At 70.7% G+C, this 115,343-nt stretch carries 93 protein-coding genes, 1 rRNA gene and 2 pseudogenes (1 of these 96 running past the window's edge); 60 read left to right on the forward strand and 36 right to left on the reverse strand.

Going from position 1 to position 115,343, the window contains the following annotated elements; genetic code table 11:
• Window positions 1-91 precede the first annotated feature (91 nt).
• Window positions 92-208, forward strand: a 5S ribosomal RNA gene (rrf, locus tag NGB36_RS20595).
• A gap of 140 nt (window positions 209-348) precedes the next feature.
• Window positions 349-1,320, forward strand: coding sequence for a DegT/DnrJ/EryC1/StrS family aminotransferase (locus NGB36_RS20600; RefSeq protein ID WP_255921829.1), 972 nt, complete (start codon window positions 349-351; stop codon window positions 1,318-1,320).
• On the opposite strand, the gene NGB36_RS20605 is transcribed toward NGB36_RS20600, so the two are convergent.
• A complete protein-coding gene (locus NGB36_RS20605) occupies window positions 1,309-3,933 on the reverse strand; it encodes a SpoIIE family protein phosphatase (protein WP_255921934.1) in 2,625 nt (874 codons plus the stop codon). The two genes, NGB36_RS20600 and NGB36_RS20605, sit on opposite strands and share 12 nt — an antisense overlap.
• A 406-nt stretch (window positions 3,934-4,339) precedes the next feature.
• Between NGB36_RS20605 and NGB36_RS20610 the strand changes: the two genes are divergently transcribed.
• The 9 genes and pseudogenes from NGB36_RS20610 (at window position 4,340) to NGB36_RS20650 (ending at window position 18,565) form a co-directional block, all read left to right on the forward strand.
• Window positions 4,340-9,808 carry a HAMP domain-containing protein gene (locus tag NGB36_RS20610; protein ID WP_255921830.1) on the forward strand — a complete coding sequence of 1,823 codons (5,469 nt, stop codon included), beginning with the start codon at window positions 4,340-4,342 and terminating at the stop codon, window positions 9,806-9,808.
• A gap of 317 nt (window positions 9,809-10,125) precedes the next feature.
• Window positions 10,126-10,806, forward strand: coding sequence for a response regulator (locus tag NGB36_RS20615; RefSeq protein ID WP_255921831.1), 681 nt, complete (start codon window positions 10,126-10,128; stop codon window positions 10,804-10,806).
• Window positions 10,807-10,934: 128 nt separating this feature from the next.
• Complete coding sequence (locus tag NGB36_RS20620) at window positions 10,935-13,757, forward strand: FtsK/SpoIIIE family DNA translocase (protein ID WP_255921832.1); 2,823 nt, start codon at window positions 10,935-10,937, stop codon at window positions 13,755-13,757.
• Between the two features lie 102 nt (window positions 13,758-13,859).
• Entirely contained in the window at window positions 13,860-14,693 is an 834-nt protein-coding gene (locus tag NGB36_RS20625) for a helix-turn-helix domain-containing protein (protein WP_255921833.1), read from the forward strand.
• Window positions 14,694-14,771: 78 nt separating this feature from the next.
• On the forward strand, window positions 14,772-16,307 hold the full coding sequence (rimO, locus tag NGB36_RS20630; RefSeq protein WP_255921834.1) for a 30S ribosomal protein S12 methylthiotransferase RimO: 1,536 nt from the start codon (window positions 14,772-14,774) through the stop codon (window positions 16,305-16,307).
• Window positions 16,304-17,029, forward strand: coding sequence for a CDP-diacylglycerol--glycerol-3-phosphate 3-phosphatidyltransferase (gene pgsA / locus NGB36_RS20635; protein ID WP_255921835.1), 726 nt, complete (start codon window positions 16,304-16,306; stop codon window positions 17,027-17,029). Before rimO ends, pgsA begins: the two co-directional genes overlap by 4 nt.
• Window positions 17,026-17,567: pseudogene (locus tag NGB36_RS20640) on the forward strand (CinA family protein). Before pgsA ends, NGB36_RS20640 begins: the two are co-directional and overlap by 4 nt.
• Before the next feature lie 108 nt (window positions 17,568-17,675).
• A complete protein-coding gene (locus NGB36_RS20645; protein WP_255921836.1) occupies window positions 17,676-18,044 on the forward strand; it encodes a helix-turn-helix domain-containing protein in 369 nt (122 codons plus the stop codon).
• Between the two features lie 263 nt (window positions 18,045-18,307).
• Window positions 18,308-18,565 (forward strand): hypothetical protein, encoded by a 258-nt coding sequence (locus NGB36_RS20650; RefSeq protein WP_255921837.1) that lies wholly within the window; start codon window positions 18,308-18,310, stop codon window positions 18,563-18,565.
• Here NGB36_RS20650 and NGB36_RS20655 read toward each other — a convergent pair.
• Window positions 18,562-19,389, reverse strand: coding sequence for a DNA-formamidopyrimidine glycosylase family protein (locus tag NGB36_RS20655; RefSeq protein WP_255921838.1), 828 nt, complete (start codon window positions 19,387-19,389; stop codon window positions 18,562-18,564). The genes NGB36_RS20650 and NGB36_RS20655 overlap by 4 nt on opposite strands.
• Before the next feature lie 7 nt (window positions 19,390-19,396).
• Window positions 19,397-24,118 (reverse strand): ATP-dependent helicase, encoded by a 4,722-nt coding sequence (locus tag NGB36_RS20660; RefSeq protein ID WP_255921839.1) that lies wholly within the window; start codon window positions 24,116-24,118, stop codon window positions 19,397-19,399.
• A 28-nt stretch (window positions 24,119-24,146) separates the two neighbouring features.
• Between NGB36_RS20660 and NGB36_RS20665 the strand changes: the two genes are divergently transcribed.
• Genes NGB36_RS20665 through NGB36_RS20675 form a run of 3 tightly spaced genes read left to right on the forward strand, consistent with a single transcriptional unit; the run spans window position 24,147 to window position 26,091 of the window.
• Entirely contained in the window at window positions 24,147-25,046 is a 900-nt protein-coding gene (locus NGB36_RS20665; RefSeq protein WP_255921840.1) for an AraC family transcriptional regulator, read from the forward strand.
• Window positions 25,043-25,777 carry an AzlC family ABC transporter permease gene (locus NGB36_RS20670; RefSeq protein ID WP_255921841.1) on the forward strand — a complete coding sequence of 245 codons (735 nt, stop codon included), beginning with the start codon at window positions 25,043-25,045 and terminating at the stop codon, window positions 25,775-25,777. The genes NGB36_RS20665 and NGB36_RS20670 overlap by 4 nt, the downstream gene beginning before the upstream one ends.
• The gene (locus NGB36_RS20675) at window positions 25,774-26,091 is read left to right on the forward strand and encodes an AzlD domain-containing protein (RefSeq protein ID WP_255921842.1); all 318 of its coding nucleotides are present in this window, start codon (window positions 25,774-25,776) and stop codon (window positions 26,089-26,091) included. The genes NGB36_RS20670 and NGB36_RS20675 overlap by 4 nt, the downstream gene beginning before the upstream one ends.
• Here the strand turns inward: NGB36_RS20675 and NGB36_RS20680 are convergent.
• Window positions 26,084-27,004, reverse strand: a complete 921-nt coding sequence (locus NGB36_RS20680; RefSeq protein ID WP_255921843.1) for a hypothetical protein — start codon at window positions 27,002-27,004, stop codon at window positions 26,084-26,086. The two genes, NGB36_RS20675 and NGB36_RS20680, sit on opposite strands and share 8 nt — an antisense overlap.
• Before the next feature lie 117 nt (window positions 27,005-27,121).
• On the opposite strand from NGB36_RS20680, the gene NGB36_RS20685 reads away from it, so the two are divergent.
• The 3 genes from NGB36_RS20685 (at window position 27,122) to recX (ending at window position 29,238) form a co-directional block, all read left to right on the forward strand.
• Window positions 27,122-27,316 carry a DUF3046 domain-containing protein gene (locus tag NGB36_RS20685; RefSeq protein ID WP_255921844.1) on the forward strand — a complete coding sequence of 65 codons (195 nt, stop codon included), beginning with the start codon at window positions 27,122-27,124 and terminating at the stop codon, window positions 27,314-27,316.
• A gap of 221 nt (window positions 27,317-27,537) precedes the next feature.
• Entirely contained in the window at window positions 27,538-28,665 is a 1,128-nt protein-coding gene (recA, locus tag NGB36_RS20690; protein ID WP_255921845.1) for a recombinase RecA, read from the forward strand.
• Window positions 28,666-28,668: 3 nt separating this feature from the next.
• Entirely contained in the window at window positions 28,669-29,238 is a 570-nt protein-coding gene (recX, locus tag NGB36_RS20695; RefSeq protein ID WP_255921846.1) for a recombination regulator RecX, read from the forward strand.
• Here the strand turns inward: recX and NGB36_RS20700 are convergent.
• The 4 genes from NGB36_RS20700 to NGB36_RS20715 all read right to left on the reverse strand — a co-directional run bounded on the left by NGB36_RS20700 (window position 29,223) and on the right by NGB36_RS20715 (window position 32,522).
• Window positions 29,223-29,687, reverse strand: a complete 465-nt coding sequence (locus NGB36_RS20700; protein ID WP_255921847.1) for a rhodanese-like domain-containing protein — start codon at window positions 29,685-29,687, stop codon at window positions 29,223-29,225. The genes recX and NGB36_RS20700 overlap by 16 nt on opposite strands.
• Window positions 29,681-30,214 (reverse strand): cupin domain-containing protein, encoded by a 534-nt coding sequence (locus NGB36_RS20705; RefSeq protein WP_255921848.1) that lies wholly within the window; start codon window positions 30,212-30,214, stop codon window positions 29,681-29,683. The genes NGB36_RS20700 and NGB36_RS20705 overlap by 7 nt, the downstream gene beginning before the upstream one ends.
• 210 nt (window positions 30,215-30,424) lie before the next feature.
• Complete coding sequence (locus NGB36_RS20710; RefSeq protein WP_255921849.1) at window positions 30,425-32,245, reverse strand: FAD-dependent monooxygenase; 1,821 nt, start codon at window positions 32,243-32,245, stop codon at window positions 30,425-30,427.
• A gap of 145 nt (window positions 32,246-32,390) precedes the next feature.
• Window positions 32,391-32,522: a hypothetical protein gene (locus tag NGB36_RS20715; protein WP_255921850.1), complete on the reverse strand. Its 132-nt coding sequence runs from the start codon at window positions 32,520-32,522 to the stop codon at window positions 32,391-32,393.
• A 36-nt stretch (window positions 32,523-32,558) separates the two neighbouring features.
• Between NGB36_RS20715 and NGB36_RS20720 the strand changes: the two genes are divergently transcribed.
• Entirely contained in the window at window positions 32,559-33,323 is a 765-nt protein-coding gene (locus NGB36_RS20720; protein WP_255921935.1) for a response regulator transcription factor, read from the forward strand.
• 12 nt (window positions 33,324-33,335) lie between these two features.
• Window positions 33,336-34,823, forward strand: coding sequence for a sensor histidine kinase (locus tag NGB36_RS20725; RefSeq protein WP_255921851.1), 1,488 nt, complete (start codon window positions 33,336-33,338; stop codon window positions 34,821-34,823).
• Between the two features lie 18 nt (window positions 34,824-34,841).
• Here the strand turns inward: NGB36_RS20725 and NGB36_RS20730 are convergent, their stop codons facing one another.
• From NGB36_RS20730 to NGB36_RS20740, 3 genes and pseudogenes are all read right to left on the reverse strand, one after another.
• The gene (locus NGB36_RS20730) at window positions 34,842-35,849 is read right to left on the reverse strand and encodes a TAXI family TRAP transporter solute-binding subunit (RefSeq protein WP_255921852.1); all 1,008 of its coding nucleotides are present in this window, start codon (window positions 35,847-35,849) and stop codon (window positions 34,842-34,844) included.
• A 179-nt stretch (window positions 35,850-36,028) separates the two neighbouring features.
• Window positions 36,029-36,262: pseudogene (locus tag NGB36_RS20735) on the reverse strand (hypothetical protein); the annotation flags it as partial.
• 75 nt (window positions 36,263-36,337) lie between these two features.
• A complete protein-coding gene (locus tag NGB36_RS20740) occupies window positions 36,338-36,643 on the reverse strand; it encodes a LysR substrate-binding domain-containing protein (RefSeq protein ID WP_255921936.1) in 306 nt (101 codons plus the stop codon).
• A gap of 213 nt (window positions 36,644-36,856) precedes the next feature.
• On the opposite strand from NGB36_RS20740, the gene miaB reads away from it, so the two are divergent.
• Window positions 36,857-38,377 carry a tRNA (N6-isopentenyl adenosine(37)-C2)-methylthiotransferase MiaB gene (gene miaB, locus NGB36_RS20745; RefSeq protein WP_255921853.1) on the forward strand — a complete coding sequence of 507 codons (1,521 nt, stop codon included), beginning with the start codon at window positions 36,857-36,859 and terminating at the stop codon, window positions 38,375-38,377.
• 42 nt (window positions 38,378-38,419) lie between these two features.
• Complete coding sequence (locus tag NGB36_RS20750) at window positions 38,420-39,145, forward strand: class III extradiol dioxygenase subunit B-like domain-containing protein (protein WP_255921854.1); 726 nt, start codon at window positions 38,420-38,422, stop codon at window positions 39,143-39,145.
• Between the two features lie 112 nt (window positions 39,146-39,257).
• Here NGB36_RS20750 and NGB36_RS20755 read toward each other — a convergent pair whose 3' ends face one another.
• Complete coding sequence (locus NGB36_RS20755) at window positions 39,258-39,491, reverse strand: antitoxin (protein ID WP_255921855.1); 234 nt, start codon at window positions 39,489-39,491, stop codon at window positions 39,258-39,260.
• A gap of 120 nt (window positions 39,492-39,611) precedes the next feature.
• Here NGB36_RS20755 and miaA point away from each other — a divergent pair, with 120 nt between their 5' ends.
• Window positions 39,612-40,568 carry a tRNA (adenosine(37)-N6)-dimethylallyltransferase MiaA gene (gene miaA, locus NGB36_RS20760; protein ID WP_255921856.1) on the forward strand — a complete coding sequence of 319 codons (957 nt, stop codon included), beginning with the start codon at window positions 39,612-39,614 and terminating at the stop codon, window positions 40,566-40,568.
• A 95-nt stretch (window positions 40,569-40,663) separates the two neighbouring features.
• Here miaA and NGB36_RS20765 read toward each other — a convergent pair whose 3' ends face one another.
• The 10 genes from NGB36_RS20765 to NGB36_RS20810 all read right to left on the reverse strand — a co-directional run bounded on the left by NGB36_RS20765 (window position 40,664) and on the right by NGB36_RS20810 (window position 49,674).
• Window positions 40,664-41,902 (reverse strand): tyrosine-type recombinase/integrase, encoded by a 1,239-nt coding sequence (locus NGB36_RS20765; protein WP_255921857.1) that lies wholly within the window; start codon window positions 41,900-41,902, stop codon window positions 40,664-40,666.
• Between the two features lie 86 nt (window positions 41,903-41,988).
• Window positions 41,989-42,228 (reverse strand): helix-turn-helix domain-containing protein, encoded by a 240-nt coding sequence (locus tag NGB36_RS20770; RefSeq protein WP_255921858.1) that lies wholly within the window; start codon window positions 42,226-42,228, stop codon window positions 41,989-41,991.
• Between the two features lie 497 nt (window positions 42,229-42,725).
• Window positions 42,726-44,201, reverse strand: a complete 1,476-nt coding sequence (locus tag NGB36_RS20775) for an AICE element replication initiation protein (RefSeq protein WP_255921937.1) — start codon at window positions 44,199-44,201, stop codon at window positions 42,726-42,728.
• A 2-nt stretch (window positions 44,202-44,203) separates the two neighbouring features.
• Window positions 44,204-45,064 carry a bifunctional DNA primase/polymerase gene (locus NGB36_RS20780; RefSeq protein ID WP_255921859.1) on the reverse strand — a complete coding sequence of 287 codons (861 nt, stop codon included), beginning with the start codon at window positions 45,062-45,064 and terminating at the stop codon, window positions 44,204-44,206.
• 87 nt (window positions 45,065-45,151) lie between these two features.
• The gene (locus NGB36_RS20785) at window positions 45,152-45,421 is read right to left on the reverse strand and encodes a hypothetical protein (RefSeq protein ID WP_255921860.1); all 270 of its coding nucleotides are present in this window, start codon (window positions 45,419-45,421) and stop codon (window positions 45,152-45,154) included.
• A 109-nt stretch (window positions 45,422-45,530) separates the two neighbouring features.
• Complete coding sequence (locus tag NGB36_RS20790; RefSeq protein WP_255921861.1) at window positions 45,531-47,444, reverse strand: FtsK/SpoIIIE domain-containing protein; 1,914 nt, start codon at window positions 47,442-47,444, stop codon at window positions 45,531-45,533.
• A gap of 367 nt (window positions 47,445-47,811) precedes the next feature.
• Complete coding sequence (locus NGB36_RS20795; protein ID WP_255921863.1) at window positions 47,812-48,204, reverse strand: DUF6251 family protein; 393 nt, start codon at window positions 48,202-48,204, stop codon at window positions 47,812-47,814.
• Between the two features lie 17 nt (window positions 48,205-48,221).
• Entirely contained in the window at window positions 48,222-48,545 is a 324-nt protein-coding gene (locus tag NGB36_RS20800; RefSeq protein ID WP_255921938.1) for an RRQRL motif-containing zinc-binding protein, read from the reverse strand.
• Window positions 48,545-49,408, reverse strand: coding sequence for a protein spdB (locus NGB36_RS20805; RefSeq protein ID WP_308288893.1), 864 nt, complete (start codon window positions 49,406-49,408; stop codon window positions 48,545-48,547). The genes NGB36_RS20800 and NGB36_RS20805 overlap by 1 nt, the downstream gene beginning before the upstream one ends.
• Window positions 49,405-49,674: a DUF6284 family protein gene (locus tag NGB36_RS20810; RefSeq protein WP_255921864.1), complete on the reverse strand. Its 270-nt coding sequence runs from the start codon at window positions 49,672-49,674 to the stop codon at window positions 49,405-49,407. The genes NGB36_RS20805 and NGB36_RS20810 overlap by 4 nt, the downstream gene beginning before the upstream one ends.
• Window positions 49,675-50,516: 842 nt before the next feature.
• Here NGB36_RS20810 and NGB36_RS20815 point away from each other — a divergent pair.
• Window positions 50,517-51,581, forward strand: coding sequence for an NsdA family TPR-like regulatory protein (locus tag NGB36_RS20815; protein WP_505016747.1), 1,065 nt, complete (start codon window positions 50,517-50,519; stop codon window positions 51,579-51,581).
• Here NGB36_RS20815 and NGB36_RS20820 read toward each other — a convergent pair.
• The gene (locus NGB36_RS20820; protein WP_255921865.1) at window positions 51,565-52,353 is read right to left on the reverse strand and encodes an NUDIX domain-containing protein; all 789 of its coding nucleotides are present in this window, start codon (window positions 52,351-52,353) and stop codon (window positions 51,565-51,567) included. The two genes, NGB36_RS20815 and NGB36_RS20820, sit on opposite strands and share 17 nt — an antisense overlap.
• A 498-nt stretch (window positions 52,354-52,851) precedes the next feature.
• Between NGB36_RS20820 and NGB36_RS20825 the strand changes: the two genes are divergently transcribed.
• The 10 genes from NGB36_RS20825 (at window position 52,852) to NGB36_RS20875 (ending at window position 68,189) form a co-directional block, all read left to right on the forward strand.
• The gene (locus NGB36_RS20825) at window positions 52,852-53,340 is read left to right on the forward strand and encodes a hypothetical protein (protein WP_255921941.1); all 489 of its coding nucleotides are present in this window, start codon (window positions 52,852-52,854) and stop codon (window positions 53,338-53,340) included.
• A 48-nt stretch (window positions 53,341-53,388) separates the two neighbouring features.
• Window positions 53,389-54,255 carry a diaminopimelate epimerase gene (dapF, locus tag NGB36_RS20830; protein ID WP_269470402.1) on the forward strand — a complete coding sequence of 289 codons (867 nt, stop codon included), beginning with the start codon at window positions 53,389-53,391 and terminating at the stop codon, window positions 54,253-54,255.
• Window positions 54,256-54,402: 147 nt separating this feature from the next.
• Complete coding sequence (locus NGB36_RS20835) at window positions 54,403-56,538, forward strand: RelA/SpoT family protein (protein ID WP_255921867.1); 2,136 nt, start codon at window positions 54,403-54,405, stop codon at window positions 56,536-56,538.
• Window positions 56,539-56,616: 78 nt separating this feature from the next.
• Window positions 56,617-58,101 carry a M1 family metallopeptidase gene (locus tag NGB36_RS20840; protein WP_255921868.1) on the forward strand — a complete coding sequence of 495 codons (1,485 nt, stop codon included), beginning with the start codon at window positions 56,617-56,619 and terminating at the stop codon, window positions 58,099-58,101.
• A gap of 193 nt (window positions 58,102-58,294) precedes the next feature.
• The gene (gene hflX / locus NGB36_RS20845; protein WP_255921942.1) at window positions 58,295-59,782 is read left to right on the forward strand and encodes a GTPase HflX; all 1,488 of its coding nucleotides are present in this window, start codon (window positions 58,295-58,297) and stop codon (window positions 59,780-59,782) included.
• A 466-nt stretch (window positions 59,783-60,248) separates the two neighbouring features.
• Window positions 60,249-61,688 (forward strand): diaminobutyrate--2-oxoglutarate transaminase, encoded by a 1,440-nt coding sequence (locus tag NGB36_RS20855; RefSeq protein WP_372509486.1) that lies wholly within the window; start codon window positions 60,249-60,251, stop codon window positions 61,686-61,688.
• Window positions 61,685-63,544, forward strand: a complete 1,860-nt coding sequence (locus NGB36_RS20860) for an IucA/IucC family protein (RefSeq protein WP_255921869.1) — start codon at window positions 61,685-61,687, stop codon at window positions 63,542-63,544. The genes NGB36_RS20855 and NGB36_RS20860 overlap by 4 nt, the downstream gene beginning before the upstream one ends.
• Window positions 63,545-63,565: 21 nt before the next feature.
• Window positions 63,566-64,321: a GNAT family N-acetyltransferase gene (locus NGB36_RS20865; RefSeq protein ID WP_255921870.1), complete on the forward strand. Its 756-nt coding sequence runs from the start codon at window positions 63,566-63,568 to the stop codon at window positions 64,319-64,321.
• A gap of 48 nt (window positions 64,322-64,369) precedes the next feature.
• On the forward strand, window positions 64,370-66,160 hold the full coding sequence (locus NGB36_RS20870; RefSeq protein WP_255921871.1) for an IucA/IucC family protein: 1,791 nt from the start codon (window positions 64,370-64,372) through the stop codon (window positions 66,158-66,160).
• Window positions 66,161-66,212: 52 nt separating this feature from the next.
• Window positions 66,213-68,189, forward strand: coding sequence for an ATP-dependent DNA helicase (locus NGB36_RS20875; protein ID WP_255921872.1), 1,977 nt, complete (start codon window positions 66,213-66,215; stop codon window positions 68,187-68,189).
• A gap of 89 nt (window positions 68,190-68,278) precedes the next feature.
• Here NGB36_RS20875 and lexA read toward each other — a convergent pair whose 3' ends face one another.
• Entirely contained in the window at window positions 68,279-69,076 is a 798-nt protein-coding gene (gene lexA / locus NGB36_RS20880; protein ID WP_255921873.1) for a transcriptional repressor LexA, read from the reverse strand.
• A gap of 471 nt (window positions 69,077-69,547) precedes the next feature.
• Between lexA and nrdR the strand changes: the two genes are divergently transcribed.
• From nrdR to NGB36_RS20900, 4 genes are all read left to right on the forward strand, one after another.
• Entirely contained in the window at window positions 69,548-70,072 is a 525-nt protein-coding gene (nrdR, locus tag NGB36_RS20885; protein WP_255921874.1) for a transcriptional regulator NrdR, read from the forward strand.
• Between the two features lie 145 nt (window positions 70,073-70,217).
• A complete protein-coding gene (locus tag NGB36_RS20890) occupies window positions 70,218-73,142 on the forward strand; it encodes a vitamin B12-dependent ribonucleotide reductase (RefSeq protein ID WP_255921875.1) in 2,925 nt (974 codons plus the stop codon).
• A 125-nt stretch (window positions 73,143-73,267) separates the two neighbouring features.
• Entirely contained in the window at window positions 73,268-73,873 is a 606-nt protein-coding gene (locus NGB36_RS20895) for a DUF4937 domain-containing protein (protein WP_255921876.1), read from the forward strand.
• 31 nt (window positions 73,874-73,904) lie between these two features.
• Window positions 73,905-74,723, forward strand: coding sequence for an SDR family oxidoreductase (locus NGB36_RS20900; RefSeq protein WP_255921944.1), 819 nt, complete (start codon window positions 73,905-73,907; stop codon window positions 74,721-74,723).
• A 9-nt stretch (window positions 74,724-74,732) separates the two neighbouring features.
• Here the strand turns inward: NGB36_RS20900 and NGB36_RS20905 are convergent, their stop codons facing one another.
• On the reverse strand, window positions 74,733-75,353 hold the full coding sequence (locus tag NGB36_RS20905; protein ID WP_255921877.1) for a TetR/AcrR family transcriptional regulator: 621 nt from the start codon (window positions 75,351-75,353) through the stop codon (window positions 74,733-74,735).
• Between the two features lie 83 nt (window positions 75,354-75,436).
• Here NGB36_RS20905 and NGB36_RS20910 point away from each other — a divergent pair, with 83 nt between their 5' ends.
• From NGB36_RS20910 to NGB36_RS20925, 4 genes are all read left to right on the forward strand, one after another.
• Window positions 75,437-76,222 carry an SDR family oxidoreductase gene (locus tag NGB36_RS20910; protein ID WP_255921878.1) on the forward strand — a complete coding sequence of 262 codons (786 nt, stop codon included), beginning with the start codon at window positions 75,437-75,439 and terminating at the stop codon, window positions 76,220-76,222.
• Window positions 76,223-76,314: 92 nt separating this feature from the next.
• Window positions 76,315-77,271 (forward strand): ADP-ribosylglycohydrolase family protein, encoded by a 957-nt coding sequence (locus tag NGB36_RS20915; RefSeq protein ID WP_255921879.1) that lies wholly within the window; start codon window positions 76,315-76,317, stop codon window positions 77,269-77,271.
• Between the two features lie 7 nt (window positions 77,272-77,278).
• Window positions 77,279-77,974: a ribonuclease HII gene (gene rnhB, locus NGB36_RS20920; protein ID WP_255921880.1), complete on the forward strand. Its 696-nt coding sequence runs from the start codon at window positions 77,279-77,281 to the stop codon at window positions 77,972-77,974.
• A 275-nt stretch (window positions 77,975-78,249) separates the two neighbouring features.
• Window positions 78,250-78,654 (forward strand): hypothetical protein, encoded by a 405-nt coding sequence (locus tag NGB36_RS20925; protein ID WP_308288894.1) that lies wholly within the window; start codon window positions 78,250-78,252, stop codon window positions 78,652-78,654.
• Window positions 78,655-78,732: 78 nt separating this feature from the next.
• On the opposite strand, the gene NGB36_RS20930 is transcribed toward NGB36_RS20925, so the two are convergent.
• Both NGB36_RS20930 and NGB36_RS20935 read right to left on the reverse strand, forming a co-directional pair.
• A complete protein-coding gene (locus tag NGB36_RS20930; RefSeq protein ID WP_255921882.1) occupies window positions 78,733-79,326 on the reverse strand; it encodes a hypothetical protein in 594 nt (197 codons plus the stop codon).
• 206 nt (window positions 79,327-79,532) lie between these two features.
• Complete coding sequence (locus NGB36_RS20935) at window positions 79,533-81,713, reverse strand: RecQ family ATP-dependent DNA helicase (protein ID WP_255921883.1); 2,181 nt, start codon at window positions 81,711-81,713, stop codon at window positions 79,533-79,535.
• Window positions 81,714-81,880: 167 nt separating this feature from the next.
• Between NGB36_RS20935 and NGB36_RS20940 the strand changes: the two genes are divergently transcribed.
• The gene (locus NGB36_RS20940) at window positions 81,881-83,215 is read left to right on the forward strand and encodes a DUF4192 domain-containing protein (protein ID WP_255921884.1); all 1,335 of its coding nucleotides are present in this window, start codon (window positions 81,881-81,883) and stop codon (window positions 83,213-83,215) included.
• A gap of 29 nt (window positions 83,216-83,244) precedes the next feature.
• On the opposite strand, the gene NGB36_RS20945 is transcribed toward NGB36_RS20940, so the two are convergent.
• The gene (locus NGB36_RS20945; protein WP_255921885.1) at window positions 83,245-84,555 is read right to left on the reverse strand and encodes an alpha/beta fold hydrolase; all 1,311 of its coding nucleotides are present in this window, start codon (window positions 84,553-84,555) and stop codon (window positions 83,245-83,247) included.
• A 101-nt stretch (window positions 84,556-84,656) separates the two neighbouring features.
• Between NGB36_RS20945 and NGB36_RS20950 the strand changes: the two genes are divergently transcribed.
• The 4 genes from NGB36_RS20950 to NGB36_RS20965 all read left to right on the forward strand — a co-directional run bounded on the left by NGB36_RS20950 (window position 84,657) and on the right by NGB36_RS20965 (window position 89,572).
• Entirely contained in the window at window positions 84,657-85,439 is a 783-nt protein-coding gene (locus NGB36_RS20950; RefSeq protein ID WP_255921886.1) for an NUDIX hydrolase, read from the forward strand.
• A 243-nt stretch (window positions 85,440-85,682) separates the two neighbouring features.
• Entirely contained in the window at window positions 85,683-86,570 is an 888-nt protein-coding gene (locus NGB36_RS20955; RefSeq protein ID WP_255921887.1) for a FadR/GntR family transcriptional regulator, read from the forward strand.
• Window positions 86,571-86,980: 410 nt separating this feature from the next.
• The gene (locus NGB36_RS20960) at window positions 86,981-88,564 is read left to right on the forward strand and encodes an RNA polymerase sigma factor (protein WP_255921888.1); all 1,584 of its coding nucleotides are present in this window, start codon (window positions 86,981-86,983) and stop codon (window positions 88,562-88,564) included.
• A gap of 138 nt (window positions 88,565-88,702) precedes the next feature.
• Entirely contained in the window at window positions 88,703-89,572 is an 870-nt protein-coding gene (locus NGB36_RS20965) for a S1 family serine peptidase (protein WP_255921889.1), read from the forward strand.
• A gap of 159 nt (window positions 89,573-89,731) precedes the next feature.
• Here NGB36_RS20965 and NGB36_RS20970 read toward each other — a convergent pair whose 3' ends face one another.
• Window positions 89,732-89,956: a DUF7455 domain-containing protein gene (locus NGB36_RS20970; RefSeq protein ID WP_255921890.1), complete on the reverse strand. Its 225-nt coding sequence runs from the start codon at window positions 89,954-89,956 to the stop codon at window positions 89,732-89,734.
• A 495-nt stretch (window positions 89,957-90,451) separates the two neighbouring features.
• Here NGB36_RS20970 and NGB36_RS20975 point away from each other — a divergent pair, with 495 nt between their 5' ends.
• From NGB36_RS20975 to NGB36_RS20990, 4 genes are all read left to right on the forward strand, one after another.
• Window positions 90,452-92,572, forward strand: a complete 2,121-nt coding sequence (locus NGB36_RS20975) for a DNA gyrase/topoisomerase IV subunit B (RefSeq protein ID WP_255921891.1) — start codon at window positions 90,452-90,454, stop codon at window positions 92,570-92,572.
• Window positions 92,573-92,711: 139 nt separating this feature from the next.
• A complete protein-coding gene (locus NGB36_RS20980; protein WP_255921892.1) occupies window positions 92,712-93,197 on the forward strand; it encodes a CcdC protein domain-containing protein in 486 nt (161 codons plus the stop codon).
• A gap of 26 nt (window positions 93,198-93,223) precedes the next feature.
• On the forward strand, window positions 93,224-94,381 hold the full coding sequence (locus NGB36_RS20985) for a sensor histidine kinase (RefSeq protein WP_255921893.1): 1,158 nt from the start codon (window positions 93,224-93,226) through the stop codon (window positions 94,379-94,381).
• Window positions 94,382-94,407: 26 nt separating this feature from the next.
• Window positions 94,408-95,100, forward strand: coding sequence for a response regulator transcription factor (locus NGB36_RS20990; RefSeq protein WP_308288895.1), 693 nt, complete (start codon window positions 94,408-94,410; stop codon window positions 95,098-95,100).
• A gap of 50 nt (window positions 95,101-95,150) precedes the next feature.
• On the opposite strand, the gene NGB36_RS20995 is transcribed toward NGB36_RS20990, so the two are convergent.
• Complete coding sequence (locus NGB36_RS20995) at window positions 95,151-95,840, reverse strand: response regulator (protein ID WP_255921894.1); 690 nt, start codon at window positions 95,838-95,840, stop codon at window positions 95,151-95,153.
• A complete protein-coding gene (locus NGB36_RS21000) occupies window positions 95,837-97,513 on the reverse strand; it encodes an ATP-binding protein (RefSeq protein ID WP_255921895.1) in 1,677 nt (558 codons plus the stop codon). The genes NGB36_RS20995 and NGB36_RS21000 overlap by 4 nt, the downstream gene beginning before the upstream one ends.
• A 202-nt stretch (window positions 97,514-97,715) precedes the next feature.
• Between NGB36_RS21000 and NGB36_RS21005 the strand changes: the two genes are divergently transcribed.
• From NGB36_RS21005 to NGB36_RS21015, 3 genes are read left to right on the forward strand one after another with little or no spacing between them, the layout of a single operon-like run.
• Window positions 97,716-98,579 carry an ABC transporter ATP-binding protein gene (locus NGB36_RS21005; RefSeq protein ID WP_255921896.1) on the forward strand — a complete coding sequence of 288 codons (864 nt, stop codon included), beginning with the start codon at window positions 97,716-97,718 and terminating at the stop codon, window positions 98,577-98,579.
• Window positions 98,576-99,463: an ABC transporter permease gene (locus NGB36_RS21010; RefSeq protein ID WP_255921897.1), complete on the forward strand. Its 888-nt coding sequence runs from the start codon at window positions 98,576-98,578 to the stop codon at window positions 99,461-99,463. The genes NGB36_RS21005 and NGB36_RS21010 overlap by 4 nt, the downstream gene beginning before the upstream one ends.
• Before the next feature lie 44 nt (window positions 99,464-99,507).
• Window positions 99,508-100,608, forward strand: a complete 1,101-nt coding sequence (locus NGB36_RS21015) for an ABC transporter substrate-binding protein (protein WP_255921898.1) — start codon at window positions 99,508-99,510, stop codon at window positions 100,606-100,608.
• A 79-nt stretch (window positions 100,609-100,687) separates the two neighbouring features.
• On the opposite strand, the gene NGB36_RS21020 is transcribed toward NGB36_RS21015, so the two are convergent.
• The gene (locus tag NGB36_RS21020) at window positions 100,688-101,593 is read right to left on the reverse strand and encodes a ferredoxin family protein (protein ID WP_255921899.1); all 906 of its coding nucleotides are present in this window, start codon (window positions 101,591-101,593) and stop codon (window positions 100,688-100,690) included.
• A gap of 90 nt (window positions 101,594-101,683) precedes the next feature.
• A complete protein-coding gene (locus tag NGB36_RS21025; RefSeq protein ID WP_255921900.1) occupies window positions 101,684-104,134 on the reverse strand; it encodes a DNA gyrase/topoisomerase IV subunit A in 2,451 nt (816 codons plus the stop codon).
• Between the two features lie 214 nt (window positions 104,135-104,348).
• Here NGB36_RS21025 and NGB36_RS21030 point away from each other — a divergent pair, with 214 nt between their 5' ends.
• The 3 genes from NGB36_RS21030 to NGB36_RS21040 all read left to right on the forward strand — a co-directional run bounded on the left by NGB36_RS21030 (window position 104,349) and on the right by NGB36_RS21040 (window position 108,023).
• Entirely contained in the window at window positions 104,349-105,680 is a 1,332-nt protein-coding gene (locus NGB36_RS21030) for a M16 family metallopeptidase (RefSeq protein WP_255921901.1), read from the forward strand.
• A 77-nt stretch (window positions 105,681-105,757) separates the two neighbouring features.
• Window positions 105,758-107,125 carry a M16 family metallopeptidase gene (locus NGB36_RS21035; protein ID WP_255921946.1) on the forward strand — a complete coding sequence of 456 codons (1,368 nt, stop codon included), beginning with the start codon at window positions 105,758-105,760 and terminating at the stop codon, window positions 107,123-107,125.
• A gap of 187 nt (window positions 107,126-107,312) precedes the next feature.
• Window positions 107,313-108,023 carry a GntR family transcriptional regulator gene (locus NGB36_RS21040; RefSeq protein WP_372509487.1) on the forward strand — a complete coding sequence of 237 codons (711 nt, stop codon included), beginning with the start codon at window positions 107,313-107,315 and terminating at the stop codon, window positions 108,021-108,023.
• A gap of 157 nt (window positions 108,024-108,180) precedes the next feature.
• Here NGB36_RS21040 and NGB36_RS21045 read toward each other — a convergent pair whose 3' ends face one another.
• Complete coding sequence (locus tag NGB36_RS21045) at window positions 108,181-108,462, reverse strand: HPr family phosphocarrier protein (protein ID WP_255921903.1); 282 nt, start codon at window positions 108,460-108,462, stop codon at window positions 108,181-108,183.
• Between the two features lie 146 nt (window positions 108,463-108,608).
• On the opposite strand from NGB36_RS21045, the gene NGB36_RS21050 reads away from it, so the two are divergent.
• From NGB36_RS21050 to NGB36_RS21060, 3 genes are read left to right on the forward strand one after another with little or no spacing between them, the layout of a single operon-like run.
• The gene (locus NGB36_RS21050) at window positions 108,609-111,437 is read left to right on the forward strand and encodes a bifunctional acetate--CoA ligase family protein/GNAT family N-acetyltransferase (RefSeq protein ID WP_255921904.1); all 2,829 of its coding nucleotides are present in this window, start codon (window positions 108,609-108,611) and stop codon (window positions 111,435-111,437) included.
• 43 nt (window positions 111,438-111,480) lie between these two features.
• A complete protein-coding gene (locus NGB36_RS21055; RefSeq protein ID WP_255921905.1) occupies window positions 111,481-112,083 on the forward strand; it encodes a DUF5998 family protein in 603 nt (200 codons plus the stop codon).
• Window positions 112,083-113,279, forward strand: coding sequence for an alkaline phosphatase family protein (locus tag NGB36_RS21060; RefSeq protein ID WP_255921906.1), 1,197 nt, complete (start codon window positions 112,083-112,085; stop codon window positions 113,277-113,279). The genes NGB36_RS21055 and NGB36_RS21060 overlap by 1 nt, the downstream gene beginning before the upstream one ends.
• A gap of 64 nt (window positions 113,280-113,343) precedes the next feature.
• Here the strand turns inward: NGB36_RS21060 and NGB36_RS21065 are convergent, their stop codons facing one another.
• Window positions 113,344-114,120: a VOC family protein gene (locus tag NGB36_RS21065; protein ID WP_255921907.1), complete on the reverse strand. Its 777-nt coding sequence runs from the start codon at window positions 114,118-114,120 to the stop codon at window positions 113,344-113,346.
• A gap of 208 nt (window positions 114,121-114,328) precedes the next feature.
• Between NGB36_RS21065 and NGB36_RS21070 the strand changes: the two genes are divergently transcribed.
• Entirely contained in the window at window positions 114,329-115,162 is an 834-nt protein-coding gene (locus NGB36_RS21070; RefSeq protein ID WP_255921908.1) for a sulfurtransferase, read from the forward strand.
• Window positions 115,163-115,250: 88 nt separating this feature from the next.
• Here the strand turns inward: NGB36_RS21070 and sepH are convergent, their stop codons facing one another.
• Window positions 115,251-115,343, reverse strand: the 3' portion of a protein-coding gene (sepH, locus tag NGB36_RS21075; protein WP_255921909.1) for a septation protein SepH. 1,092 nt of this gene lie beyond the right edge of the window; 93 of the gene's 1,185 nt are visible here — the last part of the coding sequence; its start codon lies beyond the right edge, outside the window; it ends in the stop codon at window positions 115,251-115,253.

Consider the following 115,343-nt stretch of genomic DNA (forward strand, 5'->3'; position numbering starts at 1 on the left):
GGCTTGACCACACACATTCGTGTGTTGCGTGTTTCGCGTCCACTGTGCGGTTCTGAAACCGCGAACCATCGGGTTGCCGGTTTCATGGTGTTTCGGTGGTTATAGCGTTAGGGGTACGCCCGGTTACATTCCGAACCCGGAAGCTAAGCCTTTCAGCGCCGATGGTACTGCAGGGGGGACCCTGTGGGAGAGTAGGACGCCGCCGAACAATTATTCAGCCTTGGTTCCCGGCCCAACAGGGTCGGGAACCAAGGTTTTTTGCGTTTTCATCATCCGTCGTTCACCCGCCGCTCGGCTCAGCCTCGTCGTGCGCCGCCACTCTGGCGGCCTCAACGACTGGAGGTTGGCGTGGAGCCGAGCGGCACCGTGGTCGAGGCATCGTTGGTCGCGGCGTATGAGGAGGAGTTCGCGGACCGGGTGGGCGGACGTCGCTTCACGGCGTTCATAGCGGTGAACGAGCAGGCCTCGGCGCTCCGACTGGCCGTCAGCGCCCTGGAGGTCGAGCATGGCGATGAGGTGATCGTGCCGTCGTATGCGCCGGCCGAGGCAGCCGCGTCGATACGGTCGGCGGGCGCCTCGCCTGTCTTCGCCGACATCGACCCACGGACCTTCTGCCTGGACCCCGAGGCCGTCGCGGCTGCGATCACCCCGCGGACGACCGCCGTCATGGCGGTGCATCAATTCGGCCACCCTGCTGACCTGCACGCCCTCTCGTCGCTCTGCGCGCGCCACGGCCTGGCGCTGTTGGAGGACGCGTCGCAGGCGCAGGCGGCCTCGCTGGATGGCCGGCCCGTCGGCAGCTTCGGCACCGTCACGGCGTTTCCCCTCGGCGTGGTCACCGCCGATCCCGCCCTGTCGCGACGGATCCGCAGGATCCGGGCCGGTCATGAACTGCCAACCGAGGCGTCCGCGGCCGTAGGGCGTTCCGCGCTCGACCAGCTGGCAGGCTTCACTGCCCGGCGCCGGGCCAATGCCCGTGTGTTCGACTCCGCATTGACGGGCGTGCACGTACCGTACGTCCGGCCGGGGGCTCACCACGTCTATCACCGCTACACGGTGCGTGTGCCGGGCAACGGCCGGCCGGACCGGGACGCGTTCGCGAAGGCGCTTGCCGCACGTGGTGTGAAGACCGTCGTGCCCGTGCCGACGCCCGTGCACCGTTTGCCCGTTCACCGCAGCGACGCGCATCTGCCGCAGACCGAGTCAGCTGCCGCGCAGACGTTGTCCCTGCCCATCGATCCGCTTCTCACCGAACGGGAGGTGGAGCGGACCGTCGCGGCGTGCAACGCGCTCGGCGGGCTGCTCGGCTCATTCGGGTGATGTGTGCCGATGCTCCGGGACGCGCATCGCAAGGATCGCCATGTCGTCCGACGGCGCGTCCGAGGCGAAGCGTTCCACCGCCCGCTGGATCCGGGCTGCGACCGCGCCCGCGGTCAGGCCGGTGCTCTGCGAGAGGACCTCGACAAGCCCGTCGTCGCCGAGCATCCTGGTGCCCTCGCGGCGCTCGGTCACTCCGTCGGTGACGCAGAGCAGCACATCGCCCGGGTCGAGGGTGATCGTCTGCTCCACCAGCTCCAGGTCTTCGAGCACGCCGAGCAGCGGCTGCGGCTCGGCCGCCGGTTCGACGCTGCCGTCCTGGCGGAGCCGTAGCGGCAGTGGATGACCGGCGCACACGACCTTCAGCTCGGCGCTGCCGTCCTCCTGCGGCCACAGTTCCCCATAAAGGAGGGTCAGGAAGCGGCTGCGCGCGCCCTCGTCGAGGATGGCGGCGTTGAGCCGCTCCAGCACCGATGGCCCGCTGAAGCCCTCACGGGCGAGCAGCCGCAGCGCGTGGCGGGCGAGGCCGGTGACGGCCGCGGCCTCGGGGCCGGTGCCGCAGACGTCGCCGATGGCGAAGCCCCAACAGCCCTCCCGGATCGGGAAGAGGTCGTAGAAGTCGCCGCCGACCTCGTTGCCCTCGCCGGCTGCGCGGTAGATGACCTCGACCTCGACGCCCGGGATGTCGGGCAGCTCGGGCGGGAGCAGGCTGCGCTGGAGCGACTGGCTGATGGCGGTGCGCTCGCTGTAGAGGCGGGCGTTGTCGAGGGCGAGTGCGGCGCGCCGGGAGAGGTCCTCGGCGAGTTCGAGGATCTCCTGGCGGAAGCGCTCGTCGGACGGTTTGCCGAGGGTGAGCATGCCGATCACCCGATTGCGTGCAACGAGCGGCAGGACGACGGTCTCGCCGCCGACGGCCGTTGCGGTGGCCTGGGCGGTGCCGCTCGAAGGGTGACCGGCCGCGCCGAGGCCGAGGCTGCGCATCGAGGCCCGCAGTGCGAGCGAGTGGGAGGCCTCGGACGGTGCGTTCCACACGCGGGCGCCGGGCGTCGGGTCGGGGGACGGCGGGTCGATCCGCTCCAGGAGCGCCTTGAGGCCGTCGATGCGGTCCTCGTCCTCGTGGAGGACGAAGGCGAGCTCCGGGTCCGACTGCTCGGCGATGGTGTAGACGGCACACCAGCTGGCGAGTGTGGGCACGGTCATCTGGGCCATCAGGGCGAGCGTCTGGTCGCGCTCCAGGGTGCCCGCGAGCAGGTCGGAGGCCTCGACGAGGAAGGAGAGCGACCCGCGGCGGAGCCGTTCGAGCTCGGTGAGGCGGGCGCTCTCGACGGCGAGGGCGATGCGGTCGGCCGCGAACTGCAGGCGCAGTGCCTCTTCGTTGCTGTAGCGGCCCGGAGTCTCGGCTGCGACGCCGAGGGAGCCGGTGAGCCGTCCTTCGACCTTGAGCGGCACGGTGACGACGGAGCGCATGCCGGTGCCGACGAGGAGCGGCACAGCGCCGGGCGCGGCGGTGAGGTCCTCGTGGACGGCGGGCATGCGGGCGCTGCCGTAGCGGCCGGTGCCGGCCTCGACGGGGACGCGGGCGAAGCGCTGGCGGGCCGAGGGGAGGCCGGTGGAGGCGCGGACCTCCAGTTCGGTCTCGTCGTCGGTGGCGAGCAGCAGGTAGGCGGCGTCGCCGTCGAGCATGTCGCGTGCGCGTTCGACGGTGCGCTGCAGCAGCCCGTCGAGGTCGTCGGGGGCGGGGGAGCCGATGAAGACCTCGAAGGGGTCGACGGTGGTCTTGCCGCGGTCGGCCGGCGTGTTGTCCTGGACGGCGCCGCGCGGGGCGCTCTGCAGGATGGCGCGCTCGTGGTCCCGGACCAGCAGGCAGACAGTGGACGGCTCGCCGCCGGTGTCGCGTACCCGCAGGTGGGAGCCATAGACGGGCTGGACCTTGCCGTCGGCGCCGCGGATTCCGTAGGAGCCCTCCCAGCGGGACAGGCGCAGCGCCTCGGCGAGGCCGAAGCCGGTGCCGGGTGTCTGCGGCCAGGCGGTGAAGTCGCCGAGGGGGACGCCGACGGCCTGGTCGGCGGTGTGGCCGAAGAGTGCCTGGGCGTCGTCGTTCCAGCCGCTGATGACGCCGCCGCGGTCCACCTGGACGACGGCGACGCGCACGCGGGAGTCGGCGAGCGGGAGGGCGGTGAGCGGCAGGGCGGGGCCGGCGGCGCGGGTGCCGGCGGGGCGTTCCGGCAGGTCGAGCTGGAACCACACCTGCTTGTGGGTGGGGGTGTACTCCACGCCCCAGCGGCTGGCCAGCGCGGAGCAGAGGATCAGGCCGCGGCCGCCCTCGCGGTCGGGCGAGAGTTCGGCGGCGGAGGTGTCGTGGAGCGGAATTTCTCGTTCGGGGTAATGGTCGGCGACCTCGATGCGGACCGCGCTCGGGTAGCGCAGGCAGAGTACGTCGGCTGCGGTGCCCGCGTGGACGACGGCATTGGTGACGAGCTCGCTGGTGAGGACGACGGCGTCGTCCACGACGTCGGTGAAGCCCCATCCCTGGAGCGTGTCGCGGACGAATCCCCGGGCGGTGGCGACCGAGCGCCCGACAGGCTCGAAGGTGGCGGCTGCCCGCGCGGTGATCACAAAACTCCTTGTGTGTTGCACGTCACCCGATTCCTGGCCGCGCTGCCCGCCGACGTGCGGCAACCAGGTTTCGGACGCGTCGGCCGTGGCCGAGGCTCGCCCCCGTTCGGCGCTCTGCTCGCGCATTTTCGCGGCACCCCTCCGCTGCCCAGGTGTACGCCCGGCTGTTGGCGGGCAACCGGATGCCAGGTTACTTACCCACCCCGGTCCTGTGTGCGCCGGTTGCGGGTGTTTTCCCTCGGGATCCTGCCGCAGTTCGTATGCGAAGCTGCGGAACTGTTATGGGCGGGTCCTGTCATGGTGAAACACTGGGAATGCCTTGGGCGGGCAGGAGCCAGGGCACGTCGTCGTACGACCCTCCGGGAGGGACACGGTGGAGTCTGGTGCATCGTCGCGTGGAACGGCCATGCGGACGAAGAGCGCACGGTCCCGCGCCAATGGGACCGTCGAGGTCGACGCGGCTGCTCTGCACAGGATGCTGGCGGCGCTCGTCGCCATGCGCGAGGGCAATTTCCGCAAGCGGCTGACGGTCTCGGGTGACGGGGTGATGGCCGAGATCGCGGCCGTCTTCAACGAGGTCGCGGACCGTAACCAGCACCTGACGGGTGAGCTGGCGCGGGTCCGGCGGGTGGTCGGCCGTGAGGGCAAGCTCACGGAGCGTCTCGATATCGGGGCGTGCGAGGGCTCCTGGGCGGCGGCGATCGATGCGTCGAACGCGCTGGTGGACGACCTCGTACGGCCGGTCTCCGAGGTGGGGCGGGTGCTCTCCGCGGTTGCGGAGGGCGACCTGGAGCAGCGGATGGACCTGCGCTCGCAGGGCTCCGACGGTTCGGCGCACCCGTTGCGCGGCGAGTTCCTGAAGGTCGGGCGCACCGTCAACGGCCTCGTCGACCAGCTGTCGGCGTTCACCGACGAGGTGACCCGGGTGGCCAGTGAGGTGGGCACTGAGGGCAAGCTCGGCGGCCAGGCACGAGTGCGCGGAATGTCGGGTTCGTGGAAGGATCTAACGGATTCCGTCAATACGATGGCGTCCCGGCTGACCGCTCAGGTGCGGGACATCGCCCTGGTGACGACGGCCGTGGCCAAGGGTGATCTGTCACGCAAGGTCACGGTGCATGTGGCCGGCGAGATGCTGGAGCTGAAGAACACCGTCAACACGATGGTGGACCAGCTCTCCTCGTTCGCCTCCGAGGTGACGCGGGTGGCGAGGGAGGTGGGCACCGAGGGCGAGTTGGGCGGCCAGGCGAAGGTGCCGGGCGTTGCTGGTGTGTGGAAGGACCTGACGGACTCCGTCAACCTGATGGCCGGCAACCTCACTGCTCAGGTGCGGGACATCGCCCAGGTGACGACGGCGGTGGCCAATGGCGACCTGTCGCAGAAGATCACGATCGGTGCGCGCGGCGAGGTCGCCCAGCTCGCCGAGACCATCAACGCGATGACTGAGACGCTGCGTACCTTCGCCGACGAGGTGACCCGTGTCGCGGGTGAGGTCGGGGCGGAAGGGCAGTTGGGCGGCCAGGCACAGGTGCCGGGGGCGGCGGGGATCTGGAAGGACCTGACGGACTCGGTCAACACGGCGTTCCGTAACCTCACCGCTCAGGTGCGGGACATCGCCCAGGTGACGACGGCGGTGGCCAATGGTGACCTGTCGCAGAAGGTGACGGTCGACGTCTCCGGCGAGATGCTGGAGTTGAAGAACACCGTCAACACGATGGTCGATCAGCTGTCCGCGTTCGGCGCCGAAGTCACGCGCGTGGCGCGGGAGATCGGCGTCGAGGGTGAACTCGGCGGCCAGGCACAGGTGCCGGGGGCGGCCGGTACGTGGAAGGACCTGACGGACTCGGTCAACACGGCGTTCCGCAACCTCACCGGACAGGTGCGCAATATCGCCCAGGTGACGACGGCGGTGGCCAATGGTGACCTGTCGCAGAAGGTGACGGTCGACGTCTCCGGCGAGATGCTCCAGCTGAAGAACACCGTCAACACGATGGTGGACCAGCTCTCCTCCTTCGCCGCGCAGGTGACGCGGATGGCGCGGGACGTGGGCACCGAGGGCCGCCTCGGCGGCCAGGCCCGTGTCGACGGCGTGTCGGGCACCTGGAAGGACCTGACGGACTCCGTCAACTTCATGGCCGGCAACCTCACCTCCCAGGTGCGTCAGATCGCCCAGGTGACGACGGCGGTGGCGCGCGGTGACCTGTCGCAGAAGATCGAGGTCGATGCGCGGGGCGAGATCCTGGAGCTGAAGAACACGATCAACACGATGGTGGACCAGCTGTCGGCCTTCGCGGACCAGGTGACCCGGGTGGCGCGCGAGGTGGGTACGGAGGGCCGCCTCGGCGGCCAGGCCCAGGTCCCGGGCGTCGCCGGCGTGTGGCGTGATCTGACCGACTCGGTGAACGGCATGGCCGGCAACCTCACCGCTCAGGTCCGCAACATCGCGCAGGTCGCCACCGCGGTGGCGCGCGGTGACCTGTCACAGAAGATCGACGTGGACGCGCGGGGCGAGATCCTGGAGCTGAAGAACACGATCAACACGATGGTGGACCAGCTGTCGGCCTTCGCCGAGCAGGTGACGCGGGTCGCCCGCGAGGTGGGTACCGAGGGCATCCTGGGCGGCCAGGCCGATGTTAAGGGCGTGTCGGGCACCTGGAAGGACCTGACGCAGTCCGTGAACGGCATGGCGGCCAACCTGACTGGCCAGGTCCGCAACATCGCCGAGGTCACCACCGCGGTGGCCAACGGCGACCTGTCCAAGAAGATCACAGTCGACGCGAAGGGCGAGATCCTCGCCCTTGTCACCACGGTGAACACGATGGTGGACCAGCTGTCGGCCTTCGCCGACGAGGTGACGCGGGTCGCCCGCGAGGTGGGTACGGAGGGCCAGCTCGGCGGCCAGGCCCGGGTGCGGGACGTGGCGGGCATCTGGAAGGACCTCACCGACAACGTCAACCTGATGGCGAACAACCTGACCAGCCAGGTGCGCAGCATCGCCCAGGTCTCCGCGGCCGTCGCCAACGGCGACCTGACGAAGAAGATCACGGTGGAGGCGCGCGGCGAGGTCGCCCAGCTCGCCGAGACCATCAACACCATGGTGGACACCCTGTCCGCCTTCGGTGACGAGGTGACGCGGGTGGCGCGCGAGGTGGGTACGGAGGGCCGCCTGGGCGGCCAGGCCCGTGTCCCCGGCGTGTCGGGCACCTGGAAGGACCTCACCGAGTCGGTGAACTCGATGGCGTCCAACCTGACCAGCCAGGTCCGCAACATCGCGATGGTCACCACCGCGGTCGCCCGCGGCGACCTCTCCAAGAAGATCGACGTGGACGCCCGGGGCGAGATCCTCGAGCTGAAGACGACGATCAACACCATGGTCGACCAGCTGTCGGCGTTCGGTGACGAGGTGACGCGGGTGGCGCGCGAGGTGGGCACCGAGGGCCGCCTGGGCGGCCAGGCCCGCGTGCCCGGCGTCTCCGGCATCTGGAAGGACCTGACCGGGTCCGTGAACCTGATGGCGAACAACCTCACCAGCCAGGTCCGCAACATCGCGCAGGTGGCCACGGCCGTGACCCGCGGCGATCTCAACCTGAAGATCGACGTGGATGCGGCCGGCGAGATCCTGGAGCTGCAGGACTACATCAACACGATGATCGTCAAGCTCCGCGAGACCACCATCGCCAACAAGGAGCAGGACTGGCTCAAGGGCAACCTGGCCCGCATCTCCGGCCTGATGCAGGGCCGCCGTGACCTGCACGACGTCGCCGCCCTCATCATGAGCGAGCTGACGCCGGTGGTCGCGGCCCAGCACGGCGCGTTCTTCCTCGCGCAGGAGACCGGCGACAGCGAGACGATCGGCAGCGACGGCGGCCCGGCCCCGTACGAGCTGCGGCTGATCGGCTCCTACGGGTACTCCAGCTCCACCATGCCGACCTCGTTCCTGCCCGGTGAGTCGCTGATCGGGCAGGCCGCGGTGGAGAAGCGCACCATCCTGGTGGAGAACGTGCCGCCCGGCTACCTCAAGATCGCCTCCGGGCTCGGCGAGGCGCCGCCGGCGCACGTCATCGTGCTGCCCGTGCTGTTCGAGGACCGGATCCTCGGCGTGATCGAGCTGGCCTCGTTCCAGCCCTTCACGCAGATCCAGCGGGACTTCCTCAGCCAGATCGCGGAGATGATCGCGACCAGCGTCAACACCATCAGCGTCAACACCAAGACCGAGAAGCTGCTTGCGCAGTCGCAGGAGCTGACTGCGCAACTGCGAGAGCGTTCGGCCGAGTTGGAGAACCGGCAGAAGGCGCTTCAGTCGTCCAACGCCGAACTGGAGGAGAAGGCGGAGCTGCTCGCCCAGCAGAACCGCGACATCGAGGTGAAGAACACCGAGATCGAGGAGGCCCGCCAGGTCCTGGAGGAGCGTGCCGAGCAGCTCGCGGTCTCGATGCGCTACAAGTCGGAGTTCCTCGCCAACATGTCGCACGAGCTGCGTACACCGCTCAACTCGCTACTGATCCTGGCCAAGTTGCTCGCCGACAACGCCGACGGCAACCTGTCGCCCAAGCAGGTGGAGTTCGCCGAAACGATCCATGGTGCGGGTTCCGACCTGCTTCAGCTCATCAACGACATCCTCGACCTGTCGAAGGTCGAGGCGGGCAAGATGGACGTCAGCCCGACGCGTATCGCACTGGTGCAGCTGGTGGACTACGTGGAGGCCACCTTCCGGCCGCTCACCGCAGAGAAGGGCCTGGACTTCTCGGTGCGGGTCTCCCCGGAGCTGCCGGTCACGCTCCACACCGACGAGCAGCGGCTGCTGCAGGTGCTGCGCAACCTGCTCTCCAACGCGGTGAAGTTCACAGACGCGGGCGCCGTCGAACTCGTCATCCGGCCGGCCGGATCCGACATCCCGGTCGGCATCCGGGAGCAGATGTTGGAGGCCGGGGTGCTGCACGACCCCGACCAGGAGATGATCGCGTTCTCGGTCACCGACACCGGCATCGGCATCGCTGCCAGCAAGATGCGCGTGATCTTCGAGGCGTTCAAGCAGGCGGACGGCACCACGAGCCGCAAGTACGGCGGCACCGGCCTCGGCCTGTCGATCAGCCGCGAGATCGCCCGGCTGCTCGGCGGCGAGATCCACGCCGACAGCGAGCCGGGCCGCGGCTCGACCTTCACCCTCTACCTGCCGCTCAGCCTCGGCGACGCCCCGGCATCGCACGAGATGCCGCAACTGCCCTCGGCCGAGGAGCACACCTCGCCGGGCGAGGCGAGGGAGACCAAGGACACCGGTCGGGCTGCACAGGAGGCCGAGGCAGGCGTGCAGGGCTCGCGCGCCCGCGTCGGCGGCCTGTCGTCCCGGCTGCGCCGCCGCGCGCTGCCGCCTGCGGAGCGCACGACGGTGCCCGGCCAGGCGGCGCAGGGGCAGCCGTCAGGGGGCGAGGCGTGGGCCGACGGTGCCGCCGGGGACGAGGCGAAGCAGGGCGACTCGGGGGCCCTGGGCGATTTCGGTGGCTTCGGTGGCGAGAAAGTGCTGATCGTCGACGACGACATCCGCAACGTCTTCGCGCTCACCAGCGTGCTGGAGCAGCACGGGCTCACGGTGCTGTACGCGGAGAACGGCCGCGAGGGGATCGAGGTGCTCGAACAGCACGACGACGTCGCGGTCGTCCTGATGGACATCATGATGCCGGAGATGGATGGCTATGCCACGACATCGGCGATTCGCCGAATGCCTCAGTTCGCGGGACTGCCGATCATCGCGCTCACCGCGAAGGCGATGAAGGGTGACCGGGAGAAGAGCATCGAGTCCGGTGCGTCCGACTATGTCACCAAGCCTGTCGACACCGATCACCTGTTGTCCGTCATGGATCAGTGGATGCACACACGTTGACCGCAACACCGCCTGCAACGTTCACCAGGATGGAGATCGGATGAGATCCGGATGAGTTTGCGTCATGCCGTGACGCGACGCGCCCCATCGGGTGTGAGACTCCGGAATTCAGGGAACCTTCTGGGCTCCCGCTACGTTTCTGCTACGTGCACAGTGACATGGCGGTGACAGGGTGTGGCGAACGACAGGGTGCGGCTACCATGACCGGCACAAGGACGGGCGGCGTGCAGGAGTCGCCCATGGGGGCGGCGAACGGTGCTTCCCCGGGCTCTGTGAGCCGGGTGGGCCCCATGCCGGGACGAGGAGGAGGGCGGGCCATGGTGCAGAAGGCCAAGATCCTCCTGGTCGATGACCGGCCGGAGAATCTGCTGGCGCTGGAGGCCATCCTCTCCGCGCTCGATCAGACGCTGGTGCGGGCATCGTCCGGGGAGGAGGCGCTCAAAGCGCTGCTCACGGACGACTTTGCGGTCATCCTGCTCGATGTCCAGATGCCGGGCATGGACGGGTTCGAGACGGCGGCGCACATCAAGCGCCGCGAACGCACCCGCGACATCCCGATCATCTTCCTGACCGCCATCAATCACGGGCCGCACCACACCTTCCGCGGCTACGCGGCCGGCGCCGTGGACTACATCTCCAAGCCGTTCGACCCATGGGTGCTGCGGGCGAAGGTCTCGGTCTTCGTCGAGCTCTACATGAAGAACTGCCAACTTCGCGAGCAGGCCGCCTTGCTGAGGCTCCAGCTCGAACAGGGTGGGCAGGCCGGTGCCAATGGCACCAAGGAGCCGACCGGGCTCATCGCGGAGCTGTCGGCGCGGCTCGCCGCCGTGGAGGAGCAGGCCGAGGCGCTCTCCAAGCAGCTCGACGACTCCGCGGACGCGGCCGCCGTCGCCACCGCGGCCCATCTGGAGCGCAAGCTCACCGGACTGCGGCGGGCGCTGGACGCGCTCGAACCCGGCGCCGACCCCGGCACGCCCTCGGTGCCGCCGCAGGGATGAACCGCATGGACTAATGGTTGACGCTTCGTCAACCCGCCTCGCCCCGCCCGTCTCCTGCGTGACGACACGAACGGGCGTATGGGGCACCTCATGTGTCCGCTCAGGGCAACAACGGTAACCTCGGCACCATGGCCTCACGTACGTCCGGAAAAGGTGCCAACAGCGCTGCGGCTTCCGCCAGGCAGCGCGCCGGGCGCACCACCGGGTCCGGAGCCGCGACGAGGGCTCCGGCGAAGAAGGCCACCACCGCCACACCGCGTGCCGGAACGGCGAAGAAACCTCCCGCCAAGGCCGCCAAGGGCGCCAAGAAGACGGCGGCCAAGCCCGCCCCCAAAGCCGCCCCGAATCCCACAAACCCCATCTACCAACTGGTGCGGGCGCTCTGGCTCGGCTTCGCCCACACCATCGGCGCGCTCTTCCGCGGCGTGGGACGCGGGGCGCGCGGCCTGGACCCGGCACACCGCAAGGACGGCGTCGCCCTGCTGCTGCTCGGCATCGCTCTCGTCGTGGCCGCCGGCACCTGGTCGAACCTGAGCGGTCCGGTCGGCGATCTGGTGGGCATGCTCGTCACCGGAGCCTTCGGCCGGCTCGACCTGCTGGTGCCGATACTCCTCGCCATCGTCGCCATACGCCTGATGCGCCACCCCGAGAAACCGGAGGCCAACGGACGTATCGTCATCGGCCTGTCCGCGCTGATCATCGGAGTGCTCGGGCTCGTCCACATCGGTTGCGGAGCGCCCGGGCGCGGGCAGGGCGCACAGGCGATGCGCGACGCCGGCGGGCTGATCGGCTGGGCCGCGTCCAAGCCCCTGCTCTTCACGGTCGGTCCGACGCTCGCCGTTGCCCTGCTCGTCCTCGTCGCGCTGTTCGGCCTGCTCGTCGTCACGGCGACCCCCGTCAACGCGATCCCCCAGCGGCTGCGGCAGGCGGGCACCCGGCTCGGGCTCTACGACCCGGCGGGCGGCAGCCCGCGCGATGAGGGCGACGACGCGTACGGCTACGGCTACGGCTACGGCGACGACGACGAGGCCGGCCTGGACACGCCGGCCCCCCGTCGCTTCCGCCGCACCGCCTCGGCCGCGCCCTCCGGCGCCGGGCCCGATCCGCAGACCGCCGAGGCCCAGGAACTCGACAGGCGCCGCCGTCCCAGGCGCCGCAAGGAGCGGCAGGACCGCTTCCCCGAGCCGAACGCCGCCGGACTCGACCCCGTGGACGTGGCCGCCGCCGCGGCCGCAGCACTGGACGGTGCCGTGCTCCACGGCGTGCAGCCGTCCCCCGTCGTCGCCGATCTGACCAGCCGTATCCGCACCGGCCCCGCCCCGGCAGACGTACCGGGGGCCCGTGACACCGACGCAGCTGCCGATGCCGGCCCCGGATCCGCGGTGTTCTCCGACGTCGTCGACCTGACGAAGCCCGCTGCGCCGCCGGCGGCCGACCCGCTCCCGCCGCGCGCAGAGCAGCTCCAGCTCTCCGGGGACATCACATACTCCCTGCCCTCCCTCGACCTGCTGGAGCGCGGCGGCCCCGGGCGCACCCGCAGCGCCGCCAACGACGCCGTCGTGGCCTCGCTCACCAACGTCTTCTCCGAGTTCAAGGTCGACGCCTCGGTCACCGGCTTCACCCGCGGCCCGACGGTCACCCGCTACGAGGTCGAGCTCGGCCCGGCCGTCAAGGTCGAGCGGATCATCGCGCTCACCAAGAACATCGCGTACGCGGTCGCCAGTCCCGACGTGCGGATCATCAGCCCCATCCCCGGCAAGTCCGCGGTCGGCATCGAGATCCCCAACAGCGACCGCGAGATGGTCAACCTCGGCGACGTGCTGCGCTCCGCCGAGGCCGCGGGCGAGGACCACCCGATGACGGTCGGCCTCGGCAAGGACGTCGAGGGCGGCTATGTGATGGCCAACCTGGCCAAGATGCCGCACGTCCTCGTCGCGGGCGCGACCGGCTCCGGCAAGTCGTCGTGCATCAACTGCCTGATCACCTCGGTGATGGCCCGGGCCACGCCCGACGAGGTGCGGATGGTCCTCGTCGACCCCAAGCGCGTCGAGCTGACGCACTACGAGGGCATTCCGCACCTGATCACGCCGATCATCACCAACCCCAAGAAGGCCGCCGAGGCACTGCAGTGGGTCGTCCGCGAAATGGACCTGCGCTACGACGACCTGGCCGCCTTCGGCTACCGCCACATCGACGACTTCAACGCGGCCGTGCGCTCCGGCAAGGCCAGGCCGCCCGAGGGCAGCGAGCGCGAGCTCGCCCCCTACCCCTACCTGCTCGTCATCGTCGACGAGCTCGCCGACCTGATGATGGTGGCGCCGCGCGACGTCGAGGACGCGATCGTGCGCATCACCCAGCTGGCCCGCGCCGCGGGCATCCACCTGGTGCTTGCGACCCAGCGGCCGAGCGTCGATGTGGTCACCGGTCTGATCAAGGCGAACGTGCCGTCCCGGCTTGCCTTCGCCACCTCATCGCTCGCCGACTCCCGCGTCATCCTCGACCAGCCGGGCGCGGAGAAGCTGATCGGCAAGGGCGACGGGCTCTTCCTGCCGATGGGCGCCAACAAACCGATCCGGCTGCAGGGCGCCTTCATCACCGAGGATGAGATCTCCGCCGTCGTGCAGCACTGCAAGGACCAGCTCACGCCGGTCTACCGCGACGACGTCACCGCCGGCGGCGGGCCGAAGAAGGAGATCGACGAGGAGATCGGCGACGACATGGATCTGCTGCTGCAGGCGGCGGAGCTCGTCGTCTCCACCCAGTTCGGCTCGACCTCCATGCTCCAGCGGAAGCTGCGCGTCGGCTTCGCCAAGGCGGGCCGGCTGATGGACCTGATGGAGTCCCGCGGAGTGGTGGGTCCGAGCGAGGGCTCCAAGGCCCGCGACGTGCTGGTCAAACCGGACGAACTGGACGGAGTGCTCGCGCAGATCCGGGGCGGCACCCATCCGTAAATCCGATGGCGGACAAAGTACGGTTGTCCGCTTGCCGGATGCTCGCCGAGGGCCCCTAAACTGAATTTCCAGCAGGTGGCTACACGCTCGAAAGGCGCCCCCGTGTCCATCGGCAACTCACCTTCCGATGCCCCCGATGCCCCCGACGGTCCTTCAGGTCCTGATGCACCGCAGTCAGTCGGTCGTGCCCTCGCCCAGGCGCGTCTGGCCGCCCGTCTGACGGTCGACGAGGTCAGTGCGACGACGCGGGTGCGCGTGCCGATCGTCCAGGCGATCGAGCAGGACGACTACACCCGGTGCGGCGGCGACGTGTACGCCCGCGGTCACATCCGCACCCTCGCCCGTGCCGTCGGCCTCGACCCAGGTCCCCTGGTCGCGCAGTACGACGGCGAGCACGGGGGCCGGCCCGCCCCCACCCCGGTCGCACCGGTCTACGACACCGAACGGATCCGCCCCGAACCGCGCAGCCCCAACTGGACCGCCGCCATGATCGCCGCCATCGTGATCGTGGTCGCCTTCGTGGGCTTCACCATGTTCGGCGGCTCGCGCAGCGGCAGCGCGCCCACCGCCGGCCACGCCCCGCAGCCCCAAGCCGCCGCACAGACCCACCCCACGCACTCCACGGCGCCCAGGACCGCCCCGGCACCGACCCGCAGCGCGATCGCGGCGGCCCCGGCGGGCAAGGTCACGGTCAAACTGGCCACCACCGGGGAGAGTTGGGTCTCGGTCACCGACGACAACGGCAATTCGCTCTTCGAAGGGCTGATGCAGGCGGGCGACTCCAAGACCTTCACCAACGACAAGCGCATCAATCTGGTTCTCGGCAACGCGGCCGCGGTGCGGATGTTCGTCAACGGCAAGGACCTGGGCCCTTCCGGCGGCGACGGCCAGATCGTGCGCACCAGCTTCACCCCCGGCGACCCGCAGGCGGGGTGATCGCGGGGCCGGGCGCAGGCTGAGGCCCCCGGTGACCTGGCGGGGAGCGGGCCGGGCCGGACAAAGTAGGCTGAGGCCATGCCCGAACCCCGTACCGTCGCTTTGGTGACCCTCGGCTGCGCTCGTAACGAGGTCGACTCCGAGGAGCTCGCGGGCCGTCTTGCGGCGGACGGCTGGACGCTCGTCGAGGACGCCGCCGAGGCCGACGTCGCCGTGGTCAACACCTGCGGCTTCGTCGATGCGGCGAAGAAGGACTCCGTCGACGCCCTGCTCGAAGCGAACGACCTCAAGGCCCACGCGCGCACCCAGGCCGTCGTCGCCGTCGGCTGCATGGCGGAGCGGTACGGCAAGGATCTCGCCGAGGCGCTGCCCGAGGCGGACGGCGTGCTCGGGTTCGACGACTACGCGGACATCTCCGACCGCCTGCAGACGATCCTGTCCGGCGGCATTCACGCCCCGCACACCCCGCGCGACCGGCGCAAGCTGCTCCCGATCAGCCCGGCCGCACGGCAGGGGGCGGCGGTGAGCCTGCCTGGGCACGCGCAGCCGGCCGAAGCCCCTGTCGACCTGGCGGATCTGCCGGAGGGTCTCGCTCCGGCCTCCGGCCCGCGGCCGATGCTGCGCCGCCGCCTCGACGACAGCCCCGTGGCCTCGGTCAAGCTCGCCTCGGGGTGCGACCGGCGGTGCGCGTTCTGCGCCATCCCGTCGTTCCGCGGCTCGTTCATCTCCCGCCGCCCCTCCGACGTTCTCGCCGAGACGCGCTGGCTTGCCGAGCAGGGCGTGCGTGAGGTGATGCTCGTCAGCGAGAACAACACCTCGTACGGCAAGGACCTCGGCGACATCCGGCTGCTGGAGACCCTGCTTCCCGAGCTCGCGGCCGTCGACGGCATCGAGCGGATCCGGGTCAGCTACCTGCAGCCTGCCGAGATGCGGCCCGGCCTCATCGACGTCCTGGCTTCGACGCCCAAGGTCGCGCCCTACTTCGATCTGTCGTTCCAGCACTCGGCGCCCGGCGTGCTGCGCGCGATGCGGCGCTTCGGCGACACCGAGCGCTTCCTGGAACTGCTCGACCGGATTCGTGCCAAGGCACCGCAGGCCGGGGTGCGCTCCAACTTCATCGTGGGCTTCCCGGGCGAGACCGAGCAGGACCTGGCGGAGCTCGAAGGCTTCCTGGGCGCGGCCCGCCTCGACGCGATCGGTGTCTTCGGCTACTCCGACGAGGAGGGCACCGAAGCCGCCGGGTACGAGCGCAAGCTGGATGAGGAGACCATCGCGCAGCGGCTCGCTCAGGTGTCCAGGCTCGCCGAGGAGCTCACCGCGCAGCGCGCCGAGGAGCGCCTGGGCGAGACGGTCGAGGTGCTCGTCGAGACGATCGAGCGGAACGGCGACGGCGACGACCACGACGAGGGTCGGGCAGAGGCCGTCGGCCGCGGCGTCCACCAGGCGCCGGAAACGGATGGTCAGACGCGCCTCGTCGTCCCCGGCGGCGTCGGTGCCGGCCTGGCTGGGCTGACGCCCGGCCGGATCGTCACGGCGAAGGTGGTGGCGACCGAGGGTGTGGACCTCATCGCCGAGCCGCTGGGCTGTTGCGACCACGAGGAGGCGGGCGGATGACCGGAGTACCGGCGCCCGCGGAGGGCGGCGGCCGGCCCGTGGGCGCCGCGGGCCGCGTGGGTGATGCGTCGGGCCGTCCCGTCCGGTTGTGGAACATCGCCAACATCCTCACGATGGTGCGGTTGCTGCTCGTCCCCGGCTTCGTGCTGCTGCTTGTCCATGCGGGCGGCCACAATCCGGCGTGGCGCTCTTTCGCATGGGCCGCCTTCGCCATCGCGATGATCACCGATCTCTTCGACGGTGAGCTGGCCCGCCGGTACAACCTCGTCACCGACTTCGGCAAGATCGCCGACCCGATAGCCGACAAGGCGATCATGGGCGCGGCGCTGATAGGCCTCTCCGCTCTCGGGGATCTTCCGTGGGCGGTGACCGGGATCATCCTGTTCCGGGAGATCGGCATCACGTTGATGCGCTTCTGGGTGATCCGGCACGGGGTGATTCCGGCGAGCCGTGGCGGCAAGCTGAAGACCCTCACCCAGGGGGTCGCGGTCGGGATGTACGTACTGGCGCTGACGGGGCCACTCGCCACGCTGCGTGCCTGGATCATGGTGGTCGCCGTCGTGCTCACCGTGGTGTCCGGCCTCGACTACGTGCGTCAGGCTGTGGCATTGCGCCGCCGGGGGCTCGCCGCCCATCGCGCGGCGGAACGGACCGCCGGCCGCGCCGACGGTGACAGTGACGGCGACCGTGACGGGGGCGAGCGGACGGTCGGGGACGTATGAGCGGCGGTCCCTGCGGCGCGGCGGCCGAGGCGCTGCGGCTGCTCGAGGCGGAGGGGGCGTCGCTGGCCGTCGCCGAATCGCTGACCGGCGGACTGGTCGCCGCAGAGATCACCTCCGTACCCGGCGCCTCGCGCACCTTCCGCGGCTCGGTGACGGCATATGCCACCGAGCTCAAGCGCGATCTGCTCGGTGTGGACGCGGCGCTGCTCGACTCGCGGGGTGCCGTGGATCCGCTGGTCGCGGAGGAGATGGCCCAGGGGGTCAGGGCCCGGCTCGGCGCCGTGTGGGGACTGGCCACCACCGGAGTGGCGGGCCCCGATCCGCAGGACGGTAACCCCGTCGGGACGGTCTACACGGCGGTCGCCGGACCGGGCGGCACGAGGGTCGCTTCATTGCGACTCGACGGCGATCGCGCGGCCATTCGCGCGGCGACGGTCACGGCGTCGCTGGAACTGCTGGTCGACGCATTGCATGCGGCAGGGAAGCATGGTTCGTGAACGCGAGGGCACAGGATACGGAACAGGGAGGGGGGTTTTGATGTTTGCAGCCCTTAGTGAACACGTCATTGCTCCCCGCACGGCCGATGCCCGAGGCGGTACGGTGGGGCAAGAAGCTTTTCGATCGCGGACCGAGGAGGGAGGCACCGATGATTCTGCTTCGTCGCCTGCTGGGTGACGTACTACGTCGGCAGCGCCAGCGTCAGGGCCGCACGCTGCGCGAGGTCTCCGCCTCCGCACGGGTCTCACTCGGCTATCTGTCAGAGGTCGAACGCGGCCAGAAGGAGGCCTCCTCCGAACTGCTGTCCGCGATCTGCGATGCCCTCGATGTGCGGATGTCCGAGGTCATGCGCGAGGTCAGCGATGAGCTGTCGCTCGCCGAGCTGGCTCAGTCCGCGACCGCGGAAGCCGAGGCCGTCGCCGTGCGCTCGATGCTGGAGCCCGTGACCCATGTGCCGGGCAGTCGTGTGACGATCAAGGCGCCGTCGGCGAAGGCCGTGGACGTAGTGGCGGCCTGACCGTCCGGACCATTGCCCCGATCGGGTGAATGTGACCCTGTGCGGGGAGCAGGGCGCCTATCGATCATCGCCACGGGGAATCCATGGTTCTACGGGAGCCCTGTGAGGCTCCCGCCGCAGCCTCGGGGATGTGGGAGGCGGCCATGGAAGCTCGACTTCACGCACTCCACGTTCAGGCAGTTCAGGCGGTACGAGGACTCCGTGCGATCCGCTGCGCGGCAGCGGTCGTCATCACGCTCCTCTGGTGCTGGGCGGTGTTCCGGGTGGCTGCACAGCCGGCCAGGTCGAGCCCGGTGGAACAAGGGTTGGCCATCGGCGGCTGGACGCTCAGTCTGCTGCCGGTGCACGTCGCGCCGCGGCGTGCGGAGCGGCCCAGGACCCGAGCGGCGGATCCACGGCTGACGGTGACGGCAGATGCCGCCGGCGCGGCCGCGGCGCTGCCCACACCCCGTACCCCTCGCATCCCGGCGCGCGCACGTCCGCTCGCCGGTGCCGCGACGGCGTCGCGGCACCGGCGTTAGCGCCGGGCCCTGTCCGGGCGCGGGTCCGGGTGCGGTGCGGGCCCCCGCTGGCAGCGCGGGCACCAGTACGTCACCCGCGCCTCACCGGCCCGGCCCTGATCCGCCACGCGGACGAGCGTGCCACAGCGCAGACAGGGCCGGTCCGCCCGGTCGTACACCCAGTGCGTGCGGCCACGGCGGGTGTCTCCAGTGGTGATATGGCCATGCCGTGCCTTGTTCGCCTCCAGGAGCTTTTTGGCGAGCACCGGCAGCCGGTCGGGGCCGGGGACCTCGCCGACCGGCGTCCACGGGGTGACGCCGCGCAGGAAGCACAGCTCGCACTTGTAGACATTTCCGATCCCGGCGAGATTGCGCTGGTCGAGCAGGGCCTCGCCGACGGGACGGCCGGGATCGGCGAGCAGCCGGCGCAGGGCATCGGCCGGATCCCAGTCGGGTCCGAGGAGGTCGGGTCCGAGGTGGCCGACGACCGAGGGCTCCTGCTGCGTGGGCAGGAGGTCGAGTACGGGGAGCCGGTAGCCCACGGCGACCCGCTCGGCGGTGCCGAGCACGGCCCGCACCTGCCAGGACGGCCCACCGCGCCACCGCTCCAAGCTGCCGTAGATCTTCCAGGAGCCGTCCATCCGCAGGTGCGAGTGGAGGGTGAGGCCGCCCTCGATGCGGGTGAGCAGATGCTTGCCGCGCGGTACGACGTCCTCCACCCGTCGCCCCGTGAGCTCTGCCGTCGCCAGCCGCGGCACCCGCAGGTCGCAGGTGACCAGCACCTGGCCCGCGAGCGCCTCCCGCAGCCTGTGCGCCGTGAGCCAGATCGTGTCTCCCTCGGGCATACCGCCATCATGCCCGTAGGCGCAGTCCGCGCGGCGTGGCGTGGAACCCGGCCGCCTCCAGCGTCCGGCCCAGCGCCGAGGTGAGTACCGACTCGCCGTTGGTGCGCTCGATGGTGAGACGGCCGAGCACTCCGTCACGGACGGCGGCCGCCAGCGCCCGGGCAGCGGCCGCAGGGCGGGAGCCGTCCGCGGCCGCCTCCCCGTGCGCGTCGTCCTGGTCGCCCCAGGCGAGCAGCGTCTTGCCTCCGCGTTCGACATACATCGCCAGCTCCCCGTCGACCAACACGACGAGCGCTCCCGCCTTGCGGCCCGGCTTGTGCCCGGCCCCGGCCGGCGGATCGGGCCACGGCAGTGCTGCTCCGTAGGCGTTGGCCGGGTCGGCGGCGGCCAGGACGACGGCGCGCGGCGCGGTCCCGTGCACCTCCTCGCGCTCCCGCGCTATGTGCACCGCGCGCAGCCGGTCGACCGCGCCGTCCATCGCGAACTGGGCCGCCCCCAGACCCTCGACGACATACCCGCGGCGCGCCTGACCGCTCTCCTCGAACGCCGACAGCACTCGGTAGGCGGCCGAGAACCCACCCTCGACGCCTTCGGCCGCCACAGCGCCGCGGGTGACGACGCCGTGCCGGTCGAGCAGGGTGTGCGCCAGCGCGTGCGCGCGCAGCGTGGGATCCGGTTCGCCCGGCGGCAGGAGGGACCACCGCCCGGCCGTCGTCGGCGGACCGGTACGGGATGCGGTGGGCCGGGCGAGGCGGGATCCATACCGTCCGCGGGGGATCGCGCGCGGTGCCCGGTGGGCCGTCGATCCCGCTGTGCGACCGGAGCCGAGCAGCGCGCGCAGCGGGGCCAGCGTGTCATTGGTGAGCCGCCCTGACCAGGTCAACTCCCATATGGCCTCGGCCAGCTCCGGGTCGGTGCACTCCGGAACGCCGGCCCGTACGTGCTCGGCGATCTGGCGGAAGAACAGCCCGTATCCGCCGGAGAGCGCCTCGAGAACCGCCCGGTGGACGGGGGAGAGCTCCAGCGGATGCGGTTCCGGCAGCAACAGCGGTGCGCTTTCGGCCAGATGGAGCGAAATCCAGCCGTCCTTGCCGGGCAGCGCCCCGGCCCCTGCCCACACCACCTCCCCGGCCGCTGTCAACTCGTCCAGCATTGCCGGTGTGTAACCCATGACACGCGAGGGCAGCACCAGCTTCTCCAGCGCCGAAGCGGGCACGGCAGCTCCCTGCAACTGCTCGACGGCGCGCAGCAGACCGTCGATCCCGCGCAGGCTGTCGGTGCCCACGTGCTGCCATCGCGGCAGGAACGAGGCCAGCGCCGGGGCCGGCACCGGCTCCAACTCCTGCCGCAGCGCCGCCAGCGAACGCCTGCGCAGCCTGCGCAGCACCCCGGCGTCACACCACTCGTGGCCCACCCCCTCGGGCCTGAACTCCCCTTGGACGACGCGCCCGTCGGCGGCGAGCCGCTGCAAGGTGCCCTCGGCGACCGCGGGGCCGAGACCCAAGCGGGCGGCGGCGTCCGCGGCGGTGAACGGGCCGTGCGTGCGGGCGAAGCGCGCGACCAGATCACCCATCGGGTCCTTGACCGGCTCGGTGAACGCCTCCGGAATGCCGACCGGCAACGCCGTGCCCAACGCGTCCCGTAGCCGTCCGGCGTCCTCGACCGCCGCCCAGTGCTCGGCCCCCGCGATCCGAACCCTCATCGCCCGCCGTGCCGCCTCCAGCTCCCGTGGCCACTGCGGCTGCGCGCCGCGCTCCGCCAGCTCGGCGTCGGTGAGCGGCCCGAGCAGGCGCAGCAGATCCGCCACACCTTCGGCGTCCTTGACCTTGCGCTCCTCCGTCAGCCACTGCAGCTCCCGCTCGAGGTCCGCCATCACCTCGGCATCGAGCAGCTCGCGCAGCTCGGCCTGACCGAGCAGTTCGGCGAGGAGCCGGGAGTCCAGCGACAGCGCCGCGGCGCGGCGTTCGGCGAGCGGGGAGTCGCCCTCGTAGAGGAACTGAGCGACATAGCCGAAGAGCAGGGAGCGTGCGAACGGCGACGGCTCGGGCGTCGTCACCTCGACGAGCCGCACCTTGCGTGACTCGATGTCGCCCATCAGCTCGGCGAGCCCCGGCACGTCGAACACGTCCTGCAGGCATTCCCGCACCGCTTCGAGAACGATCGGGAACGATCCGAACTCCGATGCAACTTGGAGCAGTTGAGCCGCGCGCTGCCGCTGCTGCCACAGTGGTGTGCGCTTGCCCGGGCTGCGACGCGGCAACAGCAGTGCCCGGGCTGCGCATTCACGGAACCGCGAGGCGAACAGCGCGGAGCCGCCCACCTGATCGGTGACCAGCTGCTCGACATCGCCCTTGTCGAAGACGACATCGGCGGCGCCGACCGGGCTCTGCTCGCCGTCGTACTCCGTGCCCGCCTGCGCCGGGGCGGTGTCGAGCAGATCCAGGCCCATCAGATCGGCGTCGGGCAGCCGCAGCACGATCCCGTCGTCCGCGTGCATCACCTGGGCGTCGAACCCGTAGCGCTCCGCGAGCCGGGCGCCCAGCGCGAGCGCCCACGGGGCGTGCACCTGGGCACCGAACGGCGAGTGCACCACGATCCGCCAGTCGCCGAGCTCGTCGCGGAAGCGCTCGACGACGATCGTGCGGTCGTCCGGCACATGCCCGCACGCCCGCCGCTGCTCCTCCAGATAGGCCACGACGTTGTCCGCCGCCCACGCATCGAGACCAGCAGCGGCGAGCCGCTCCTGCGCCGCGTCCGGGTCCAGCCGGCCCACCTCGCGCAGGAAGGCGCCCACCGCACGGCCGAGTTCGAGCGGGCGGCCCAGCTGGTCGCCCTTCCAGAACGGCAGCCGCCCGGGCACGCCGGGCGCCGGGGAGACCAGCACCCGGTCGCGGGTGATGTCCTCGATCCGCCAGGAGGTCGTGCCGAGCGTGAAGACGTCGCCGACCCGCGACTCGTAGACCATCTCCTCGTCGAGCTCTCCGACCCGGCCGCCGCCCTTCTTCGGATCGGCGCCGGCGAGGAAGACGCCGAACAGCCCGCGATCGGGAATCGTGCCGCCCGACGTCACCGCCAGTCGCTGCGCCCCGGGGCGGCCGCTGACCTTCCCCGCCATCCGGTCCCACACCACGCGCGGCCGCAGCTCGGCGAAGGCGTCCGACGGATAGCGGCCCGCCAGCATGTCCAGCACCGCCGTGAACGCGGACTCCGGCAGCGCGGTGAACGGCGCCGCCCGCCGCACCACGGCCAGCAGCTCATCCACGTCCCAGGTGTCCACCGCCGTCATGGCGACGAGTTGCTGGGCGAGGACGTCGAGCGGATTGGACGGCACACGCAGCGCCTCGATCGCGCCCTTGCGCATCCGCTCCGTCACCACCGCCGACTGCACCAGATCGCCGCGGTACTTGGGGAAGACCACACCCTTAGACACCGCGCCCACCTGGTGCCCGGCACGGCCCACCCGCTGCAGTCCCGATGCGACGGACGGTGGCGACTCGACCTGGACCACCAGATCCACCGCGCCCATATCGATGCCCAGTTCCAGGCTGGAGGTGGCCACCACGGCCGGCAGCCGCCCGGCCTTCAGATCCTCCTCGACCAGGGCGCGCTGTTCCTTCGACACCGAGCCGTGGTGGGCGCGGGCCAGCACCGGCGGGGCGCCTCTGCCCGCACCCGATTCGGCCATCAGCTGGGCAGGCGAGTGGTCCTCGGGCAGCGGCTCACCAGTGGCCCGTTCGTAGGCGATCTCGTTCAGCCGGTTGCACAACCGCTCGGCGAGGCGACGGGAGTTGGCGAAGACGATCGTGGAGCGGTGGGCCTGCACCAGATCGGCGATGCGCTCCTCGACGTGCGGCCAGATCGACGGCCGCTCGCTTCCGGAACCGACCCCATCCGGTACAGGAGAGCCGCCCAGCTCGCCCATGTCCTCGACCGGCACGACCACCGACAGGTCGAATTCCTTCGGCGAGTGCGGCTGCACGATCGTCACCTTGCGCTGCGGCGAGAGGAAGCGTGCCACCTCCTCCACCGGCCGCACAGTGGCCGAAAGGCCGATCCGCCGCGCCGGCCGGTCGAGCAGCTCGTCGAGGCGTTCGAGGGAGAGCGCCAGATGCGCGCCGCGCTTCGTGCCCGCGACGGCGTGCACCTCGTCCAGGATCACCGTCTCCACACCGCGCAACGCCTCGCGGGCGGCCGAGGTGAGCATCAGGAACAGCGACTCGGGCGTGGTGATCAGGATGTCCGGGGGACGCGTGGCGATCGCACGCCGCTCGGCCGCCGGGGTGTCGCCGGAGCGGATGGCGACGCGCACCTGCGGCTCCGGCAGGCCCAGCCGTACCGCCTCGTGCCGCAGGCCGGTCAGCGGGCTGCGCAGATTCCGCTCCACGTCGACCGCGAGCGCCTTCAGTGGGGAGACGTACAGGACCCGGCAGCGGCGCCTTGCCTCGGCGGGCGGTGGTGTGCTCGCCAGCCGGTCGAGTGCGGCGAGGAACGCAGCCAGCGTCTTGCCGGAGCCCGTCGGTGCCACCACCAGGACGTCGGACTCCTCGCGGATCGCCCGCCACGCCCCGGCCTGGGCGGCCGTGGGCGCAGTGAAGGCTCCCGTGAACCACGCGCGCGTGGCCGGGGCGAACCCGTCCAGGGCCGACGCCGGATCCCGCTCCGGCGGACCCTGCTCCGGCGGACCCTGCTCCGGCGTCCGTGGCCTCTTCCCGATCGACATGCCATCCATCGTGCCTCGCCCCACTGACAATGGACCGATGGCCATCGGAGAGCGAGCGCGGGTGCAGGTGCGGGAGCGGGCACGCCATTGGCGCCACCCGGCGCTGCCCGACGTCGACCTGCTGCGGGCGCGCTACATCGAGAAGACGTTCATCCAGCACACCCACGAGGCGTATGTGATCGCCGCGATCACCAAGGGCGTCGAGGCCTTCCAACACCGGGGAACCCTGGTGCGCGTGGGCGTCGGCGGGCTTGCCCTGGTCAACCCCGACACCCCGCACACCGGCCACGCAGGCATCCCCGAGGGCTGGACGTACAGCGCGCTCTACCCGGGCCCCGAGGTGGTCGCAGCCATCGCCGCGGAGACCACCTCCCTGCGCGGCACGGCCGGCTTCTCCGTTCCCGTGGCCGGTGATCCGTATGCGTCTCACCTGGTCACCGAGGTGCACCGGGCCATCGACGAGGACAACGCGCTCGCCGCGGACACCATGCTGCGGATCGTCGTCGCCCACCTGCTGCGCCACCACGGTGCGTCGCTGCCCGCTCGCACCCCGCTCGGTGCCGGCGCACGCACCGCCATGAGGGCGCGCGATCTTCTACGGGCCAGGATGACCGCGCCGCCGTCGCTGGAGGAGCTCGCCACCGAGCTCGGCACGCGCCCCTTCGCGCTGCTGCGCGCCTTCCGCGCCGTCTATGGGATGCCGCCCCACACCTGGCTCACCGACGCACGCGTCCGCCGCGCCCGTGCGCTGCTCGACGCGGGGATCCCTCCCGCCCGGGTGGCCGTCGAGGTCGGCTTCACCGACCAGCCGCACCTGAACCGGCACTTCACGCGCATCGTCGGAGTACCGCCGGGCGCCTATCAGCGCGGGCACGGCGGCCGGCGCAAGAACGTACAAGACGGCCCCGGCACGGCCTCCGTAGCCTTGTCCGGGTGACTGCAGCACCGACCACCGCCGACAAGCAATCCATATCGCCCGCACCCCGCTCGGCCGTGATCCGCGACGCGCTCGGCGTCGGCACCGCCGTCGGGCTGTCCGGTTTCGCCTTCGGGGCGACCGCCGCCGGAGCCGGGATCAGCGTCCCGCAGGCCTGCGCCATGAGCCTGCTCGTCTTCACCGGAGCCTCGCAGTTCGCGCTCGCCGGAGCGCTCGGCGCGGGAGCCGCCGCACCCGCGGCGGTGGCCGGGGCGTTCTTCCTCTCCGTGCGCAATGCCTTCTACGGGCTGCGCCTGTCCCAACTGCTGTGCCTGCCGCGGGCGGTGCGGCCGCTCGCCGCTCACTGGGTCATCGACGAGACGACTGCGGTGACCCTCGCCCAGCCCGACCGGGCAGCGGCCCGCCTGGGGTTCACCGTCACCGGCGCCTCCCTCTACGTGCTGTGGAACCTGACCACGCTGCTGGGCGCATACGGGGCCTCGGCGCTCGGCAGCCCTCAGACGTGGGGCCTTGACGCGGCCGGACCCGCGGTGTTCCTCGCCCTGCTGGCGCCGAGGCTGCGGGCAGGCGGGCGGGAACGGGCGACGGCGGTGCTCGCGGCCGCGCTCCTGCTCATGGCGCAGCCTCTGCTGCCCACCGGGGTGCCCGTGCTCGTCGCGGCGCTCGCGGCACCCCTCGTGCTGCTCGCCGACCGTCGCGGGCCCGGCCGTCGTGGGACGGTGGTCCGGTGACCGTCTGGATCGCCATCGTCGTGACCGCGGTCGGCGCGTATGCGGTCAAGCTGCTCGGGCTGTCGGTGCCCGCCGGGGTCCTGGAACGTCCCCTCGTCAAGCGGCTGGCTGCGCTGGTACCGATCGCGTTGCTCGTCGCGCTCACCGTCCAAGAGACGTTCGGCGGCACCGGGCGCGCCCTTGTCGTCGACGCACGTGCCGTGGGGCTCGCGGCCGCGACGGTCGCGGTCGTGCTGCGTGCGCCCTTCCTCGTCGTGGTGGGGGCGGCGGTGGTGGTGACCGCGCTGGTGCGCCACGTGGGGGGCGCTATGTGAGCGGGCGGCCGTATGCCCGCAGGGTCAGCAGTGACTCGATCGTCACCCCCGGGCGCGATTCGAGACGTGTGCCCGGAGCCCAGGCCCGCCAGCGGATCGGCCAGCCGCCGTCGTCCTCCTGGGAGGCGGCGAGGAAGTCCAGCGAGCGGTCGATCTCCGCATCGGTGAACCAGCGGCGCGCCAACGATCCGGGTGTGCGGGCGAAGTCGTGCGGGTAATGGTGTTCGCCCGGTGCGTAGCCCTCGCTCACCGGGTAGCGGTCGGCCCGGTCCGGCTCCAGGACGGCGAGACCCTGCTCGCGCACCAGGTGGCCGAGCCGTTCCGCGGTTGCTTCCGCGCGCGGCCGGTCGGGCGCCGCGTCGAGGAACGCGACCGCCGCCTCCACCTCGTACGGATGGGTCTTCTCCAAGGCCTCCACCGCCGCCCAGCAGAAGTCGGTGGCCCTGAACAGCCATGCGTGCCAGACGCCGTTGCGGTGCAGCGCCCCGACGACGGGGCCGGTCGCCAGCAGATCCCCGGCCGGGTCGTCCGCCGGCTGGATCCAGGGCGCGAACGGATAGCCGCGCAGCGAGGGATGGACGCCGGGCAGCGCGCCGTCCGGTGTGGAGACGGACGTCAGGTAACGGCACACGCTTTCCGCCCGAGGCCTGTTGCAGCGTCCGATCTCGTCGAGAACGCGCAGCGCGAGCGCGGTGTGCAGCGGCTGGCTGACCGGGCCGCGCAGATCCGGCTCGAGGGCGTGGCCGTAGCCCCCGTCGTCGTTGCGGTACGCGACGAGCGCCGCCTCGACCCCATCGGCCGCGCTGCCGAGGAAGAGGTGAGCGAATCTGCGCTGTTCGAGCACGCGGGCGGTGAGCCAGACGAACTGCCCGGCGCGTTCGAGGGGGGACGAGGGTGCTGCGGATGCGGCCATGGGCGCACCCTAGAGCCTTGACGCCCCGGCTGTGTACGGGCTGTGGGCACGGTGTACACGAGGGTGCGAAAAGAGCGCTCGCCGAACAGGGCACCTCCTGGGCGCGATACTGGGTCCATGAAGTTGACGGTCTTCTGGCAGCGGATGCGTGCGTACTTCGGCGACGCCTATGCCGACTCGTTCGCCCGCGACCATGTGATCGCCGAGCTCGGCGGGCGGACCGTGCACGAGGCGTTCGCCGCGGGCTGGCAGGCGAAAGACGTGTGGCGGGCGGTGTGCGCGGCGGTGGACATTCCCGCAGCACAGCGCTGACCACCCCTGTGACCTGCGGTTCTGTGGTTATCCACAGGGGCTGGTGAGGCGCTTGACACAAAAATCGAACATCCATTCCTATGGGGTGTGTACCGGGCGGGCGCTTGTCGGGGACGGCTTCAGAACGGGCTTCAGGACTGGCTTCAGGACTGGATTGTCAGTGGCAGGCGCTAGCGTCGGTGGACGTGAAGCGATCGACTCAAGCAAACCGGGTGGAACCCATGGCAGGAACCGACCGCGAGAAGGCGCTCGACGCCGCGCTCGCACAGATTGAACGGCAGTTCGGCAAGGGTGCCGTCATGCGTCTCGGCGAGCGGCCGAACGAGCCCGTCGAGGTCATCCCGACCGGGTCGACCGCTCTCGATGTGGCGCTCGGCGTGGGCGGCCTGCCGCGCGGCCGCGTGGTGGAGGTCTACGGACCGGAGAGCTCCGGAAAGACCACGCTGACCCTGCACGCCGTGGCCAACGCGCAGAAGGCCGGGGGTGCGGTCGCCTTCGTGGACGCCGAGCACGCCCTCGACCCCGAGTACGCCAAGAAGCTCGGCGTGGACATCGACTCCCTGATCCTCTCCCAGCCGGACAATGGCGAGCAGGCCCTGGAGATCGTCGACATGCTGGTCCGCTCCGGCGCGCTCGACCTCATCGTGATCGACTCCGTCGCGGCCCTCGTCCCGCGCGCGGAGATCGAGGGCGAGATGGGCGATTCGCACGTGGGGCTCCAGGCCCGCCTGATGAGCCAGGCGCTGCGGAAGATCACCGGTGCGCTCAACCAGACGAAGACCACCGCCATCTTCATCAACCAGCTGCGTGAGAAGGTCGGCGTGATGTTCGGCTCGCCCGAGACGACGACGGGCGGCCGGGCACTGAAGTTCTACTCCTCGGTGCGGCTCGACATCCGCCGCATCGAGACCCTGAAAGACGGTACCGAGGCGGTCGGCAACCGCACGCGCGTCAAGGTCGTCAAGAACAAGGTGGCGCCGCCCTTCAAGCAGGCCGAGTTCGACATCCTTTACGGCCAGGGCATCAGCCGCGAGGGTGGTCTGATCGACATGGGTGTCGAGCACGGATTCATCCGCAAGTCCGGTGCCTGGTACACCTACGAGGGCGATCAGCTCGGCCAGGGCAAGGAGAACGCCCGGAACTTCCTCAAGGACAACCCCGATCTCGCCAATGAGATCGAGAAGAAGATCAAGGAGAAGCTGGGCATCGGCGTACGGGCCGACACTCCGGGCGACGAGCCGGGGGCGGACGCCGCGACCGGGGTTGCGGAGCCGGCCGCCAAGGCGGAAGCCGCCGCGGCTCCGGCGAAGGCCGCCAAGCCGGCCAAGTCTGCGACGGCCAAGGCATAATCCGTGCCGCGCGGACGCGATGAGAGCTGCGGCGGGCCCTCTTCCACGAGGGCGGAACAGGGCCCGTCGCGTGATCCCGGTGAGCAGGCACGGGCGTTGTGCCTGCGCCTGCTCACCGGGACACCCCGGACGCGCGCGCAGCTGGCGGAGGCCATGCGGCGGCGCGGCATCCCCGACGACGCGGCAGAGCACGTGCTGTCGCGCTTCGAGGACGTCGGGCTCATCGACGACGCGGCGTTCGCGGACGCCTGGGTGGAGTCACGGCATCACGGCCGCGGGCTCGCCCGACGTGCCCTCGCCCGCGAACTGCGCACGCGCGGGGTCGACTCCGCAGTAGTCGAACGCGCCGTCGAGCAACTCGACGCCGCGCGCGAGGAGGAGACGGCTCGCGCCCTGGTGGAGCGCAAGCTGCGCTCCACTCGCGGCCTCGAACGGGACAAGCGGATACGCCGCCTCGCGGGGATGCTGGCCCGCAAGGGGTACGCGGAAGGGCTTGCCCTCCGGGTGGTGCGCCGCGCCCTGGAGGAGGAGGGCGAGGACGCCGAGTTCCTGGAGGGCTACCTCTCCGACTGAGCGGGCCGGTCGGGCCCGTCGTACCTGTCCGTTCCGCCCGGAGGGTCCACGGGCAGCCCCGCCGCACGCCAGGCCTGGAAGCCGCCGGCCAGATCGGTCGCCCGGTGAAGCCCCAACGCCTGCAAGGAGGCCGCGGCGAGGCTCGACGCGTACCCCTCGTTGCAGATCACCACGATCCGCTGGCCGTGATGGGCGGCCTCGGGGAGCCGGTGGTCGCACAACGGGTCCAGGCGCCATTCGAGTTCGTTGCGCTCGACGACCAACGCGCCGGGGATGGTGCCGTCCCGATCGCGCAACGCTGCGTACCGGATGTCGACGAGCAGTGCGCCCGACTCCGCCGCCCGGTACGCCTGATGAGCGTCCAGTCGCTCCAGACGGGTGCGGGCAGCGGCCAGCAGCTCGTCGATGCCGCGAACCGATCCCGGGGAGACCGGGGGAGTGGTCACCATTGCTGAGGGCTCTCGACGAGCTCGAGGTGCAGCAGGCTGCCGCGCCTGCTGTAGCGGCGGATCAGCGGAAGCGGCGGGTAGTAGGCGTGGACCGAGATCGCGTGCTGCTCCTCGGAGGCGTTGACGACCTGATGGATGTGGTGCGGGCCGAAGGCGCGTCCGCGGCCCGCCGGAAGGCGCCGGGTGCGGTCCACGTCGTCGGCGAGTTCGAGGGACCGCCAGCCGTCGGTGGGCAGCGGTACGGACAGCGACTCCTCGGCGAGTTCCCCGGTGGCGGTGGCGAAAGCGCCCCGGGATCCGCCGTGGTCGTGCCAGCCGGTCTCCGCGCCCGGCGGCCAGCCGATCAGCCAGGCCTCACTGCCGCCCGGACCGTCCAGACGCACCCAGGTGCGTCCGATGGGGTCCAACGGCAGTCGGGAGACGAGGTCGGCGTCCGCAGCGGCGCGGCGGGCGAAGTCGAGAAGGTCGTCGGCCGTCGGTGCGGCCGGGGGAGAGAGGACCAAGGGAAAAGACAGAGAGAGGGACACGAGGGCCGTCCTGAGCGATCGCAGGGAACGGCGGCACCAGCGGCCGCGTGGAGTGAGGAATCCGGATCAGCAGGACGGCCGACACACGCAGCCCACGAAGCGGAGGAGGTCCAAATGGACCCTCCGCACAAGTCGCAGGTCGGTGTCGGTCACGCTCTGGAGTCAACCACGGCTCTCCGGAGCCGGTCAAGGCGGGCCGGGCGATCCGGCTCAGCGGGAACGCAAGCGGGACCCGGCGCCTTCGTCCTCGTCGCCGAGCGCTTCGTGTACCTCGTCGGCGCTCGAGCCGGGGCCGGCACCGGCGTCCTCGCCCACGTGTTCGCTCGTATCCCTGCGCGGGTGACGCGTGGGCAGCCCGCCCCGCGCCGCATCCGCGTGCGCGTACAGCTCCGCCGGACGGCAGCCCGTCATCGCACCGACCAGATGCCCGTCGGGCCGCACCACCAGGACGGTATGCGCGGTCGCGCCCGGATAACCCTCCGTGACCAGCAGCTCCGCGCGGGTCGGCAGCTCCGCCACTGCCGTTGACAGCTGTGGCATCAGCCCTGCGGTCAGCCAGTGTCTGCTCTCCCACACCCCTGTACCCGGGGCGACGAGCACCACCAGCAGGTGCCGGCCGAACCGTTCGCTCAGCCGCCCGCGTCTCCCGTCGAGCCCGATCACCGCCACATCGGTGACCGTCCCGCCCGGCGCCGTACCAGCCACGCCGACTAGCGAAGGGACGGCGGCACGCCCTCGTCCGCCGGGCGCCGGAGGCGCCAGCGGTGAGCGCTCGTAGACCGGCGGTGAACCCAGCGCGCCGCGCCCGAGGTGACCGTCCGTCATCAACGCGACGTGGCGGGCCGGAGGTCCGGAGAAGAGCGAATGGCGCACCGTGCGCCAGGGGCCGCCGGTGCGCAGCAGCGGCATCGCCTGGTCGGCGGAGCGCAGCCGGACGCCCACCGCGCCGCGCCGCTCGCTCTGATAGCTGTCGAGCAGCGTGTCGGAGGCGCCGTGATGGCAGGCGAGCGCGAGCTTCCAGGCGAGGTTGTCGGCGTCTCGCAGGCCCTCTTCGAGCGCCTGGGTCCCCAGCGCCCCCAGCAGATGAGCGGCATCGCCCGCGAGGAAGGCCCGCCCGGAGCGCCAGTGGCGTGCGAGCCGCTGGTGCACGGGGTGTTCGGCCCAGCCGAGCAGTTCGTACGCGGGCACACTGCCGCCGCACCAACCCGCGAGCGTCTCCCGGATCAGCGTCACCAGGGCATCGGAGGTCAGGGGGCCGGCGGCCGTCGCCGCAGCGCCGGCGGACGCACCGCCCGGTGGCAGCGACCAGTCGAGCCGCCAGGCGCCGTCCGGCAGCGGACGGGCCATCGCCTCCGTGCCCCGCCTGGCGCCCGGAGGATCTCGGTGCTGCAACGCCTCGCCCGCGAACGGGAGTTCGGTTCGCAGTGCCGCGACCGCGTAGCGCTGCACGCTGCTGCGCCCGGGGAAGCGCACCCCGAGCAGCTTGCGCAGAGTCGAACGGGGCCCGTCGCAGCCGACCACGAAGCTGCCCCGCCACCAGGTCTCCGCCTCCGGAGCGCCGGCGCCGCCACTGGTGTGCACGCTCACCCCGTCCTCGTCCTGCTCGATGGCGGTGAGGCGGGCACCGTGCGCGATCGTCACCAGCGACTGGCCGACGAGTGCATTGCGCAGTCCATGACAGAGCCGGTCCTGGGTCAGGTGCAGGGGAGAGGACTCGGACCTGGGCGCCGGGTCGCTCTCGCCGTTGTTCCCGTCGCCGTCCCCGTCGGCGAACTCGACCCGGAGCAGCTCCTGCCGGCGCCGCATCGTGCGCCAGGCCGTCCAACGGGCGGCATCGCGGTGGACGGCGGTGTAGCCGAGGCGGGAGAGCAGGTCCGCGGTCTGCGGGCGGAGTACGGCGGTGCGTTCGGGACGCTGCTCCGACGGAACGCCGCCGCCGTCGAGCAGCACCACGGGCACGGAATGCCGGGCGAGGCAGAGCGAGAGCGCGAGGCCGGTCGGGCCCGCCCCCGCGACGATCACCGGGTCCATGGCCTGCTGCCTTGTCGCTTCGTGGGAAGGGCGGATCCTGCCCGGCGTTCGATCACATAGCGTATGCAACCTACTGCGGGTGCGTGCGTCAAGCGAAGACCGCCTCCGTGCACCGGCGCGCCGTCGTGCGCCGTCTGACTGCACCTCAGTGGCGCAGGATCGTCGACAGGAACCGTTCCGGGGTTGCCTCTTCGGTGATCCGTCCGCCGCCCGTCCGCCGCCCCTCCGTGGCCCCCTGCTCGGCCCCGTCGTCTGGAAGGGCGATTGATGCGACCATAGGACCCACGATACGGACCGCGTGACAGGGGGACCGATGCGGCTGCTGCTGGTCGAGGACGACGAGCGGGTGGCCGCTGCGCTCTCCGCCCTACTCGCCAAGCACGGTTTCGATGTCGTCCACGCCGGCAACGGGGAAGAGGCGTTGCGTGCGCTGCTGCCCGACGCGGGCCCGCCATTCGGCGTCGTGCTGCTCGATCTCGGCCTGCCCGACCAGGACGGCTTCGACGTCTGCGGCAGGATCCGGCGGATCACGGGGACTCCTGTGATCATGGTGACGGCCCGCTCGGACGTCCGGTCCCGCATCCACGGCCTGAACCTCGGCGCCGACGACTACGTCGTCAAGCCCTACGACACCGGGGAACTGCTCGCCCGTATCCACGCCGTCAGCCGGCGTGCCACCGCGGACGACAGCAACACCGCGGCAGGACAAGGCGGTGCAAGCGGGACGAACGACACGACTGGTACATCAGCTCTGCACATTCCCCCGGATGGGCCGCGTGAAGCCGTGCGCATCGGCCCGGTCGCGATCGAACCGTCCACCCGCCAGGTTGTGGTGGACGGCGTCCCCGTCCCGCTGACCCGCAAGGAGTTCGACCTGCTCGCCCTGCTCGCGGGCCGCCCCGGTGTCGTCTACCGCCGTGAGCAGATCATCAGCGAGGTGTGGCGCACCAGTTGGGAGGGGACCGGACGCACCTTGGAGGTGCATGTCGCCTCGCTCCGCTCCAAACTGGGCCTGCCCGCGCTGATAGAGACCGTTCGCGGCGTCGGCTACCGGCTCGTCGCTCCTGCCGCCCGATAGGCGCCGTCCGCAGTGCGCTCCCGCCTCCTCCCGCTCCTGCTCGTCCTGATGGCGGCCGTGCTGCTCGCCCTCGGGCTCCCGCTCGCCGCCGAGTTCGCCTCCTCCCAGCAACAGCAGCTGATCGTCGACCGCATCGACGACACGACGCGCTTCGCGTCGATCGGCCAGTTCGTGACCGAACGAGGCACCGCCCCCGACGCCGTCGCCGCCGACAGCTCGGAACGGCTGCGCACCCTGCGTATCGAGCTCGCCCGCTACCAGGACCTGTACGGGATCAACGCCGGCGTCTTCTATCGGGACGGCGCGGCGATGGCCGACGCGCCGCGGCACTGGCGCACCCCGGAGCAGATCACCGCCGATCCCGCGTTCCAGGAGGCGCTGGCCGGCCGCCGCAGCCACAATCCCGCGCAGGTCTGGCCCTGGCAGCGCGGCCGGATCACCGTCGCCTCGCCGATCGTCCAGGACGGTGACGTGGTCGCCGTCGTGATGACCGACTCGCCGACCGGCGCGATGCGTTCGCGCATCCTGCACGGCTGGCTGTTGATCGCCGGGGGCGAGATCGCGGCGACGGCGGTGGCGGTGCTCGTCGCCATCCGGCTCACCGGATGGGTGCTGCGCCCCATCCGCGTACTCGACCGGGCCACCCACGACATCGCGACCGGCCAACTTGCCTCGCGCGTCGCGGAGGCCGGCGGCCCGCCGGAACTGCGGCGCCTCGCCAGGTCGTTCAATGAGATGGCGGCCAACGTCGAGCAGGTGCTGGAGCAGCAGCGGGCGTTCGTCGCGGACGCGTCGCACCAGCTGCGCAATCCGCTCTCCGCGCTGCTGCTCCGCATCGACCTGCTCGCCCTCGAACTCCCCGGTGGCAACGGCGAGATGGAGCGGGAGCTGGAGTCGGTACGGGAGGAGGGCAAGCGGCTCGCCACTGTGCTGGACGACCTGCTGGGCCTCGCGCTCGCCGAGCACGTTCGCACCGAGACGCGGATCACCGACATCGCGGAGCTCGCAGCCGAGCGCGTCGCCGCCTGGCGGCCGGTGGCGGAGCAGGAGTCCGTTCCTCTCGAATACCGAGCCCCGGACAGGGCCGCCGACGGGACCGTCACCGGCTGGGCCGATCCGACGGCGCTCTCCAGTGCCCTCGACGCCGTCATCGACAATGCCCTGAAGTTCACACCGGAAGGGGAGAAGGTGACCGTCTGCGTCTCGGCGCGCGGCAGCAACACGGTCGCCGTCACGGTCGCCGACGGCGGTCCCGGACTCGCCGACGACGAGTTGGCCCGGATCGGCGACCGTTTCTGGCGCAGCCCGCGCCACCAGAACGTCGACGGCTCGGGGCTCGGCCTGTCGATCGCGCGCGTACTGCTCGCGCAGGGCGGCGGCGCCATCACCTACGCCCACAACACGCCCCGGGGGCTGAGCGTCACCCTCACCCTGCCGGGCGCTCCTCCGGGGGACGGGGCCCGCCGGAGGGGTTCCCAGGCGCGGTCGGCAACTGCTTGACGGACTCGGCTCGACGGACTAGGGCTTGACGGAGAGGTAGTAACGGCGCGCGCCTTCGTGGAGGGGCAGCGGATCGGTGAAGATCGCGGTGCGCAGGTCCACTTGCTGGGCCGAGTGCACGACCGCGCCGATCGCGTCCCTGCTGTCGATCACCGTTCTCGTCACCCGCTCCACCAGGCCGGCGTCGGCGCGGTCCGTGGTGACCAGTAAGTTCGCCACGGCGATCGTCGGCACCGCCCGCCCCTTCTGCACCAGCGGGTATGCGTCGGCCGGCATCACCGCGGAGCGGTAGTAGGCCGCCGCGGCTCCCAGCTTCTGCAGCGGCTCGATCAGGTCCCCGAGTGGCACCAGTTTGATGGGGAATCGCTTCGCGAGATCCTGGACGGCCACTGTCGGCAGTCCGCCCGACCAGAAGAACGCGTCGAGCCTGCCCGACTCCAGGAGTCCGGGAGCCGTGTCGATCCCCGCGGGCACCGCCGTCAGATCCTTCCCGGGGTCGAGGCCGGCCGCCCGCAGCAGACGCCGGGCGATGAGGTTCACCCCGGAGCCGGGCTGCCCCACCCCGACCCGCAGGCCGCGCAGGTCGCGCGCCGAACCGATCCTCGAACCGGCCGGGACGACGAGTTGCATGTAGTCGTCGTAGAGCCGTGCCACGGCGCGCAGCCCCGACCTGCCGGGACCGCCGTAGTCGGCGACGGCGTCGGCCTGGGCGAAGGTGAAGTCCGCGCGCCCCGACGTGAGGTACTGCAGGTTCTGCACCGAGCCCTGCGACGGCAGCAGCTGCACCCGCACACCCGGCAGGTCGCGCTCCAGATCGCCGCGCAGCAACTGCCCGTACGTCTGGTACACGCCGGTCGGCACGCCCGTGGCGATGGTGATGGGCCGGTGCGGGTACGGCACACCGCCGGCGGGCAGCAGCCACCAGAGCATCAACCCGGCCACGACGACCGCGCCGACCGCCGCCTGCCCGATGCGCCGGGACCCGGGCCGCCGAAGCGATGGCCACCGAAGCCTCAAAGGACTCATGGGACGCTGATCCTGCCAGTCGCGCGGCCCCTTGAGAAGGGCATGTGGGCCCGTCCGGCGCCCACGGACCCTGGTGCATTGAGATGAGCGCGAAGACATGTGAGGTACGCACCTACGGGTGCTGACTTCACACAGGGCGCTGCTCCGTACAGGAGTTCACCGATCCGCTCCGGAGTGTGTCAGCCGCTCGCGGTGCCCTCGCGCCACGTGGCGGTACGGTCGTGCGCGACATCGCGCAGCAGCATCAGGAACACGTCCACCAGCGGCGTGAGTGTCGTGTAGGCCTGGGTCACCGCGCGGATCTCACGGTGGAGCCGTGGTTGAGCCAGTTCGCGGTGGGTCGTTCCCGGGGTGTCGGTCAGCGCCAGGCGCGAAACCAGGGCCACACCGCTGCCCGCACCGACCAGGGCCTGGGCGACGTCATAGGCTCCGTCTCGAAGCGCACATTGGGAGTGAAGCCCGCTTCACCCGCGGCTCGGTCGAACTGTTCACGGGCGACGTGACCGGCCACGATCGCGACCCGCGATTCGTCGCGCAGTTGCTCCGGGCACAGCGGGCGGCCGGGCGAAGCACCGACGGCCATGTGGATGGTCGTCGGGAAGCGCCACGACCACCGGGTCGTGCAGCAGCCGGTGCGCGGAGATGTGCGGCGGCAGCGTCGGCGCAGTGCCCCAGGAGGCGACGACGGCCATGTCGAGCCTGCCGGCGACGATCTCGACCAGACCGCGCGTGGACACCACGTCGACGACAGAGACGTCGGCGTCCGGATGACGGTGGCGCGGCGGCGTCCGGATGACGGTGGCGCAGTGCGATCAGTGCCGGCGGTACGAGGTGGAGGGCGGCGGCCTGGAACACGCCGAGCCGCGGCCGCAGTGACAGATGGCCCAGCAGCGCGGCCATCTCGGTCGCAGCTGCCTCAGCCGCCTTGTCGATGGTCCGCCCGTGGGCTGCTGCCCCGACAGGAGCGCTGGGGCAAGGGGTCTCCGGGGACCGCCTACCCTTGAGGCATGACCAGCAGCAGCGACCGGAGCCTCGCAGTGGACGTTCAAGAATCTAAGAGCTACGAGATTCGCACCTACGGGTGCCAGATGAACGTCCACGACTCCGAGCGGCTGGCGGGCCTGCTGGAGGACGCCGGGTACGTGCGCGCGGCCGACGGCGATGACGCCGCCGATGTCGTCGTGTTCAACACGTGCGCGGTGCGGGAGAACGCCGACAACCGGCTCTACGGCAACCTCGGGCAGCTCGCGCCGAAGAAGGCGGCCCGGCCCGGCATGCAAATCGCCGTGGGCGGCTGCCTCGCCCAGAAGGACCGCGACACCATCGTCAGGAAGGCCCCCTGGGTCGACGTGGTCTTCGGCACCCACAACATCGGCCGGCTGCCGGTGCTGCTGGAGCGCGCCCGCATCGCCGACGAGGCGCAGGTCGAGATCGCCGAGTCGCTGGAGGCGTTCCCCTCCACGCTGCCGACCCGGCGCGAGTCCGCGTACGCGGCATGGGTCGCCATCTCGGTGGGCTGCAACAACACCTGCACCTTCTGCATCGTCCCGGCGCTGCGCGGCAAGGAGAAGGACCGGCGTCCCGGCGACATCCTCGCCGAGGTCGAGGCGCTGGTCGCCGACGGCGTCATCGAGGTGACCCTGCTCGGCCAGAACGTCAACGCCTACGGGTCTGACATCGGCGACCGCGAGGCGTTCTCCAAGCTGCTGCGGGCGTGTGGAAAGGTCAGCGGCCTGGAACGGGTGCGGTTCACCTCTCCGCATCCCCGCGACTTCACCGATGACGTGATCGCGGCGATGGCGGAGACCCCGAACGTGATGCACCAGCTGCACATGCCGCTGCAGTCCGGCTCCGACGCCGTGCTCAAGGCGATGCGCCGCTCGTACCGGCAGGAGCGCTACCTCGGCATCATCGAGAAGGTGCGCGCCGCGATGCCGGACGCCGCGATCTCGACCGACATCATCGTCGGCTTCCCCGGTGAGACCGAGGAGGACTTCGAGCAGACCCTGCACGTCGTGCGCGAGGCACGGTTCGCGCAGGCCTTCACCTTCCAGTACTCCAAGCGGCCGGGCACGCCGGCGGCGACGATGGACGGGCAGATCCCCAAGGACGTGGTCCAGGAGCGGTACGAGCGCCTGGTCGCCCTGCAGGAGGAGATCTCCTGGGAGGAGAACAAGAAGCAACTCGGGCGCACCCTCGAAGTGCTGGTCGCCGAGGGTGAGGGCCGCAAGGACGACCGCACGGCGCGCCTTTCCGGCCGTGCCCCGGACAACCGCCTCGTCCATTTCGAGCGTCCGGCGGAGCCGGTGCGCCCGGGCGATGTGGTCACCGTCGACATCACCTACGCCGCCCCGCACCACCTGCTCGCCGAAAATCCCGCACGGGCGGTGCGGCATACGGCCGCGGGCGATGCGTGGGAGCGCCGCAACGCTGCTCCGAAGCAGCAGACCGGAGTGATGCTTGGGCTGCCCACCATCGGCGCCTCGGCCCCCGCCCCCGCGTCCGGGCCGGGCTGCGGCTGCGACTGACCCGCCGCGGCGGGGGCGCAGCCGGGCGGTAGTGTGCCGGACATGCTCGTCGCCGCCGCCGTCTGCCCGTGCCCGCCGCTGCTCGTCCCCGAGGTGGCGCAGGGAGCCGCGCCGGAGCTGGAGCCGCTGCGCGCCGCGTGCAGCGATGCCGTGGCGGTGCTCGCCGCGGCGCGACCGGACCGGCTCGCGGTACTGGGCCCGGCGGAGCCGGCCGGGCGCGGAGCGTATCAGGAGGGAGCGGCGGGTTCCTTCCGGCCGTTCGGCGTGCACCTGGATGTCGTCCTGGGGCGGTCCGGCGAGGAGGCCGAAGAAGGCGGCGCCGGACGGCAGTTGCCCGCGTCGCTCGCCGTCGGCGCCTGGCTGCTGGCGCGTACGGGATGGTCGGCCGCTCCCGTCGAGGGGCTCGGTGTCGGCGAACCGCTCGGCGTCGAGCGGTGTCTGCAGGCGGGTCGTGAGCTGGCCGCGTCGGCGGAGCGGGTCGCGCTGCTGGTCATGGGAGACGGCAGCGCCCGTCGCAGCGAAAAGGCCCCCGGCTACCTGGACGAACGTGCCGGGCCCTTCGACGAATCGGTGGCGGCGGCGCTCGCCGCGGCCGACGCGGCGGCACTCGCCACCCTGGACGAACGGCTCGCAGCCGAGCTGCTGGCCGCGGGCCGCGCGCCGTGGCAGGTGCTCGCCGGCGCGGCCGAGGGCGCGGGGCTGAGCGGGACGCTGCTGTACGACGAGGCGCCCTACGGCGTCGGCTACTTCGTCGCCACCTGGTCGTAGTCACCCGGTGTCGTAAGCCGTGTCGTAGGCACGCGGCCGCGTGCGCCGGGCTATGGCGCCGACAGCCGCGGGGAGCGTGCCCCGCGGCCGTCCGGGACAACGGCGACGGATGTCAAGAAGGGGCGCCGCCGTCCGTGCCGCCCTGGTCCTTGTCCAGGTTGCCCAGGGTGTCCTTGGCCTTCTCCGTGCCCGTCTGGATCTGCTCCGAGTACTTCCCGCCGGACCCCTCGTCCAGCTGCTGGGACGCCTTGTCCATACCGGTATCGACCTTGTCCCCATGCCGGCGCGCGAGGTCCTCGGCCTTGCCCTTGCTGAACCTTCCCTTGATCGCGTCGAGGAAGCCCATGGGTCACCGTCCTTGGTCCAACGAGGTGTCCTACGAGGTCCGAAAAACACCCATTTGTTACTCCAGACCTTACCCGTGCGGGTGGAAATCCGCGTTCGAGCGGTTTGGGAGACTAGGCAGGTGAACACTGCTGTCCCGCATCCCCTGCACGACTCGGCCCCCGAGGTCATCGCCGTCGTCGGCCCCACAGCGGCCGGCAAGTCCGACCTGGGCACCGCCGTGGCCGCCGCCGTCGGCGGCGAGGTCGTCAACGCTGACTCGATGCAGCTCTACCGCGGCATGGACATCGGGACGGCCAAGCTCACCCCAGAAGAGCGCCGCGGCATCCCGCACCACCTGCTCGACATCTGGGACGTCACGCAGGCCGCCAGCGTCGCCGAGTACCAGCGCCTCGCGCGCGCCGAGATCGACCGCCTGCACGCCGTGGGACGCATCCCGGTCCTGGTCGGCGGCTCCGGGCTGTACGTGCGCGCCGCGATCGACCCCCTCGACTTCCCCGGCACCGACCCCGAGGTGCGGGCACGGCTGGAGGAGGAGCTCGCGGCGCACGGCTCCGGACCGCTGCACGCACGGCTCGCGGCCGCCGACCCCGAGGCCGCCCGCTCGATCCTGCCGAGCAACGGCCGCCGCATCGTACGCGCCCTGGAGGTCGTCGAGATCACCGGGCGCCCCTTCACCGCCAACTTGCCCGGGCCGGACGCCCGGCAGTCCGTCTACACCACCGTGCAGCTCGGCGTGGACGTGTCCCGCCCCGAGCTCGACGAGCGCATCACACGGCGCGTCGACCGGATGTGGGAGGCCGGTCTCCTGGGGGAGGTGCGGGCGCTGGAGGCGGTGGGGCTGCGGGAGGGCCGGACCGCCTCCCGGGCGCTCGGCTACCAGCAGGTCCTGGCGCACTTCGCCGGTGAGTGCACCGAGGACGAGGCGCGTGCCGAGACCGTACGCGCCACCAAGCGCTTCGCGCGCCGCCAGGACTCGTGGTTCCGCCGCGATCCACGGGTGCACTGGCTCGCCGGCCACGGTGAGGAACTCGTAGAGCGGGCTCTGTCGTTGCTCGAACGACCGGTCACAGCCTGATCATCTGATCGCATTCCGGCAGCGAAAGGCCCCTGACCAGCAGATTTCCCGCCAGTCAGGGGCCGTGCCGGGTGCTCTGGGCCGTCTCTGGGCCGTCAGCCCTGTGGATCATGGCCGTCGAATACCGCGTCAATGGCCTTACGCGTCCGCTCCTTGCTGCTGGGCATCAGGTGCGCGTACACCCGCAGCGTCATCGCCGGATCGGCATGCCCCAGGTACTCACTCACCGCTTTGATGTTCTCCCCCGCCTCCAGCAGAACGGAGGCGTAGAAGTGCCTCAGCGCGTGCATGCCATGCTCCCGTGCCGCCGCCGGGTCCTCACCCTCTTCCGGCTCCGGCAAGACCCCAGCGGCCACGAGAGCGGGCTTCCAGTAGTCCACGTTGAAGTCCTTCCGCCGGATGACCGCCCCCCGCGCCCCGGTGAAGATCAGACTGTGCGTCACCTTTGGCCCGTCGAGAGTTTTCCATGGCAGCGTGACCTTGACGGGCTTGTACTCCTTGGTGTGCATCCGGATCGCGTCGGCCACGGTCGCGGGCATCGGCACGTCGCGTTCTTTGTCGCACTTGGGCGGCGCGAACACGGGCCTCCCCCGGATGAGCTTCACCTGTCGGACCACGTGCAGCGTCCCGGCCTCGAAGCTCAGGGCATCTTCGGCCAGGCCGAAGACCTCCCCCTGCCGTAGCCCACAACCGCCAGCCGTGTCCGTGGTGGCCTGGAAGCGCCCGGGAAGCGCGGCCCGCACCGCGAAGACGCGCTCAGGCAGCCACGGCACAACGCGCCTCGCCTCCCGGGTCGGCGGCCGGACCGACGTGGCGTTGCACGGGTTGCGGCTTAGGTAACCGTCGTCCACGGCGGCCGACAGCACGGCCCGCACGGTGCCGTAGATGTGCACGGCGTACGAGCCGGGGATCCCCTCGTCCTCCAGCTCGCGCAGCCAGCCGCGGACGTGCTCGGGCTTAAACGATCCGAGGGGGCGCGATCCGATGTACGGCAAGGCATGCAGCCGCAGGTATCGCTCCGCGCTGTCCTGCGTCGACACGTCTGTGGTCTGTGCAGCGAGCCACCTTTCCGCATATTGCCGGAAGGTGGTGCGGGCGGCGCGGGGGTCGACGTACTGCCCGCGCGTCATGTCAGCCTCGACCTGCGCCAACCACTTCTCCGCGAGGCGCTTCTGCCCGTCCGGGAAGCTCTTGGACTTCTCGGTGCCGTCAGGGCCGATGTAGCGGGCGCGGTAGCGCATGCCGGTGCCGTAGCGCTCGGTCTTGACGCGGCGGGGCTTGCCGTCGGGGCCGGTCTCGGTCTTGTACCAGCGGTCTTGGATGTGGCCTGCCATACGAGGCGTTGTCCCTTCTGGACATGAGGCAGGGAGGGCCACGGCGTGGCCCTCCCTGGGGAGTTGAACTGTGCGATTGCTGACGATCAGGCGGCGTCCCGGTTGGCGCTCTTGCGTTCGGTGACGTAGGTGCGCACGTCGGCGGGGTCGTAGCGGAGGTGTTTGCCGATGCGGAAGCCGGGGGGACCGGTGCGCTTCTTGCGCCACTGGTAGACGGTCTCGATGGGTACCTCGAACATCTCGGCGATGTCGTCGGGGGTGAGGTACCGGTCGGGGAGACCGCTGCGGAGGGTGGCGCGGAGGTCGGGGTCTGTCGGCGTTGCCATAGGGACTCCAAGCGGGGAGGGCATGGCCGCGTCTGTCCGAGGTGCGGATTTCTGCGTCATTGCGTCATCAGCGTCACTTACGCGTCTGACCTGCGGTTTTGTGTGACGCAGTGGCTATGGGGTGCGTCATCGGTGCGTCACGGGTGCGTCATCGGGTGACGCAGATGACGCAGGATGACGCAGAGGCCGTCGTCTGCGTCATGCCTGTAGCCGCAGGTCAGGGGCCGTTTTTCGGCTTGCATGACGCAGATGACGCAGCGTCTTCCCTCTTAGGACAAAAGAGGGGGTGTCTGTTGTAGTTCGGTGGCGCCTCAAAGCGTGAAGAAGGAGCCGCTGCGCGGCGCGACCCTCGGCGGCGGCGTAGCCGCCGGATGAGCAATGAGGGGCCGCTTCGCGGCGCGTTCTTTGGGCGGCGCACGGCGCCGAACAGCAAGAGGAGCACGCCAGGCCGGTGGTGCTCTTCTTGCTTGTCCGGGGCGGGGCGTGCGGATCGTGGATCAGAACATCGGTTTGTGCTGGTGTGGGGGCGGGGTGGCCAGGCGGGTCATTTCGAGGTAGCGGCCCTCGCTGGTGCGGCCTGTGTCGATGAGGACACCACGGGCGGCCAGCGTCGGTTGGAGGCGCTTGAGCCGGTCGGAGAGGACTTTGCCGGTGGTCGGCCAGCCCTTGGGCAGGGGACGCAGCTCGTCGCCGCTGTAGAGGCGGCTGAGGCAGTGCAGCCACTCGGTGGAGGTCATCCGCTGCGCTGAGCCCGGCTCGATGGTGTCGGCGTGCCTGAGGACGGTCTGGGCGAGGAGATCGCCCTCGATCACGTCGTCGTTGAGGTCGTCCAGACTGGTCCGGTAGGCGGTGAGCGCCCCGAGGCCGGTTGCCGCATCGAGCTGCGCGCACAGGTGGGCGAAGTCCGCCATCCGCAGGTCGGTGGGGGTCTCGGCCTCCACCGCGCGGACCTTGACCGTGAGGTCCAGGAGCGAGCCGAGAACCACAGGCAGGACCTCCGCGTACTCCGCCCACAGTTCGGCCTCGGTGCGCCTCACGCGGGGCCGCTCCAGGCGCAGCGGCAGGAGCCGTTCGGCGAGGTCGGGCCGGATGACTCCCACGTCGATGCCGGTCAGGAGCAGGGGGCGGCGGTAGCGGGCGCGGAAGACGTCCCCGTCGGTGAACAGGGCGCGTTTGACGTTCTCGGCGCCGGTGACGATGCAGCACATGGCATCCGACAGGTCCGGGGTCATGTGGGAGAGGTTGTCTAGGGCGGTGACCCATCCGGCCGCGACCGCGGCGATCAGGTTCTCTTCGTCCTTCGGGGCGCGGCGCAGGTCGCCGCTCATGCCCTCGATGATCCGCACGAGCATCCGTCCGCCGGTGGATTTGCCCGCGCCCTGCGGCCCGGTGAGGAACGGGGCGGGGACGGGAACGGACGGCCCGAGGCAGCCGACCAGCCAGGCGATGGCCAGGCATTCGGTCTCCGCGGTTGCGAAGTTGCACAGCCGCAGCAGGAGGTCGATGCCCTTGCCGTTGGTGTCCTTGGCTGGCAGGGGCAGTTCGCCGGTGAGTTGGGTGCGCCGCCAGCAGACCTCGCGTGGGTCCGGGGTGAGCACGTCCCAGCCGGTGGGGTGGATGCGGACGGACTGCCCGTCGGTCCGGCCCAGGTCCAGCCATGTCGCCCCGTCGTATCCGGGGGCGACGCGGATGTGGACGGGCTGTACGTCCTCGGTCAGTGCGAGTGCTTCGATCAGGTCCAGCGCTTCCTTGAGTGCGGTTCCGTTGAACACGCCGAGCCCGTCCTTGAACAGGCCGACCATGAGTTCTTGGCGGTGGCTGCCCGTGGTGCCCTGGGAGCGGATCGGGCGGGCCACGGGGTGGCCGTTCTTCTGCGCGTATACGGTTCCGTCGGCGGTGCGGAAGTACCGGAAGTGCTCTTGCGCGTAGTCGGCGATGACCTCGCGGGCCGGGGTTTTCTCGTCCTCGGACATGGTCACAGTCCCAACCTGGTACGGGCGTTGGTCCACGCGTCGGTGCAGTGCCGGGGCGATTCGCCCTTGGCCTGCGCGGCGGTGAACAACCTGCTGATGTGGGCGTCGGTGAGGCAGCCGCACCGACCGTGCGTGGACAGCACGGCGAGGAACGTCCGGTAGACGGTGGCGTGGATCGCGCCGCGGGCCTGCGTGATGCGCTGCTCGGCCATGGCGATGCCACGTTCCAGGTAGGCGGGCGTGCGGTGGCGGCACTCCCCGTTCCCGGCCCATGCGGGCACGGTGGTGGCCTGCTGTGTCGGCCGGGCCGGGGTGGGCTCCTTCACGACCAGCGCGCGCACGGCGTCCGGCAGGTCGGCCAGCGTGCCGGTGCCGGGTCCGAGCCACCGTGCGTAGGACATCAGGGACTTCACGTCCACGCCGGGCCGGACGCGGTTGGAGGACTGCATGACGCCCTGGTAGAGCCAGTGCTCACCCCTGGTGGTGCGCACGATTCGGGTGGCGGGCAGGCTCGCGCGGGCCCATGCGATGGCTTCCGCGTTGTCGAGGTCGACGACGGTGAGGTCGGCGCCGCCGGGGTGGTAGGCCACCGTTGCCGCTTCGCGCCATGCCCGTGCCCATGTCGGCGAGTTGATGACGCTGGGGTCGGTGGTGGCAGCGGCCCATGCGTGGCAGGGCGCCGGGCAGGTGCAGGGGCCGGGGGTCTTCATGTTCGGCCGTCCCCCGCACGCATTGTCGGCGCAGTGGCGGCAGTTGCCGAACGGCATCTTCCCAGCTCGCAACGGCAGCACGGGCACGCCGGAGGCTGCCAGGGAGAGAGCGGTATGCAGGTGCTCTCCCGGAATGTCGGTCGGTTGGGTCATGCTGGATGTCTCCAGTTCTCTCGAAGTGCTGGGAGAGCCGGGGCGGGCCGGGATTCTTTGGCGAGAGTCGGCCCGCCCCGGGCGGGGCTATCGGTGAGTGGCCTGGCGGCGGCAGAGATCGGCCGTCCAGTCGGCGTGAAGCTGCAGCAGCTCCGGCAGGGTTACCGGGCCCGGGAGCGGGACTGTCCCCAGCTCCCGCAGGACTGCCGCCTTGAGGTACCCGGCCATCCGCTCGTCGATGTGGAGGTCGTACCGGTAGAAGCAGCTCTCCGTGTCATCGCGGGCGATGAGTGTCAGGGCAAAGCCGCTGTCAGCCGACGGGTGCAGCCGGAACATGGTGATGGTCGTTTGCGTCATTGCCGGTGATCTCCAGTTCTGTAGGAAGTGGCAGGAGTGGCGGCGGCCCCGGTTCTTGGCGGAAAGGGGGCCGCCGTCGTCGTTGATTGGGCCGGTCAGGCGAGGGTGCTCAGGCCGCCTCCCGGCCGGGCTGGAGCATGCCGTCGTCGGTCTTGCGGAGGGCTCCCGAGCCTGTGAGGGCCTTGACCTCGCGGGAGACGGTGCCCTTGTTGATTCCGGTGCGGTCGGTGATGTCCCGCAGGGTTCGGGCGCCGTCGTGGACGGCCCGCAGGACCCGGTCCCGGTTGGTCTCCGCCGCGGCCGGTGTAGGTGCGGACGCTGTGCTGTCCGTCGGGGTGGTCGGCTGCTTGACCAGGTGGAGGGTGCTCCGGGTCGGCCGGGAGGATTCGCGTTTCCAGATGGGCCGCTCGGGGAGGGCGATGACGTCGGCGGGGGAGAAGGCGCGGGTGCTGATCGGGTGGGGCTTGGCTTTCGGCCCCGAGCGCAGCATCGCCACGCCGGGCATGGGCAGTTCGTGTGCGTGCCAGCCCTTCTCGGTGGCGTCCTCTCCGAAGACCACGCGGGACTCACCCGAGGTGGATAGTGCGAGGGCGGCCCGGTAGGTGATCTGCGCGCTGATCTGCGGGTCGATACCGCCGTTGCGGTCCATGGTTGGCTTCTGCGTCGCCCAGATCAGGATGATCTCGGCCGCGCGCGCCATGCGGGCCAGGGTGCGGAAGTTCTCCATGATCCGCCCGTAGCCGACGGCGTCGGTGTCCTCGTCGCCGCTGCTCTTGCCGCGGGTGCGGGACATGGAGATGACCTCCGCTCCCTCGTCCACGAAGACGGTGATGCGGGGGTGTTCGGGGCTGATCTCGATGACGTCCCGGCCGCGGGGGACGAGCTGGAGACGGTCGTGCATCTCCTCCACCAGCTCGTCACTGACGTCCAGCACCTCATCCGGCGTGATCGCCGTGCGGGCCCGGTGCTGCCAGTTCATCGCCTCCACCCGCTTGGGGTCGATGACGACCAGGCGGTGATCGGCGGCCTCGGAGCCTTCCGCGAGCAGGGCCCTAGTCGACCAGGACTTGCCCGAACCCGAGGTGCCCGCGACCAGCATCCGCCGCCCCAACGGGACCATGACCAGCTCGCCGGTGACGGTGTCGATGCCCCACGGCGCCCCGGGCTCCCAACCGGTCAGGTCGATGCCGTCGGCCGCGCTGCGGGTCCGCAGCGTGATCGTGGCACGATCGCCGTGACTGCCGGAGGTGATCTCCATGCGCAGGTCGGTCCGCGCCCCGAGCAGGGCCCGGACCTCGTCCGCCTTCGCGCGGAACGTCTTCGGCGTCCACCGGCCGTCCAGCCGCACGTGCGAGACCAGCCCGGCCGGGGTGAGCTTGGCCGGGGTGGGCACGGTGCCCGACAGACCGCGCGCGTCGGCGTTCTGGACCCAGAACGACGGGTCCAGCCGCAGCGCGAGGCGCCGTTCCTCCGCGGTCATGCCGTCATCGAGCCGCACCGACGGCTGACGGCGCCCCAGCCACAGACCCGCGGCATGCAGGCCGATCAGCCCTGCGGACACAGAGGCTGGCCACAGCGTGAGCGTGTGCCCGGCCTCGGACATCAGCCACGTGGCCAGGCTGCTCGGCACGGTGTGCGCGGCGTGCGCCTGGACCGCGAGGGTCCGCAGTGTGGCGGGGTGGTTCTTCCGTGCTGCCTTCAGCCCGGCCCGTGCCTGGCTGTGGTGCTGCCGCGCGGCATTGTGCGCGGTGCGCGCGGCCCGGCGGGTCGCGGACAGCGGGTTGTTGGACGCCTTGCGGGCCGCGGAGCGCTGGTTGCGGGCCATCGCGGCGGTGGAGCGTGCGGAGTTGTGCTCCCGCTGGGCCGCCATGAGCGCTTTGAGGTTCTCCGGAGTCCGTAGCTGCGCCCGGCGCTCCGCTTCCCTGTCCCAGCGGGCCGCGAACGGTGCGCACATCGGCGCGAGCGCATCGAGCGCCGTGTTGGTTGTAGTGGTGGTGGTCGACCATGCTTGTTTCCAGTCCACGAAAGGGTCCTCCAAGACCGTGGATGAGGGCCGGTGCGCCGTTGCGTGGCGTCACCGGCCCGTCCGATTTGCGGTGGTTGGTGCTGTCGGTTGCGTCGACAGTGCCGGTTGATCCCCGCAACCTGCGTTTGACCTGCGCAGTTGCAGGGTTGCGCTGTTCCTGGGGGTGGGGCCCTACGCGCACGCGCGCGAGAGAGGACGGAAAACGCCGTCACACAGCGTCTTTGTGGGGCCATGGACGGCCGTTCACGGGCCCGGGGGTCTCCACCCCCATGGAAGGGGGTTCGGTCGCTCTACGGGCCGCCTGCGGGCTCCACCCCGCCCGGGACGGTGAACGGCCGTAGGCGGGGCGGTGGTTGAGGGTCTGTCAGCGGCCGCGGCGCAGGCGCTTGGCGGCGGCCTTGCCGTCGCTGCCGCCTATCGAGCGGACGACGGTGACCACGCCCCACGCCATGGCCACGGCCAGCAGGGTGAGGATGGCGAGGTCGGCGGCCATGGCGGTTAGCACGCCGACCAGTAGCGGGCCGAAGTACACACCCGCGGCCACCGCTCCGGCCCCGACGCCGGAGCCGAGCGCAATGCGCTGCACGGTACGGTCCGGCGGCGCCTGGTGGATGTGCTGCACCACCACCGCAGCCGGGGGCGTGGCCGGGCCTTGGAGCGCCGCCGTGGGGGTGGTGGTGTCGGGGGTGTCGTTGTAGACGAACCGGCCGTCCGGGAGGCGGACGATGCCGGGAACGGGAAGGTGTTCGGACTCCACCGGGGACCTCCCTTGGGTCAGTTGGCATCGGCGCAGGGCACACATCCGCCGAGGTGGGCGGGTATGACGTATCCGGCATCGCGTCGGCACAGGGGGCAGATGCGGCGGGCGGCGTTGGCTTTGGCCAGAGCCGCCCACCTGGCCTCGGTCATGGGCCGGACCGGTTTGGCGAGGTCGACCCGGTAGAGGTAGGCGACCAGCGGGCCACGGCGGCGGCGCGGCCGTTCGAGTTGAGCGGCCACGTCCTGACCACCGGGGCGCAGACCTTGGGCCCGCAGTTGTCGGCGGGTGGCGTAGCCGCCCGGGGCCAGGTGCCACTGGAACACCGGCAGTGTGGCCATCACGCGGCCACGCGCTTCCATGCGGCCCGCAGGCGGACCTCGGATGCGGAGTGACCGGCCGCCCGGAAGCGGATGGCCATCTCGCGGTAGGACAGAGCAGGGACCTCGCTGTGACGGATCTCGTCGACCAGCGCGTCAAGGGCCTCGTCGGTGAGGGCGGGACCTGCCTCCAGCGTGAGCCCGGTTACCGGCTCGGTGGGGCCCCAGACAGGGAGCTCCCAGCGGGGCGTGACGCCGGGCGTGACGCGACTGGTCACGCTGGTCAGCGCCCTGCCGGTGTCCTCACCGGCCCGGGCCGTCTCCAGCGTCGCCCATGCCCGCGACAGGGTCTGAGCGGTCTTCGCCTGGACGCGTGCGACGCGGGCGCCAGCCTGCGTCACGGCCGTCAGCCGGGTCTCCTCCGTAGCCGCTTCGGCGCGCAGCCGTGCGCGGGCCACGGCCGCTTCGTCGCGGGCCTCTTGCTGGATCCCCCGGATCGCACCGAGTGCCGTCGCGGTGAGCGCGGTCCGCTCCCACAACCCGTGCACCAGCCACAGCGCCTTGGCCGCGATCGGCAGCCAGGCCACGGCCAGCCACGCGCCCGCAGACTGTTCGGCGGTGAGGGCGTGCGCGACCAGGACGCCCGCGGCGATCAGGCCGAAGCACCAGCCGACGGCGGTGACCGCGCGGCTGTGGTCGCCCTGCGCGGCCAGGCGGCGTTCGTAGGCGAGGGTGGCCAGCCATCCCCCGTCGATCCCGAGACCGACGACCAGGGCGACGGGCCACGGCATCGCCGTGCCCAGCCACATCACGACCACGGCCAGGGTGAGAACCATGGACACCGCCGTCATCGCGACGGCGGGCAGTACGGTCTTGGCCTTCACGCCGCACCACCCGGCACCCTCACATCGGCCGTGCGGTTGACCAGGTTCCGCCGGGCGGCCAGTACCCGGCGGTGGGCCCGGCGGATCCGCCGCGCGTCCATCTCGTTCGGCGTGCGGTCCATGGCGATGATCTGCGCGTCCAACAGGTCGACCTCCGCCAGGATCAGCGGAGACTCCAGCTCGATCGCGTCCAGCTCCGCGGCCGTCGGCTCGCGGTCGTACTCGTCGGCGGTAACAATCGCCTGACGTGCACCGATGTGCTCCATGGGTCGTTTTCTCCTCAGTAGTGGAACGGCCCGACAGCGCCCCCGGAGTAGCCGCTCCGGGGGCGCGCGCCGTTGGGGTGAACAGCCACGAGCGATGCGTGGCACGGCCGCCGAATAGCAACCGCAGTGCCCCGGCTGGGAGTCGAACCCGGCCTACGACCATCGGGGCGATTGCTGCTCCTCACCCACAGCGGATGAGGGGTTGTCAGAGTGGGGTCGGCATGAGCCGATCCGGTGCCCGTCACGGGCGGAAGGTGCGTTGGATCTACGTTCAGGCCGCGCCTAGACGACTGATCCCGTGACGCATCACGGGGCGCGGCGGCGCGGACAAGGACCTAAAGGCCCGCGTGAGCAGGCAGTTCGACCTAGCCAGGGACCTACCTGGGGGTCAACCGGGCCGGATTACGGACATCCCGGCTTCAGTCCTTGCATCAACTGTTCAGTTCTCAAGGAACAGCCGCTCCCTTCGAGCCCCTCGCGAGGGCCCTCCGGGCGTCGTCCCGCACACCGCGAACCGGAGCCAGCTCCGAAATCTGGTGCGCACCAGTAGAGTGCATCTGGTGCGCACCAGAGTCAAGCTGGTTCGCCGACTTGAGTGGTGGTCACCCCTCGCGGTGCACTTCAAGGAGACCTCCCGGAAGGGGGGTCGCGGCAGCCAACAAGCCCTCATAAACGGCTAGTTAGGGTTGGTGTTAACCCCTTTTGACCTGCGGCGATGTAAGGCACCATGGGTTGGTAGCGATCGGACCCAACGCCGAACGGGGTGCCCAGTGAGCGCAGAATCAGGACTACGAACCGCGCGGACGGCGCGCGGCTGGTCGCAGGAGCGCCTCATCCGCGAGATCGAGCAGCACGCCCGACGGAACCTCACCGACGTTGCCTCAACCGCGAGCCTGCGGGTGTACGTGTCCGAGTGGGAGAACGGACGGCGCCCGATCTCGGACCGCTATGCAGCGATCCTGCGCAACCTCCTCGGCGTCACTGACGCCGAACTGAGGGGGGCCACCCGGAAGTCGGCGCTCCCAGTGGCCGACGGCTACGACGACTTGCTGAGCCGGATCGATTCCGCCAGCAGCGTCAGCGTGTCCATGGTGAAGACTTTCAACGATCAGACGGAACTACTGCGCACCATGGACCGGCAGATGGGTGCCGCGAGTCTCGTCGACCAGATGACGGGTCACCTCACCGCTCTTGAGGATGCGCTGAACTTCGCCGTGTTGCCCGCCGCGCGCCGCCCCATCGCGCTCGCCCTCGCTGGGGCGTCCACCCTCGCCGCGTGGCAGGCGATCGATTCTGGGGCGGTCGAACGTGCCTGGCGACACTATGAGTTGGCGAAGCGAGCCGCACGCGACGCGGAAGCACCGATGTACCTTGCCCACGCCATGGGCGAACAGGCGTACGTGCTCTGTGACGCCGGTCGGCCTGCGCTCGCCGTCGACTTGGTGCGCGACGCTCAGAGTAGCCTCGGCCAGTCGGGCTCCCCCCGACTCCGGGCATGGCTGCACGCAGCAGAAGCGGAGGTGTGCGCGCACGCTGGGATGGTGGACGACTCCAAACGTGCGCTGGATGCGGCCATGGACGCGATTCCGCCGGGCCTCGAAGACCGGGACCCGGACATGCTCAGCATCTTTCTGAACGGGTCCCACCTCGCCCGGTGGCGCGGCAACGTTCTCGGCCTACTCGGCGAGGACGAAGCCGTAACCAGCCTCTACGGTGCCCTCGAAATGATGGACCCGACATTCGTGCGGGCACGGGCGGGAGTCCACACGGATCTGGCCCAAGCGCACCTTGCCCGTACCGAGTACGACGACGCGAACACCCATCTCCGACAGGCCCGGCTGTTGGCAAGCCGCACCGGTTCGGTGCGGCAGCGACGTCGCGTCGACCTGCTTAGTGAGCGGCTGTGACGCCCTGCTTGCCCCGGGTCGCCAGGATGTGAAGCAGCGCGACCAGGGTTCCGGAACCGAGCAGCTCACCCCGGGCCAAGAGTCCCGGAATGTCGGTGAGGGGTACCCACTCGATGTGTCCAGCCTCTTCCAGGTCGGTCGGCTCACCGACCTTCTCGGCGCCGTGGGCTACGAAGATGTCGTGCGGCGAGTCCACCATGCCGACCATGGGTTGGTAGGTGACGAGGTGCTCAACGCGATTCGGGCGCCACCCCGTCTCCTCCACGACTTCCCGCAGCGCGGTTTCCGCCGGCGCCTCCCCCTCGTCGACGATGCCGCCGGGCAACTCCCACCCGAACCGCTGAGGCACGAACCGGTACCGCCACATCATGAGTACGCGGTCCTGGTCGTCGATAACGGCCGTGACGGCGACGTGGTGAAGTTTCACGACGTGGTGTTCGAACCGCTTCACACCAGGCGGTTCGACGTCCCACAGTTGCAGCTTGACCCATCGGTTGTCGTAGAGGTCGCGCTCACCGTGGATGCGCCACGGCTCCAACCCTCCGGGCGCCTTGACGCTCACCGCACCCGGGACCCTGTACGAACTCCGGCCCCGGACTTCCAGGGCGCCCTCCGTCACGAGACGGGCAAGAACCTGGCGGAGAGCCGTCCGGCCGATCTCCAGTTCCTCGGTCAGGGTGCGTTCAGAAGGAAACTTCTCGCCCGGGGCATACGCGCCCTTGGCGAGCCGTTCACGAAGCGTCTCGTAGACCTTGGTCGTCTTCGGTCCCATCCGCGGAGCACTCCCCATTGTGAGGTGGTGCGTACCAGCGTAGCGGGGAACAGGCATGCTACCTCCGGGTCGTATACCGGGCGATTTTCAAGATCAAGACGAGATGTGGACGGGGAAGATGTGGACGGGGAAGGCGAGCGCTCGACCGACAGGGCGGCGCAGGCTCGTAGGCGCTGTAGCGCGCCCCGGGTACCGACGGCCCTTCTCGCGGGCCGGTGCATCCTGAACTGCGGAAATGCAGACACCTCCGGGCCGTCTGTGGGCCGTGCGAGGCTGGCCAATGACGACCAACAACGACGGGTAACGACCGTGCCGGGACTCTCGCGGGGCACGTCAGCGCCTTTTTCCCCTCATCCGTCGAACGACCGGTCACAGCCTGATCACGTGATGGCCACGGGACGCCTCGGCGGGGGCTGACGGCCCTTCCGACATGCCATCATCGATCGTCGGGCCGGGGAGGCTCGTGATTTCCGGACCAGGGTGGGAGGGCGCGTGGCAATGGAAGCCGGCCACCGCGACCGATCACGGCCGGAAACGGATGCGCACGAGGACGACCACCATCTCGGGGGTTTCGCGGACCCCGGCGAGCTCGACGGGCCGCTCGATCCGGAGGCGGACGCCGGTCCGGGCGAGCCGGACGACGGCGAGCAGTCCTTCCGGGAGTTGCGCCCGCAGCTGAGGCTGCGCATCTGGCAAATCGTTCCCATCGTGGCGCTCGGCGCCCTCGGCTCGCTGATGTTCGCCTTCCCCCTCGCCTTCGAGTTCGGCGGCGACGGGGGACCTGTCGTGGCCATGCTCGGTCTTCTGCTCAGCTGCTGCGCCGCGGGGTGGGGGATCATGGCCGCCCGCCGCGTCGGCTACACCTGGCCCGGGCTGCCGGTCCGCGGCTCCGGCCGCCGCCCCGACTGGCGCGTCGTCGCCGCGTACGTGGCGTTCGCGGCGCTGGTCGGGGTGCTCGCCGTGGTGCGGGTGGCCCGGCTGCGCTGACGCGCACCCCGTACGATCGATGGCGTGAACACGCGCGCACCACAGGGCATGGCCTTCCTCAAGGGCCACGGCACCGAGAACGACTTCGTGATCGTCCCCGACCCGGACGGTCGCATCGAGCTGTCCCCGGCCGCCGTCGCCCGGCTGTGCGACCGCCGCGCCGGCATCGGCGCCGACGGCGTGCTGCGCGTCGTACGGTCCGCCGCGCACCCGGAGGCCGCCGCCATGGCAGCCGAGGCCGAGTGGTTCATGGACTACCGCAATGCCGACGGCAGCATCGCCGAGATGTGCGGCAACGGAGTGCGGGTCTTCGCCCGCTATCTGCAGCGCGCCGGGCTGGTGGGGGAGGGGGACGTCCCCGTCGCCACCCGGGCCGGTATCCGACGCACCCACATCGCCAAGGCCTCGCCCGACGGCACGCCCGGCGATATCACCGTCGATATGGGGCCTGCAGCCCTCCCCGAGGGCGCGGTCACCGTCACCATCGGTGAGCGCAGCTGGCCTGCCCGCAACGTCAACATGGGCAATCCGCACGCCGTCGCCTTCGTCGACGACCTGGCGCAGGCCGGCGCGCTCCTCGATGCGCCCGGCGTGAGCCCTGCCGCCGCCTACCCGGACGGCACCAACGTCGAGTTCGTCGTCGACCGCGGACCGCGCCATGTGGCGCTGCGGGTGCACGAGCGCGGCTCGGGCGAGACCCGCTCCTGCGGCACGGGCGCATGCGCCGTCATGGTCGCCGCGGTGCGGCGCGACGGGGCGGATCCAGCGGTCACCGGACGCCCCGTCACCTACACCGTCGACGTGCCCGGCGGACGGCTCGTCATCACCGAACGCACCGACGGCTCCATCGAGATGGGCGGCCCTGCGGTGATTGTCGCCGAGGGCGTCATCGACCCGGAATGGCTTCGTGCGTAGAGCCGACAGTCGTGTGCGCGTTCCCTCTAACGGGTGATCCGGATCACGCTGGGCGAGAGCCCGACAGCACCGCGTGGTGGGCCCGGTAGCATCAAGCACCGGCGCGGCATCCAGCTCGCCGCCGGTGAACGCTGCCGGAGGTGCCCGATGAGCGCAGACAACGCGGTGCATGCCGCCCACGGCGGGAACGAGCGCAGGCGTGGCCTGTCCCGCCTCGACCTCCGCAGGCTGGGACGCGCCGCGTTGCTGACCACCGGAGGCGGCCGCGACCGGCTCCCCGACGCCATCGAGCACATCGCCAAGGTGCACCGCGGCCACCACCCGCGCGCCGATCTCGAGGCCCTGCGCCGCGCCTATGTGCTCGCCGAGTCCTCGCACCGCGGGCAGATGCGCAAGAGCGGCGAGCCGTACATCACCCATCCGCTCGCGGTGACCCTGATCCTCGCCGAACTCGGCGCCGAGACCACGACCTTGACGGCGTCTTTGCTGCACGACACTGTCGAGGACACCGATGTGACGCTCGACCAGGTGCGCGAGGAGTTCGGCGAGGAGGTCTGCTATCTCGTCGACGGTGTCACCAAGTTGGAGAAGGTCGACTACGGAGCGGCTGCCGAGCCCGAGACGTTCCGCAAGATGCTCGTCGCCACGGGCAACGATGTCCGCGTCATGTCGATCAAACTGGCCGACCGGCTGCACAACATGCGCACCCTCGGTGTGATGCGCCCGGACAAGCAGCAGCGGATCGCCCGCGTCACCCGCGACGTGCTCATCCCGCTGGCCGAGCGGCTCGGGGTCCAGGCGCTCAAGACCGAGCTGGAGGACCTGGTCTTCGAAATCCTGCACCCCGAGGAGTACGCCGGCGCACGGGAGTTGATCCTGGCCCACGCCGCGCTCCCCGACCCGCTCGCCACGACCGCCGACGCGGTACGGACGGTGCTGCGCGACGCGGGGCTCGATGCGGAGGTCGGCATCCGCTCACGGCATGTGCTCTCCGTCCACCGGCTGCGTCTCAAACGCGGCGGGGAACTCGGCGGCAACGACTTCGGCCGGCTCCTCGTCCTGGTGGCGGAGGACGCCGACTGCTATGCCGTCCTCGGTGAACTGCACACCTGTTTCACGCCGGTGATCTCCGAGTTCAAGGACTTCATCGCGGCGCCGAAGTTCAACCTCTACCAGTCGCTGCACACCGCGATCGCCGACGCCGACGGTGCGATCACCGAGGTCCTGGTCCGCACCCGGCGGATGCACCGGGTCGCCGAGGCCGGCGTCGTCGCCCTCGGCAACCCTTACGCCACGGCCACCGACACCGACCGGGACGCCCCGGACGACGCCGACCGCGACGGCGAGCGCACCGACCCGACCCGTCCCGGCTGGCTCTCCCGCCTCCTCGAATGGCAGCGCGACGCCTCCGACCCCGACACCTTCTGGACGGCGCTGCGCGACGAACTCGCCCAGGACCGGGAGATCACCGTCTTCTCCGCCGACGGCGGCACCATCGGACTGCCCGCCGGCGCCACCTGCGTCGACGCCGCCTATGTGCTGCGCGCAGAGGAAGGCCACGCATGCGTGGGCGCCCGCGTCAACAGCCGGCTGGCCTCGATGGGCACCGTGCTGCAGGACGGGGACACCCTGCAGCTGCTCACCGCCACCGGCGAGGGCTCGGGACCGTCGCCCGAATGGCTCGACCACGCCCGTACACCGGCCGCACGCATCGCGATCACCCGCTGGCTCGCCGCCCACCCCGCGCGAGGGGACGACGAGCCGCAGGCACCCGCCGTCCGGCCCGCTCCCGCGCACGACGCGTCGCCCGCTGCCGAGCCCGTCGCCGTCACGGACCTGCCGGGCGCGGCGGTGCGGCTCGCACGCTGTTGCACTCCGGTACCGCCGGACGCCGTCACCGGCTTCCTCATCCGCGGCGGCACCGTCGCCGTGCACCGCGCCGAGTGTCCCGTCGTCGCCCGTATGACCTCGTCAGGACGCGCCAAGCAGGTCGTACGGTGGCGGACCGGCGTCTCCTCGGCCGGCTATCGCGTCACGGTTCGCGCTGAGGCGCTCGGCCGCCCCCATCTGCTCGCCGACCTCACCGAGGCGATCTCCGCGGAGGGCGTCGGCATCCTCGCCGCAGCCGTCGAGCCCCCGCAGGAGCAACGCGTCCGCCACACCTACACCGTCGAACTCGCCGAGGCGGGCGCACTGCCCGACCTGATGCGCGCGATGCGCCGCGTCCCCGGCGTGTACGACGTCTACCGCACCCACTATCCCGTCGCCACCGCCTCCGGCTGACGCAGGGAGTGTCCTCGATCGAGTGGGACGAAGCCGCGCCGCCGACGCGCGGGCGCGGCGCGCTGATAGCGGTGGTCCATGATCGGATCACCTGCCCGGCGCGCCCTCGCGGCCGCCGCAGCCGTCCTCACCCTCACCGCCGCGCAGCTGAGCGGCAGCCCGGCCGGCCTCGGCGACCGGCTCTATCCCACGCTCGGCAATCCCGGCTACCGCGTCAGCGCGTACGACATCTCGCTGGACTACCACGCCAACAACCGGCCGCTCGACGCCGTCACACGCATCGACGGCCATGCCACCGCCGACCTGGCCGGCTTCACCCTGGACTTCGCCCACGGCGTCGTACGCTCGGTCACCGTCAACGGGCTGCCCGCCCGCTTCGGCTTCCGCGCGGAAAAGCTCCTGATCGCCCCGGCGCACCCGATCGCGCGCGGCTCCGCGCTGCGCATCGTCGTCACCCACACCAGCGACCCGAACGGTGAGGACGCCACCGAGGGCGGCTGGATCCGCACCCCGGACGGGCTCGCCATGGCCGATCAGGCCGATGCCGCCCACCGCGTCTTCCCCTGCAACGACCACCCCTCCGACAAGGCCTGGTTCACCTTTCGGATCATCACGCCCAGGGGCGTGATCGCGGTCGCCAACGGCCTGCCCTCCTCCGCCCCCCGCTCCGACGGGCAGGACACCGTCTGGACGTACCGCACCGCGCACCCGATGGCCACCGAGCTCGCCCAGGTCTCCATCGGCCGCTCCGCAGTCGTGCGCGGCACCGGACCCGACGGCCTGCCGCTGCGCGACGTCGTGGGTGCAGGCGACCGCGCCCGCCTCGCCGCCCGGCTCGCCATGATCCCCGGCCAGATCGCGTGGATGGAACGGCAGGTCGGCCCGTATCCCTTCGAGACGTACGGCATCCTCAGCGTCAACACGAGCACGGGCTTCGAGCTGGAGACCCAGACCCTCTCGCTCTTCGAGAGACGCCTGCTGCTCGCCCCCACCGCCCTCGCGGCGCCCTACATGCTGCACGAGCTCTCCCATCAGTGGTTCGGCGACAGCGTCACCCCCGCCACCTGGTCCGACCTGTGGCTCAACGAGGGGCACGCCACCTGGTACGAGTGGCGGTACCGCGGAGAGATGAAGTACGGGCCGAGCCTCGACGCGCAGGCACGCGCCGCCTACGCCGCCGACAACGCCGCCCGGACCGACGACGGCCCGCCCGCACGCCCGGCCTCCCCGTCCCCCGGCAAGCTCGGCATCTTCCGGAACAACGTCTACGGCAGCGGCGCACTCGTCCTCTACGCCCTGCGCCAGGAGATCGGGGACCGCGTCTTCCGCCGCCTGGAGCGGGCCTGGGTCACCCGCTACCGCGACGGCAACGCCTCCACCGCCGACTTCATCGCCCTCGCCTCCCAGACGGCAGGGCGCGACCTGTCCGGATTCCTGCGGCCCTGGCTCTACGGAGCCACCACGCCGCCGATGCCCGGCCGCCCCGACTGGCGGCCCGGCCCGCTCGCCGTACCGTCCGCGAGGATTGCGCGGCAGCCGGACAGGCCGCTGAAACCGGCGTGACGCGGGCGCCTGAGCGTGCGACCATCGTGCGCGGGCAGCCGACGGCGGCGCCCAGGGGAATCCTCCGGGCCCGCCCGGCGTTCTTCCCACTGTGACAGTAGCCGCCGGCGCGGCGGGCGGAAGGCCCGGCCGGCCGCGCACAACACCCTCGACGCTAAGGAACCCATTGACCCACTCCGCTTCTTCGTCCTTCATCACCGACCCGTCCGCCGCCTCGGCGCGTCGACGCCTGGAGAGCCTGAGGGCCGGTGCTCTGATGGAACAGGACGTCGCGTGGAGCCACGAGATCGACGGGGAGCGCGACGGCGACCAGCTCGAGCGCTCCGACCGGGCGTCGCTGCGCCGCGTCGCGGGGCTGTCCACCGAGCTCCAGGACATCACCGAGGTCGAATACCGGCAGCTGCGCCTGGAGCGCGTCGTCCTTGTCGGCGTGTGGACGGACGGCACGGTCGAGGACGCGGAGAACTCCCTCGCGGAGCTCGCCGCACTCGCCGAGACCGCGGGGGCCCTCGTCCTCGACGGCGTGATCCAGCGCCGCGACAAGCCCGACCCCGCGACCTACATCGGTTCAGGCAAGGCCCACGAGCTGCGTGACATCGTCCTGGACAGCGGCGCCGACACCGTGGTCTGCGACGGTGAGCTCAGCCCCGGCCAGCTGATCCACCTCGAGGACGTCGTCAAGGTCAAGGTCGTCGACCGCACCGCGCTGATCCTCGACATCTTCGCCCAGCACGCCAAGTCCAGGGAGGGCAAGGCCCAGGTCTCGCTCGCGCAGATGCAGTACATGCTGCCCAGGCTGCGCGGCTGGGGCCAGTCGCTCTCCCGGCAGATGGGTGGTGGCGGCTCCGGCTCGTCCGGCGGCGGCATGGCCACCCGTGGCCCCGGTGAAACCAAGATCGAGACCGACCGGCGCCGCATCCGCGAGAAGATGGCGAAGATGCGCCGGGAGATCAAGGAGATGAAGACCAGCCGTGACCTGAAGCGCCAGGAGCGCAAGCGCCACCAGGTCCCGTCGGTCGCCATCGCCGGATACACCAACGCCGGCAAGTCCTCGCTGCTCAACAGGCTCACGGGCGCGGGCGTGCTGGTGGAGAACGCGCTGTTCGCCACCCTCGACCCGACCGTGCGCCGCGCCGAGACGCCCAGCGGCCGGCTGTACACGCTCGCCGACACCGTCGGTTTTGTGCGGCATCTGCCGCACCACCTGGTCGAGGCGTTCCGCTCCACGATGGAGGAGGTCGCCGACGCCGAGCTGATCCTGCACGTCGTCGACGGCTCTCACCCGGTGCCGGAGGAGCAGCTCGCCGCGGTGCGTGAGGTGTTCCGTGAGGTGGGCGCGACCGACGTGCCCGAGATCGTGGTGATCAACAAGGCGGACGCCGCCGATCCGCTCGTCCTGCAGCGGCTGTTGCGCGACGAGAAGCACGCGATCGCGGTCTCGGCACGCACCGGCAAGGGCATCACCGAACTGCGGGAGCTCATCGACGACGAACTGCCGCGCCCCGCGGTGGAGATCGAGGCGCTGGTGCCCTACACCCACGGCGCACTGGTCTCGCGTGTGCACGCATCCGGTGAGGTGCTCTCCGAGGACCACACCGGCGAGGGCACGCTGCTCAAGGCGCGCGTCCACGACGAACTGGCGGCGGAGCTCGCGCCGTACGCCCTCGCCGCGCAGCGCTGACGCATCACTAAGGCGGTCCGCCCCTCGGCGAAGGGGCGGACCGCTCTTGTGTTGCGCGCCGCTGCCGCTACCGCTGCCGGGCGGCGAACCTGGCGCTGACGAACTGGTAGACGCTCTGCGCCTTCGAGCCGAGGTGCGGTCCCGCAAGCCAGGTGTTGCGCCGGCCGGGCCGATCGAGGTGTTGGACACCAACGCCACCTGCCCGTCCGGCTCCTTGGCGAACCAGCCGCCGCCCGACGAACCTCCCGTCATCGTGCAGCCGACCCGGTACTCGGTCGGCTCGCTCGCGTCGAGCGACAGCCGGTCCGGCCGGTCCGGCCGGTCCGTGGGGGACGGATGCGGGCGGGGCTGTGGTTCCCCTGTGAAGGATCCCTGGCGACCGGCCGTTGCTCGTGGCGCCCACGGACGTTGATACGGACGGGGGAGTGCGCCGAGAAGCAATCGACCGTCAGGGAGGGGCCGTCTCGTGGCCGGACCGGCATCCATCGCACCACCGCCGCGACACCGCAGCGACGCGCGGACGGCCGCCGAGTCGATCCTGCGGCGGCAGGCGTCCCGCGAGTCGGCAGCACGCACCTATGCACGATCGCTGCCGATCGTCCCGGTGCGGGCGCGGGGTATGACCATCGAGGGCGCCGACGGACGCCGGTATCTCGACTGCCTCGCCGGCGCGGGGACGTTGGCGCTCGGCCACAACCACCCGGTGGCGCTGGAAGCCATCCGCGCCGTGCTCGACTCGGAGGCGCCGCTGCACGTCCTCGACCTCGCGACACCCGTCAAGGACGCGTTCACCACGGCCCTGTTCGAGACGCTGCCGCCCGCGCTCGCCGAGCGGGGCCGGATCCAGTTCTGCGGCCCCGCGGGCACCGACGCCGTCGAGGCGGCCGTCAAACTCGTACGCACCGCCACCGGACGCAGCGGACTGCTCGCCTTCTGCGGCGCATACCACGGCATGACCGCCGGTGCACTGGCGGCCTCGGGCGCCGCCGCCGCGAGGGCGGCCGTGGCCGAGCCCGGCGCCGGCGTGACGCGGCTGCCGTATCCGTACGAGTACCGCTGCCCGTTCGGCACCGGAGGGGAGCGCGGCGCTGAGCTGTCCGCCCGCTGGACGCAGAGCCTCCTCGACGACCCGGGCGCCGGCGTCCACCCGTTCGCCGGGATGATCGTCGAACCGGTCCAGGGCGAGGGCGGGGTGATCCCGGCGCCGGACGGGTGGCTGCGCACCATGCGGCGGATCACCGAGGAGCGCGGCATCCCGCTCGTCGTCGACGAGGTGCAGACGGGCGTGGGGCGCACGGGCGCGTTCTGGGCCGTACAGCACAGCGGCATCGTGCCCGACGTCATGGTGCTCTCCAAGGCCATCGGCGGCAGCCTCCCGCTCGCCGTCATCGTCTACCGCGACGAGCTCGACGTCTGGCGGCCCGGTGCGCACGCGGGAACCTTCCGCGGCAACCAGCTCGCGATGGCCGCGGGCAGCGCGACCCTGCGCTTCGTCTGCGAGAACCGGCTGGACCAGCGCGCCGCTTCACTCGGCACCCGGATGCTCTCGCGGCTGCGGGCACTTGCCGCGCACCACCCGTGCATCGGGGAGGCGCGCGGACGCGGACTGATGATCGGTGTCGAAATCGTCGACGCCGACGCGGAACGCGACGACTACGGGGCGCTGCCCGCCGCGCCCCGGATCGCCACCGCAGTGCAGCGCGAGGCGCTGCGCCGCGGGCTCATCGTCGAACTGGGCGGCCGGCATGGCAGCGTCGTACGACTGCTGCCCCCGCTCACCATCACCGATGAGCAGGCGGAGGCGGTGCTCGACCGCCTGACCGATGCGATCGCCGCGGCCGAGCGGACCGCACATCTTTCACCACCGAACCATGGAGCACCACCGAAACACGGAGCAATGCCATGACCCGACCATCGGGCGCCGGACAACCGCGTACCGCAGCTGTGCCCGGCCAGCGGGCCGCGACCTTCCCCGAGCCGGCCGTAGTGGCCGTAGCGGAGGACGCCGATCCGCTGGAGCAGGCCGACCCGTACGCCGCAGCGGACGCGGCCGCCACCGAGAATCTGCTGCGCTGCTGGATCCGCGAGGCCGGTGTCGCCACCCCCGCCGACGGCACCTTGCCCATCCCGCTCGCCGCCTCCGGCACCGCGCTGCGGGTGCCCGTACGCCACTGGTCGGCCGTCGGCAGCCACCGCTTCGGCGGACCGCCCGTCCTTGACGGCACCGGGGCCGGAGCACCGCACCTGGACGCCGTCACGCTCGCCGCGCTCCTCGCCCGCGAGGCCGGAAGCGCCCCCGCCGAAGGCGCCGACCTCGCCTTCCGGGTTGCCGACTCCGTCCGCCGTACCGCAGTCTTCCTGCGCGAACGCCGTATCACCGCGGCTCCGGCGCAGGGCGTGCCGCCCTTTCTCAGCGCCGAGCAGTCGCTCGTCCTCGGCCACCCACTCCACCCCACCCCCAAGAGCCGCGAGTTGCTCACCGACGCCGAGGCGCAGGCCTACTCGCCCGAGCTGCGCGGTGCGTTCCCGCTGCACTGGATGGCCGTCGACCGTTCCGTCCTCGCCACCGACTCGGCCTGGACCGTCCGCGGGCGCACCATCCCCGCGGACCGGCTCACCGCGGAACTCCTCGGCCCCGGCACCGAGCTGCCCGCATCCGTCGTGGCCCTGCCGCTCCACCCCTGGCAGGCCGGCGAGCTGACGCACCGTCCACAGGTGCGCCGCCTGATCGACGCAGGCCTGCTCCACGATCTTGGCCCGCGAGGCGACGCATGGCACCCCACCTCGTCGGTGCGCACCGTGTACCGGCACGGCGCGCCCGCCATGCTCAAACTCTCCCTCGCAGTGCGCATCACCAACTCCCGCCGGGAGAACCTGCGCAAGGAGTTGTTGCGCGGCGCCGAAGTCCATCGCCTGCTGCGCACCGGCCTCGCCGACCAGTGGCACGCCGCGCACCCCCGCTTCGACATCGTCCGCGACCCGGCCTGGATCGCCGTGGACACGCCCGACGGCGAACCCGTCCCCGGGCTGGACGTCGTCCTGCGCCATCCCACCTTCGGCGCCGACGACGACATCAACTGCCTCGCCGGGCTGACGGCGCTGCGACCGGAGCCCGCGACAGCGCAGCGGTCGCCGTATGTACTCCGCTCGCGCCTCGCCGGACTCGTCGAGGGGCTCGCCGTCCGGACCGGACGCCGGGTCGCCGCGGTCGCCACCGAGTGGTTCCTGCGTTATCTCGACGCGGTTGTCCTGCCAGTGCTGTGGCTGGATGGTGAAGCGGGCGTCGCCCTCGAAGCCCATCAGCAGAACACGCTGGTGCTCCTCGACCCCGACGGCTGGCCGATCGGCGGACGGTACCGCGACAACCAGGGCTACTACTTCCGGGAGTCGCGCCGCGCCGAACTCGAAAAGCGACTGCCCGGCATCGGCACCCACAGCGAGACGTTCGTCCCCGACGCGGTGGCGGACGAGCGGTTCGCGTACTACCTCGGGATCAACAACGTGCTCGGCCTGATCGGTACGTTCGGCTCCCAGCGCCTCGCCGACGAACGGGTGCTGCTCGCCGCCTTCCGCCGCTTCCTGGGGAAGGCGGCCACCGGCGGCCGATCGCCGCTGCCGACGCACCTCCTGGACCAGCCGACTCTGCGCTGCAAGGCCAACCTGCTCACCCGGCTGCACGGCCTCGACGAACTGATCGGCCCGGTCGACACCCAGTCCGTGTACGTCACCATCCCCAACCCCCTTGCCGCACCCGCGGCGTGAACCACGCGGAGGGCCACCCCCATGCCGCCGACCGAATCCCACACCCACACGGAAGCCGAAACGGAGAACGGGACGGACACCGAGGACACGCTCGACCTCACGCTCCCCGCCGAGCTCGCGAAACCCGCCGAGCGCTTCGCCGGGCTCCCTCCGGAGACGGACACCACCGCACCGACCGGTCGCGTCCCGGTGCGCCTGGGCGATCACGATCTCCTCGACAGCCTCGCCGAGTGGGGCCCCGAGACCACCCCGCACGGCACCTTCCAGCTCGTCCCCGTCGTCGTCGCGCGCGATCTTCCGACCGTCACCGGCTGGATGAACGATCCGGCTGTCGCCGAGTTCTGGGAGCTGTCCGGCCCGCCCGACATCACCGAGAAACATCTGCGCGAACAGATCGACGGCGACGGCCGCAGCGTCCCGTGTCTCGGCGTCCTCGACGGCACGCCGATGAGCTACTGGGAGATCTACCGAGCCGACCTCGACCCCGTAGCCCGCTACTACCCCGTACGACCCAATGACACCGGCATCCATCTGCTGATCGGCCGCGTCGCCGACCGCGGCCGCGGCCTGGGCTCGGCCCTGCTGCGCACCGTTGCCGACCAGGTGCTGGACCACCGGCCCGGCTGCGCACGCGTCATCGCAGAACCGGATCTGCGCAACAACCCCTCGGTCGCGGCCTTTCTCACCGCAGGCTTCCGGTTCGCCGCCGAGATCGACCTCCCGGAGAAGCGCGCCGCTTTGGTGATCCGCGACCGCGCCCTGCGACACCTGCTCTGACAAGCCCCGTCCCCAGACATCGTCCATCCCGCCCCCAGGAGCCGACAGGTGCTGCACCTTCCCCGCGAACTCTCCGAGGACGTCTGGTCACGCGTAGCCCGCGCCATACTCGCCAAGATGCTCGGCGAGTTCGCCTACGAGGAGGTCCTCGCTCCCGAGCCCGACGGCGCCGGCGGCATCGGCGGCACCGCCGCCCCCGGCGGCGCGTACCGGCTGGAGTTCGGCGACGGCGTCACCTACCGGTTCCGGGCGCGACGGGGCGCCTACGGCAGCTGGCGCGTCGACCCCGCCTCGATCACCCCGACCGGCGACCCCTTCGATTTCCTCACCCGCGCCCGCCGTGCCATCGGATTGTCCGGCGACACCCTCGGTCATCTCCTGCGGGAGCTCACCGCGACCCTCGCCGCCGACGCCCGCCTCGCGGCGCATGCACTCTCCGCCGCGGACCTCGCCGACCTCGACTACGCCTCGCTCGAAGGTCACCAGACCGGCCACCCCTGGATCGTCCCCAACAAGGGCCGCCTCGGCTTCTCATCCACCGACACCGCGCGGTGGGCGCCCGAAGCGCGATGCCCGCGGCCGCTGCCCTGGATCGCCGTGGGCCGCGGACTTGCCGCTTACCGTGGCGTCGCAGGGTTGGAGACACCCCGCAGCCTCTACGCTTGCGAGCTCGACGAGTCCGTGCTGCGCGCCTTCGACGACACCGTGCGGCGCCGCGGAGCCGACCCCGGCGACCACCTCTACCTGCCCGTCCACCCGTGGCAGTGGGACGAGACCGTCGTCCCGCTCTTCGCCCCCTCCATCGCCCGCGCGGACATCATCCCGCTGCCGACCGACGGCGACCTGCGCCTGCCCCAGCAGTCGATTCGCACCTTCCTCAACGTCAGCCGGCCGGAGCGGCACACCGTCAAACTGCCGCTCTCCGTCCTCAACACGCTGGTCTGGCGCGGCCTGCCCACGCAGCGCACGCTCGCCGCACCCGCCGTAACGGCCTGGGTCCACGCACTGCGCGACGCCGATGCGTTCCTGCGCGACGACTGCCGCGTCATCCTGCTCGGTGAGGTCGCCTCCGTCACCGTCGAGCACCCGGTCTACGACCACCTCCCCGAGGTCCCGTACCAGTACAAGGAGCTGCTCGGGGCGATCTGGCGGGAGCCGCTCGCCCGCCACCTCGACCCCGGCGAGCGGGCCCGCACCCTCGCCGCACTGATCCACACCGATCCCGCGGGCCGCTGCCTCACCGCGGAACTCGTCCGGCGCTCCGGCCTCGACGCCCGCACCTGGCTACGGCGGCTCTTCGCTGCCCTGCTCCCGCCGCTGCTGCATTTCCTCTACCGTTACGGCACCGTCTTCTCGCCACACGGCGAGAACGCGATCGTCGTCTTCGACGAGGGCGATGTGCCGGTGCGGCTCGCCGTCAAGGACTTCGTCGACGACATCAACATCAGCGCCGAACCGCTGCCCGAGCTCGACACCATGCCGGACGAGGTCCGCCGCATCCTGCTCACCGAACCGCCCGCCTTCCTCACCCAGTTCATCCATTCGGGTCTCTTCGTGGGAGTCCTGCGCTACCTCGCGCCGCTCTGCGAGGAGCAACTCGGCGTCTGCGAGGACGACTTCTGGGCAATGGTGCGCGAGGAGATCGTCCGCCACCACGACCGCTTCCCCGAGCTCAAGGAGCGCTTCGCCCTCTTCGACCTGCTCACCCCGCGCATCGATCGGCTCTGCCTCAACCGCAACCGGCTGCACCTCGACGGCTACCGGGACCGGCCCGAGCGCCCGCATGCCGCCGTCCACGGCACCGTGCCCAATCCGCTGCATCCCCTGCACGGGCTGTGACCGCCGCCTTCGGCCACCCGCTGTCAGTGGCGCGACGTAGGGTGGGTCCCCTATGAGCAAGCCCGCCCTCACCGAACTCCTCCACGCCGCTGTCACCGCTGTCGGCGGTGTCGAACGGCCCGGCCAGGTCTCGATGGCCGAGGCGGTCGCGACCGCCATCGACGACACCTCCCACCTGCTCGTTCAGGCGGGCACAGGCACCGGAAAATCGCTCGGCTACCTCGTCCCGGCCCTGGCGCACGGCGAGCGCGTGGTCGTCGCCACCGCGACCCTCGCCCTGCAGCGGCAGCTCATCGAACGGGACCTGCCGCGCACGGTCGAGGCGCTCAGGCCCCTGCTGCGCCGCGAGCCGCAGTACGCGACGCTCAAGGGCCGCTCCAACTATCTGTGCCTTCACCGGCTGCACGAAGGGGTGCCGGGTGACGAAGAGGACGGCCTCTTCGACCCGATGGAGCAAATGGGTGGGCCGACGAGCAAGCTCGGCAAGGATCTGCTGCGGCTGCGCGACTGGGCGGACGAGGCGGAGACCGGCGACCGCGACGCGCTCAGCCCCGGCGTCTCCGACCGTGCCTGGGCGCAGGTCTCGGTCAGCTCCCGCGAGTGCCTGGGCGCGAGCAAGTGCCCGTACGGCGCGGAGTGCTTCGCCGAGGCCGCCCGCGAGCGCGCCAAACTCGCCGACGTCGTCGTGACCAATCACGCGCTGCTGGCGATCGACGCCATCGAGGGCGCGCCCGTGCTCCCCAGCCACGAGGTGCTGATCGTCGACGAGGCCCACGAGCTGGTCTCGCGGGTCACCGGCGTCGCCACCGGGGAGCTGACGCCGGGCGCGGTGAACCGGGCCGTGAAGCGCTCGGCCAGACTCGTCAACGAGAAGGCTGCCGATGCGCTGCTCAGCGCCTCGGAGGGCTTCGAGCGGCTGATGGAGCTCGCGCTGCCCGGCCGGCTTGAGACGGTTCCGGAGGATCTGGCGTATGTGCTCGCCGCGCTGCGCGACGCCTGCCGCCAGGTGATCACCTCCCTGGGCGAGGTGCGGGACAAGTCGGTGACGGACGAGGACGCCGTACGCAAGCAGGCCCTCGCCTCGATCGAGAATGTGCACGCGGTGGCCGAGCGGCTGCTGCAGACCAATGAGTACGACGTGATCTGGTGCGAGCGCCATGACCGCTTCGGCGCCTCGCTGCGCGTCGCGCCGCTCTCGGTCTCCGGGCTGCTGCGGGAGAAGTTGTTCGCCGAGCGGTCGGTGGTACTGACCTCGGCGACGCTCAGGCTGGGCGGTGACTTCAACGGGGTGGCGGCCTCGCTCGGGCTGGCCCCGCAGGACGCCGAGCCGGCCGAGGGGGAGGAGCTGCCCGCGTGGCGGGGCATCGACGTCGGCTCGCCGTTCGACTACCCCAAGCAGGGCATCCTCTACGTCGCCAGGCACCTGCGCCAGCCCGGCCGTGAGGGCAGCCGCGACGACATGCTGGACGAGCTCGCGGAGCTGGTCGAGGCGGCGGGCGGGCGCACTCTGGGCCTGTTCTCCTCGATGCGCGCCGCCCAGGCAGCGGCGGAGGCGATGCGCGGCAGGCTCGACATGCCGGTCCTCCTGCAGGGAGAGGAGACGCTCGGCGAGCTGATCCGAGCCTTCGCCGAATCGGCGCGAACCTGCCTGTTCGGCACCTTGTCTCTCTGGCAGGGCGTGGACGTCCCGGGGTCAAACTGCCAGCTGGTGGTGATGGACCGGATTCCGTTCCCGCGGCCGGACGATCCCCTGATGAGCGCCCGCCAGAAGGCCGTCGAGGAGCACGGTGGCAACGGCTTCATGGCGGTCGCGGCGACGCATGCGGCGCTGCTGATGGCACAGGGGGCGGGACGGCTCATCCGTTCGACGGACGACCGCGGGGTGGTCGCCGTCCTCGACCCCCGGCTGGCGACGGCACGGTACGGCAGCTTCCTGCGGGCCTCGATGCCGCCGTTCTGGTACACGGTCGACCGCAATCAGGTGCGCAAGTCGCTCGCCGCCATCGCAGCGGCAGCCGACGCCCGTTAACGTCGGCTCACGCAGACGTCTGCGTCATCCGCAGACGTCAGGACCCCGGAACCGGCGCAGGGGCTCCGGGGTCCGCCTGGCAGGGGCGCTCAGACCCTTCGCAGTACTGCTACGACCTTGCCGAGGATCGTCGCCTCGTCGCCGGGGATGGGCTGGTACGCGGAGTTGTGCGGGAGCAGCCACACATGGCCGTTCTCCCGCTTGAAGCGCTTGACCGTCGCTTCGCCGTCGAGCATCGCGGCGACGATGTCGCCGTTCTCCGCGACGGGCTGACGGCGCACGGTCACCCAGTCTCCGTCGCAGATGGCGGCCTCGATCATCGAGTCGCCGACCACCTTGAGCACGAACAGCTCGCCGTCGCCGACCAGTTGACGCGGGAGCGGGAAGACGTCCTCGACGGACTCCTCCGCGAGGATCGGCCCGCCCGCGGCGATCCGGCCCACCAGCGGCACATACGACGCGGACGGCTTGCCCGTGGTGTCGGTGGGCTGCGTGTGGGGGGTGTCCGAGGCGCGCACCTCATAGGCGCGCGGGCGGTGCGGGTCGCGACGCAGGAAGCCCTTGCGCTCCAGCGCCATCAGCTGGTGCGCGACGGAGGAGGTGGACGACAGCCCGACCGCCTGTCCGATCTCCCGCATGGACGGCGGGTATCCCCGCCGCTGGACCGAATCCCGGATGACTTCGATGACGCGACGCTGGCGGTCGGTGAGGCCTGAGCTGTCCGCGCGAATTCCCGGCGGCCGGCCGGGCAGCGATCGTGCGGGCTTCGTCGTCTCGTCGTTCATCGCGTCCATGGGCATGGCACTGGGCTGCAGCCGTTCCTGATTCCGGCGGTCCTGGGAGCGGTCATGTGCGGTGATGGTCGCGCTGTCTGCGGTGGTGGTCACGGCGGCCCCTCTCGAGATGTTCTCCCTAGCGAGACAACGGTAGTTGGTTTCGAAAGGTTGCGCCAAACACACGTTCGAGTGAACTTTCGCGAATCCGGTGACATGATCAAGATATTGGGTGTATTGGCTGGCACTCCACCGTTGCCGAGTGGTGACCCACGGTGACGCCCGGGGGTCCGCACACACCGTACCGCCACCTCGCGTAGGCTCGCAGCCGCACTCAGGGATCGCCCGGAGGGTGTTCGAGGCGAACGGCCGACACGACACGCAGTTCGCGCGCCTCGCACCCAGGCCCCAGATCTAGTGGTTTCATTGGAAGTAGCCACCCAGAAGTTGTGGTCCCCGGGGCTCCGTTGCTCCTGGCATCGCCTATGCTTGTGGCTGCTTCGTGAGGCCTGTGAGGCGCATGAGGCGACGTTTCCATGCCGCGCCGCAATTGTGCGCGTGCACAGAGGGTGAGGAGGGAAAGACATGCACTGCCCCTTCTGCAGGCACCCCGACAGCCGCGTCGTGGACAGCCGTACCACCGACGACGGCACCTCGATCCGCCGACGTCGCCAGTGTCCCGACTGCGGGCGCCGTTTCACGACGGTGGAGACGGCGTCGCTGATGGTGATCAAGCGCAGCGGAGTGACCGAACCCTTCAGCCGTGACAAGGTCATCGCCGGGGTGCGGAAGGCCTGTCAGGGCCGCCCGGTCTCCGAGGACGCACTCGCCCAACTCGGGCAGCGCGTCGAGGAGGCGGTACGGGCCACCGGCAGCGCCGAGCTGTCCACCCACGACGTGGGGCTGGCGATACTCGGCCCGCTGCAGGATCTCGACCTTGTCGCCTATCTCCGCTTCGCCTCGGTCTACCGGGCCTTCGACTCGCTCGAGGACTTCGAGACAGCCATCACGGAGCTCCGCGGGGCCGCCCCCGCTGCCGAAGGCGCCGGAGTCCCCCGCGCCCCGGGCCCCCAAGGGCGGCAGACCGCCGACACCCGCAGCGCAGGGTGACCGGCGGGGCGCGGCGGCAGGAACCGCGCCCGACGACAGAACGACATGGACTTGCCGAGGCCAGGTACGCCGAGGCGGCAGACAACACCGTGCGGCGGGAAGAACCGCGGCACTTCAGGGCGTTTTGCCCGTATAGGGAGGCGGCATGACAGAGACGACGAGCGGCCCGGCGCGTGGCTCTCGCTCCAAGAGCGGCAACGGCGCGAAGACGGCCAAGGCCGCGGGTGCCGGAAAGGGGCTGCGTATGGAGCGCATCCACACCACCCCGGGCATCCACCCGTACGACGAGGTGGCCTGGGAGCGCCGTGACGTCGTCATGACCAACTGGCGCGACGGCTCGATCAACTTCGAGCAGCGAGGCGTCGAATTCCCCGACTTCTGGTCGGTCAATGCGGTCAACATCGTCACCAGCAAGTACTTCCGCGGTGCAGTGGGCTCTCCGCAGCGCGAGAACAGCCTGAAGCAGCTCATCGACCGTGTGGTCAGGACCTACCGCAAGGCGGGCGAGGAGAACGGTTACTTCGCCTCCCCGGCCGACGCCGAGATCTTCGAGCACGAGCTCGCCTATGCGCTCCTGCACCAGATCTTCAGCTTCAACTCCCCGGTCTGGTTCAACGTCGGCACCGCCCAGCCGCAGCAGGTCTCCGCGTGCTTCATCCTCTCCGTCGACGACTCCATGGAGTCGATCCTCGACTGGTACAAGGAAGAAGGCATGATCTTCAAGGGCGGCTCGGGGGCCGGCCTCAACCTCTCCCGCATCCGCTCCTCCAAGGAACTCCTCTCCTCCGGCGGCAACGCCTCCGGACCGGTCTCCTTCATGCGCGGCGCCGACGCCTCCGCCGGCACGATCAAGTCCGGCGGCGCCACCCGCCGCGCCGCCAAGATGGTCGTCCTGGACGTCGACCACCCGGACGTCGAGGCCTTCATCGAGACCAAGGTGAAGGAGGAGGAGAAGATCCGCGCCCTGCGCGACGCCGGATTCGACATGGACCTGGGCGGCGAGGACATCACCTCCGTCCAGTACCAGAACGCGAACAACTCGGTGCGGGTCAACGACGAGTTCATGCGGGCGGTCGAGAAGGGCGAGAAGTTCGGCCTGCGCGCCCGCCTGACCGGCGAGGTCATCGAGGAGGTCGAGGCCAAGGAGCTGTTCCGCAAGATGGCCGAGGCTGCTTGGGCCTGCGCCGACCCGGGCATTCAGTACGACGACACGATCAACCACTGGCACACCTCGCCGGAGAGCGGCCGCATCACCGCCTCCAACCCCTGCAGCGAGTACATGCACCTGGACAACTCCTCGTGCAACCTCGCCTCGTTGAACCTGATGAAGTTCCTGCGCGACGACGACCAGGGGAATCAGAGTTTCGACGCCGAGCGGTTCGCCAAGGTCGTCGAGCTGGTCATCACCGCGATGGACATCTCCATCTGCTTCGCCGACTTCCCGACCCAGAAGATCGGCGACACCACGCGCGCCTTCCGCCAGCTCGGCATCGGGTACGCCAACCTCGGCGCCCTGCTGATGGCCACCGGTCACGCCTACGACAGCGACGGCGGCCGTGCCCTCGCGGGAGCCATCACCTCGCTGATGACCGGCACGTCGTACAAGCGCTCCGCCGAACTGGCGGCGGTCGTCGGCCCGTACGACGGCTACGCCCGCAACGCGACCGCCCACAAGCGCGTCATGAAGCAGCACGCCGACGCCAACGCAGCCGCCAAGCGCATGGACGACCTGGACACTCCCGTCTGGGCCGCGGCCACCGAGGCGTGGCAGGACGTCATCCGCCTCGGCGAGAAGAACGGTTTCCGCAACGCCCAGGCCTCGGTGCTCGCCCCGACCGGCACCATCGGCCTGATGATGGACTGCGACACCACTGGTATCGAGCCGGACCTGGCGCTGGTCAAGTTCAAGAAGCTCGTCGGCGGCGGCTCGATGCAGATCGTCAACAACACCGTCCCGAAGGCGCTCAAGCGGCTCGGCTACCAGCCGGAGCAGGTCGAGGCGATCGTCGCCCACATCGCCGACCACGGCAACGTCATCAACGCCCCCGGACTGAAGCCGGAGCACTACGAGGTCTTCGACTGCGCGATGGGCGAGCGGGCCATCTCGGCGATGGGCCACGTCCGCATGATGGCGGCGACGCAGCCGTTCCTGTCGGGCGCGATCTCCAAGACCTGCAACGTGCCCGAGAGCGCCACCGTCGAGGAGATCGAGGAGATCTACTTCCAGGGCTGGAAGCTCGGTCTGAAGGCGCTGGCGATCTACCGCGACAACTGCAAGGTCGGTCAGCCGCTGTCGGCGAAGAAGAAGGAGGAGAAGGCCGCGGAAGAGGCGGCCCCGGCCACGACCGCGGCTCCGGCCGAGAAGATCGTCGAATACCGCCCGGTCCGCAGGCGCCTGCCGAAGGGCCGCCCCGGCATCACCACGTCCTTCACGGTGGGCGGCGCCGAGGGCTACATGACGGCCAACTCCTACCCGGACGACGGTCTGGGCGAGGTCTTCCTGAAGATGTCCAAGCAGGGTTCGACCCTCGCGGGCATGATGGACGCCTTCTCCATCGCGGTCTCGGTGGGCATGCAGTACGGCGTTCCGCTGGAGACGTACGTCTCGAAGTTCACCAACATGCGCTTCGAGCCGGCCGGTCTCACGGACGACCCGGACGTGCGGATGGCCCAGTCCATCGTCGACTACATCTTCCGCCGTCTTGCGCTGGACTTCCTGCCGTTCGAGACCCGCTCGGCGCTCGGCATCCACTCCGCGGAGGAGCGCCAGCGCCACCTCGACACCGGTTCGTACGAGCCGTCGGTCGACGATGTCGAGGTCGACGTCGAGGGCCTGGCCCAGTCGGCGCCGCGCCACATCGAGCCGCCGAAGCAGGCACCGGCGGCGAAGCCCGAGGTGGTGGCGGCCGTCCCGGCTCCGAAGGAGGCGCACACCTCCACGGAACTCGCCGAGATCCAGCTCGGCATGAGCGCCGACGCACCGCTGTGCTTCTCCTGCGGTACGAAGATGCGCCGCGCGGGCAGCTGCTACGTCTGCGAGGGGTGCGGTTCCACGAGCGGTTGCAGCTGATCATCTGGCTTTCACTCTGACGGGTGAATGTTGAGGCGGGGCATGGACTTTCGGGTCCGTGCCCCGCCTCGTCGTCATCGGTCCACGGGCATGGAGAGCGCCGCGAGCGGCTCTACGATGGCGCGGTGCTGGTGAAGTGGATGCGCTGCCGGGTGCTGGACCCAATGCGCTTCGAGCAGGGGCAGCTCGCGTGGAAGGCCCTGTTGGGCGAGCCCGGTTTCCGGGGGCAGGGCGGCGGGTGGGGGCGTGAGCGGCCCGACGAGGCCCACGTGTTCTGCTTTTGGGAGAACCGTGCGTACTACGACATGTTCATGGCCGGGCCGCATGACGCGCTCGCCATGGTCCAGGCGGGCACGTACGACCGCGCCGATGTGCGCCTCTTCGAGCAGCGCCAGGAGGTGAAGGTCGGCTTCACGGCGCATTTCTCGGACGCCGATGTGCTGCGCGCCGCGCATTGCCGTGTGCGTCCCGGGCAGGTGGAGCACTTCATGGTGGCGCAGGAGAAGGTGTGGAACCCGGCCATGGCGGGATCGCCGGGGATGTTGCGGGGGATCTTCGCGGAGGGCGCGGGGAGCGAATTCCTGGTGCTGTCGATGTGGGACTCCGCCAACGAGCGTGGGAAGTACCGGGGCGAGTCGATCGGGCGTCTGGAGCAGCGGGCGGGGCTCGACGGGGACGTGGTGTCGGTGGCGGGTGAGATCGTGGACGTTGTGCAGGCGTGGACGGTCTGAGCGTCGGAGGGATGCGACGGCGATGGACACGATGCGGGACACGATTCTGGTGACGGGTGGTACGGGGGTGCTGGGCGCCCGGGTGGTGCAGCGGCTGGCGGAGGGCGGTCGCCCGGTGCGGGTGCTGAGCCGGCGCCTGCGGTGGGCCGACGCCCGGGTGCCGGAGAAGGCGGAGTGGGCGGTCGGTGATCTGGCCGAGGGGACGGGGCTCGACGCCGCGCTGGACGGGGTCGGCACGGTGGTGCACTGTGCGAGCGACCCGCGCCGGTGGAAGAACGACGTCACGGGTGCGCGCCATCTGCTCGCGGCAGCGCGGAAGGCCGGTTCCCCGCACGTGCTGTATGTGTCGATCGTCGGGATCGACAAAGTGCCGTTCGGCTACTACCGGGCGAAGCTCGAGGTCGAGCGGTTGGTGGAGCGCTCCGGACTGCCGTGGACGGTGTTGCGGGCGACCCAGTTCCACGACTTGGTGCTTGTGATCGGGCAGCAGGTGGGGCGGTTGCCGGTGGTCCCGGTGCCGTCGGGTGTGGTGCTGCAGCCGGTGGACGTCGGGGACGTGGCAGTGCGCGTGGCGGAGCTGGCGGTGGGAGAGCCGGCGGGCCGTGCGCCGGACCTGGGCGGTCCAGCCGAGTGGCGGTTGGCCGAGGCGGTACGTGCGGTGCTGCGGGCAAAGGGCAGGCGGCGGCCGGTCGTCGAGGTGCCTGTGCCGGGCGCGGCGATCAGGGCGGTGCGGGAGGGCGCGCTGCTGGTTCCGGGGGACAGGATGGGGCGGCGGGGATTCGAGGAGTTCCTCGCGGCCGCGCCGCTGGGTGACCGCGCCTACGGGGCGGCCCAGCGCGCCGGCTCCTGACGGGCCGAGTCAGCGCGTGAGGTGGCGCGCGTCGTCGTCGGCCGGGGCGAGCATCCGGCGCAGGGCGGCCGTCAGTTGTCCGGCGAGTGCGGCGTCCACCGGCGCGTGGCGGCCCATCAGGCGGTACCACATGGTGCCGAAGCAGAAGTCGACGGCGAGGTCGAGTGCGATGTCGTCGTCGCTGAGGTCGCCGCGTTCGACGCCCCGGGCGAGCAGGTCGCGCAGCGCGGTTCGGCGGGGACCGATCACGGTGGCCTGGAGCCGGGACGAGAGCTCGGGGTCGTGCTGCGATTCGGCCATGAGGCCGACGATCGCCTCGCCGGTGAGGCGTTGGACGAGCGCGAAGGTCGCCTCCAGCAGGGTGCGGACATCGCGCAGGGTGTCGCCGCTGTCGGGTTGGAGGCGGGCGGCCTCGCGAAGGGCGAGGTCGCGCAGGGCCTCCATAAGTACCGCTTCCTTCGTGGGCCACCAGCGGTAGACGGTCTGCCGGCCGACGCCTGCCTTCTCTGCGATGCCCTTGATGGTCAGGGCCTGGTAGCCGTCGCGCTGGCACAGCTCGAGTGCGGCGTCGAGGATCGCCGCGCGGGCCGTCTCGCTGCGCGGCCTGCCGCGCCCTGCCGTCTCCGTCATGGAACCCACTTTACAAGACACGGTGCCTCGGATACCTTTAACGAGTCACGGTGGTTCGTAATGGTGAGCGGACGGAGCGGACGATGAGCGCACAGCTGGGCGAACGGCCCGAACGGGCCGAACGGGCCGAACGTGCCGAGCATGTGGTGGTCGTCGGCGGTACCTCGGGTATCGGTTTGGCAGCGGCGGAGCGGCAGCTGCGCCGGGGCAGGGAGGTCGTCGTCACGGGGCGGGATCCGGGCAGGCTGACCGCGGCCCTGAAGGAGTTGGAGCAGGCAGGGGCCGGTGCGACGGGTGAGGTCGTGGACGCGCGGGACGATGCGGCGATGCGCGGCCTGTTCGGCCGGCTCGGCGCGGTGGATCACGTGGTGGTGACGGTGACGGGCGCGAGCGCCGCCGGGCCGTTCCGGTCCATCGCAGCGTCCGATCTGCGGGCGGCCGCGGAGGGCAAGCTCGTTGCGCAGTCGGTAGCGGCGCAGGCCGCCCTTGAGGTGTTGCGCCCCGGCGGTTCCCTCACCTTCGTCTCGGCGGGGTCTGCGGGAGCGGCGATACCGGGCACGGCGGGGCTCGCGGCCGTCAATGCCGCGGTGGAGGCGATGATCCCCGTGCTCGCCGTGGAGCTTGCGCCCACCCGCGTCAACGCCGTCTCGCCCGGCATCATCGACACGCCCTGGTGGGACTGGCTGGATGCCGACGCGCGGCAGCAGACGTTCGACGCCTACGCCGCCAGCGCCCCGGCCGGCCGGGTCGGTCGCGCCGGCGATGTCGCCGATGCCATCGGCTACCTGATCGAGGCCACGTTCGTCACCGGTGTCGTCCTGCCGGTGGACGGCGGAGCGCGGCACCGTCCGGCGTCGGCCTCTGTGTAGGGGCGGGCAGGGCCGGCGCGAAAGAGCAGGCGGTGAGTTTGCGCACAGGATGATTGACCCGGATGGGGGGTGATGTCAGAGTTTCCGTCGCCATGACCGTTGATCCCGACCTTCCCGAGCGCTACGACCGGGCTCTCGCCAGCCTGCGAGGCCTGTCCGTGGGCGATGCGCTCGGCTCCCAGTTCTCCGTTCCCGCCAATTACGCGGCCCTCAAGAGCGGCGGACTGCCGACCGCTCCCTGGCGGTGGACCGACGACACCGAGATGGCCACTTCGGTCGTGGCGGGTCTCGTGGTGCACGGCCGGATCGACCAGGATGCCCTTGCCATGTCCTTCGCCGAGCACCATGACGTGAGCCGCGGCTACGGTGCCAACGTCGACCGGATGCTCAGGGCGATCCGGCACGAGGGCCGGGACTGGCGGGAGCTGGCGGCGGGCTTCTTCAACGGACAGGGATCGTGGGGCAATGGCGCTGCCATGCGGATCGCCCCGCTCGGTGCCTGGTATGCGGGTGACCCGGAGCAGGCAACGCATCAGGCCGAGATCTCTGCGTACACCACCCACCAGCACCGTGAGGCGGTGGTCGGCACCATGGCCGTGGCGGCTGCCGCCGCCCTCGTCGCCGACCCACAAGGGCCCAAGGCCCCGGCGGAGCTGCTGACCGCCGTGATGGAACTCGTGCCGCGCAGTGCTGTCCAGGCCGGGCTGCGCCGAGCGAGCGACATGCTCGACTACGCGGATGTGGGCACGGTGGCCGCGGTGCTCGGCTGTGGCCGCCGTACCAGTGCGCACGACACCGTGCCGTTCGCGCTGTGGGCCGTGGCGCGGCATCTCGACGACTACGAGCGCGCGTTCTGGTCGACGGCACGTGCGGGGGGCGACGTCGACACCACGTGCGCCATCGTCGGGGGCGTTCTGGCGGCGCGGCCTTCGGGCGCTCCCCCCGCCGAGTGGGAACGCCGCACCGAACCGCTGCCGGGCTGGCTTCCGCGGAGTCCTGCCGGAGAGGGCAGGGCCGGTGCAGCCCGGAGGGACGCAGGCGTACGCTGACAGCGCCATGCCCTACGAACCTCCTACTCACCAGGTCGAGCGGTCGATCCGAGCCACTCTCGGAGCGAAGATCGTTGCAGGCGTTGACGAAGTCGGCCGCGGAGCATGGGCGGGGCCGGTCACTGTGTGCGCCGCTGTCACCGGTCTGCGCCGACCGCCCGAGGGCCTCACCGATTCGAAGCTGCTGCCCGTCCCTCGCCGTACGGCACTCGCCGGGCAGCTCCTCACCTGGGTGAGCGATCATGCCTTGGGCCACGCCTCGCCGGAGGAGATCGACGAACTCGGCATGACGGCCGCCTTGCGCCTTGCGGCGGAGCGCGCGCTTGCGGGGCTGTCGGTTCGTCCCGATGCCGTGATCCTCGACGGCAAGCACGACTATCTCGGCGCTCCTTGGAGTGTGCGCACTGTGATCAAGGGCGATCAGTCGTGCGTCTCGGTCGCTGCCGCCTCCGTGATTGCCAAGGTGCACCGCGATGCGTTCATGGCCGAACTGGGGGCTCATCACACCGCGTTCGGATTCGACTCCAACGCGGGGTACCCTTCGCCGGTGCATCGCGCCGCTCTGGAGGAGTGGGGTCCCACCCCGTACCACCGGTTGTCCTGGGCCTACCTCGATGCGCTGCCGCGGTGGCGCCACCTGAGGAAGATCCGCGCATCCGCCGACGTGGCGGAGGAGATCGAGCAGTTGGGGTTCGATTTTTGACCGGTACGTTTTCGACCCACCCGCCGCTGCGTCCGTGCAGCGCATTTGATAGACAACTCACCATGCCTCTCATCCCCGAGGAGCCACAGATTCACGAGAGTGTCCCGGGCCCGCGCGCCACAGCGGGGGGAACCCGAACTCCGCAGGCCCCCCGTCCCGTTCCGGCTCCTGGTCCCCGACCCGCCCCGCGCCCGGCCCCGCCGCGCGCGGCACGTACTCATCCCTCGCCCGGTCGCCCTGGGTCGGCCCGGCCCGGTGCACCTGCCGCCTCGGGCGTGCCGGCGCAGGCACGTCCCGCGGATGCGGACGTCCAGATCCAGCTCGTCCCGGCCACGGACGCCACCGCCGTCACGGCTGCCGACGAGGCGGTCGATGTGCTGCTGGACTCCGGACGGGCCCCGTCCGACATCCTGGTACTGACGACCGGCGACATCCATCCGTGGGCGCAGCACGAGCTGTCGTTCGGGGAGGAGTCCTACTGGCGCCAGCAGGACGAGGGCAGCGACGTCTTCTATGCGTCGGCCACCTCCGGACGCGTCGCCAAGCGCCCCGCCGTGGTGCTCGCGGTCAACGGCGGCACCGATGAGGAGTCCGCTCGCGCACTGCCCGCAGCCATGGGACGTGCCGGGGCGCTGCTGGTCGTGTGCGGCGATCCCGAGCGGTTGCGCACCCTCCTCTGAGCCCGAGCTCCGAGTGGGGGCGGCGCAGCGGTGCGGTCGCGGGTCGCCCGCCGTCCCGTCAGCGCGCCGTGTGGCGTCTCAGCGCGCCGTGTGGCGTCGCACCGCCTCCGGCGCTCCGTCATCGGAGTGCACCAACGCACCCTCGCGGTCGCGTCGTGACCAGGATCCGGTGTGCGGTGTGCGACCTTCGCGGCCATCGCCGAGGACCCGCCAACCGCCTGGCGTGAGCGTGATGTACGCACCGCAGCGCAGTCCGTGCAGTGAGCACGCGTCCCGGAGCCCCCACATCCAGGCACCGTCGGCCTCGGTCCACTCCGGAGCGCCGTCGCGGCACATGAGCAGCACTGCCGTCCGCACCGGCGTCCGCAGCCGCAGATCGTGGGGGAGCACGCGGCGCAGATGGGCGAGGATCGCGTTGCGGTGCTCCCATCCGTCGGAGGTGCCTGGCCGCTGCGCGAACGACGCGCTGGCAGCGGGCCTTCCGTCCGGGGCGAAGACAGCGACCACGGCGGTGGCCGGCGACGGGAGGTGGCGGGCGAAGAGATCGTTGACGACTTCGCGCGGGTTGTGCAGCAGGGGTATCGAGGACGCCGCCCACTCGTCCGGCCCGAGGATTCTCGTGAGACGGGAGGCGGCCGCGCTGCTCGTCTGCGGGGCGAAACCGAAAGTCACGGTCCTCCCTTCGCGCAAACGCTCGATGGCGCGGCACGGGTGCACGCCTGTGACGAGGCTCGATGAGCCGGCCGGGGATCGGGTCCAATTCTTCCTCCCGTACGGACATGCGGCAACGAGCAATTGGCTCCACACGGCCGGTATGGGCCGGTCCGCCGGTTAGATCCTTCTGATTCCGTTCCCGTGGCGCATACGCGGATCCGTGGTCAGCTTTCGACGGCCAGCACCATGGGCAGCACCCCCTCCGCTCCGGAACACAGCAGCAGGCGAGCGGCGACGGCAAGAGTCCAGCCGGTGCTCACGACATCGTCCACCAGCAGCACCGGACCCCCTGCCGTGGTGAGACTATGGGCCAATTCGGCCGGGACCGTGAACACGTCGTGCAATGCGCGAAGCCTTTGGGCGCTGTTGCTGCGCGCCGCCCGCTCGGGTCCCGCCCCGTCCGCGTAGCCGACCCGGCCCAGCACCGGTATGCGTCCGACCTCCGCGATGTGCTCCCCGAGCGATTCGATCAGCCGGGGCCTGGTGTGTGAGGCGATCGTGACGACGCCGGCCGGCCGGGGCGGAGCCCCGGGATCCGCGCCGGCCCATCCGCCGGGTCCCTTGGCCCAGTCGGCGAGCACCTGCACTACGGCGTCCGCCACCTCGCGCGGCACATCGCCGTCGGGTGCACCATCGGCGAACAGCGGCCGCAGCCGGTTGCCCCAGCCGATGTCGGAGAGTCTGCCCAGCGCCCGCCCGGTGAGCGCCTGTTCGCCGGGCGGGATACGGCCCTTGAGATCGACACCCACCGCGGGCATGCCGGTCGGCCACATCCGGCGAGGTTCCACCTCGATGCCCGCCCTGCCGAGCGCCGAACGGGCCGCGTCGAGTGCGTCGCCCGAGACGTCGGCGGGGAACCGGGACCCGGAGCAGTTGTCGCACCGGCCGCAGGGCGCGGCCTGTTCGTCGTCCAGCTGGAGTCGGAGGTACTCCATCCTGCACACCGTCGACGTGGCGTATTCGCGCATGGACTGCTGCTCCGCCTCGCGCTGGCGCGCGACCCACGCATAGCGTTCCGCGTCGTAGTTCCATGGACGGCCGGTTGCTGTCCAGCCGCCTCGCACGCGGCGCACGGCACCGTCCACGTCGAGCACCTTGAGCATGGTCTCCAGGCGCGAGCGCCGCAGCTCCACGCGGGCTTCGAGCGCGGGAAGGGACATCGGCCGTTCGGACTCGGCCAACACGCTCAACGTACGGCGCACTTGATCTTCCGCAGGGAACGCCAGGGAGGCGAAGTAGCGCCAGATCGCCTCGTCCTCGCGGCCGGGCAGAAGCAGCACCTCCGCATGTTCCACACCGCGTCCCGCCCGGCCAACTTGCTGGTAGTACGCGATCGGCGACGACGGGGAGCCGACGTGCACCACGAACCCGAGGTCGGGCTTGTCGAACCCCATCCCCAGTGCCGAGGTGGCCACCAGCGCCTTCACCCGGTTCGCCAGCAGATCGGCCTCGGCGGCCCGCCGGTCGGCGTCCTCGGTCTTCCCCGAGTACGACGCGACGGAGTAACCGCGGCGGCGCAGGAAGGCGGCCACTTCCTCCGCGGCGGCGACGGTGAGGGTGTAGATGATGCCCGATCCCGGAAGGGCGCCGAGGTGTTCGGCGAGCCAGGCCAGCCGGTGCGCGGCGTCGGGAAGCCGCAGGACGCTCAGTGCCAGGCTTTCGCGGTCCAGAGGGCCGCGCAGCACGAGCGCTCCTTCTACGTCGGGGCGCTCGCCATCGGGCGCCACTGTTCCGAGTTGTTCGGCGATGTCGGCGGTCACCCGTGCGTTCGCCGTGGCCGTCGTGGCCAGCACCGGGGTGCCGGGCGGGAGTTCGGCGAGCATGGTGCGCAACCGCCGGTAGTCGGGCCGGAAATCGTGTCCCCAGTCGGAGATGCAGTGCGCCTCGTCGACGACCAGCAAGCCCGTCGTCGCGGCGAGCTTGGGGAGCACCCCGTCACGGAAATCCGGATTGTTCAGCCGCTCAGGGCTGACCAGCAGCACATCGACGTCACCCGCCGCCACCTCGGCCTGCACTTCGTCCCACTCCTCCGTGTTGGCCGAGTTGATGGTGTGGGCGCGGATTCCGGCGCGCCGGGCGGCCTCGATCTGGTTGCGCATCAACGCCAGCAGAGGTGAGACGATCACCGTCGGACCACTGCCCTGCTCGCGCAGCAGCGCCGTGGCCACGAAGTACACCGCGGACTTGCCCCAGCCGGTGCGCTGCACCACCAGTGCGCGACGTCGCCGGGAGACGAGCGCCTCGATCGCCCGCCACTGGTCCTCGCGCAGCCGCGCCGTACCGGTGTCGTCGCCGACGAGACGGCCGAGGACGGTGTCGGCAGCGGAGCGCAGTGGTTCGTTCATGCCCCCATGCAACCTGATGCCAGTGACATCGGGCGAACCGACCCCGAACGCCTGTGGACAACGTGTCCTTCGATCGAGTGACCGGGCGACCTTCAGTTCATATGACGATATTCGGCAGTTATCCACAGGGGGTGACGCCGCCCGATCGGGCGCGGGATCTTGTCGCCATGACTCAGCACACCGATTCCTCACGTTCCTCGCGTCCCTCACGCCCGTCGGAGGAGACGCAGGTCACCCTCCACGGCCCTGCCGACCTGGCCGAGGCGCTCCCGTATCTGATGGGCTTCCACCCCGACGACAGCATCGTCATGATCGCTCTGCACGGGGCGCGCGGCCGCTTCGGCGGCCGCCTGCGCCTCGGCATCCCCGCCGACGCCGCCGAGTGGCCCGACGTGGCCGCGCAGCTCGCGGACTGCCTCATCCAGGGCGCCGGCCGCCGCGGCCGGCCCGACGCCATCGCGGTGTATCTGTGTCAGGACCCGCTCGGCAACGAGACGCCCCTACAGACAATGGAGCGCCTCCGGCCGCTCGCCCAGCATCTGCGCACCGCGTGCGGCTCACTGGACGTCCCCGTGGTCGAGGCACTGTGCATCAGTGCGGGGCGCTGGTGGTCCTACTGCTGTCCGGACACCGACTGCTGCCCGCCCGACGGCGGGCAGCTCACCCGCGAGGGCACCTCCGTGATGGCGGCCGCAGCCGCGTACGCCGGAATTCAAGTCCGCGGCTCCCTCCGCGAGATGGAGGCACGCCTGGCCCCCCTCGGGGCGGAGCGGGCAGCGGGCCAGGAACGGGCACTCGACGCGGCATGCGCCGAACTCCTGCCGCGCCTGCTCGCCGCACCCGAGTCCGACGCTCTGCGCGAGCAGACCATCGCCCTGGCCTCTTCCGCAATGGAGCGGTTCCGCGACGCCCCCGTGTGCGCCGGACGCCCGGCGGACGATGCCGACGACGAGTTGATCACCGATGACGAGGCAGCTGCTCTCATCCTCGGCCTTCAGGACCGCGGAGCACGGGACCGGGTGGCGGAGTGGATGGAGGAACCCGACGCCGCTGCCGCACTCCGGCTGTGGCGAGCCCTTGCCCGGCGCTGCGTCGGTGCCTACACCGACCACGCCGCGCCCCCGCTCACCCTCGCAGGCTGGGTCTCCTGGTCACTCGGCGACGAGCCTGCCGCGCGGGTCGCCTTTGGCCGGGCACTCGACGCAGACCCCGATTACACCTTCGCCAAACTCCTTCACCAGGCGTGCAACCACGGACTCGACCCGGAGCCGCTGCGCCGCAGCTTGCGGGAGGAACGCTGCAGGCGAGCCAGGCGATCACCGCGCCCGCTGCCCGGCGCTGACGCCCGCCCCACGCCCGCTACGGGTCCCGCCGGACGTCCGGTCGCGGACGGTCGTCCGGAGGGCCGGCCCTCCGGACGGCGACGGCACCGGCGGAGCGGGCGCACCGGGCGGCCCGGCACTGCGGGCGGCGCCCGTGGACCGGAGGAGGGAGCGCCATGAGGCCCGGCCCGCCGCGCGTGCCGTTCGGACTACGCCTCGCCGCGCACCAGCCGGATCAGGCGGTCGAGAACGCGCCCGCTGCTCACCCGGAGTCCGTCGTGCTCGTACTCGTCCGTCACCCAGGTGCGCAACGAGCCCACCGACCGGGCAGTGGCGAGCGACTGGGCGGCGTCCACGTACATGTCGTCGTGGTAGACCGCCGCGGCAACGGGGACCTCGTTGGCCGCGAGCTGCGAGGCGTCGTAGAGATCCGGCCAGTCCTCGCGCAACGCCAGCAGATGCGCTGTCTCGCGCAGTGGTGCCAGCGCCGGGTCCGTCGTGAACATCCACGGATAGATCATCTCGCCGGTGAACAACACCGGGCCGTCCCCCGACAGCGCCTGGTCCACGTCGAATTGCGGATGGCCGAGGTGCACCTGCTGCGCCGCCCACCCGGTGCAGTCCCTCGACACCGATCGCTGCCCGTAGATCGACTCGTGCAGGATGGCATAGAGCGGGTTCCCGGCGAACGACAGATGGCCCTGGACCGCGGAGAGGAAGGAGTCGGAGAGCCGGCGATCGCCGTCGCCGGGTACGAAAGCGTCCTCCAGCAGGTAGTGCAGAGAGTGCGAGCCCGTCCCGGCGCCGAGCATGATGCCCAGCGACTGGAAGGCTTCGGCGGTCAGAGATCCGCCGTTGGGCAGCAGCACCCGGTGCTCGCGCAGATGCCGTGCGATCTCGCGGGTGGCGGCGACGTCCTGCGGATAGCGGGCGAAGTGCCGCTGGTTCTTGTTCTCCACCCGTGGATAAGCCGCCCGATACACCTCCTGCGCCGTGGTGCCGAGGCCGGGCAGTCCGCCGGTGATGAACGCCTCGCGCAGCCCGTGCGGTGCGAACGACAAGTAGGTGAGTGCGCAGAAGCCTCCGAAGCTCTGCCCGAGTACCGACCACTGTCCGTCCTCTCCGAGCAGTCGGCATCGGATCAATTCGCAGTCCCTGATGATGGAATCCGCCCGGAAATGCGCAAGATACTCGGCCTGTGCGGTCGCGTCCCCGCGCAGCGGCAGCGTCTGCCGGTTCGCGGGGGTGGAACGGCCGGTGCCGCGCTGGTCGAGCAGGAGCACCCGGTAGTCGTCGAGCGCCCGCACCAGCCATCCGTCCCGGCCCAGGGGGCGAGGCGAGCGGCCGCCCGGCCCGCCCTGCAGGAACAGCAGCCACGGAAGCGAGTCACGCTCACGCCCGGCGGCCACCACCTCGCGGGCATAGACCTCGATCCGCTCGCCTCCAGGGTCGGCGTGGTCCAGAGGGACGCTGAAGGTGTGGTCGGTCAGTACGGTGCCGGGCTGGCGGAAGACGGCCATCGGTTTCCTCGACAGGGGGCTCGGGCAGGTGAACTGGTGAATACGCGCGGCTTGTGCCATGGAACGGTTTTTATCGTCAGGCAGACGACTATGATCGCGCCATGGCGCCCTACGACCCGTCGGCTCATCCACCCTTCGCCGTCACCGTCGACCTGGTCGTGCTCACCGTGCGCAGACACACGCTGTGCGCGCTCGCCGTGCGCCGGGGTGAGCCGCCCTATCAGGGGCGTTGGGCACTGCCCGGCGGTTTCGTCCGGCCCGACGAAGATCTCATGGAAGCGGCCTGCCGCGAGCTCGCCGAGGAGACCGGGCTGCGTGCCCAGCCTCCTGCGTCCACGGCCGCCGCCGGCCCCTCCGGGCCGTACGGCACCGATGGCGCGCACCTCGAACAGCTCGCCACCTACGGAGATCCCAAGCGTGATCCGCGGATGCGTGTCGTCAGTGTCGCCTATCTCGTCCTCGCCCCCGACCTGCCGGCGCCGCGCGCCGGTGGTGACGCCCGCAGCGCACGCTGGGCCCCGGTCACCGATCTGCTCCGTGGCGAAGAGGGAACCGACGACGAGCAGCGGGCCCCGCTCGCCTTCGACCACGCACTCATCCTCGCCGACGGAGTCGAACGCGCCAGATCCAAGATCGAGTACTCGTCACTGGCAACGGCATTCTGCCCGTCGGAGTTCACGGTCGGCGAGCTGCGCAGGGTGTACGAGGCGGTATGGGGTGTCGCACTCGACCCGCGGAACTTCCACCGGAAGGTGACCGGCACCCCGGGATTTCTCGTGCCCGCCGGAGGAACGACCACCCGGCAGGGCGGGCGCCCCGCCCAGCTGTTCCGTGCCGGCGGCGCAACGCTTCTCAATCCGCCGATGCTGCGCCCCGAAGTGTGATGATCGGCGGCAACGGGCCTGCAACGCAGGGGAGTTGTCTGGTATATGCCTCCAGCATGGGGGTCATGGCGCGGAGTTGAGCCGGTCCGACGGCCTCCAGCGACCCGTCGTGTCCGCAACTCATCCAGGAAAGCCCATTTCTTTCCGATAAAGCGTCAATTATGGGGTGATGGTCGATCACCCTTTCGTGTGCTTTTCAGCAAAGCCCTCAAGGCCAGGCAGGGCATCGCCGACAAAGGATGCGTGAGTACCCTTGCGCACACCATGATGACCGCGGCCCGCCCTGCTGATGCAGGTGTTACCGGACCGAACGAGCTCGACCGATACCCCTACCCCGACGTCCCGGGGTCCGACCGCTCAGCCGCGCCCAACTGGGACGGAGTGGAGCCCGAAATGGGCCGGGTCGGCCGCCGCTCCAGCGGCAGCCGTGGGCGAGGCCTGCACGGCCAACTCGTCCAACAACTCGGCCAGATGATCGTCTCCGGGGACCTCGGAGCCGACCGCCCCCTCGTCCCCGAGGAGATCGGCCAGCGCTTCGAGGTCTCCCGCACCGTCGTCCGCGAATCCCTGAGGGTGCTGGAGGCCAAGGGCCTCGTCAGCGCCCGCCCCAACGTCGGCACCCGGGTCCGCCCGGTGAGCGATTGGAACCTCCTCGACCCCGACATCATCGAATGGCGCGCCTTCGGCCCGCAGCGCGAGGACCAGCGCCGCGAACTGTGCGAGCTGCGCTGGACCATCGAACCGCTCGCGGCACGACTCGCCGCCGGCCACGGTCGCGACGACGTCCAGCAGCGCCTCGCCGACATGGCCGAGATCATGAGCCACGCTGTGGCCCAGGCCGACACGCTCACCTTCTCCCGCGCGGACGCCGAGTTCCATGCGCTGCTCCTCCAAGTCACCGGCAACCGGATGCTGGAGCACCTGTCCGGCATCGTCTCCGCCGCGCTCCAGGTCTCCGGCGGCCCGGCCACCGGCTGCGAGCGCCCCAGCGAGGCCGCCGTCGGCCTGCACATGCGCATCGTGGACGCTCTCGCCTCGGGCGACGGCGCGGCCGCAGAAACCTCCATGCGGCAGTTGCTGACCGTCCACCCGGAGGTGGACCACGTCGTCCCGGCCCCCCGCGAGCACTGAACCGCCTCGCCGCCGCCGACCGCGATCCACCTGCCCAGCCCGTCGGCCCGCCCGTGCAGCGGACCACCCGCGGGCCGCCGCCGGGCCCGACAAGGGGCCCGGCGGCGGCCGCGTTCGACACGGGCCCGGCACGGGCTCGGCTGGGCTCGAGCCGGGTCGGACGGACGTACTCCCGTAGCGGCGGGCTTACGCTGAAACACGGTGTGACACGGGCCACGTAAGGGCCGCGTAACGCTCTTCGGGGAGGCGCGATGACGTAAGAGGTGGTGCCGCAGAAGGAATACAGATGACATCCCAGGTGCTGTGTTGCTGTGCGGTTCCGCCCCCATCGCCGGACCATCCCCTCCGGCGGCCGACGGCCCTTGCCGAGTGCAGGCGCGGTCGGAAGTCGTTCCCATCGTTCCGAGAGGTTGTTCGTGTCGGCCAGCACATCCCGTACGCTCCCGCCGGAGATCACCGAATCCGAGTCTCTGATGGCGCTCATCGAGCGGGGTAAGGCTCAGGGCCAGATCGCAGGCGACGACGTACGTCGGGCCTTCGAGGCGGACCAGATTCCGGCAACCCAGTGGAAGAACGTCCTGCGCAGCCTCAACCAGGTCCTCGACGAGGAGGGTGTGACGCTGATGGTCAGTGCCGCAGAGGCGCCCAAGCGGACCCGCAAGAGCGTCGCAGCCAAGAGCCCGGCGAAGCGTACTGCTACCAAGACCGTCACCGGCACGACGGCCGCGGTCAAGAAGACCGCCGCCGCCAAGACCGCAGCCGCGCCGGCGGCCACCGCGGAGGTCGCCATCGAAGCCGACAGCGCCGAAGAACTTGTGGCCCCCGCCAAGGCGTCGGCCGCGAAGAAGCCGGCCGCCAAGAAGGCCGCACCGAAGAAGGCCGCGGTCAAGAAGACGGCCGTAAAGAAGAGCGCGCCCAAGAAGAGCGACGACGAGCTCATTGAGGCCGAGGACCTCGTCGACGAGGCGCCCGTTCCCGGCAAGGGCGACGAGCCCGTCGGCCCCGACCAGCCCGAGTCCGAGGGCTTCGTGCTCTCCGACGACGACGAGGACGACGCTCCCGCGCAGCAGGTCGCGGCCGCCGGTGCCACCGCCGACCCGGTCAAGGACTATCTGAAGCAGATCGGCAAGGTGCCGCTGCTCAACGCGGAGCAGGAGGTTGAGCTCGCCAAGCGCATCGAGGCCGGTCTGTTCGCCGAGGACAAGCTCTCGGCCGCCGACAAGCTCGCCCCGAAGCTGCAGCGCGAGCTGGAGATCATCGCCGAGGACGGCCGCCGCGCCAAGAACCACCTGCTGGAGGCCAACCTCCGTCTCGTGGTCTCGCTGGCCAAGCGCTACACCGGCCGTGGCATGCTCTTCCTCGACCTGATCCAGGAGGGCAACCTCGGCCTGATCCGCGCGGTCGAGAAGTTCGACTACACCAAGGGTTACAAGTTCTCCACGTACGCCACCTGGTGGATCCGTCAGGCGATCACCCGCGCGATGGCCGACCAGGCCCGCACCATCCGCATCCCCGTGCACATGGTCGAGGTCATCAACAAGCTCGCCCGCGTGCAGCGGCAGATGCTCCAGGACCTGGGCCGCGAGCCCACCCCGGAGGAGCTGGCCAAGGAGCTCGACATGACCCCGGAGAAGGTCATCGAGGTCCAGAAGTACGGCCGCGAGCCGATCTCCCTGCACACCCCGCTCGGCGAGGACGGCGACAGCGAGTTCGGCGACCTGATCGAGGACTCCGAGGCCGTTGTCCCGGCCGACGCCGTCAGCTTCACCCTGCTGCAGGAGCAGCTCCACTCCGTCCTCGACACGCTCTCGGAGCGTGAGGCGGGCGTGGTTTCGATGCGCTTCGGCCTCACCGACGGCCAGCCCAAGACGCTGGACGAGATCGGCAAGGTCTACGGCGTCACGCGTGAGCGGATCCGCCAGATCGAGTCCAAGACCATGTCAAAGCTGCGTCACCCGTCCCGGTCCCAGGTGCTCCGCGACTACCTGGACTGACCCGCACGACCAACGGTCTCGACCGCAAGGGCCCGGAACCTTCCGAGGAGGTTCCGGGCCCGCGGCTTTCCGGATGCGTCATCGCCCGGGGTGGAACACGCTGAGTGTCCAAGCCGATCCGCATGGTCAGGAGGCCGTATGCGCTACAGGCCGCGTCGTCGGAGAGCTGCCGCCCTGTTCGGTGGACTCACCTTGCTGGCTGCCGCCTCACCGCTGCTCACCCCTGCGATACCGGCGTCCGCCGACCGGATCGTGGTCGGCGGACAGCCTGCGAGCATCGAGAAACACCCCTGGGTGGTCGCCCTGGCGAGCCGAGCGCGCTTCGGTCCCAATCGATCCGGCCAGTTCTGCGGGGGAGCGCTGGTCGCCCCGAGCGTGGTCCTCACTGCGGCGCACTGTTTTGGACGCGATGTCCTCGGGCTGGACTGGCACGATGTGCCCGACCTGCGCGTGATAGCCGGGCGGTACGACCTGCGCGGCCATGCCGGGCAGGAGGTGCCGCTCAAAAGTGTGTGGATCAATCCCGCTTACGACGCCATGACCAATACGGGGGACGTTGCCATGATCAAACTTGCCCGGCCACTGGCCGCGGCTTCCGTGATCCCGATGGCCGGTCCGGCCGACGGCCAAGCCTACCGCTCGGGCAGCCCCGCCACCGTCTATGGCTGGGGCGACACCAGCGGGCACGGATCGTACGCGTGGACGCTGCACTCCGCGCGCGTGACGCTGCTCGACGACTCACGGTGCACGCGCGCCTACCCGGGCAGCCCGGTCGGCACGTACGTCCCGTCCGCCATGCTCTGCGCCGGCACGCCGAGAGGGGGGCGAGACGCCTGCCAGGGGGACAGTGGCGGCCCCTTGGTCTCGCACGGGCGGCTTGTCGGTCTCGTGTCGTGGGGAACGGGCTGCGGGCAGGCAGGGCACCCCGGCGTCTACACGCGCGTGTCGCCGATAGCAGAGCAGGTGTCGAAGTCGGATAAGTCCGAAAAATCGGAAATGTCAGAGTAGCGGTCCCCTGGACCGTCCATGGCATTCGGTGCGCATCCGGTTGCGTACGGAAGGTGAAGCCGAACGACGACGGGCGGCCGCCCCTCGCCGGGGAGGCCGCCCTTTCACCGGCCTGCTTCGCCGGTCGAGCTCGTCGTTTGCGATGTGAGATGTGCCGGGTCAGTCCTCGACCGGCGCCGTGGGTGCGGCGTTGAGTCGTTCGGTCTCGTCCTGTATTTCCGCAGCGATCTTCTTCAGTTCCGGCTCGAACTTGCGCCCGTGGTGCGCGCAGAAGAGAAGCTCGCCACCGCTGATGAGAACGACGCGCAGGTAAGCCTGAGCGCCGCAGCGGTCGCAGCGGTCTGCGGCAGTCAGCGGGCTTGCGGGGGTCAGAACAGTAGTCACGTCGCCTCTTCTCTAGCTCGACGAGCTGTCGTACCAGGGTCAACATCCAACCAGGCCGAAAACGTTCCCGCTCGTGGCTTTTCCTCGAAAGTTGAGCCCGAGGCGGCCGGATGTTACCGGTTGGCGGCGAATAGGCCTTGATGTCTTATGTGGTGTGGTCTAGGTCACTTGTCAGTATTTGTCCCCGGCTTGGGTGTGCCGGTTGTTGGAGAGGACGTGCCCGGAGCCTAAATGGTTCATGCCTCTTTGGGAACGTGATGTGGCTATCACTCGAAGGAGGTATCGAACTGGTGATCGGTTCAGCGCTAGCATGAGGACTGAAGCCGGGTCGCGGCGACGGCGTCGGTGCAGGCATCGGTACCCTCTCCTCGGCGTACAACCCATCGGGGCCGCCCGCGGTCCGACGGGAGGAGCGCGAAGTCGTGCGCACCGCCACTACCGCCCGACGCAGTACGGCCAGGAAGAACAACGCAAGAAGTGCGAGGAGCTGCCCGCGTGACCGCCGAGACATCAGCGCCGTCGACCGCCCTGCTGAGCGGGGCGGACCGCGACGGCTCCAACTACACCGCGCGGCACCTGCTCGTCCTCGAGGGCCTCGAGGCGGTGCGCAAGCGCCCCGGCATGTACATCGGCTCGACGGACAGTCGAGGGCTGATGCACTGCCTCTGGGAGATCATCGACAACGCCGTCGACGAGGCACTCGGCGGGCACTGTGATCACATCGAGGTGGTGCTGCACGACGACGCTTCCGTGGAGGTGCGGGACAACGGGCGCGGCATCCCCGTCGACGTCGAGCCCAAGACCAAGCTGTCGGGCGTCGAGGTTGTCATGACCAAGCTGCACGCGGGCGGAAAGTTCGGCGGCGGCTCGTACGCGGCCTCCGGCGGCCTGCACGGTGTCGGCGCCTCAGTGGTCAACGCGCTCTCCTCCCGCCTCGATGTCGAGGTCGACCGCGGCGGCCACACGCACGCCATCAGCTTCCGCCGCGGCGTACCGGGAATCTTCACGGAATCCGGCCCTGACGCCCCGTTCGACCCGACGAGCGGGTTGCGCAAGACGAAGAAGATCCCCAAGGCGCGCACCGGAACCCGCGTGCGGTACTGGGCGGATCGTCAGATCTTCCTCAAGGACGCCAGGATCTCCCTGGACAACCTTCACCAGCGCGCCCGCCAGACCGCCTTCCTCGTGCCCGGGTTGACCATCGTCGTGCGCGACGAACGCGGCATCGAGGACGAGAATCCAGTCGAGGAGACGTTCCGTTACGACGGCGGTATCGGCGAGTTCTGCGAATACCTCGCCCAGGACAAGGCCATTTGCGACGTGTTGCGGCTGCAGGGCGAGGGCACCTTCAAGGAGACCGTTCCCGTCCTCGACGAGCGCGGTCACATGACGCCGACGGAGGTCACACGCCACCTCGGTGTCGATGTCGCGCTGCGCTGGGGCGCCGGCTACGACACCACGATGCGCTCGTTCGTCAACATCATCGCGACCCCCAAGGGCGGCACCCATGTGGCGGGTTTCGAGCGTTCCGTCACCCGCACCCTCAACGAGGTGCTCCGCTCCACCAAGTTGTTGCGCGTCGCGGAGGACGACATCGTCAAGGACGATGCGTTGGAGGGCCTGACGGCCGTGGTGACCGTACGGCTCGCCGAGCCTCAGTTCGAGGGGCAGACGAAGGAGGTGCTCGGCACCTCCGCCGCGTCGAGGATCGTCGCCAACGTGGTGGCGAAGGAGCTGAAGGCGTTCCTCACCTCCACCAAGCGGGACAACAAGCAGCAGGCGCGCGCCGTGCTGGAGAAGGTGGTCGCCGCGGCCCGTACGCGGATCGCGGCCCGGCAGCACAAGGAGGCGCAGCGCCGCAAGACGGCTCTTGAATCGTCCTCGCTGCCCGCCAAGCTCGCCGACTGCCGCAGCGACGATGTCGACCGCACCGAACTGTTCATCGTCGAGGGCGACTCCGCGCTCGGAACGGCAAAGGTTGCGCGTAACTCCGAATTCCAGGCGCTGCTTCCGATCCGCGGCAAGATCCTCAACGTGCAGAAGTCGTCGGTCTCGGACATGTTGAAGAACGCCGAGTGCGGGTCGATCATCCAGGTGATAGGGGCCGGGTCGGGCCGGACGTTCGACGTCGACCAGGCCCGGTACGGGAAGGTCATCTTCCTCGCCGATGCCGATGTGGACGGCGCCCACATCCGCTGTCTTCTGCTCACCCTGTTCCAGCGGTACATGCGGCCGATGGTGGAGGAGGGGCGCGTCTTCTCCGCCGTGCCGCCGTTGCACCGGATCGAACTGGTCAACCCCAAGAAGGGTCAGGACAAGTACCTCTACACCTACTCCGACAACGAGCTGCGCCAGACCTTGCTCGACCTGGAGCGCAGGAACATGCGCTACAAGGACAGCATCCAGCGCTACAAGGGTCTCGGAGAGATGGACGCCGACCAGCTGGCGGAGACAACCATGGACCCGCGCCACCGCACCCTGCGCCGGATCAACATCAGCGATCTGGAGGCGGCCGAGCGCGCCTTCGACCTGCTGATGGGCAACCAGGTCGCACCGCGTAAGGAGTTCATCACCAACTCCGCCGCGACCTTGGACCGCTCGCGCATCGACGCCTGACCGGGCTGCAGCTTGGTTCTCCACCCACGGGTGGAGAACCAAGCTCCACCCGGCATCAACCCTGGCGCCGATCCCTGCGGCCGGCCGTCTCCGTACCGTCTGAAGTGTTGGTCTTCTACGCAGCTCGGAGGCGTTTCCCATGTCCGGTCTTGTCGATGCCGTGGTGATCGTCGCGGTCGTCGCGCTGGTGTTGGCGCGACAGCTCAGGCCGCAGGCGATCTCGGGCAACAGGAAGTGGTGGGTTCTGCCGGCCGTGCTGGTCTTTGTGTCGCTGCGCCAGTCGGGGGTCGTGGACCCGCACCACGAGGCGGCCTCCGTGGCGCTGCTCGCTGCCGAGGTGCTGGTCGGAGTGGGCATGGGCGCCGTGTGGGCCTACACCACGCGGATATGGCGGGACGACAACGGCACCGTGTGGTCCAAGGGCACGAAGGCGACGGCGGCGGCATGGATAGGGGCGATTGCCATACGGTTCGGTCTGGCCGGGGCCGGAATGGCCATTGGCGTGCACCAGGGCAGCGGAGCGACGATGCTGGCATTGGCGGCCACCTTGCTGGTCAGGAGCGGAGGGGTCGTCTGGCGGGCCCGCGAGCTGCAGCCCGCATACGCTCTGACCGCCGTGCCGTGAGGCAGGCGCCGACCTGGGGAGCCCGAGTGTCACTGAGCTTCTGGACCGACTGGCCTTCCCGTGAGGCGCTGACCCGTGCGGGCAGACCGCCCCAGAACCGGGTGCTGCGGCTGGTCGTGCGGTTGATCATCGCGGGCGCCGTGATGTTCAGCGCGGTCGCACAGCACGAGCTCACCGGCTGGGCCTCGTTGTGGTTGGCGACCGGGGCCGTGGCCGCGATCGTCGCGACCTGGGGTTTCTTCCGCATGACCCTCGAAAACCGGCTGTGGCCCTCGGTCGCGCTGCTGTGCCTCTTCCTGGGGGGCGCGATGGCGGCGCATGTAACGGGTGTGAACGTCGTGTCCGTGGTGCTTTGGTACGCCTCGGCGGTCGCGGCCATGGAGCGGCTGCCGCTGGCCGTCGCCGTCCCCTTCACCACCGCGGCGCTCGGTGCCTACGCGCTGCTGGCCAGTCCGGACAACTGGCTCACCACGACGCTCACCACGGTCGGCCTCGGCCTCGTCGGCTATGTGATCCGGCAGGACGCGGAGGCGAGGGCCAACACGCATCGGCTGCTGGTGCAGGAGCGGGCGGCGCGGGCCGCCGAGGCGGAAACCGCCGCTCTTCGTGAGCGTGGCAGGATCGCCCGGGAGATCCACGACGTCCTGGCGCACAGCCTCTCCGCGCAGATGGTGCACCTGGAGGCGGCCCGGTTGCTGATCGAGCGCGGTGGAGAGCGGGACGAGGTGCTGGAGCGCGTCGTCGCGGCCCGGCGGATGGCACGGGAAGGTCTGGCCGAGACACGGCAGGCTCTGTCCGCGCTGCGTGGCGAACTGAGCCCGGTCGAGGAGTTCCTGCGTGAGCTGGTCGACTGCGAGGGCGCGAGACTGCAGGTCCAGGGGGAGAGCAGGGCGCTGCCCGCGGAGGCCGGGCTGGCGGTGCGGCGGGTGGCGCAGGAGGCAATGACCAACGCCCGCAAGCATGCACCCGGGGCGAAAGTGGCGATCCGGCTCGATTACGGGGCGGAGGAGGTGGAGTTGGAGGTCCGCGACTTCGGCGGCCGGCCTGTGGACAACGGGCTGAGCGCATCCGGTTCGGGTTACGGTCTGCTCGGAATGCGTGAACGCGCTGAGTTGCTCGGCGGGACGCTGGAGGCGGGACCGGTCGAGGAGGGGTTCGTGGTCCGACTGCGGGTGCCGGCGTGAATGCGGGGCCGAACGAGGGCCGGGCGGTGCGGGTGATCGTCGCGGACGACCAGACGGTGGTGCGCGAGGGCATCGTGATGCTGTTGGGATTGCTGCCCGGGATCGAGGTGGTCGGCGCGGCGGCGGACGGGGAGGAGGCCGTGCGGCTGGTGGCGGAGAAGGAGCCCGACGTGGCGCTGATGGATCTGCGGATGCCCAGATGCGACGGGGTGGAGGCGACACGCCGGATCCGGTCTGAGCATCCGGAGACCCAGGTTGTCGTCCTCACCACGTTCGATGACGACGATTCCCTCTTTCCGGCGCTGCAGGCCGGGGCGCGCGGTTATCTGACGAAGGACGCCGGCGGCGACGAGATTCTGCAGGCGATCGCGAATGTGATGGCGGGGCACGCAGGCCTGTCGCCGAAGGTGCAACGGCGCATCCTGGAGAGGTTCTCGGCTCCCCCTCCCGAGGCGCCAGAGGGCGTGACGCCGGGAGAGCCGCGTCAGCGGCGCAGGGCGGGAGAGCTGCCTGACGGGCTGACGGCACGTGAGGCCGAGGTGCTCGCTCTGGTCGCCGAGGGGTTGTCGAACGCCGAGATCGCCGCGAAGCTCTACGTCAGTCAGGCGACGGTGAAGACGCACATCAACAATCTCTTCGCCAAGACGGGGGCGCGCGATCGGGCGCAGGCCGTCCGGTACGCGTTCGAGCACGGGCTCGTGCAGCCACGACATCGCTGATACCCGGCAAACCGCGGATCGCGTGTTCTGCAGTCCAGGGTGGCCGGCAGTCAGGCCGTCGCGCGGTATCGGTGCTCCGGCCGCCCTGTGGCCCCGTACCGCAGCTCCAGCCGGGCGAGCCCCTCACGTACGAGATACGACAGATAGCGCTGGGCGGTCGCCCGCGACACCCCCGTCGCCTCCGCCACCTCGGCCGCCGACAGGTCTCGTTGGGCCGACCGCACCGCCTCCCGCACCAGTGCGAGCGTTGGCGCCGAGTGGCCCTTGGCCGGCACGGCAGGCAGGGCGCTGGGCCGGGCCGCGCTGAACAGCGCGTCCACATCGGCCTGGTCGGTCTCCGCCTGTGGGTCCAGCGCGTCCACCCGGTGGCGCAACTCGCGGTAGGAGGTGAGCCGTTCGGCGAGAGCGGCGGACCCGAAGGGTTTGACGAGATAGCCGACCGCACCCAGTTGCATCGCCGCCCGCACCGACGCGACATCGCGTGCCGCGGTCGTCATGATCGCATCCGGCCGCGCCCCGCCCGCGTCGCCGGTCAGCTGCCGCAGGACGTCCAGGCCGCTGCCGTCGGGCAGGTACACGTCCAGCAGCATCAGGTCGGGCTCCAGCGAACCGACTGCCTCCAGGGCCTCGGTCACCGTGCCCGACCGCCCCACCACCTCGAACCCTGGTACCCGGCCGACGTAGGCGGCGTGGATGCCGCTCACCCGGAAGTCGTCCTCGACGACGAGGGTTCTGATCACCAGCCTGCTCCCTTCTCGGCCAGTCGGGTTCTCGGAAGTTCTTCCGTGCCGTCCGTCCCTGCCTCGTCGGCGTCCGCCGCGTGGGGCTGCGGCAGGACGACGGTGAAGACCGCGCCGGGGCCTTCGCTGACGTCGATCGTGCCCCCGTGCCGCTGCACGAGGCGGTGAACCAGGGCGAGGCCGAGTCCACGGCGCGCGGTGCCGCGGTCCGGACGGGTCGACCAGCCGTCCTCGAAGATCCGATCGCGTGCCACGGCGGGCACACCGGGACCGCTGTCGGCCACCCGTACCGTCACCCTCGTGGGGTCCTCGACCACGGCCAGACGCACCTCCGGCGGGCCCTGGCCGCCGGATGCCGCAGCGTCCACCGCGTTGTCGACGAGATTGCCGACGATGGTGAGCAGCCGGTCCAGGTGCGGTGGCTGCTCGCCGAGCTCGGAGTCCTCGGTGAGCGCCAGGCGCACCCCGCGCTCTGCCGCGACCGTGGTCTTGGCCATCACCAGGCCGACCATCAGCGGATTGCCGATCCGGTCGCGCACCGACTCGGCGAGCAAGGGCTCCGCGCCGGCCGACTCCACCGCGAACTCGTACGCCGCGTCGTGCTCGCCGAGCTCCAGCAGCCCGGCAAGGGTGTGCATGCGGTTGGAGAACTCGTGCTGCTGGGAGCGGAGGGCGTCGGTGAGCCCGCGTACCGAGTCCAGTTCACGCAGCAGCCCGACCAGTTCGGTGCGGTCGCGTACGGTCACCACGGCGCCGAGTTCGTGCCCGTGCAGGGTGACCGGCATGCGGTTGACGACAAGGCAGTGGCTGTCAGTGAGCACCGTCACGTCGCTGCCGGTGAGGGTGCCGTCCAGGGCGCGGCGCAGCCGTCCGTCCGGCAGCGCCTCGTCGAGCCGCGAGCCCAGGGCTGTGCCGAGCCCGAGCAGCCGGCGCGCCTCGTCGTTGACGACGGTGATCCTGCCGTGTGGGTCGAGGGCGACCACGCCTTCGCGGATGCCGTGCAGCATCGCCTCGCGGTCCTGCAGCAGCCCGGCGAGGTCCTCCAGCTCCAGGCCGAACGTGTTGCGCTTGAGCCGATGGGCAAGGGTATACGCGGCAACCACGCCCACTCCGAGAGCGATTCCGGCGTAAAGCCCGAAACTGGGCAATTCACTCCACAGTTCTCCGGTGACTTTCTTCTCCGGTATGCCCACCGACACCTGGCCCAGGAGTTTGCCGCTCGGGCTGAGGAGCGGGGCCCTGCCGTTGGCCGAAATGCCCGTGAATCCAACGTCGATGCCCACGTGCGTCTGCCCGTCCACCGTCACCCCCGGATCGCGCTGGCCGATGAGGGCGGGGTGGGGGTGCGAGTGCCGGACTCCGTGCAGGTCGAACACCACGACGTACGAGGCTCTGGAGGCGTTCTTGATCCGCTGCGCGATCTCCTGCACCACGTTCCCGCCGCCTCCGTACTCCATGGCGTGCTGGATCTGCGGCTCGGCGGCGGTGGTGCGGGCGATGGCCAGGGCCTGGTTCTCGTACTCCCTGTCCAACTGGGCGCGCTGTGCGATGGCAAGCAGGACGAAGCCGATGGCGCTGGTCAGGGCGAGGATGGCCAGTTGCCACACAAGAATGCGGGCGTACAGCTTCCGGTTCCGGCCGCGCCACCCGCGTACCCGATTCAGCGCGCGCATGGACATTGCGCCGATTGTGCATGGCCGAAACCGATCTGCCTACCCCCGGTCCGTGAGCACAACGCGCAGAACTCCTGTCAACGCGGAAAAGCCGCGCAACGCACGCAAGACTCGTCGCCCCGCCAGGCCCGCCCTACGGTCTCGACACCCGCTTGAAACCCCCGCGAAACGCATGGGTGCTCGGGACTGAAGGGAGATGGAAATGATGGCTGCTGTCAGCGACCATACGGTGGGCCCGACGGCCGACCGATCCGCGCGGGAGAGTGCCCGGGTCGAGATCTCCGGGCTCACCAAGCGGTTCCTGACGCCAGGCGGTGAGGTGTTCACGGCGCTGCAGGACGTTTCGTTCACGGTGGAGCCGGGGCAGTTCTGCGCGGTGGTGGGTCCGACCGGCTGCGGCAAGTCGACGACGCTGAGTATGGTGTCCGGTCTCGACCGGCCGAGCGAGGGCTCGGTGACGGTCGGCGGCCGCGAAGTGGACGGCATCACCGACGGCGTCAGCTTCATGTTCCAGGCGGACGCGCTGCTCCCTTGGAAGACCGTCCTCGGCAACGTGCTGATGGGCCCGATCTTCCGCGGTGTCCCCAAGCAGGAGGCACATGCTTCGGCACGTGACTGGCTGCGCCGGGTGGGCCTGACAGGGTTCGAGGACCGCTACCCGCACCAACTGTCGGGTGGTATGCGCAAGCGCGTGGCGATGGCCGCGGCGCTGATCAACGAACCGAAGATCCTCATGATGGACGAGCCGTTCGGCGCGCTGGACGTGCAGACGAAGGCGATCATGTCAACCGAACTGCTCGGCCTGTGGGAGCAGATCCGTCCCTCGGTCATCTTCATCACCCACGACCTGGACGAGGCCGTCGCCCTCGCCGACCGGGTCGTGGTCATGACGTCCAGCCCGGGATCCGTCAAGGCCGTCTTCGACATCGACCTGCCGCGCCCGCGCGGCTCGGTCCAGGAGATCCGTTACGAATCCCACTTCGTCGAACTGCAGCACCAGATCTGGGAGACGCTGCGCGAGGAGGTGGAGCGCGCCTACGCGCGCACCGCAGGAGGTAAGGCATGAGGACCGCATCCACCACATCCACCACATCCGCCCCCGTCGCCGACGGCACACCGTCGTCGGCTAGCGCCGCCGCCAAACGCGCCATCCGGCGGCGCAAGGTCTTGGTGTGGGCGGGCCGCCTCGGCCTCGCGGCCTTCGTCATCGGCGGCTGGCAGTTGTTCACCACTTGGAAGATCGTCGACCCGTTCTTCTTCGGGCAGCCGTCGGGCATCGCCAAGCGGCTGGTCGACTACTTTCAGCACGGCACCGAGTTCGGGTCCTACTACTCCAACATCTGGACCACGATCGAGGAGGCCCTCATCGGCTTCGCCATTGGCACCGTCGCCGGTGTCCTGCTCGGCGTGGCGCTGGGCCAGAGCCGCTACCTCGCCGACCTGCTCGGCCCCTACATCAAGATCGTGAACGCGATCCCGCGCATCGTCCTGGGCTCCATCTTCATCGTCGCCTTCGGCATCGGCACGACGCCCAAGATCCTGCTGGCTGCGGTGCTGGTGTTCTTCGTGGTCTTCTTCAACGCCTTCCAGGGCGCGCGAGAGGTCGACCGCAACATCCTCTCCAACGCCAAGGTCCTCGGCGCCTCGCGCCTGCAGATCATCCGGCATGTCATCGTGCCGTCCGCGCTCACCTGGATCGTCGCCAGCCTGCACTCCGCCTTGGGCTTCTCCATCGTCGGCGCGCTCGTCGGCGAGGTGCTCGGCGCCAGGTCCGGCCTCGGGCTGGTCATCACGACCGCGCAGAACAACTTCGACCCGAACGGCGTGTTCGCCACGATGCTCACCATCGCGGTCCTCGTGCTCGGGGCCGAGTGGCTCATGGCCAAATTGGAGCAGCGACTCCTCTCGTGGCGCCCGCCGTCGCCGTCCGAGTCCTCCAACATCATCTGATCCCTCGCGCCCACCGCCCCACCCTCCCAAGAAGGAAGACAGCCATGCGCAATGCCGTGCTCAAGCGTGCCCTCACCGCATCACTTGCCACCGCCCTCACCCTTGGTGCGGCCGCCGCCTGTTCCAGCGGCTCCGGCAGCAGCGACTCGGCCGGCGGCTCCGGTGGCACGCCGACGGTGAGCCTCATGGTCGGCGGTATCGACAAGCAGATTTACCTGCCCTACCAGCTCGCCCAGGACCTGGGCTTCTACAAGAAGTACGGCGTCAACGTCCAGCTGAGCACGGAGACCGCGGGCGGCGTCGGCGCCGAGGACGCGATGGCCTCCGGCCAGGTGGACATGGCGGGCGCCTGGTACAACCACGCCATCGACTACCAGGTGAAGGGCAAGGCCGTCGAGGACATCGTCCAGCTCTCCGGCGCGCCGGGCGAGCGGGTGATGTGCGCCAAGGGCCAGAACGTCCACTCCCCGGCCGACTTCAAGGGCAAGACGATCGGCGTCACCGACCTCGGGTCCGGAACCGACACCCTCACCAAGTTCCTCGCTGCCAAAGCCGGCCTGAAGACCAATGATTTCAGCCGGATTGCCGTCGGCGATGGCTCGACCGCGGTTGCCGCGCTGCAGAACGGCAAGGCGGCCTGCGTCATGACGACTCAGCCGACGGTCAACGCGATCGAGAAGAAGGGCATCGGCTACCCGGCCATCGACCTGGCCACCTCCGCGGGCACCAAGGCCGTGCTGGGCGGCTTCTGGCCCGCGGCGGGTGTCCTGGCCCGCACTGACTGGGTCAACTCCCACAAGCAGACGGCGCAGAAGGTCGTCGACGCCCTGGTGGCCACCATGCACTGGATCAACACTCACTCCGCGGCCGACATCGCCAACAACCTGCCGTCGCAGTTCGTGTCGAACGCCCTGGTGACCAAGGCCGACTACATCGCCGGACTGAGCCAGGACAAGGCCCAGTTCCTGCCGGACGGCATCATGCCCACCGGCGGACCGAAGACGGCTCTGGCGACGGAGGAACTGATCGGCAACGCGACCTCGTCCGTCAACCTCGGCGCGACGTTCACCAACGAATTCGCCACCGCGGCCAACAAGCTCGAGGGCTTCTCCACTGCGACCACCCCGGCCGGCTCCAACGGCTGAGGCTCCCAACTGCCGGTAACGGCTAAGCCATAAAACCGGACCCCGGGCGCGCCACCCCACCGCGCCCGGGGGTTCCTCGTCAGGCCTCGCTCACCGAGGAGACGACCATGTGGGCAGGGGTGCCGAGTGCGGCACCGCAGCTCTCCGGGCGGGGCGGCCCGGACTGCCGCTGCTCGACCGTGACCGTCCAGGCGCGGCCGTCTGCGTGCGTCACGTCCACCGTCCAGCGGTCGGCGCCGAGCTCGACGGTGGGGGAGGCGACGAGCGCGTCCGCGAGCTCCTCGCCGGTCAGCTCGCGCACCGCCAACTCGGCTGCCTGCCCGGGCCGTTGCCAGGCCGAGCGGCCACGGCATCCGGACGGCACCATGCGGCCCTCGCGCGTCGCGTCCAGCACTTGCTTCGCCGTACCCGCATCGAGCCTGCCGTACGCGTAGCCGTACGGCAGGACGAGCATCGTCGGGGAGAAGCGGTGGCCGCCGAGGTGGGTGACCTCCCAGACCTCGCCGTTCCCGGACGACGCGAGCTCGGCCGCGAGCGGCCGCCCGAGTACTGCGCAGCACCGGTCCCGCTTGCCGTTGGTGCACACCAGGGCGAGCGGCGGGCCGTGGTGAGCGGACCCGAAGCCGCCGTGCTCGCCCCGTCCCAGCGCCGCGAAGTCGAGGCCGAGCAGCTCGCCCGGGTCCTCCACCAACGCCTCACGGATCCAGCCGGCGCTGGGCACGGTGTGCGCCACGAACACCCTGCGTCGCGTGCCCCGGTCACCGCCCGAGTCGCGGGCGGGCTGCCGGATGAGCCCGAGCCGCACGTTCGTCCCGTCGGCCCGGCTCTCCAGCGCACGCCCGAGCGCGGGGTCGAGGCGGCTGGAGGTGAACGCCTTGGCTCCCCAGGGGCCCGGCTGCTCCAGCAGCAGCCAGGTGCGCGCGCTGGCCGCTGTCGCGGCCATCGGCTCGGCCAGTTCCCTGGAGGCGGATGCACAAGGAGTCACGAAGGTGAGCCTAACCTACCTTCGTTCGGCGTGCCCGTCCGTCACGGCGTCACGCCGTCACTCCTCGAGGTCACTCCGCGAGCAACACCGTCACACCGGCCCCGCCACCGCCGCGACCGGCCGCTTCAGCGGCACACCGGAACCGTCACGCCGAGGATCTCGTTCCGGCAGCTCCGCGGGCGTGCCCTCCGCCGTGCAGGCGCGCGCCGGAGCCGCACCCGCCCAGGCAAAGGCGAGCCCGTTCTCGCCGCGCAGGAAGCGGTGGCACCGCACCCCGCCGGTGGCGCGCCCCTTGCGGGGATACTGCTCGAACGGAGTCAGCTTCGCCGAGGCCTGCACCGCGCCGTCGAGCGTGCCCTCCGCCCGCGCCACCGTGAACACCACGGCGTCGTCCGCCGGGTCGACGGCGGTGAAGGAGATCACCTTCGCGCCCTCACCCAGCTTGATGCCCGCCATTCCGCCCGCCGGCCGGCCCTGCGGCCGGACCTGCCCGGCGGGATACCGCAGCAACTGGGCCTCGTCGGTGATGAAGACCAGATCCTCCTCACCCGTGCGCAGCTCGACAGCGCCGACGAGCCGGTCGCCCTCCTTCAGCCCGATGATCTCGAACTCGTCCCTGTTGGCCGGGAAGTCGGGCACCACGCGCTTGACGACCCCCTGCTCGGTGCCGAGCGCCAGGCCCGGTGAGGACTCGTCGAGCGTCGACAGGCACAGCACCTGCTCGTCCTCATCAAGCGGGACGAACTCCGAGACGGGCGCGCCGCCCGAGAGGTTCGGCGCCGCCGCGCTCTCCGGGAGCGTCGGCAGATCGACCACTGGCAGCCGCAGCAGCCGCCCGGCGGAGGTCACCACGCCCACATCGCCCCGGGTCGTCGCCGGCACCGCCGAGACGATCACGTCGTGCTTGGCCCGCTTACCGTCCTCGTACTGGAAGGCATCCGTCGTCGCCGTGCGGGCCAGCAGCCCCGTGGCGGAGAGCAGCACGCGGCACGGATCGTCCGAGACCTCCAGCGGCACCGCGGCCACCGGCGTATCAGCCGACTCCAGCAGAACCGTGCGCCGCTCGGATCCGTACTTCTTGGCCACCGCGGCGAGTTCGCCCGAGACGAGCTTGCGCAGCTCGGCGTCGGACTCCAGGATCCGGGTCAGCTCCGCGATCTCGGCGCCCAGCCGCTCGCGCTCCGACTCCAGCTCCAACCGGTCGTACTTGGTCAGCCTGCGCAGCGGCGTGTCGAGGATGTACTGCGTCTGCACCTCGGAGAGCGAGAAGCGCTCCATCAGCTGCTGCTTGGCGTCGGCCGAGTTCTCGCTGGAGCGGATCAGCCGGATGACCTCGTCGATGTCGACCAGAGCCACCAGCAACCCCTCGACCAGGTGCAACCGGTCGGCGCGCTTGGTGCGGCGGAACTCGCTGCGCCGCCGGACGACGTCGAAGCGGTGGTCGACATAGACCTCCAGCAGCTCCTTGAGGCCGAGCGTGAGCGGCTGCCCGTCCACCAGGGCCACGTTGTTGATCCCGAAGGACTCCTCCATCGGGGTCAGCCTGTAGAGCTGTTCGAGCACCGCCTCGGGGTTGAAGCCGTTCTTCACCTCGATCACCAGACGCAGCCCGTGCTCGCGGTCGGTGAGGTCCTTCACGTCCGCGATGCCCTGCAGCTTCTTCGCACCGACCAGGTCCTTGATCTTGGCGATCACCTTCTCCGGGCCGACGGTGAAGGGCAGTTCGGTGACGACGATGCCCTTGCGGCGCGCCGTGACGTTCTCGATCGTCGCCGTCGAGCGGATGCGGAAGCTGCCGCGCCCGGTCTCGTATGCCTCGCGGATCCCGGACAAGCCCACGATGCGGCCGCCGGTCGGCAGGTCGGGCCCGGGAATGTGGCGCATCAGGGCGTCCAGGTCCGCGTTCGGGTACCTGATCAGATGGCGGGCGGCGGCGATCACCTCGACCAGGTTGTGCGGCGGCATGTTGGTCGCCATGCCGACCGCGATCCCGGAGGCGCCGTTGACCAGCAGATTCGGGAAGGCGGCGGGCAGCGTGACCGGCTCGCGCTCCTGGCCGTCGTAGTTAGGCGCGAAATCGACGGTGTCCTCGTCGATCGACTCGGTCATCAGCATCGCGGCGGGAGCCATCCGCGACTCGGTGTACCGCATGGCGGCCGGCGGGTCGTCGTTGCCCAGCGAGCCGAAGTTGCCGTGCCCGTCGACCAGCGGCATCCGCATGGAGAAGTCCTGCGCCATGCGCACCAGCGCGTCGTAGATCGACGCGTCGCCGTGCGGGTGCAGCTTTCCCATCACCTCGCCGACGACGCGGGCGCACTTGACGTACCCGCGGTCGGGGCGCAGGCCCATCTCGTTCATCTGGTAGACGATGCGGCGGTGCACCGGCTTGAAGCCGTCGCGCGCGTCGGGCAGGGCGCGCGAGTAGATGACGGAATAGGCGTACTCGAGGTAGGAGCCCTGCATCTCGTCGACGACGTCGATGTCGAGGATGCGCTCCTCGAAATCGTCCGGAGGCGGGGTCTTCGTGCTGCGGCGGGCCATCGGACGGATGCTCCTTCAACGGACCTGTTCGGGATCTGATGCGGTCCATTGTGGACTGCCGCACTGACACCCCGTACCACGACCCGGTTCTTCTTCGTGGCATTCGTGACACAGCCGCCACGAAGAAGATCCCCGGCCGGGAACTTCGCGCGGTGTCGGTGCGCTTCCCTAAGGTGGGGGTCGACCAGTTCGCGACCGGAAGGACAGCTTGCCCATGGGTCACACGGCCACGCCGGAGGCACGATCCGGCGGCCTGACAGCGACCGAGCACCGTCTCGCCAACGGGCTGCGGGTGGTGCTCTCGGAGGATCATCTGTCACCGGTCGCAGCCGTCTGTCTGTGGTACGACGTGGGGTCGCGCCACGAGGTGGAGGGCCGCACGGGACTCGCCCACCTCTTCGAACACCTGATGTTCCAGGGGTCGGCGCAGGTGCCGGGCAACGGGCACTTCGAGCTGGTTCAGGCCGCGGGGGGTTCCCTCAACGGCACCACGAGCTTCGAGCGCACCAACTACTTCGAGACGATGCCCGCCCACCAGCTCGAACTCGCCCTGTGGCTGGAGGCGGACCGGATGGGCAGCCTGCTCACCGCGCTCGACCAGCAGAGCCTGGACAACCAGCGGGACGTGGTGAAGAACGAGCGCCGCCAGCGCTACGACAACGTCCCCTACGGCACTGCCTTCGAGCGGTTGACGGCGATGGCCTACCCCGAGGGCCACCCCTACCACCACACCCCGATCGGCTCGATGGCCGATCTGGACGCGGCCTCGCTGGAGGACGCGCAGGAGTTCTTCCGCACCTACTACGCGCCCAACAACGCGGTCCTCGCGGTCGTCGGCGACATCGACCCCGAGCGGACGCTCGGCTGGGTGGAGAAGTACTTCGGCTCCATCCCCTCCCATGAAGGCAAACCCGCCCCGCGGGAGGGCTCGCTCCCCGCGGTCATGGGCTCGCAGCTGCGCGAGGTCGTCACCGAGGACGTGCCCTCCCGCGCCCTGATGGCCGCCTACCGGCTCCCGCAGGACGGCACCCGCGAGGCCGACGCCGCCGACCTCGCGCTGACCGTGCTCGGGGGCGGCGAGTCCTCCCGGCTGCACAACAGGCTGGTGCGGCGCGACAGGACGGCCGTCGGCGCCGGCTTCGGCATGCTCAGGCTCGCCGGGGCGCCGTCGCTCGGCTGGCTCGACGTCAAGGCGTCGAGCGAGGTCGAGGTGGCTGAGATCGAGGCCGCTGTTGACGACGAGCTGGCCCGCTTTGCCGAACAGGGCCCCACGCCGGAGGAGATGGAGCGCGCCCAGGCCCAGCTGGAGCGCGAGTGGCTCGACCGGCTGGCGACCGTCGGTGGCCGCGCCGACGAACTGTGCCGCTACGCCGTGCTCTTCGGCGACCCGCAGCTGGCGCTGACCGCCGTCGACCGGGTCCTGAAGATCACGTCCGACGAGGTCAAGGAGGTGGCCGCCGCCCGGCTGCGCCCCGACAACCGCGCCGTCCTGGTCTACGAACCGACCGGCGGCGCCACGGAAGAGGAAGAGGGCGAGGGCGCCTGATGACCGACGCAACGGCCGCCACCGGCAACACCGGCAACACCGGCAACACCGGCAACACCGACAACGCTGCCCCTTCGATGATCTTCCACCCCAGGCCCGAGGCGGGCCCCGCCAAGCCGTGGGCCTTCCCCGCCCCCGAGCGCTCCGGCCTGCCGGGCGGCCTGTCCGTGCTGCGCTGCCACCGGCCCGGCCAGAAGGTCGTCGCCGTCGAGGTGCTGCTCGACGCGCCGCTCGACGCGGAGCCGCGGGGCCTGGACGGCGTGGCCACCATCATGGCCAGGGCGTTCTCCGAGGGCACCGACACCCTCACCGCCGAGGAGTTCGCCGCCGAGCTGGAGCGCTGCGGAGCCACGCTCGACGCACACGCCGACCACCCCGGCGTCCGCCTCTCCCTCGAAGTACCCGCCTCCCGCCTGGAGAGGGCGCTCGGTCTGCTCGCCGATGCGCTGCGCGCCCCCGCCTTTCCCGAGAGCGAGGTGGGCCGGCTGGTCCGCAACCGGCTCGACGAGATCCCCCACGAGCTCGCCAACCCGGCCCGCCGCGCCGCCATGGCACTTTCCGACGAGCTGTTCCCCGCCGACTCCCGGATGTCCCGGCCCCGGCAGGGCACCGAGGAGACCGTCGCCCGGATCGACGCGGCCGCGGTGCGCGCCTTCTACGAGGCGCATGTGCGCCCCGCCACCGCCACGGCCGTCGTCGTCGGCGATCTGACGGGCATCGACCTCGACGCGCTGCTCACGGCCACGCTGGGTGCCTGGACCGGTACCAAGGCCGAGCCCCGTCCGGCGCCGCCCGTGGTGGCCGACGACTCCGCACGCGTGGTGATCGTCGACCGGCCCGGCTCGGTCCAAACGCAACTGCTCGTCGGGCGGACGGGCCCCGACCGCCATGACGCGGTCTGGCCCGCCCAGGTGCTCGGTACCTACTGCCTCGGCGGCACCCTGACCTCGCGGCTCGACCGTGTGCTGCGCGAGGAGAAGGGCTACACCTACGGTGTGCGGGCCTTCGCCCAGGTGCTGCGCTCGGCCCCGGACGGCACCGGCGCCTCGATGCTGGCGATCAGCGGCTCGGTTGCCACCGACGTGACCGCCCCTGCGCTCGCCGACACCTGGCAGGTGCTGCGCGGCCTCGCCGAGGGCGGGCTCACCGACGAGGAGCGCGATGTCGCCGTGCAGAACCTGGTGGGCGTCGCCCCGCTGAAGTACGAGACGGCGGCGGCCGTCGCCGGCACCTTCGCCGACCAGGTGGAGCAGCATCTGCCGGACGACTACCAGGCGGGGCTGTACGCACGCCTGGCGCAGACCGGCACGGTCGAGGCGACGGCAGCCGTGGTGAACGCGTTCGCGCCCGAGCGCCTCGTGGTCGTGCTGGTGGGCGACGCCTCACAGATCGAGGCCGAAGTCGGCAAGCTCGGCATCGGCCCGGTGACAGTGGTCCGCGGCTAGCCGTCGGCAGACGGTCCGCAAAGGGCCCCGGCCTCCCCGACGCGGGGGCCGGGGCCCTTCTCCGTTCCGTGGTGTGCTGCGCCTCACCGTACATTCCCGGCCAAGAATTCCGTCGGATTCGGGGCTGCCGCGGGAAAGCGTGCTGCGCTGCCATAGAGTTGCTGGATAAAAAGACTGTGCGCATGAAATGGGGACCGGCGATGCGGGATTGGATGTGAACGGGGAGGGCGGCGCGGGGAACGGCGGGCGGCGGTTGTCCGCCCAGACCGTGTGCTCCGCGATCCGCGACGACATCGTGAGCGGCTACTTCGCGCCCGGCGGCCGGCTGACCGAGGAACTGCTCGCCAAGCGCTACGGGGTCTCCCGGGTCCCGGTGCGCGAGGCGTTGCGCACCCTGGAGTCCGAGGGGTTCGTCCGCACCCGCAAGCATGCCGGTGCATCGGTTGCCGAGCCGAGCGAGCAGGAGGCGGGAGACCTGCTGGAGATCCGAGCGCTGCTGGAGCCGTTGGGCGCCGCACGGGCGGCCGAACGCCGCACCGAGCAGCATCTGCGGGTGCTGCGCGGCCTGGTGAGGCTCAGCCAGGAACGCTCGCAGAAGGGCCAGTTCTCCGACCTTCCCGCACTCGACGGCTGGTTCCACCAGACGCTGGCGCAGGCCTCGGGCAGCCCCGGCCTCGCCGCGCTCCTCATCCAGCTGCGCCAGAAGATCTCGTGGATGTACGCCGTCGAGCTGCCCGGCAGGTCGATGGCTACCTGGGACGAACATGGGGCGATCACAGACGCGGTGGCACGCGGCGACGCCGAACGGGCGCGCAGACTCACCACGGCGCACATCGAGCGGTGGGCGGCCGCGCACCGATTGCGCAGGGCTCCCAGCATTCCCGGCGCCGCCGGATGAGAGCGCGCGTGAGGATTCCGAAACGTGCAGTAAACATTTCGCGTGCACGTCCTTAACAGGCGCGCGGTAAAAAGTTCCGTATACGAGACCGCGGGGAATTGCTTCTGCAATTCCCCGCGGATATTGGTGTTGCGCCGGGCGAGACCGGCGGGAGTTGTCAGACGGTCTCGGGAAGCTCGTCGAGCCCCTCGGAAACCAGCTTCGCCAGGCGGTCGAGCGCCGCCTCCGCATCGTCGGACTCCGACGCCAGCACGATCTCCTCGCCGCCCTTGGCGCCCAGACCGAGCACGGCGAGCATCGATGCGGCATTGACCGGGGCGCCGTCGGCCTTGGCGATCGTCACCGGGACGCCTGCGGCGGTCGCAGCGCGGACGAAGATCGAGGCGGGGCGGGCGTGCAGGCCTTCGGCCCAGCCAACGGTGACGCGGCGCTCAGCCATGGTGTAACCCTTCTGGTGATTCCGGTTGTCTAGACCAGTGTACGCACGGCTGCGGGGGGAATCCCGCTCCGTCGAGGGTAGGCTGCCGCACCGCCCGCGCGTCCGCCGGGGCGCCACGCGCCGCACCGCGTCCTACTCTTGCGCCCATGGAGACCTCTGCGACGTCGGCGCAGCCCGCGTACCCGGTCCACTGGGAGGCGGACGTCGTGCTGCGCGACGGCGGCATCGCCCATGTCCGCCCGATCACCCCGGACGATGCGCAACGCCTGGTCAGCTTCTACGAACAGGTCTCCGACGAGTCCAAGTACTACCGCTTCTTCGCGCCCTACCCCCGTCTCTCCGACCGCGACGTGCGGCGGTTCACGCACCACGACTACGTCGACCGCGTCGGGCTGGCCGCGACCGTCGGCGGTGAGTTCATAGGGACCGTCCGCTACGACCGGATCGACGAGCACGGCAGGCCGGCCGGTGGGGGCGCGACCCGCGCCGAGGTTGCCTTCCTCGTCCAGGACGCCCATCAGGGCCGCGGCGTCGCGTCCGCGTTGCTCGAACACATCGCGGCCGTGGCACGCGAACGCGGCATCCGCCGCTTCGTCGCCGAAGTGCTCCCGGCCAACCGCAAGATGATCAAGGTCTTCACCGACGTCGGCTACACCCAGCAGCGCAGCTTCACCGACGGAGTCGTCCGTCTCGAACTCGACTTGGAACCCACCGAGGCCTCGGTCGCGGTGATGCGCGCCCGAGAACAGCGAGCCGAGGCCCGCTCCGTGCAGCGGCTGCTCGCTCCGCGCTCCGTGGCCGTCGTCGGCACCGGCAGAAGCGAGGGCAGTGTCGGCCGAACCGTGCTGCGCAATCTGCTCGCCGCCGGGTTCCGCGGCCGGGTGCACGCCGTCAACCACCACTTCCCCGACTCCATGGACCTCCTGCAGCCCGAGGGCGTGGCGGCACACCGTTCCGTCGGCTCCATCGATGAAGCGGTCGACCTGGCGATCCTCGCCGTCTCCGCCGAGCACGTCCCCGAGGCCGTCGCGGACTGCGGGGCCCATGGGGTCCAAGGGCTGCTGGTGATCGCCGACGGCTACGCCGAATCCGGCCCCGAAGGCCGTGAGCGGCAGCGTGCCCTGGTCCGTCAGGCCCGCTCCTACGGCATGCGGATCATCGGCCCCAACGCGTTCGGCATCCTCAACACCTCACCGCGCGTGCGGCTCAACGCCTCGCTGGCACCCGAGACCCCGGCGACCGGCCGGCTCGGCCTGTTCACCCAGTCCGGCGCCATCGGCATCGCGCTGCTCGCAGGCCTCCACCGCCGCGGCCCGGGTGGCATCGCAGGAGTCTCGACGTTCATCTCCGCAGGCAACCGCGCCGATGTCTCCGGCAACGACCTGCTGCAGTACTGGTACGACGACCCCGAGACCGACGTCGCCCTGATGTACCTCGAATCCATCGGCAACCCGCGGAAGTTCACCCGCCTCGCACGGCGGACCGCCGCCGCCAAGCCCGTGGTCGTCGTCAAGGGCGCCCGGCACACCGGCAGCCTGCCGCCCGGACATCCGGAGGCCGCCGCCCGCATCCCCGACGCCACCGTCTCGGCGCTCTTCCGGCAAGTGGGGATCCTCCGCGTCAACACGGTGACCGAACTGCTGGACACCGGGCTGCTGTTGGCTCACCAGCCGCTCCCCGCAGGAGGGCGCGTCGCGATCCTCGGCAACTCCGAGTCGCTCGGGCTGCTGGCGTACGACGTGAGCATCAGCGCCGGTCTGCTGCCGCGCGCACCGATCGACCTGACCACCACGGCCGTCCCCGACGACTTCCGTACCGCGCTCGCCGTGGCGCTCGCAGACGACGAGGTGGACGCCGTCGTCGTCACCGCCATCCCGCGCGTCGGCGCCGCAGGCGCACGGGAACCCGACTCCGGGGACGACCCCGAGCTCGCCGTGGCGCTCCAGTCGGCGGCGGCCGGCAGCACCAAGCCCGTCGTCGTGGTCCACCTCACCCTCGACCGGCTCGCCGAGCGCCTCGGCGCCGCCCCCGCCGGCGGCGAAGCGGACGCCACCGCGCGTATCCCCGCCTACCCCTCGGCCGAGCGCGCCGTCCAGCCGCTGGCGGAGGCCGTCCGCTATGCGGACTGGCGGCGCACCACCGCCACCCCTGGCACGGTCCCCGAGCTCGACGGGATCGACGAGGCCGCCGCCCATGACGACGTGGCTCGCCTCCTCGACTCCGCCGACGACCGCCGCCCCAGCGCCGTCGATGCCGATGCCGCCCCCGCCGACGAACGCCGGCGCGGCGCCGTCAACCTCGACGAGCCGGCCGCCGCCGCACTGCTCGCCCGCTACGGCATCGAGGTCCGTCAGACGCTCCCCGCCCAGGACGCCACCGCCGCGGCGACCGCCGCCCGCCGCCTCGGCTACCCCGTGGCGCTCAAGACCACCGCACCCCACCTGCGCCACCGCGCCGACCTCGGCGGGGTGCGCCTCGACATCGCCTCCGAGGCCGAACTCCTGCGCGCTTACGAAGAGTTGACCGACCGGCTCGGCAAGCCCGCCGAGGTGCTCCCGGTGGTTCAGGCGATGGCTCCGCGCGGTGTCGACACCGTCGTGCGGGCCGCCGTCGACCCCGCCGTCGGCGCCATGCTCTCCTTCGGCCTGGCGGGCGCCCCGTCCGAGCTGCTCGGCGACGTCGCCCACCGCTTCATCCCCGCCACCGACCGGGACGTCGCCGATCTCGTCCGGTCCATCAAGGCGGCCCCGCTGCTCTTCGGCTGGCGCGGCGCCGAGCCCGCCGACACCGGTGCGCTCGAAGAGCTGCTGCTGCGCGTCTCGCGGCTGGTCGACGACCTGCCGGAGATCGTCGCGGTGACGCTCGAACCCGTCGTCGTCGCGCACACCGGCCTGACCGTGCTCGGGGCCGGCGTCCGGCTGGCCCGGCCCCCCGCCCGTACCGACCTGGGGCCCCGTGCACTGTCGTCTCATTGAGCGGCGCCTCTTCGAGCGGAGAGCCGCCACTAAGATGGTCCTCATGGCGAAAACCGGTACGACGACCCAGGGGCTGCGTGCGGCCATCGAGCGCAGCGGCTACTACCCGGCACTCGTGGCGGAGGCCGTGGAGGCCTCGGTCGGTGGCGAGCCGGTCGTCGCGTACCTGGTCAACCAGGAGACCACCTTCGACGCCAACGAGGTCAGGCGGCACGTCACCGTCCTCGTCCTCACCCGCACCCGGTTCCTCGTCAGCCACACCGACGAGCAGGGCGCCGACGACACCTCGCCGACGCCGTACACCACCACCTCCACCGAGTCCGTCAAGATCGGCCGGATCTCCTCCGTGGTGGTCAGCCGGGTCGTCGCCAACCCCGAGTCGTACACCCCCGGCACGCTGCCACGCGAGGTGGTGCTCACCATCGGCTGGGGCGCCGTCAGCCGGATCGATCTGGAGCCCGCCGCCTGCGCCGACCCCAACTGCGAGGCCGACCACGGCTACACCGGTTCCTCGACCGCCGACGACCTCAGCCTGCGGGTGAGCGAGGCCGCCGACGGCCCGGAGGCGGTACGCGAGACGCTCGCCTTCGCCGAGGCGCTCTCGGCCGCCACGGCCGCCGTCACAACCACGTCGGCGCACCACTGATGGCGCACCCCGCGGCAGCGGGCCCACGCGAGGACGACCACGTACCGCTCGACATCCGCAGCGCCCCCGCGCCGCGCTACGGCACCGCGGCCCTGAGCGATCTGCTCCCCGCGGCCCTCGCCGGTCACGGCGTGCCTGGCGCCCCCGCCACCGGGCTCGGCCTCACCTCTGCGGACCGCACGTGCGTCTTCCTCGTCGACGGCCTCGGCTGGGAGCTGCTCAAGGCCCACCCGGACGAGGCACCGTTCCTCACCTCGCTCCTCGGCACCTCGCTCGCCGGCACCGGAGATCCGCTCACCGCGGGCTTCCCGGCGACCACGGCGACCTCGCTCGCCTCGGTGGGCACCGGCCTGCCGCCGGGCGCGCACGGACTCGCCGGATACACGGTGGCGATACCGGGCGAGAACCAGCTGATGAACCAGTTGCGGTGGCAGCCGTGGACCGACCCGCACGCCTGGCAGCCCTACCCGACGGTGTTCCAACTCGCCGACGCGGCAGGCATCGAGACGTGCCAGGTCTCCTCGCCCGCCTTCGAGCAGACCCCGCTCACCCGGATCGCGCTCTCCGGCGGCACCTTCCACGGCCGCCTCACCGGCGACGAGCGGATGGATCTCGCCGCCGACCGCCTGGCCTGCGCCGACCGCACCCTCGTCTACACCTACTACAGCGAGCTCGACGGCAACGGCCACCGCTACGGCGTCGACTCCGACGCGTGGCGCGGGCAGTTGATGATGGTCGACCGGCTCGCGCAGCGCCTCGCCGAGCAGTTGCCGCCGCGCTCCGTCCTCTATGTGACCGCCGACCACGGCATGATCGACATCCCGGCCGAGAAGCGGATCGACTTCGACGAGGACTGGGAGCTCGCCGCCGGCGTCGCTCTGCTCGGCGGCGAGGCGCGCGCACGGCACGTCTACGCCGTACCGGGAGCCGCTGCCGACGTGCACGCGGTGTGGAGCGAGGTGCTCGGCGAGCAGATGTGGGTCGCCACCCGGGAGCAGGCGATCGAAGCGGGCTGGTTCGGTCCGCACGTCGACGAGCGGGTGTACGAGCGGATCGGCGACGTGGTTGCAGTGGCGAGTGACGAGATCGCGGTGATCGCGAGCAGGCGGGAGCCGGGGGAGTCGTCGATGGTCGGGCTGCACGGCTCGCTCGCACCGGCCGAACAGCTGGTGCCGCTGTTGGAAGTCCGGAGCTGAGCGGCTCCGTAAATATGAGCGGCTCCGTAAATATGAGCGGCTCCGTATATACGGGGCTCGGTACCTACGAGTCGAGGCGGATCACGGTGAACATGGCCCCCTCCGGGTCGGCCACCGTGGCCAGCCGCCCGTACGCCGAGTCACGCGGCGGGCGCAGCACCCTCCCGCCCAGTTCCGTCACCTTCCTCGCCGCGGCGTCCGCGTCCGCCACTGCGAAGTACGTCATCCAGTACGCGCCCAGGTCCTGCGGGAGCGCCGTGCCGACCCCGTGGATCCCGGCCACCGGCTGCCCGTCGAGGTGCAGCGTCAGGTAGTCGAAATCGGCCGAGACCACTGCCTCCTCCTCGAAGCCGAACACCACGGAGTAGAACTTGCTGACCGCCGACGTCTCCAGCGTCACCAGTTCGTTCCACACCAAGGTTCCCGGCTCGCCGACGACGCCCACCCCTGTGTGGCCGATCGGCTGCCAGATGCCGAACACCGCGCCGCACGGGTCGGCGGCGATCGCCATGCGCCCTGCCTCGTCGTCCGCGTCGAGCGGTCCGACGGCCACGGTGCCGCCGCAGTCGCGGATCAGCTCGGCGGTGGCGTCGGCGTCCTCCACCGACAGATACGTGGTCCAGGCGACCGGAAGGTGGCGGTTCTCGTGGCACTCACCGATCCCGGCCACGAACCGGCCACCGAGCGAGGCCTTCACATAGGGCCCGAAATGCTGGGGTCCGGCGTGGAATTCCCAGCTGAACAGCCCGCCGTAGAACTCCTGTGTCGCGGGCAGGCTGTGCACCAGCAGACTTACCCAGCAGGGTGCACCCTGGGGACGCCGGGCCGATACCTCGGTCATCGGAAATCTCTCCTCGCGCGACGGTCAGCGGGGGACGAGCCAGGATGATGGTTTCACCACCTCGCGCGTCGTGCGCCCCGGCCGCGCCGGTCCGGGACGCCCCGGAAGGAGAATGCCCGATAGCTTGTGATGTGTCGTTCTCCTGGCCACGCCGTCCATACGATCACCAGGACACCGGACAGCGGTGGCCGCGGTCACAATGGGCCGCATGGAAGCCATCATCTCCGAGGCGGAGCTCCGCAGCCAAGACCGCAGCCGTGACCGGGAACACGACGCGGTCCTTCTCGACGTCCGCTATCAGCTCGGCGGGCCGCCCGGCCGTCCGCAGTACGAGGCCGGACACATCCCCGGCGCCGTCTACGTCGACCTGGACTCCGAGCTCGCAGGCCCGCCCGGCGCCGCCGGACGCCATCCGCTGCCCGATCTCGACGTCTTCGCCGAAGCCATGCGACGCGCCGGCGTCAGTGCCTCCCGCCCCGTCGTGGTCTACGACGGCGGTCAGGGCTGGGCGGCGGCGCGCGCCTGGTGGTTGCTGCGGTGGACCGGACACCCCGATGTCCGCGTCCTCGACGGCGGCCTCGCGGCCTGGCAGGGTCCTCTGGAGACGACGACGCCCACCCCTGTCCCCGGCGATTTCACCCCCGTGCCCGGTGCGTTGCCGCTCCTGACCGCCGACGACGCCGCGGCGCTGGCCCGCCGCGGCCTGCTGCTCGACGCCCGCGCCCCCGAGCGGTACCGGGGCGAGGTTGAGCCCATCGACCCAGTGGCCGGACACATCCCCGGCGCCGTCAACGCCCCGACGACCGGCAACGTCGCCGCCGACGGACGATTCCTGCCCGCCAACCAGCTGGCCCAGCGGTTCAAGGCGCTGGGCGCCACCGAGGACACCGAGGTCGGCGTCTACTGCGGCTCGGGCGTCTCGGCCGCGCAAGAGGTCCTGGCGCTCGCCGTCGCGGGCATCCAGGCTGCTCTCTACGTCGGCTCGTGGAGTGAGTGGACCGCCGATCCGTCGCGGCCGGTGGCGACGGGGGAGAAGCCCTGAACGAACCTCGCGGGCGGCGCGCCGGTGCGCCGCCCGCGAGGTCTGCCGCTGCAGGATCGCTCCTGCGCCATGCGTGATGCGCTGTGCGCTACTCCTGCTTCTTCCTCCGGCTGCCGAAGACGATCTCGTCCCAGCTCGGCACGGTCGCCCGGCGCCCGGGCCGTACCCCGTCCGCCTCGGC

This window comes from Streptomyces humicola (assembly GCF_024436035.1).
Classification (GTDB): domain Bacteria; phylum Actinomycetota; class Actinomycetes; order Streptomycetales; family Streptomycetaceae; genus Streptantibioticus_B; species Streptantibioticus_B humicola.

Excerpts from the sequence above, each read along its gene's own strand:
- NGB36_RS20610 (WP_255921830.1), top strand. The coding sequence starts at position 4,340 with ATGCGGACGAAGAGCGCACGGTCCCGCGCCAATGGGACCGTCGAGGTC.
- NGB36_RS20615 (WP_255921831.1), top strand. The coding sequence starts at position 10,126 with ATGGTGCAGAAGGCCAAGATCCTCCTGGTCGATGACCGGCCGGAGAAT.
- NGB36_RS20620 (WP_255921832.1), top strand. The coding sequence starts at position 10,935 with ATGGCCTCACGTACGTCCGGAAAAGGTGCCAACAGCGCTGCGGCTTCC.
- rimO (WP_255921834.1), top strand. The coding sequence starts at position 14,772 with ATGCCCGAACCCCGTACCGTCGCTTTGGTGACCCTCGGCTGCGCTCGT.
- pgsA (WP_255921835.1), top strand. The coding sequence starts at position 16,304 with ATGACCGGAGTACCGGCGCCCGCGGAGGGCGGCGGCCGGCCCGTGGGC.
- NGB36_RS20645 (WP_255921836.1), top strand. The coding sequence starts at position 17,676 with ATGATTCTGCTTCGTCGCCTGCTGGGTGACGTACTACGTCGGCAGCGC.
- NGB36_RS20655 (WP_255921838.1), bottom strand. The coding sequence starts at position 19,389 with ATGCCCGAGGGAGACACGATCTGGCTCACGGCGCACAGGCTGCGGGAG.
- NGB36_RS20660 (WP_255921839.1), bottom strand. The coding sequence starts at position 24,118 with ATGGATGGCATGTCGATCGGGAAGAGGCCACGGACGCCGGAGCAGGGT.
- NGB36_RS20665 (WP_255921840.1), top strand. The coding sequence starts at position 24,147 with ATGGCCATCGGAGAGCGAGCGCGGGTGCAGGTGCGGGAGCGGGCACGC.
- NGB36_RS20680 (WP_255921843.1), bottom strand. The coding sequence starts at position 27,004 with ATGGCCGCATCCGCAGCACCCTCGTCCCCCCTCGAACGCGCCGGGCAG.
- NGB36_RS20685 (WP_255921844.1), top strand. The coding sequence starts at position 27,122 with ATGAAGTTGACGGTCTTCTGGCAGCGGATGCGTGCGTACTTCGGCGAC.
- recA (WP_255921845.1), top strand. The coding sequence starts at position 27,538 with ATGGCAGGAACCGACCGCGAGAAGGCGCTCGACGCCGCGCTCGCACAG.
- NGB36_RS20700 (WP_255921847.1), bottom strand. The coding sequence starts at position 29,687 with ATGGTGACCACTCCCCCGGTCTCCCCGGGATCGGTTCGCGGCATCGAC.
- NGB36_RS20710 (WP_255921849.1), bottom strand. The coding sequence starts at position 32,245 with ATGGACCCGGTGATCGTCGCGGGGGCGGGCCCGACCGGCCTCGCGCTC.
- NGB36_RS20715 (WP_255921850.1), bottom strand. The coding sequence starts at position 32,522 with ATGGTCGCATCAATCGCCCTTCCAGACGACGGGGCCGAGCAGGGGGCC.
- NGB36_RS20720 (WP_255921935.1), top strand. The coding sequence starts at position 32,559 with ATGCGGCTGCTGCTGGTCGAGGACGACGAGCGGGTGGCCGCTGCGCTC.
- NGB36_RS20730 (WP_255921852.1), bottom strand. The coding sequence starts at position 35,849 with ATGAGTCCTTTGAGGCTTCGGTGGCCATCGCTTCGGCGGCCCGGGTCC.
- miaB (WP_255921853.1), top strand. The coding sequence starts at position 36,857 with ATGACCAGCAGCAGCGACCGGAGCCTCGCAGTGGACGTTCAAGAATCT.
- NGB36_RS20750 (WP_255921854.1), top strand. The coding sequence starts at position 38,420 with ATGCTCGTCGCCGCCGCCGTCTGCCCGTGCCCGCCGCTGCTCGTCCCC.
- NGB36_RS20755 (WP_255921855.1), bottom strand. The coding sequence starts at position 39,491 with ATGGGCTTCCTCGACGCGATCAAGGGAAGGTTCAGCAAGGGCAAGGCC.
- NGB36_RS20765 (WP_255921857.1), bottom strand. The coding sequence starts at position 41,902 with ATGGCAGGCCACATCCAAGACCGCTGGTACAAGACCGAGACCGGCCCC.
- NGB36_RS20770 (WP_255921858.1), bottom strand. The coding sequence starts at position 42,228 with ATGGCAACGCCGACAGACCCCGACCTCCGCGCCACCCTCCGCAGCGGT.
- NGB36_RS20775 (WP_255921937.1), bottom strand. The coding sequence starts at position 44,201 with ATGTCCGAGGACGAGAAAACCCCGGCCCGCGAGGTCATCGCCGACTAC.
- NGB36_RS20780 (WP_255921859.1), bottom strand. The coding sequence starts at position 45,064 with ATGACCCAACCGACCGACATTCCGGGAGAGCACCTGCATACCGCTCTC.
- NGB36_RS20785 (WP_255921860.1), bottom strand. The coding sequence starts at position 45,421 with ATGACGCAAACGACCATCACCATGTTCCGGCTGCACCCGTCGGCTGAC.
- NGB36_RS20800 (WP_255921938.1), bottom strand. The coding sequence starts at position 48,545 with ATGGCCACACTGCCGGTGTTCCAGTGGCACCTGGCCCCGGGCGGCTAC.
- NGB36_RS20810 (WP_255921864.1), bottom strand. The coding sequence starts at position 49,674 with ATGGAGCACATCGGTGCACGTCAGGCGATTGTTACCGCCGACGAGTAC.
- NGB36_RS20820 (WP_255921865.1), bottom strand. The coding sequence starts at position 52,353 with ATGGGACCGAAGACGACCAAGGTCTACGAGACGCTTCGTGAACGGCTC.
- NGB36_RS20825 (WP_255921941.1), top strand. The coding sequence starts at position 52,852 with ATGGAAGCCGGCCACCGCGACCGATCACGGCCGGAAACGGATGCGCAC.
- dapF (WP_269470402.1), top strand. The coding sequence starts at position 53,389 with ATGGCCTTCCTCAAGGGCCACGGCACCGAGAACGACTTCGTGATCGTC.
- NGB36_RS20835 (WP_255921867.1), top strand. The coding sequence starts at position 54,403 with ATGAGCGCAGACAACGCGGTGCATGCCGCCCACGGCGGGAACGAGCGC.
- NGB36_RS20840 (WP_255921868.1), top strand. The coding sequence starts at position 56,617 with ATGATCGGATCACCTGCCCGGCGCGCCCTCGCGGCCGCCGCAGCCGTC.
- NGB36_RS20860 (WP_255921869.1), top strand. The coding sequence starts at position 61,685 with ATGACCCGACCATCGGGCGCCGGACAACCGCGTACCGCAGCTGTGCCC.
- NGB36_RS20865 (WP_255921870.1), top strand. The coding sequence starts at position 63,566 with ATGCCGCCGACCGAATCCCACACCCACACGGAAGCCGAAACGGAGAAC.
- NGB36_RS20875 (WP_255921872.1), top strand. The coding sequence starts at position 66,213 with ATGAGCAAGCCCGCCCTCACCGAACTCCTCCACGCCGCTGTCACCGCT.
- nrdR (WP_255921874.1), top strand. The coding sequence starts at position 69,548 with ATGCACTGCCCCTTCTGCAGGCACCCCGACAGCCGCGTCGTGGACAGC.
- NGB36_RS20890 (WP_255921875.1), top strand. The coding sequence starts at position 70,218 with ATGACAGAGACGACGAGCGGCCCGGCGCGTGGCTCTCGCTCCAAGAGC.
- NGB36_RS20900 (WP_255921944.1), top strand. The coding sequence starts at position 73,905 with ATGCGGGACACGATTCTGGTGACGGGTGGTACGGGGGTGCTGGGCGCC.
- NGB36_RS20905 (WP_255921877.1), bottom strand. The coding sequence starts at position 75,353 with ATGACGGAGACGGCAGGGCGCGGCAGGCCGCGCAGCGAGACGGCCCGC.
- NGB36_RS20910 (WP_255921878.1), top strand. The coding sequence starts at position 75,437 with ATGAGCGCACAGCTGGGCGAACGGCCCGAACGGGCCGAACGGGCCGAA.
- NGB36_RS20915 (WP_255921879.1), top strand. The coding sequence starts at position 76,315 with ATGACCGTTGATCCCGACCTTCCCGAGCGCTACGACCGGGCTCTCGCC.
- rnhB (WP_255921880.1), top strand. The coding sequence starts at position 77,279 with ATGCCCTACGAACCTCCTACTCACCAGGTCGAGCGGTCGATCCGAGCC.
- NGB36_RS20935 (WP_255921883.1), bottom strand. The coding sequence starts at position 81,713 with ATGAACGAACCACTGCGCTCCGCTGCCGACACCGTCCTCGGCCGTCTC.
- NGB36_RS20940 (WP_255921884.1), top strand. The coding sequence starts at position 81,881 with ATGACTCAGCACACCGATTCCTCACGTTCCTCGCGTCCCTCACGCCCG.
- NGB36_RS20945 (WP_255921885.1), bottom strand. The coding sequence starts at position 84,555 with ATGGCCGTCTTCCGCCAGCCCGGCACCGTACTGACCGACCACACCTTC.
- NGB36_RS20950 (WP_255921886.1), top strand. The coding sequence starts at position 84,657 with ATGGCGCCCTACGACCCGTCGGCTCATCCACCCTTCGCCGTCACCGTC.
- NGB36_RS20965 (WP_255921889.1), top strand. The coding sequence starts at position 88,703 with ATGCGCTACAGGCCGCGTCGTCGGAGAGCTGCCGCCCTGTTCGGTGGA.
- NGB36_RS20980 (WP_255921892.1), top strand. The coding sequence starts at position 92,712 with ATGTCCGGTCTTGTCGATGCCGTGGTGATCGTCGCGGTCGTCGCGCTG.
- NGB36_RS21000 (WP_255921895.1), bottom strand. The coding sequence starts at position 97,513 with ATGCGCGCGCTGAATCGGGTACGCGGGTGGCGCGGCCGGAACCGGAAG.
- NGB36_RS21005 (WP_255921896.1), top strand. The coding sequence starts at position 97,716 with ATGATGGCTGCTGTCAGCGACCATACGGTGGGCCCGACGGCCGACCGA.
- NGB36_RS21010 (WP_255921897.1), top strand. The coding sequence starts at position 98,576 with ATGAGGACCGCATCCACCACATCCACCACATCCGCCCCCGTCGCCGAC.
- NGB36_RS21015 (WP_255921898.1), top strand. The coding sequence starts at position 99,508 with ATGCGCAATGCCGTGCTCAAGCGTGCCCTCACCGCATCACTTGCCACC.
- NGB36_RS21025 (WP_255921900.1), bottom strand. The coding sequence starts at position 104,134 with ATGGCCCGCCGCAGCACGAAGACCCCGCCTCCGGACGATTTCGAGGAG.
- NGB36_RS21030 (WP_255921901.1), top strand. The coding sequence starts at position 104,349 with ATGGGTCACACGGCCACGCCGGAGGCACGATCCGGCGGCCTGACAGCG.
- NGB36_RS21035 (WP_255921946.1), top strand. The coding sequence starts at position 105,758 with ATGATCTTCCACCCCAGGCCCGAGGCGGGCCCCGCCAAGCCGTGGGCC.
- NGB36_RS21040 (WP_372509487.1), top strand. The coding sequence starts at position 107,313 with ATGGGGACCGGCGATGCGGGATTGGATGTGAACGGGGAGGGCGGCGCG.
- NGB36_RS21045 (WP_255921903.1), bottom strand. The coding sequence starts at position 108,462 with ATGGCTGAGCGCCGCGTCACCGTTGGCTGGGCCGAAGGCCTGCACGCC.
- NGB36_RS21050 (WP_255921904.1), top strand. The coding sequence starts at position 108,609 with ATGGAGACCTCTGCGACGTCGGCGCAGCCCGCGTACCCGGTCCACTGG.
- NGB36_RS21055 (WP_255921905.1), top strand. The coding sequence starts at position 111,481 with ATGGCGAAAACCGGTACGACGACCCAGGGGCTGCGTGCGGCCATCGAG.
- NGB36_RS21060 (WP_255921906.1), top strand. The coding sequence starts at position 112,083 with ATGGCGCACCCCGCGGCAGCGGGCCCACGCGAGGACGACCACGTACCG.
- NGB36_RS21065 (WP_255921907.1), bottom strand. The coding sequence starts at position 114,120 with ATGACCGAGGTATCGGCCCGGCGTCCCCAGGGTGCACCCTGCTGGGTA.
- NGB36_RS21070 (WP_255921908.1), top strand. The coding sequence starts at position 114,329 with ATGGAAGCCATCATCTCCGAGGCGGAGCTCCGCAGCCAAGACCGCAGC.